This window comes from Comamonas sp. 14P8.1.4 (assembly GCF_057799285.1).
On the sequence record NZ_JBYOKN010000001.1, the window covers coordinates 853,051 to 966,933 of the forward strand.

At 60.0% G+C, this 113,883-nt stretch carries 104 protein-coding genes and 3 tRNA genes (2 of these 107 cut by a window edge); 64 read left to right on the forward strand and 43 right to left on the reverse strand.

The window, feature by feature from the left end:
* Positions 1–169: the end of a 2-amino-4-hydroxy-6-hydroxymethyldihydropteridine diphosphokinase gene (gene folK / locus AC27VO_RS03970; RefSeq protein ID WP_488665384.1), read on the forward strand. The gene continues 320 nt to the left of window position 1, outside the view; the window shows 169 of its 489 coding nt (coding positions 321–489); its start codon lies off the left edge, out of view; the stop codon is at positions 167–169.
* Between the two features lie 161 nt (positions 170–330).
* Here the strand turns inward: folK and AC27VO_RS03975 are convergent, their stop codons facing one another.
* A complete protein-coding gene (locus AC27VO_RS03975) occupies positions 331–789 on the reverse strand; it encodes a RidA family protein (protein ID WP_488665385.1) in 459 nt (152 codons plus the stop codon).
* Between the two features lie 106 nt (positions 790–895).
* Between AC27VO_RS03975 and AC27VO_RS03980 the strand changes: the two genes are divergently transcribed.
* The 3 genes from AC27VO_RS03980 (at position 896) to AC27VO_RS03990 (ending at position 5,873) form a co-directional block, all read left to right on the forward strand.
* Positions 896–3,235, forward strand: coding sequence for a DNA internalization-related competence protein ComEC/Rec2 (locus AC27VO_RS03980; protein WP_488665386.1), 2,340 nt, complete (start codon positions 896–898; stop codon positions 3,233–3,235).
* A 129-nt stretch (positions 3,236–3,364) separates the two neighbouring features.
* Positions 3,365–4,909, forward strand: coding sequence for a circularly permuted type 2 ATP-grasp protein (locus tag AC27VO_RS03985; RefSeq protein ID WP_488665387.1), 1,545 nt, complete (start codon positions 3,365–3,367; stop codon positions 4,907–4,909).
* A gap of 1 nt (position 4,910) precedes the next feature.
* Positions 4,911–5,873, forward strand: a complete 963-nt coding sequence (locus tag AC27VO_RS03990) for an alpha-E domain-containing protein (protein WP_488665388.1) — start codon at positions 4,911–4,913, stop codon at positions 5,871–5,873.
* A 79-nt stretch (positions 5,874–5,952) separates the two neighbouring features.
* On the opposite strand, the gene bfr is transcribed toward AC27VO_RS03990, so the two are convergent.
* On the reverse strand, positions 5,953–6,435 hold the full coding sequence (gene bfr, locus AC27VO_RS03995) for a bacterioferritin (protein ID WP_488665389.1): 483 nt from the start codon (positions 6,433–6,435) through the stop codon (positions 5,953–5,955).
* A gap of 228 nt (positions 6,436–6,663) precedes the next feature.
* Here bfr and ahpC point away from each other — a divergent pair, with 228 nt between their 5' ends.
* Together ahpC and ahpF are read left to right on the forward strand one after the other, a co-directional pair.
* On the forward strand, positions 6,664–7,227 hold the full coding sequence (ahpC, locus tag AC27VO_RS04000) for an alkyl hydroperoxide reductase subunit C (protein WP_488665390.1): 564 nt from the start codon (positions 6,664–6,666) through the stop codon (positions 7,225–7,227).
* A 97-nt stretch (positions 7,228–7,324) separates the two neighbouring features.
* Positions 7,325–8,881, forward strand: coding sequence for an alkyl hydroperoxide reductase subunit F (gene ahpF / locus AC27VO_RS04005; protein ID WP_488665391.1), 1,557 nt, complete (start codon positions 7,325–7,327; stop codon positions 8,879–8,881).
* Positions 8,882–9,200: 319 nt separating this feature from the next.
* On the opposite strand, the gene AC27VO_RS04010 is transcribed toward ahpF, so the two are convergent.
* Positions 9,201–9,431, reverse strand: a complete 231-nt coding sequence (locus AC27VO_RS04010; RefSeq protein ID WP_488665392.1) for a hypothetical protein — start codon at positions 9,429–9,431, stop codon at positions 9,201–9,203.
* 30 nt (positions 9,432–9,461) lie between these two features.
* Here AC27VO_RS04010 and AC27VO_RS04015 point away from each other — a divergent pair, with 30 nt between their 5' ends.
* The 6 genes from AC27VO_RS04015 to AC27VO_RS04040 all read left to right on the forward strand — a co-directional run bounded on the left by AC27VO_RS04015 (position 9,462) and on the right by AC27VO_RS04040 (position 15,635).
* Positions 9,462–10,565 carry an ABC transporter substrate-binding protein gene (locus AC27VO_RS04015; protein ID WP_488665393.1) on the forward strand — a complete coding sequence of 368 codons (1,104 nt, stop codon included), beginning with the start codon at positions 9,462–9,464 and terminating at the stop codon, positions 10,563–10,565.
* Between the two features lie 3 nt (positions 10,566–10,568).
* On the forward strand, positions 10,569–11,489 hold the full coding sequence (locus AC27VO_RS04020; RefSeq protein ID WP_488665394.1) for a LysR family transcriptional regulator: 921 nt from the start codon (positions 10,569–10,571) through the stop codon (positions 11,487–11,489).
* Complete coding sequence (locus AC27VO_RS04025) at positions 11,486–12,313, forward strand: ABC transporter ATP-binding protein (protein ID WP_488665395.1); 828 nt, start codon at positions 11,486–11,488, stop codon at positions 12,311–12,313. The genes AC27VO_RS04020 and AC27VO_RS04025 overlap by 4 nt, the downstream gene beginning before the upstream one ends.
* The gene (locus AC27VO_RS04030; protein ID WP_488665396.1) at positions 12,314–13,120 is read left to right on the forward strand and encodes an ABC transporter permease; all 807 of its coding nucleotides are present in this window, start codon (positions 12,314–12,316) and stop codon (positions 13,118–13,120) included.
* A gap of 137 nt (positions 13,121–13,257) precedes the next feature.
* Positions 13,258–14,229, forward strand: coding sequence for an isopenicillin N synthase family dioxygenase (locus tag AC27VO_RS04035; protein ID WP_488665397.1), 972 nt, complete (start codon positions 13,258–13,260; stop codon positions 14,227–14,229).
* Positions 14,230–14,612: 383 nt separating this feature from the next.
* Positions 14,613–15,635 (forward strand): helix-turn-helix transcriptional regulator, encoded by a 1,023-nt coding sequence (locus AC27VO_RS04040; protein WP_488665398.1) that lies wholly within the window; start codon positions 14,613–14,615, stop codon positions 15,633–15,635.
* A gap of 48 nt (positions 15,636–15,683) precedes the next feature.
* Here the strand turns inward: AC27VO_RS04040 and AC27VO_RS04045 are convergent, their stop codons facing one another.
* The 3 genes from AC27VO_RS04045 to AC27VO_RS04055 form a co-directional block, all read right to left on the reverse strand.
* Positions 15,684–16,649: a tripartite tricarboxylate transporter substrate binding protein BugE gene (locus AC27VO_RS04045; protein WP_488665399.1), complete on the reverse strand. Its 966-nt coding sequence runs from the start codon at positions 16,647–16,649 to the stop codon at positions 15,684–15,686.
* Positions 16,650–16,880: 231 nt separating this feature from the next.
* On the reverse strand, positions 16,881–18,137 hold the full coding sequence (locus AC27VO_RS04050) for a CaiB/BaiF CoA transferase family protein (RefSeq protein ID WP_488665400.1): 1,257 nt from the start codon (positions 18,135–18,137) through the stop codon (positions 16,881–16,883).
* Positions 18,138–18,246: 109 nt separating this feature from the next.
* On the reverse strand, positions 18,247–19,437 hold the full coding sequence (locus AC27VO_RS04055) for an acyl-CoA dehydrogenase (protein WP_488665401.1): 1,191 nt from the start codon (positions 19,435–19,437) through the stop codon (positions 18,247–18,249).
* 237 nt (positions 19,438–19,674) lie between these two features.
* Between AC27VO_RS04055 and AC27VO_RS04060 the strand changes: the two genes are divergently transcribed.
* On the forward strand, positions 19,675–20,622 hold the full coding sequence (locus AC27VO_RS04060) for a LysR family transcriptional regulator (protein ID WP_488665402.1): 948 nt from the start codon (positions 19,675–19,677) through the stop codon (positions 20,620–20,622).
* Here AC27VO_RS04060 and AC27VO_RS04065 read toward each other — a convergent pair.
* The 7 genes from AC27VO_RS04065 to AC27VO_RS04095 form a co-directional block, all read right to left on the reverse strand.
* Entirely contained in the window at positions 20,610–21,332 is a 723-nt protein-coding gene (locus AC27VO_RS04065) for an LrgB family protein (RefSeq protein ID WP_488665403.1), read from the reverse strand. The genes AC27VO_RS04060 and AC27VO_RS04065 overlap by 13 nt on opposite strands.
* Complete coding sequence (locus AC27VO_RS04070) at positions 21,329–21,691, reverse strand: CidA/LrgA family protein (protein WP_488665404.1); 363 nt, start codon at positions 21,689–21,691, stop codon at positions 21,329–21,331. The genes AC27VO_RS04065 and AC27VO_RS04070 overlap by 4 nt, the downstream gene beginning before the upstream one ends.
* Positions 21,692–21,964: 273 nt before the next feature.
* A complete protein-coding gene (locus AC27VO_RS04075) occupies positions 21,965–22,438 on the reverse strand; it encodes a LexA family protein (protein WP_488665405.1) in 474 nt (157 codons plus the stop codon).
* 13 nt (positions 22,439–22,451) lie between these two features.
* On the reverse strand, positions 22,452–23,756 hold the full coding sequence (locus AC27VO_RS04080; protein ID WP_488665406.1) for a Y-family DNA polymerase: 1,305 nt from the start codon (positions 23,754–23,756) through the stop codon (positions 22,452–22,454).
* A 221-nt stretch (positions 23,757–23,977) separates the two neighbouring features.
* Positions 23,978–24,062 (reverse strand) — tRNA-Leu (locus tag AC27VO_RS04085).
* Positions 24,063–24,112: 50 nt separating this feature from the next.
* A tRNA-Met gene (locus AC27VO_RS04090) sits at positions 24,113–24,189 on the reverse strand.
* A gap of 46 nt (positions 24,190–24,235) precedes the next feature.
* Positions 24,236–24,320 (reverse strand) — tRNA-Leu (locus AC27VO_RS04095).
* 40 nt (positions 24,321–24,360) lie between these two features.
* On the opposite strand from AC27VO_RS04095, the gene cysM reads away from it, so the two are divergent.
* The 3 genes from cysM (at position 24,361) to AC27VO_RS04110 (ending at position 26,401) form a co-directional block, all read left to right on the forward strand.
* Positions 24,361–25,269 carry a cysteine synthase CysM gene (gene cysM / locus AC27VO_RS04100; RefSeq protein WP_488665407.1) on the forward strand — a complete coding sequence of 303 codons (909 nt, stop codon included), beginning with the start codon at positions 24,361–24,363 and terminating at the stop codon, positions 25,267–25,269.
* A gap of 196 nt (positions 25,270–25,465) precedes the next feature.
* Positions 25,466–26,104: an NUDIX domain-containing protein gene (locus tag AC27VO_RS04105; RefSeq protein WP_488665408.1), complete on the forward strand. Its 639-nt coding sequence runs from the start codon at positions 25,466–25,468 to the stop codon at positions 26,102–26,104.
* Between the two features lie 69 nt (positions 26,105–26,173).
* Positions 26,174–26,401, forward strand: a complete 228-nt coding sequence (locus AC27VO_RS04110) for a sulfurtransferase TusA family protein (protein WP_488665409.1) — start codon at positions 26,174–26,176, stop codon at positions 26,399–26,401.
* A gap of 75 nt (positions 26,402–26,476) precedes the next feature.
* On the opposite strand, the gene galU is transcribed toward AC27VO_RS04110, so the two are convergent.
* From galU to hemC, 6 genes are all read right to left on the reverse strand, one after another.
* Positions 26,477–27,364 (reverse strand): UTP--glucose-1-phosphate uridylyltransferase GalU, encoded by an 888-nt coding sequence (gene galU, locus AC27VO_RS04115; RefSeq protein ID WP_488665410.1) that lies wholly within the window; start codon positions 27,362–27,364, stop codon positions 26,477–26,479.
* Between the two features lie 75 nt (positions 27,365–27,439).
* On the reverse strand, positions 27,440–30,343 hold the full coding sequence (locus AC27VO_RS04120) for a valine--tRNA ligase (protein WP_488665411.1): 2,904 nt from the start codon (positions 30,341–30,343) through the stop codon (positions 27,440–27,442).
* Between the two features lie 178 nt (positions 30,344–30,521).
* Positions 30,522–31,805 carry a heme biosynthesis protein HemY gene (locus AC27VO_RS04125; protein WP_488665544.1) on the reverse strand — a complete coding sequence of 428 codons (1,284 nt, stop codon included), beginning with the start codon at positions 31,803–31,805 and terminating at the stop codon, positions 30,522–30,524.
* A 23-nt stretch (positions 31,806–31,828) separates the two neighbouring features.
* A complete protein-coding gene (locus AC27VO_RS04130; RefSeq protein ID WP_488665412.1) occupies positions 31,829–32,920 on the reverse strand; it encodes a uroporphyrinogen-III C-methyltransferase in 1,092 nt (363 codons plus the stop codon).
* Entirely contained in the window at positions 32,907–33,713 is an 807-nt protein-coding gene (locus tag AC27VO_RS04135; protein ID WP_488665413.1) for a uroporphyrinogen-III synthase, read from the reverse strand. The genes AC27VO_RS04130 and AC27VO_RS04135 overlap by 14 nt, the downstream gene beginning before the upstream one ends.
* Before the next feature lie 9 nt (positions 33,714–33,722).
* The gene (hemC, locus tag AC27VO_RS04140) at positions 33,723–34,658 is read right to left on the reverse strand and encodes a hydroxymethylbilane synthase (RefSeq protein ID WP_488665414.1); all 936 of its coding nucleotides are present in this window, start codon (positions 34,656–34,658) and stop codon (positions 33,723–33,725) included.
* A gap of 97 nt (positions 34,659–34,755) precedes the next feature.
* On the opposite strand from hemC, the gene ppc reads away from it, so the two are divergent.
* Positions 34,756–37,608 carry a phosphoenolpyruvate carboxylase gene (gene ppc, locus AC27VO_RS04145; RefSeq protein WP_488665415.1) on the forward strand — a complete coding sequence of 951 codons (2,853 nt, stop codon included), beginning with the start codon at positions 34,756–34,758 and terminating at the stop codon, positions 37,606–37,608.
* Positions 37,609–37,925: 317 nt separating this feature from the next.
* Here ppc and AC27VO_RS04150 read toward each other — a convergent pair whose 3' ends face one another.
* Complete coding sequence (locus AC27VO_RS04150) at positions 37,926–38,387, reverse strand: Fur family transcriptional regulator (protein ID WP_488665416.1); 462 nt, start codon at positions 38,385–38,387, stop codon at positions 37,926–37,928.
* A 159-nt stretch (positions 38,388–38,546) separates the two neighbouring features.
* The gene (locus AC27VO_RS04155; protein WP_488665417.1) at positions 38,547–39,560 is read right to left on the reverse strand and encodes a cytochrome-c peroxidase; all 1,014 of its coding nucleotides are present in this window, start codon (positions 39,558–39,560) and stop codon (positions 38,547–38,549) included.
* Between the two features lie 325 nt (positions 39,561–39,885).
* Here AC27VO_RS04155 and AC27VO_RS04160 point away from each other — a divergent pair, with 325 nt between their 5' ends.
* On the forward strand, positions 39,886–41,532 hold the full coding sequence (locus tag AC27VO_RS04160) for an acyl-CoA synthetase (RefSeq protein ID WP_488665418.1): 1,647 nt from the start codon (positions 39,886–39,888) through the stop codon (positions 41,530–41,532).
* A gap of 168 nt (positions 41,533–41,700) precedes the next feature.
* On the opposite strand, the gene AC27VO_RS04165 is transcribed toward AC27VO_RS04160, so the two are convergent.
* The 5 genes from AC27VO_RS04165 to AC27VO_RS04185 form a co-directional block, all read right to left on the reverse strand.
* Positions 41,701–42,912 (reverse strand): ABC transporter substrate-binding protein, encoded by a 1,212-nt coding sequence (locus tag AC27VO_RS04165; protein WP_488665419.1) that lies wholly within the window; start codon positions 42,910–42,912, stop codon positions 41,701–41,703.
* A gap of 146 nt (positions 42,913–43,058) precedes the next feature.
* The gene (gene mltB / locus AC27VO_RS04170; RefSeq protein WP_488665420.1) at positions 43,059–44,207 is read right to left on the reverse strand and encodes a lytic murein transglycosylase B; all 1,149 of its coding nucleotides are present in this window, start codon (positions 44,205–44,207) and stop codon (positions 43,059–43,061) included.
* Positions 44,204–46,231, reverse strand: coding sequence for a transglutaminase TgpA family protein (locus tag AC27VO_RS04175; RefSeq protein ID WP_488665421.1), 2,028 nt, complete (start codon positions 46,229–46,231; stop codon positions 44,204–44,206). Before AC27VO_RS04175 ends, mltB begins: the two co-directional genes overlap by 4 nt.
* A 49-nt stretch (positions 46,232–46,280) precedes the next feature.
* Entirely contained in the window at positions 46,281–47,306 is a 1,026-nt protein-coding gene (locus AC27VO_RS04180) for a DUF58 domain-containing protein (RefSeq protein WP_488665422.1), read from the reverse strand.
* The gene (locus tag AC27VO_RS04185) at positions 47,306–48,223 is read right to left on the reverse strand and encodes an AAA family ATPase (RefSeq protein WP_488665423.1); all 918 of its coding nucleotides are present in this window, start codon (positions 48,221–48,223) and stop codon (positions 47,306–47,308) included. The genes AC27VO_RS04180 and AC27VO_RS04185 overlap by 1 nt, the downstream gene beginning before the upstream one ends.
* Positions 48,224–48,315: 92 nt before the next feature.
* On the opposite strand from AC27VO_RS04185, the gene AC27VO_RS04190 reads away from it, so the two are divergent.
* The 9 genes from AC27VO_RS04190 (at position 48,316) to AC27VO_RS04230 (ending at position 58,755) form a co-directional block, all read left to right on the forward strand.
* Positions 48,316–49,221 carry a histone deacetylase family protein gene (locus tag AC27VO_RS04190; RefSeq protein WP_488665424.1) on the forward strand — a complete coding sequence of 302 codons (906 nt, stop codon included), beginning with the start codon at positions 48,316–48,318 and terminating at the stop codon, positions 49,219–49,221.
* A gap of 3 nt (positions 49,222–49,224) precedes the next feature.
* Positions 49,225–50,013: an enoyl-CoA hydratase gene (locus AC27VO_RS04195; protein WP_488665425.1), complete on the forward strand. Its 789-nt coding sequence runs from the start codon at positions 49,225–49,227 to the stop codon at positions 50,011–50,013.
* 72 nt (positions 50,014–50,085) lie between these two features.
* Positions 50,086–51,402 (forward strand): mechanosensitive ion channel family protein, encoded by a 1,317-nt coding sequence (locus AC27VO_RS04200; RefSeq protein WP_488665426.1) that lies wholly within the window; start codon positions 50,086–50,088, stop codon positions 51,400–51,402.
* 187 nt (positions 51,403–51,589) lie between these two features.
* Positions 51,590–52,339 (forward strand): electron transfer flavoprotein subunit beta/FixA family protein, encoded by a 750-nt coding sequence (locus tag AC27VO_RS04205; RefSeq protein WP_488665098.1) that lies wholly within the window; start codon positions 51,590–51,592, stop codon positions 52,337–52,339.
* Positions 52,340–52,359: 20 nt separating this feature from the next.
* Entirely contained in the window at positions 52,360–53,292 is a 933-nt protein-coding gene (locus AC27VO_RS04210) for an electron transfer flavoprotein subunit alpha/FixB family protein (protein ID WP_488665427.1), read from the forward strand.
* 101 nt (positions 53,293–53,393) lie between these two features.
* Positions 53,394–54,542: an ABC transporter substrate-binding protein gene (locus tag AC27VO_RS04215; RefSeq protein WP_488665428.1), complete on the forward strand. Its 1,149-nt coding sequence runs from the start codon at positions 53,394–53,396 to the stop codon at positions 54,540–54,542.
* Positions 54,543–54,755: 213 nt separating this feature from the next.
* Complete coding sequence (locus AC27VO_RS04220) at positions 54,756–56,546, forward strand: acyl-CoA dehydrogenase C-terminal domain-containing protein (RefSeq protein ID WP_488665429.1); 1,791 nt, start codon at positions 54,756–54,758, stop codon at positions 56,544–56,546.
* Positions 56,547–56,688: 142 nt separating this feature from the next.
* Positions 56,689–57,648: an NAD(P)H-dependent flavin oxidoreductase gene (locus AC27VO_RS04225; RefSeq protein WP_488665430.1), complete on the forward strand. Its 960-nt coding sequence runs from the start codon at positions 56,689–56,691 to the stop codon at positions 57,646–57,648.
* A gap of 207 nt (positions 57,649–57,855) precedes the next feature.
* Entirely contained in the window at positions 57,856–58,755 is a 900-nt protein-coding gene (locus tag AC27VO_RS04230; protein ID WP_488665431.1) for a DUF3014 domain-containing protein, read from the forward strand.
* Positions 58,756–58,807: 52 nt separating this feature from the next.
* On the opposite strand, the gene AC27VO_RS04235 is transcribed toward AC27VO_RS04230, so the two are convergent.
* The 6 genes from AC27VO_RS04235 to AC27VO_RS04260 form a co-directional block, all read right to left on the reverse strand.
* Positions 58,808–59,404 (reverse strand): GbsR/MarR family transcriptional regulator, encoded by a 597-nt coding sequence (locus AC27VO_RS04235; RefSeq protein WP_488665432.1) that lies wholly within the window; start codon positions 59,402–59,404, stop codon positions 58,808–58,810.
* A 107-nt stretch (positions 59,405–59,511) separates the two neighbouring features.
* Entirely contained in the window at positions 59,512–59,925 is a 414-nt protein-coding gene (gene rnk / locus AC27VO_RS04240; RefSeq protein WP_488665433.1) for a nucleoside diphosphate kinase regulator, read from the reverse strand.
* Between the two features lie 194 nt (positions 59,926–60,119).
* Complete coding sequence (gene glmM, locus AC27VO_RS04245; RefSeq protein ID WP_488665434.1) at positions 60,120–61,454, reverse strand: phosphoglucosamine mutase; 1,335 nt, start codon at positions 61,452–61,454, stop codon at positions 60,120–60,122.
* A 2-nt stretch (positions 61,455–61,456) separates the two neighbouring features.
* On the reverse strand, positions 61,457–62,311 hold the full coding sequence (gene folP / locus AC27VO_RS04250) for a dihydropteroate synthase (protein ID WP_488665435.1): 855 nt from the start codon (positions 62,309–62,311) through the stop codon (positions 61,457–61,459).
* Between the two features lie 75 nt (positions 62,312–62,386).
* Entirely contained in the window at positions 62,387–64,312 is a 1,926-nt protein-coding gene (ftsH, locus tag AC27VO_RS04255; protein ID WP_488665436.1) for an ATP-dependent zinc metalloprotease FtsH, read from the reverse strand.
* 170 nt (positions 64,313–64,482) lie between these two features.
* The gene (locus AC27VO_RS04260; RefSeq protein ID WP_488665437.1) at positions 64,483–65,136 is read right to left on the reverse strand and encodes an RlmE family RNA methyltransferase; all 654 of its coding nucleotides are present in this window, start codon (positions 65,134–65,136) and stop codon (positions 64,483–64,485) included.
* Between the two features lie 32 nt (positions 65,137–65,168).
* Here AC27VO_RS04260 and AC27VO_RS04265 point away from each other — a divergent pair, with 32 nt between their 5' ends.
* The 4 genes from AC27VO_RS04265 (at position 65,169) to AC27VO_RS04280 (ending at position 68,062) form a co-directional block, all read left to right on the forward strand.
* Positions 65,169–65,636, forward strand: coding sequence for a YhbY family RNA-binding protein (locus tag AC27VO_RS04265; protein ID WP_488665438.1), 468 nt, complete (start codon positions 65,169–65,171; stop codon positions 65,634–65,636).
* Between the two features lie 21 nt (positions 65,637–65,657).
* Positions 65,658–66,407 (forward strand): glycosyltransferase, encoded by a 750-nt coding sequence (locus AC27VO_RS04270; protein WP_488665439.1) that lies wholly within the window; start codon positions 65,658–65,660, stop codon positions 66,405–66,407.
* Between the two features lie 77 nt (positions 66,408–66,484).
* Positions 66,485–66,718 carry a VF530 family protein gene (locus AC27VO_RS04275; protein WP_488665440.1) on the forward strand — a complete coding sequence of 78 codons (234 nt, stop codon included), beginning with the start codon at positions 66,485–66,487 and terminating at the stop codon, positions 66,716–66,718.
* Between the two features lie 219 nt (positions 66,719–66,937).
* Positions 66,938–68,062, forward strand: coding sequence for a GGDEF domain-containing protein (locus AC27VO_RS04280; RefSeq protein ID WP_488665441.1), 1,125 nt, complete (start codon positions 66,938–66,940; stop codon positions 68,060–68,062).
* A gap of 93 nt (positions 68,063–68,155) precedes the next feature.
* Here AC27VO_RS04280 and fghA read toward each other — a convergent pair whose 3' ends face one another.
* Positions 68,156–69,019 carry an S-formylglutathione hydrolase gene (fghA, locus tag AC27VO_RS04285; RefSeq protein WP_488665442.1) on the reverse strand — a complete coding sequence of 288 codons (864 nt, stop codon included), beginning with the start codon at positions 69,017–69,019 and terminating at the stop codon, positions 68,156–68,158.
* A gap of 242 nt (positions 69,020–69,261) precedes the next feature.
* Between fghA and AC27VO_RS04290 the strand changes: the two genes are divergently transcribed.
* Positions 69,262–69,768, forward strand: coding sequence for a hypothetical protein (locus AC27VO_RS04290; protein ID WP_488665443.1), 507 nt, complete (start codon positions 69,262–69,264; stop codon positions 69,766–69,768).
* 143 nt (positions 69,769–69,911) lie between these two features.
* Here AC27VO_RS04290 and AC27VO_RS04295 read toward each other — a convergent pair whose 3' ends face one another.
* Positions 69,912–71,189 carry a DEAD/DEAH box helicase gene (locus AC27VO_RS04295; RefSeq protein ID WP_488665444.1) on the reverse strand — a complete coding sequence of 426 codons (1,278 nt, stop codon included), beginning with the start codon at positions 71,187–71,189 and terminating at the stop codon, positions 69,912–69,914.
* A gap of 188 nt (positions 71,190–71,377) precedes the next feature.
* Here AC27VO_RS04295 and AC27VO_RS04300 point away from each other — a divergent pair, with 188 nt between their 5' ends.
* Complete coding sequence (locus tag AC27VO_RS04300; protein WP_488665445.1) at positions 71,378–71,818, forward strand: SH3 domain-containing protein; 441 nt, start codon at positions 71,378–71,380, stop codon at positions 71,816–71,818.
* Positions 71,819–71,899: 81 nt separating this feature from the next.
* Here the strand turns inward: AC27VO_RS04300 and AC27VO_RS04305 are convergent, their stop codons facing one another.
* A complete protein-coding gene (locus tag AC27VO_RS04305) occupies positions 71,900–73,009 on the reverse strand; it encodes an S-(hydroxymethyl)glutathione dehydrogenase/class III alcohol dehydrogenase (RefSeq protein ID WP_488665446.1) in 1,110 nt (369 codons plus the stop codon).
* Positions 73,010–73,206: 197 nt separating this feature from the next.
* Positions 73,207–74,019 carry a hypothetical protein gene (locus AC27VO_RS04310; RefSeq protein ID WP_488665447.1) on the reverse strand — a complete coding sequence of 271 codons (813 nt, stop codon included), beginning with the start codon at positions 74,017–74,019 and terminating at the stop codon, positions 73,207–73,209.
* Positions 74,020–74,219: 200 nt separating this feature from the next.
* Between AC27VO_RS04310 and AC27VO_RS04315 the strand changes: the two genes are divergently transcribed.
* Complete coding sequence (locus tag AC27VO_RS04315) at positions 74,220–75,215, forward strand: GlxA family transcriptional regulator (RefSeq protein ID WP_488665448.1); 996 nt, start codon at positions 74,220–74,222, stop codon at positions 75,213–75,215.
* 44 nt (positions 75,216–75,259) lie between these two features.
* Here AC27VO_RS04315 and AC27VO_RS04320 read toward each other — a convergent pair whose 3' ends face one another.
* The 6 genes from AC27VO_RS04320 to AC27VO_RS04345 form a co-directional block, all read right to left on the reverse strand.
* Positions 75,260–75,673 (reverse strand): helix-turn-helix domain-containing protein, encoded by a 414-nt coding sequence (locus tag AC27VO_RS04320; protein ID WP_488665449.1) that lies wholly within the window; start codon positions 75,671–75,673, stop codon positions 75,260–75,262.
* A 52-nt stretch (positions 75,674–75,725) separates the two neighbouring features.
* Positions 75,726–77,345, reverse strand: a complete 1,620-nt coding sequence (locus tag AC27VO_RS04325; protein ID WP_488665450.1) for a phospholipase D family protein — start codon at positions 77,343–77,345, stop codon at positions 75,726–75,728.
* Positions 77,346–77,430: 85 nt separating this feature from the next.
* A complete protein-coding gene (locus tag AC27VO_RS04330) occupies positions 77,431–79,287 on the reverse strand; it encodes a gamma-glutamyltransferase family protein (RefSeq protein ID WP_488665451.1) in 1,857 nt (618 codons plus the stop codon).
* Positions 79,288–79,370: 83 nt separating this feature from the next.
* Positions 79,371–80,609, reverse strand: coding sequence for a sodium/glutamate symporter (gene gltS, locus AC27VO_RS04335; protein WP_488665452.1), 1,239 nt, complete (start codon positions 80,607–80,609; stop codon positions 79,371–79,373).
* A 402-nt stretch (positions 80,610–81,011) separates the two neighbouring features.
* Positions 81,012–82,547, reverse strand: a complete 1,536-nt coding sequence (locus tag AC27VO_RS04340; protein ID WP_488665453.1) for a GGDEF domain-containing protein — start codon at positions 82,545–82,547, stop codon at positions 81,012–81,014.
* A gap of 3 nt (positions 82,548–82,550) precedes the next feature.
* Positions 82,551–82,688, reverse strand: a complete 138-nt coding sequence (locus AC27VO_RS04345) for a hypothetical protein (protein ID WP_488665454.1) — start codon at positions 82,686–82,688, stop codon at positions 82,551–82,553.
* Here AC27VO_RS04345 and surE point away from each other — a divergent pair.
* The 30 genes from surE (at position 82,687) to AC27VO_RS04495 (ending at position 113,019) form a co-directional block, all read left to right on the forward strand.
* Positions 82,687–83,475, forward strand: a complete 789-nt coding sequence (surE, locus tag AC27VO_RS04350; protein ID WP_488665455.1) for a 5'/3'-nucleotidase SurE — start codon at positions 82,687–82,689, stop codon at positions 83,473–83,475. The genes AC27VO_RS04345 and surE overlap by 2 nt on opposite strands.
* Positions 83,472–84,254, forward strand: a complete 783-nt coding sequence (locus tag AC27VO_RS04355) for a protein-L-isoaspartate(D-aspartate) O-methyltransferase (RefSeq protein WP_488665456.1) — start codon at positions 83,472–83,474, stop codon at positions 84,252–84,254. Before surE ends, AC27VO_RS04355 begins: the two co-directional genes overlap by 4 nt.
* A 13-nt stretch (positions 84,255–84,267) precedes the next feature.
* On the forward strand, positions 84,268–85,122 hold the full coding sequence (locus AC27VO_RS04360) for a peptidoglycan DD-metalloendopeptidase family protein (protein WP_488665457.1): 855 nt from the start codon (positions 84,268–84,270) through the stop codon (positions 85,120–85,122).
* A 123-nt stretch (positions 85,123–85,245) separates the two neighbouring features.
* Entirely contained in the window at positions 85,246–86,229 is a 984-nt protein-coding gene (locus AC27VO_RS04365; RefSeq protein ID WP_488665545.1) for an RluA family pseudouridine synthase, read from the forward strand.
* Positions 86,230–86,336: 107 nt separating this feature from the next.
* On the forward strand, positions 86,337–87,080 hold the full coding sequence (gene scpB / locus AC27VO_RS04370) for an SMC-Scp complex subunit ScpB (protein WP_488665458.1): 744 nt from the start codon (positions 86,337–86,339) through the stop codon (positions 87,078–87,080).
* A gap of 76 nt (positions 87,081–87,156) precedes the next feature.
* Entirely contained in the window at positions 87,157–88,407 is a 1,251-nt protein-coding gene (gene rluB / locus AC27VO_RS04375; RefSeq protein ID WP_488665459.1) for a 23S rRNA pseudouridine(2605) synthase RluB, read from the forward strand.
* A gap of 110 nt (positions 88,408–88,517) precedes the next feature.
* Complete coding sequence (gene ndk, locus AC27VO_RS04380; protein ID WP_488665460.1) at positions 88,518–88,943, forward strand: nucleoside-diphosphate kinase; 426 nt, start codon at positions 88,518–88,520, stop codon at positions 88,941–88,943.
* Positions 88,944–89,032: 89 nt separating this feature from the next.
* Positions 89,033–90,157, forward strand: coding sequence for a dual-specificity RNA methyltransferase RlmN (rlmN, locus tag AC27VO_RS04385; RefSeq protein WP_488665546.1), 1,125 nt, complete (start codon positions 89,033–89,035; stop codon positions 90,155–90,157).
* A 23-nt stretch (positions 90,158–90,180) separates the two neighbouring features.
* On the forward strand, positions 90,181–91,011 hold the full coding sequence (locus AC27VO_RS04390; RefSeq protein ID WP_488665461.1) for a tetratricopeptide repeat protein: 831 nt from the start codon (positions 90,181–90,183) through the stop codon (positions 91,009–91,011).
* On the forward strand, positions 91,004–91,972 hold the full coding sequence (locus tag AC27VO_RS04395) for a helix-turn-helix domain-containing protein (RefSeq protein WP_488665462.1): 969 nt from the start codon (positions 91,004–91,006) through the stop codon (positions 91,970–91,972). The genes AC27VO_RS04390 and AC27VO_RS04395 overlap by 8 nt, the downstream gene beginning before the upstream one ends.
* A gap of 3 nt (positions 91,973–91,975) precedes the next feature.
* Positions 91,976–93,247: a flavodoxin-dependent (E)-4-hydroxy-3-methylbut-2-enyl-diphosphate synthase gene (gene ispG, locus AC27VO_RS04400; RefSeq protein ID WP_488665463.1), complete on the forward strand. Its 1,272-nt coding sequence runs from the start codon at positions 91,976–91,978 to the stop codon at positions 93,245–93,247.
* Between the two features lie 159 nt (positions 93,248–93,406).
* On the forward strand, positions 93,407–94,669 hold the full coding sequence (gene hisS / locus AC27VO_RS04405) for a histidine--tRNA ligase (RefSeq protein WP_488665547.1): 1,263 nt from the start codon (positions 93,407–93,409) through the stop codon (positions 94,667–94,669).
* Positions 94,670–94,687: 18 nt separating this feature from the next.
* Entirely contained in the window at positions 94,688–95,368 is a 681-nt protein-coding gene (locus AC27VO_RS04410) for a YfgM family protein (RefSeq protein WP_488665464.1), read from the forward strand.
* Positions 95,369–95,406: 38 nt separating this feature from the next.
* Complete coding sequence (gene bamB / locus AC27VO_RS04415; RefSeq protein ID WP_488665465.1) at positions 95,407–96,534, forward strand: outer membrane protein assembly factor BamB; 1,128 nt, start codon at positions 95,407–95,409, stop codon at positions 96,532–96,534.
* 13 nt (positions 96,535–96,547) lie between these two features.
* The gene (gene der / locus AC27VO_RS04420; protein WP_488665466.1) at positions 96,548–97,882 is read left to right on the forward strand and encodes a ribosome biogenesis GTPase Der; all 1,335 of its coding nucleotides are present in this window, start codon (positions 96,548–96,550) and stop codon (positions 97,880–97,882) included.
* A gap of 115 nt (positions 97,883–97,997) precedes the next feature.
* Complete coding sequence (gene hfq, locus AC27VO_RS04425; RefSeq protein WP_488665467.1) at positions 97,998–98,252, forward strand: RNA chaperone Hfq; 255 nt, start codon at positions 97,998–98,000, stop codon at positions 98,250–98,252.
* A gap of 55 nt (positions 98,253–98,307) precedes the next feature.
* A complete protein-coding gene (gene hflX, locus AC27VO_RS04430; protein WP_488665468.1) occupies positions 98,308–99,516 on the forward strand; it encodes a GTPase HflX in 1,209 nt (402 codons plus the stop codon).
* 70 nt (positions 99,517–99,586) lie between these two features.
* The gene (hflK, locus tag AC27VO_RS04435; protein ID WP_488665469.1) at positions 99,587–100,942 is read left to right on the forward strand and encodes an FtsH protease activity modulator HflK; all 1,356 of its coding nucleotides are present in this window, start codon (positions 99,587–99,589) and stop codon (positions 100,940–100,942) included.
* An 11-nt stretch (positions 100,943–100,953) separates the two neighbouring features.
* On the forward strand, positions 100,954–101,844 hold the full coding sequence (hflC, locus tag AC27VO_RS04440; RefSeq protein WP_488665470.1) for a protease modulator HflC: 891 nt from the start codon (positions 100,954–100,956) through the stop codon (positions 101,842–101,844).
* A 42-nt stretch (positions 101,845–101,886) separates the two neighbouring features.
* Positions 101,887–102,069, forward strand: coding sequence for a DUF2065 domain-containing protein (locus tag AC27VO_RS04445; RefSeq protein ID WP_488665471.1), 183 nt, complete (start codon positions 101,887–101,889; stop codon positions 102,067–102,069).
* Between the two features lie 99 nt (positions 102,070–102,168).
* On the forward strand, positions 102,169–103,317 hold the full coding sequence (locus tag AC27VO_RS04450) for an ATP phosphoribosyltransferase regulatory subunit (protein WP_488665472.1): 1,149 nt from the start codon (positions 102,169–102,171) through the stop codon (positions 103,315–103,317).
* Between the two features lie 30 nt (positions 103,318–103,347).
* Entirely contained in the window at positions 103,348–104,724 is a 1,377-nt protein-coding gene (locus AC27VO_RS04455; RefSeq protein WP_488665473.1) for an adenylosuccinate synthase, read from the forward strand.
* Between the two features lie 56 nt (positions 104,725–104,780).
* Entirely contained in the window at positions 104,781–105,305 is a 525-nt protein-coding gene (locus tag AC27VO_RS04460) for a phosphoribosyltransferase (RefSeq protein ID WP_488665474.1), read from the forward strand.
* A gap of 218 nt (positions 105,306–105,523) precedes the next feature.
* Positions 105,524–106,360: an EI24 domain-containing protein gene (locus AC27VO_RS04465; protein ID WP_488665475.1), complete on the forward strand. Its 837-nt coding sequence runs from the start codon at positions 105,524–105,526 to the stop codon at positions 106,358–106,360.
* 277 nt (positions 106,361–106,637) lie between these two features.
* Positions 106,638–108,053: a type I glutamate--ammonia ligase gene (gene glnA, locus AC27VO_RS04470; RefSeq protein WP_488665476.1), complete on the forward strand. Its 1,416-nt coding sequence runs from the start codon at positions 106,638–106,640 to the stop codon at positions 108,051–108,053.
* Between the two features lie 197 nt (positions 108,054–108,250).
* Positions 108,251–108,754, forward strand: coding sequence for a hypothetical protein (locus tag AC27VO_RS04475; RefSeq protein ID WP_488665548.1), 504 nt, complete (start codon positions 108,251–108,253; stop codon positions 108,752–108,754).
* Between the two features lie 22 nt (positions 108,755–108,776).
* On the forward strand, positions 108,777–109,850 hold the full coding sequence (gene glnL / locus AC27VO_RS04480; protein WP_488665477.1) for a nitrogen regulation protein NR(II): 1,074 nt from the start codon (positions 108,777–108,779) through the stop codon (positions 109,848–109,850).
* A 45-nt stretch (positions 109,851–109,895) separates the two neighbouring features.
* A complete protein-coding gene (gene ntrC, locus AC27VO_RS04485; RefSeq protein WP_488665478.1) occupies positions 109,896–111,422 on the forward strand; it encodes a nitrogen regulation protein NR(I) in 1,527 nt (508 codons plus the stop codon).
* A 227-nt stretch (positions 111,423–111,649) separates the two neighbouring features.
* Positions 111,650–112,504, forward strand: a complete 855-nt coding sequence (locus AC27VO_RS04490; RefSeq protein ID WP_488665479.1) for a hypothetical protein — start codon at positions 111,650–111,652, stop codon at positions 112,502–112,504.
* A gap of 176 nt (positions 112,505–112,680) precedes the next feature.
* Positions 112,681–113,019, forward strand: coding sequence for a MoaF-related domain-containing protein (locus AC27VO_RS04495; RefSeq protein WP_488665480.1), 339 nt, complete (start codon positions 112,681–112,683; stop codon positions 113,017–113,019).
* 204 nt (positions 113,020–113,223) lie between these two features.
* Here the strand turns inward: AC27VO_RS04495 and AC27VO_RS04500 are convergent, their stop codons facing one another.
* Positions 113,224–113,883, reverse strand: the 3' portion of a protein-coding gene (locus AC27VO_RS04500) for an META domain-containing protein (protein ID WP_488665481.1). 150 nt of this gene lie beyond the right edge of the window; the window shows 660 of its 810 coding nt (coding positions 151–810); its start codon lies beyond the right edge, outside the window — the gene reads right to left on this strand; it ends in the stop codon at positions 113,224–113,226.

A 113,883-nucleotide genomic window follows, 5' to 3' on the forward strand; every position in this document is an offset into this window, starting at 1 on the left:
TACGCTGACCGTGCCGCACCCGCGCATGTATGAACGGGCCTTTGTGCTGCAGCCCCTGTCAGAGCTGGATGGCCGCCTGGTCAGCCCCGCGCAACTGGCGGCCGTGGCCGACCAGCGCATCACCGTGACCCAACCTGCGGGGTGGGCAGCGAGCGCCTTGCACCGCTGAGACCCACACGCGATCCGCACAAAAAAAGCGCAGCCTTGGGAACAAGGCTGCGCTTTTCGCATGGAGGTTAAAAAGAGGAGCTGCTAGCGCTTATTAATCCTTAATTTCGCTATCTTTAGATATTGAAGTCAATATTGGATCATCGCTACCAGCTCACTTTTTTAAGCAATCTCGGCAATCAGCTCGATTTCAACGCAGGCGCCCATGGGGATTTGTGCCACGCCAAATGCGCTGCGTGCGTGGGTGCCCTTGTCGCCAAACACTTCGGCAATCAGCTCGGAGCAACCGTTGGTCACCAGGTGCTGCTCGGTAAAGCTGGGGGTGGAGTTCACCAGGCTCATGACTTTGACGATGCGCTGCACGCGGTTCAGATCACCGCCGCAGGCCGCTTGCAGCGTGCCCAGCAAGTCCACAGCCACAGCGCGGGCGGCTTGCTTGCCTTCTTCGGTGCTGATGCCAGCGCCCAGCTGGCCGGCCCAGACCTGGCCATCTTTCTTCGCAATATGGCCGCTTAAAAACACCAGGTTGCCGGTTTGTACAAACGGCACGTAGGCGGCCGCAGGCACGGCCACGGGGGGCAGCTGGATGTTCAGGGCTTGCAGCTTGTTGTAAATGCTCATGGTGTTCTTTCCTTTCGTCTTCTGGAGGGGGTGAACTGGGCGACTGGCTTTGCATCCGCCGCACACACACCGCATGCTTGCCAGTATGCCAAGACATTGCACCGCTTTGCCACAACGCCCGTTCACCGGGGCGTATGCGATGGTGGGTATCGTGGCGGGCGCTGCCTTGCAACTGCAGCAAGGCGCGCTGTGTCCGGTGTGGGTGTATGTGCTGGTTGTCATCGTGGCTGGCTGCGGTGCATGGGGTGGCTGGCGCATGGGCTGGGGACGCAGCCCGGTGCTGCATCTGGTGCTGGCCATAGCCTGCGCCTGGGGCGTGACGGGCTGGCGGGCGGCCGTGTTCCAGGCCAGTGCCATGCCCGTGCAGTGGGAGGGGCGCGATGTGCGGGTGCAGGGCGTCATCAGTGATATGCCGCAGGTGGTCGAGCGTGGGGTGCGGCTGCGTTTTCAGATTGAGCGGGCCTGGGTGGCACAGCAGGCGGTGCCGTTGCCAGCTGCGGTGGCCTTGACGTGGTATGGGACCCTGCCGCCGCAGGGACTGCGCGCTGGCCAGCGCTGGGCGTGGACGGTGCGCCTGAAAGCACCCCACGGCGAGCGCAATCCGCACGGCATGGACTGGGAGCTGTGGGCGTGGAGCCAAGGTTTGCAAGCCACCGGCTACATCCGTACGACAGCCCATGATCCACTGCCGCAATGGCTGGGGACCACCTGGCAGGCGCCTGTGGCCCAGTGGCGCGGGCAGCTGCACACGGCCATGCAAGCGCCTGCACAGGCGTCTGCGCGCGAGCAGGCCTCCTGGGGCGTGGTGCAGGCGCTGGTCACGGGCGCCCAATCCAGTATTGCGCGCAGTGACTGGCAATTGTTTCGCGACACGGGCATTGCCCACCTGGTCAGCATCAGCGGTTTGCATATCACCATGTTTGCCTGGCTGGCGATGGCGCTGGTCAACGTCGTGTGGCGGCGTTCTGCACGCTGCTGTCTGTGGTGTCCGGCACCTGTGGCTGCGGCCTGGGCCGGGTTGGCCTTGGCGACCGCGTATGCGGTGCTGAGTGGTTGGGGCATACCGGCGCAGCGCACCATTGGCATGCTCAGCGTGGTGGTGCTGTTGCGCACGCAGGGCCGCGTCTGGCCGTGGCCTTATGTGTGGCTGAGTGTGCTGACGGCGGTGGTGCTGCTCGATCCGTGGAGCCTGCTGCAAGCGGGGTTCTGGCTGAGCTTTGTGGCTGTCGGCGTGTTGTTTGCTGCACAGCCGCAATCGCCCGGTGCACACAGGCCGGCGTGGCGCAGGGCAAGCCAGCGTTTGCTGCTGGAGCAACTGGTGGTGGGGCTGGCGCTGGCACCGCTGACTTTGCTGCTGTTCGGGCAGATCTCGGTAGTCGGCATGCTGGCCAATTTATGGGCGATTCCCTGGGTGACCCTGGTGGTGACGCCGCTGTCCATGCTGGGCGCTGTGTGGGCACCGTTGTGGCAGGTGGCCGCGCAATGCGTCACGGCGATGGTGTGGCTGCTGGAGCACATGGCCGCCTGGCCGCTGGCGGTGGTGTACTTTGCGCAGCCTGCATGGTGGGCGGCGTTGGCCGGGGTGCTGGGCTGTCTGTGGCTGGTCTTGCCCGTGGGGTGGCGCTGGCGCATGCTGGGTGTGCCGGCGGTGCTGCCCTTGCTGTGGTGGCAGCCGGCAACACCTGTGTGGGGCCAATTTGACGTATTGGCGCTGGATGTGGGGCAGGGCAGTGCGGTGCTGCTGCGCACCCAGCAGCACAGCCTGTTGTTTGATGCGGGGCCGCGTTGGTCGGCCCATGCGGACGCCGGTGAGCGCAGCGTGGTGCCCGTCTTGCGGGCGCTGGGCGTGGACCTGACGGCGCAAATGATCAGCCACGCGGACAGCGATCATGCGGGCGGTGCAGCGTCGGTGCAGCGCGCTTTCCCGCAGGCCCAATGGTGGGGGGCAGGCGGTGTGCCTTGCGTGCAAGGGCATGCCTGGGTGTGGGATGGCGTGCTGTTTCGGGTGCTGCATCCTGGCACGGAGGTGGCTGGCGCAGCACGCTCGGCCACGAATGCACGCAGCTGCGTGTTGCAGGTGCAAAGCCAGTCTGGGCGCAGGGCGCTGCTGACGGGGGATGTGGAGGTTGCGCAGGAGCAGGCCCTGGTGCGCGCTGGTGTGGATGTGCGCGCTGATCTCATGCTGGTGCCGCACCATGGCAGCACCACTTCTTCCAGTGCGGAATGGGTGGCTGCGGTGCAGCCGCGCATCGCCATCGCCCAGGCGGGCTACCGCAACCGGTTTGGTCACCCCGCAGACAGTGTGGTGGAGCGCTACCGGGCTGCGAACGTGCAATGGGTGGCCAGCCCCAGCTGCGGCGCTGCGTGGTGGCGCTCCGCGCAGCCGGAGTCCGTGCGGTGCGAGCGGGCCGTGGAACCCAGGTATTGGTCGCCTGTCACCCCTTAGGACGTGCGCTGGTTGCTACACTGGATGCGACCATCTGTCCTGGACCAGCCGGGCCTTGGGGTCCCCAGGGCTGGTCAGGCCTGATTCTTGCTGACGTGCAGGTAGTCCATTCGCAGGAGGCGTGCGGGTATGCAGAAGTTCGATGAAATGTACGCAATGCTGCCTTTTGATGGCAGCGATGTGCGGCCCCATTACAAGGCTTATGCCCAGTGGCTGGCGCGGCAGACACAGACCACCATGCAGGCGCGGCAGGAAGAGGCCGAAATGATTTTTCGCCGCGTGGGCATTACGTTTGCGGTCTATGGCGAAAAGGATGAGCGGGGTGCGGGCACGGAGCGCCTGATTCCGTTTGACCTTATTCCGCGCATCATCCCTGCGCAAGAGTGGTCACGCATGCAGCAGGGGCTGGTGCAGCGTGTGACGGCCCTCAACCGCTTCATTGGCGATGTGTACCACGACCAGGACATCTTGCGCGCAGGCATCGTGCCGCGTGACCTGATCGATGGCAATGCCCAGTTCCGTCCCCAGATGCAGGGCCTGCAGGTGCCGGGTGACATCTACGCGCATATTGCGGGCATCGACATTGTGCGTGCGCCCAATGCGCAAGGGGAGGGCGAGTACTACGTGTTGGAAGACAATCTGCGCGTGCCCTCTGGTGTGTCGTACATGCTGGAAAACCGCAAGATGATGATGCGCCTGTTTCCAGAGCTGTTCAGCACGCATGCGGTGGAGCCAGTGGCGCATTACCCGGATTTGTTGTTGGATACCTTGCGTGCCAGCGCGCCAGTGACGGCGGCGGCGGCTTCGGCAACCGTGGTGGTGCTGACGCCGGGCATGTACAACAGCGCCTACTTTGAGCATGCCTTCCTGGCGCAGCAAATGGGGGTGGAGCTGGTGGAAGGCCAGGACCTGGTCGTGCGAGACAAGGTGGTCTATATGCGCACCACACGGGGCTTGCAGCGTGTCGACGTGATCTACCGCCGTGTGGATGATGACTTTCTGGATCCCCAGGTGTTCCGTGCCACATCTTCGCTCGGCTGTGCGGGGCTGATGGAGGCCTACCGCGCAGGCAATGTCACCATCTGCAATGCGGTGGGCACCGGGATTGCCGACGACAAATCCGTTTACCCCTATGTGCCGGACATGATCCGCTTCTACCTGGGGGAAGAGCCGATTTTGAGCAATGTGCCCACGTGGCTGTGCCGCAAAAGCGATGACCTGAAGTATGTGCTCGATCACTTGTCTGAACTGGTGGTGAAGGAAGTGCACGGCGCAGGTGGCTACGGCATGCTGATCGGGCCAGCGGCCAGCGCGCAAGAGATTGAAGACTTTCGCCAAGCCTTGCTGGCCAATCCAGCGGGATATATCGCACAGCCGACCTTGAGCCTGTCGAGCTGCCCGACCATGGTGGAAGCCGGTATTGCACCGCGCCACATTGATTTGCGTCCTTTTGTGCTCAGCAGTAGCCAAGGTGTGGCGATGGTCGCTGGCGGGCTGACACGGGTGGCGCTGAAAGAGGGGTCTTTGGTGGTGAATTCATCCCAAGGTGGTGGCACCAAAGATACCTGGGTGCTGGGCCCTGATGCGCAACCGCTGGCGCAGCAAAGCCTGGACGGCATGTCGCAATCTCTGGGCCTGGGTGGCCTGCAGCAAACCATGCAAGGAGGGCTGTGAGATGCTCAGCCGCACCGCCGATCACCTGTTCTGGATGTCGCGTTACACCGAAAGAGCAGAGAACACCGCCCGCATGCTGAATGTCAGCTACGACACCTCCATGTTGCCAATGCGCCCGGAAGACGCCACGCGGGCCTGGCAGGGGGTGTTGTCGATCAGTGAGCTGATTCCCGCCTACCAAGCCAGATACCGCGAGATCACGCGTGACAACGTGCTGTACTTCATGGCAGCGGATGAAACCAACCCCGCCTCCATCGTCGCCTGCTTGCGGGCTGCGCGCGAAAATGCCCGCGCGGTGCGTGGCGCATTGACGACCGAGGTCTGGGAAACTCAAAACCAGACCTGGCTGGCCTTGCGCAAGCAGCTCAGCGACGGGGCCTTGGGCAAAGACCCGGGCCAGTTCTTTGAATGGGTGAAATACCGCTCCCACCTGTCGCGCGGGGTGGCGCTGGGCACCATGCTGCAAGACGAGGCCTTCAACTTCTTGCGGCTGGGTACCTTTCTGGAGCGTGCCGACAATACTGCGCGTCTGCTGGATGTGCGTTTTCATGCCTTGCAGCGTGACTACCATGGGGTGGATCCGCTGCGCAAAGGGGTGCAGCAGTTCGACTTCTACCACTGGAGTGCCTTGTTGCGCAGCGTCTCGGCCTTTGAGGTCTACCGCAAGGTCTACCGTGATGTGATTACGCCGGAGCGGGTGGCCGAACTATTGGTACTGCGCGCTGACATGCCGCGCTCATTGCACGCTTGCCTGCGCGAGGTGGTCTTTAACCTCAAAGCGGTAGCGCATGAAGGGGCGATAGACAGCCAGCGCCAGGCCGGGCGTTTGCTGGCGGATTTGCAGTACAGCCGCATTGATGAAATCTTGGACACCGGCCTGCATGCCTACCTCACGCAGTTTCTGGACCGGGTCAACCAGCTGGGTGAGTGCATTACCAAGGACTATCTGGTGCCGGAGTTGTGAAGGCGGTGTGCCCACCATCAAAAAACGGAGCTTGAAGCTCCGTTTTTTATGGCTGCGATGACGCTGGCGTGTGCTGGGGTCAGTGCGCTTCTGCTTCGCCCATCTGGGTTTGCAGGTAGTTCTGTACGCCAATTTTCTCGATCAGGTCGAGCTGGGTTTCGAGGAAGTCGATGTGCTCCTCGGTGTCATCCAGAATCTTCAGCAGCAGATCGCGCGAGACAAAGTCGTGCGCAGCTTCGGCCGTTTGGATACCGGCTTTGATGGTGGCCTGGGCGGCTGTTTCCAGGTTCAGGTCGCACTGCAAGGCTTCTGGCACGTCTTCGCCGATCTGCAGCTTGCCCAGATCCTGCAGATTGGGCAGTCCGTCGAGCATGAAGATGCGGTCCATCAGCCAGTCGGCGTGCTTCATCTCGCCGATGGATTCTTTGTATTCAATCTTGGCCAGCGCATCCAGACCCCAGTGCTTGTACATGCGGTAGTGCATGTAGTACTGGTTGATGGCGGTCAATTCGTTTTTGAGTTGTGCTTGCAGAGCTGCAATGACTTGCGGATCGCCTTTCATATGGGGCTCCTTCTTGTAGTGGGGGTTGTGGGGCGTATTGTCAAGGATCGCAGCGACTTTATAGCGGATGCCCACACTGCTGCGGATTGGCTGCGGCTGAGGTTGAGTTGCGTTTGTATCTTTTAATAGTTTTTAACGATCTAGTTGATTGTCTCAATTGATTGGGGTTATCCATTGTAAGGCTTTAGACTACAGGCTGTATTTCGCCGGATCACATAAGGAAACAACATGTCTGTTATCAATACCGTTATCAAGCCTTTCCAAGCTTCCGCGTTCAAGGATGGCAAGTTCATCGAAGTGTCCGAAAAGGACGTGCTGGGCAAGTGGGCTGTGTTCTTCTTCTACCCTGCCGACTTCACTTTCGTTTGCCCTACCGAACTGGGCGACGTGGCTGACCACTACGCTGAATTCCAGAAGCTGGGCGTGGAAATCTACTCCGTGTCCACCGACACCCACTTCGTGCACAAGGCATGGCACGATTCTTCCGACACCATCGGCAAGATCAAGTACACCATGCTGGGCGACCCAAGCGGCGTGATCACCAACAACTTCGAAAACATGCGCCCTGGCGTTGGCCTGGCTGACCGCGGCACTTTCATCGTTGACCCCGATGGCGTGATCCAAGCTGTGGAAATCACTGCTGAAGGCATTGGCCGCAATGCAGAAGACCTGCTGCGCAAGGTGAAGGCTGCTCAGTACGTGCGCAACCACCCCGGTGAAGTGTGCCCTGCTAAGTGGAACGAAGGCGATGCCACATTGGCTCCTTCGTTGGACCTGGTTGGCAAGATCTAATTCGATTGCCCAAGAAAAGCCTGGGCGTGGCCCGGGCTTTTTTTCAACCATGCAATCTCAGGCTATCAAAAAAGAATTTTATTAGGATTTGACTATTATGCTGGACGCCAATCTCAAAACCCAACTGAAGGCCTACCTGGAGCGCCTGCAAAAGCCCCTCGAACTGGTAGCTACTTTGGACGACAGCAAGGCGGCTGGCGAGATCAAGTCCTTGATGGCCGATCTGGTGGCGCTGAGCGACAAGATCACCGTGGTCGAGAAGAACGACCTGAACGTGCGCAAGCCCTCGTTCGCCATCAACAACCCTGGCGTGGAAACTGGCGTGCGTTTCGCCGGTGTACCTTTGGGCCACGAATTCACATCCCTCGTGCTGGCGCTGCTGCACGTGGGTGGTCACCCTTCCAAGGAAGCGTCTGACCTGCTCGAACAAGTCAAGGCCATTGATGCGCCTTTGAACTTCGAGACGTACTACTCGCTGTCTTGCCACAACTGCCCTGATGTCGTTCAAGCCTTGAACCTGATGTCGGCGCTGAACCCCAAGATCACCCACACCGCGATCGACGGCGGCCTGTTCCAGGACGAAGTCAAGGACCGTGAAGTCATGGGCGTGCCCACCGTGTTCGTGAACGGTGAGCGTTTTGGCCAAGGCCGCATGGAGCTGGCCGAGATCGTCACCAAGGTCGACACCGGCGCTGCTGCCCGTGAAGCCGCCAAGATTTCCGCCAAGGAAGCGTTCGACGTGCTGGTGGTCGGCGGTGGCCCTGCTGGCGCCGCTGCAGCGATTTACGCCGCTCGCAAGGGCATCCGCACCGGTATTGCTGCCGAGCGTCTGGGTGGCCAGGTGCTGGACACTGTGGACATCGAGAACTTCATCTCGGTCAGCAAGACCGAAGGCCCCAAGCTGGCTGCGGCCATGGCTGCCCACATTCGTGACTACGAAGTGGACATCATGAACCAGCAAGCTGCGACCAAGCTGGTGCCTGCTGCCACCGCTGGTGGCCTGATCGAAGTGCATACCGCTTCGGGCGCTGTGCTCAAGAGCAAGACCGTGATCCTGTCCACCGGTGCACGCTGGCGCAATATGAACGTGCCCGGTGAGGACCAGTACCGCGCCAAGGGCGTGATGTTCTGCCCCCACTGCGATGGCCCCTTGTTCAAGGGCAAGCCCGTGGCCGTGGTCGGTGGCGGTAACTCCGGTGTGGAAGCAGCGATTGACTTGGCCGGCTTGGTCAAGCACGTGACGCTGTTCGAATTCAACGGCGAACTGAAGGCCGACGCCGTGCTGCAAAAGAAGCTGCACAGCCTGCCCAATGTGACCGTGATCCTGAACGCCCAAACTACCGAAGTGAATGGCGACGGCAAGAAGGTCACCGGTATCACCTACAAAGACCGTGTGACCGAAGAGAGCAAGACCGTGGCGCTGGACGGCATCTTTGTGCAGATCGGTTTGCTGCCCAACACCGAATGGCTTAAGGGCACCGTGGATCTGACCCGCTTTGGCGAGATCGAAATCAACGCCAAGGGCGAGACCAATGTGCCGGGCGTGCTGGCTGCCGGTGACTGCACCAACGTGCCGTACAAGCAGATCATCATCGCCACCGGTGCGGGCGCTACCGCCGCGCTGTCGGCTTTCGATCACCTGATTCGCCATTGATGTCTCATTAGCAAAATTGGCCTCTAGCGCTTATTTGGTAAGCGCTGGTAGCTACCAAAAAGGACTGCATTCGCAGTCCTTTTTTTATGCCCATCTTCGGCGTTCACGCGCACCGCGTAGTGTCTGGGCTGCGTTGTGGCACCAGCGCGATACCTCTCGATGGGGGCGTGGGGTGCCCTGATGCCGCAGTGGGTTGAGGGGATAAGCAATGAGGCTGCAGGAACCCATCAGTGCAGAAAAAAGCGATGCCTGACATCGCAAACAAATATAGGGTGAACCCTTGTTTTGAAGCTGTTTGCGCTAGGCAAACCACGGTCATTCAAAAGTGCGTTTTTTCGATAAATGCAGCCAGATTGATGATTTTTATGGCCGCATAGTGGTTGCTTGCTTTGGTTTTGATAGCTGCGTGCCATCCCGTGTGGGCAGTGGCTGTGCCTGGTGATGTGGGGCAGTCAGGCGCTGCACGGTGAATTTTTGAAAATTCTAATTTTTGGAATTTATTGCTGCAAAAACGATGCTTTTTGAGAATAAATGAAGGTGATCCAATCACAGTCTTTCCTCACTTGCTTTGATCTAGGTTATGAGTTTGCAGAAAATCTCCACGATCGCCGCCGCCGTTTTCGCTTTGGGTCTGGCTGGTGCCAATGCCCAGGCCAAAGATGCGCCCGCCTTGCAAAAGGTCACGATTGGTCTGGGCAGCCAGGTGCTCAACGTCACCTATCCCTGGCTGATGATGCCGATTGCGCTGGATTACTGGAAGCAAGAGGGCTATGACGTCAATGTCATCGGCGTATCGGGCTCCGGTCAGGCGCTGCAGCAAATGGCCGCTGGCGGTCTGGACTTTGCCCAGCTCAACTCCATCAACCTGGTGCAGGCCAAGTTTGACAACAAGATTCCCGTCAAGGGCGTGATGGGCAATGGCGTGATCGACTGGGGCATGGGCGTGCCAGCCGGCAGTCAGCTGCAATCGATCCAGGACTTGAAGGGCAAGAAGATTGGTATCGTCAGCCTGGCGACCGGTGGCTACCCCTTGCTCAAGGGCGTGCTCAAGTCCCATGGCATCGATCCGGACAAAGATGTACAGATCATTGCCGTAGGCGCAGGTGCGCCAGCGCTGGATGCGCTGAACAACGACCGTGTGCAGGCCCTGATGTTCTGGGGTTCGGCACTGGTGGGCTTTGAGAATGCGGGCACCAAGCTGCGCGTGATTCAGCCTGCCGAGTGGATGAGCTACCCCGACTTCACGCTCAGTACCCTGGACAAAACGTTGCAGACCAAGCCGCAGATGGTGGAGGCGATTGTGCGTGGCGCGGCCAAGGCCACCGTGTTTGCCATGGCCAACCCCGCCTGCGTGCGTGAAATTCACTGGAAGAAGTTCCCCAGCACCAAGCCCACGGGCGCCGACGAAGCCACATTGGCCAAGTGGGACCTGGCGTTGTTGCAGGGCCAGCTCAAGTCCATGCAGCAAGCCTTCCAGATCAACGGTGCAGAGCTGGTGGGCAACCTCAAGCCGCAGGCTTATCAAAAGTTCCAGGATTTCCTGGTGCAGGAAAAGCTGGTGAAGAACACCGCGGGCCAGCCTGCCGACTATCTGTTGCAGGACCCTGAGTTCTTCCGCAAGGTCAATGCCTTTGACAAGGCGCAGATCATTCAGCAAGCCAAAGACTGCAAGCTCCCAGGCTAAGCCATGCTGAACGCCACGGCATTGCGCTACTTTCTGGAGGTGTACCGGCAGGGCTCATACCGCGCAGCGGCGGAGCACTTGTTTGTGGCCCCGTCCGCCATTTCGCGGCAGATCATGCTGCTGGAGGACGAGGTGGGCTCGCCCCTGCTGGAGCGCAGCCGTGGCAAGAGCATCTTGTCGTTGACGGCTGCTGGCGAAGTGCTGGTGCGCTACGCGCGCCGCATGGAGCAGGAGCTGGAGAAGACCAAGTCCGACATTGAGGCCTTGAGCGGCATGAAGCGCGGCAAGGTGCTTTTCGGGATTCCGGAAACGTTTTCGCGCGACTTCATTCCGCAGTTTTTGGCCCAGTTCAACAGCAAATACCAGGGCATCACCTACCACGTGCATGTGGCAGGCACGCCGGAGCTGCTGGAGATGGTTGCCAATGACGAGCTGGATGCGGCCATGACGTTCAACGCCTCGGTCAATCCCGATATCCGGGTGGTCTACCAAAAAAAGCTCAGCAGCCATGTGCTGGTGCCAGAGGGGCACCCGTTGTTCGAGCGTGACAAGCTGGCTCTGTCCGACATTGCTGAATATGGGATTGCGCTGCCTGACCGCCATATTGGCTCGAAAGTGGCGTTTGACCAGATGTTTCGCAAAGCCAGCATTCGCCCGCACACGGTGCTCACCAGCAACTCGTATGAGCTGCTGCGCAGCGCCTCCATGGCGGGGCTGTCGCTGGCCATCGTGAACCAGCACATTGGCTATCCGCTGCAAGGCAGCCATGCCGTGCGCTACATCCCGCTGGTGGACCAGCGCGCCGAAAGCATTCATTTTTCCCTGTGTGTGCACCAGGGGCGCACGCTGCCTGTAGCAACGAGCACTTTCATTACGCACATCGTCGAAGAGCTCAATCAGCTCGACGCGTTTAAGAACCTATGAGCCATTCTGTTCCCCCCACGAGCGCCAGCCCCACAGGTGATGGCGCACACGGCACGCCGTCGTTTGAGTTCGTCAATCTCAACAAAATCTACCGCACGCAGGACGGGCAGTCCATCACGGCCTTGCAGGACGTGAATTTCTCGGTACCCCAGGGGCAGTTTCTGACCGTGGTGGGCCCCAGTGGCTGTGGCAAAAGCACGTTGCTGCGCATTCTGGCGGGCATCTCCAACCCCACCAGCGGCGAGGTGCGCATCAACGGCCAGCGCTCCAGCGGCCCGCAGCACAACATTGGTGTGGTGTTTCAGGCGCCGGTCTTGCTGCCATGGCTCAATATTTTGGAAAACGCGCTGGTGCCCGCCAAGATGCAAAAGCGCGATCTCAAGCAAGCCACCGAACGTGCTATGCACTTCATCGACATGGTGGGGCTGGCAGGTTTTGAGAAGAAGTACCCCAAGGAGCTGTCGGGCGGCATGCAGCAGCGCGTGGGTATTGCCCGTGCGCTGGTGAACAAGCCGGAGATTTTGCTCATGGACGAGCCATTTGGCGCACTCGATGCCATGACACGCGAGACCATGAACAACGAGTTGCTGCGCATCAAGGAAAAGAGCGGGGCGACCATCATGCTGGTCACGCACAGCATTCCGGAGGCGGTGTACCTGGGCGAGCGCGTGGTGGTCATGTCGCCACGCCCTGGCCGCGTCACCGAGATCATGGCGCTGGATCTGCCTGCCGACAAAGACCTGTCCATCATCAATTCCAGCCGCTTTGGCGACTATGTCAGCGCCATCCGTCAATCCCTTAACGCCGCCGGAGGCCTGGATTAAATGAGCACCCGTAAAACCACCTCCGTCATCGATAACCCCCTGCACACCCGTTTGTTGATCGCTGGATTTTTTGTCTTTGTCATGGCTGCCTGGCACTTTCTGGTGCAGTGGCTGGAAGTCTCTCCCATCATCTTGCCGGGCCCGCTGCCTGTGTTTGAAGCGTTTTATACAGGCATGGTCAGCGGTGAGTTCTGGCCCCATATCCAGGTGACGCTGTTTGAAATTCTGGCGGGCTTTGCCATCGGCTCGGCAGCTGGTTTTGCGCTGGGCCTGCTGATTGGTCAGAGCAGGTTGATGGAAGCCATCCTCTACCCGTACGTGGTGGCTTTTCAGACCATGCCCAAGGTGGCGATTGCGCCGTTGTTTGTGGTGTGGTTTGGCTTTGGTGAAACGTCCAAGATCGTGATCACCGCAGCCATTGTTTTTTTCCCGCTGCTGGCCAACACCATTGTCGGCTTGCGCTCGGCGCCCAAGGATCAAATTGATCTGTTTCGCTGCGCTACGGCCAGCGAGTGGCAGATCCTGCGCCACCTGCGTCTGCCACATGCCTTGCCCTATGTGTTTGCGGGCCTGGACATCGGCATTGTGCTGGCCGTCATTGGTGCGATTGTGGGTGAGTTTGTCGGCGCCCAGGCCGGTCTGGGTTACCTCATCTTGCAGCGCAACTTCTCGATGGATACGGCCGGTGTCTTTGCCATCTTGATCGTGCTGTCCATCATTGGTCTGGTGCTGCACGCCATCATGAAACGCATTGCCAAAAAGACCGTGTTCTGGAGCGAGGCGAACAACCCGCTGTCCGACTCCTAAGCCGCCGCGCCAGCGCGCTGCTTCTGCGCCCCCTTTGCGCCCTTTTGCCCCCGCCAGATGGCAGACCGGTGTGGCCTGCTGTGGGGGCGTGCGTTCTCTTTTTCTTGAATTTTTTCACAACAACTCAAGGACACCACATGCAACAAGCTCCCCGCCAGGCTTCGGCCACAGAAGTTCCTGTCCTCGATATGTCCGAGTGGCTCGCCGGTGGCAGTCCGGATCAACTGGTGCAGGCGCTGCACAGTGCCTGCATGGGCACCGGTTTTTTCTACATCAAAGGCCACGGCATGCCGCAGTCGGTGCTGGATAACGTGTTCAGCGCCACCCAGCGTTACTTTGCCTTGCCGCAAGAAGTGCGCATGCAGCACCGCATGGACGAAAAATTCCGCCGTGGCTATATGCCTTATGGCGTGAACCAGCACCCGGGCTATGCCCCGGACATGAAGCACAGCTTTGACTTTGGCACGGACTTGCCACTGACCGACCCGGATGTGGCCGCAGGTCTGCCGCTGCATGGCCCTAACCAGTGGCCCGCAGATCTGCCCTGGCTGCGCGAAGCAGCCGAAGCGTACTTTGAGCACACGACGGTGATTGGCCACCAGCTGCTGAAAATTTTTGCGCTGGCGCTGGAGCAGGACGAGAACTTCTTCCTGCAGTGGACACGCAAGCCCATGATGCAGACGCGCCTGTTCCACTATCCGGCGCAGGACGTGAACGGTGAGATCAGCCATGGCGTGGCCCCACATACCGACTACGGCATGATCACCATCCTGGCCCAGGACCCAATTGGTGGCCTGGAGCTGTTGCTCAAGAGCGGTGAGTGGATTGCCGCCCCGTACATTGAGGGCACGCTGGTGGTGAATCTGGGCGATTTGTTCAAGGTCTGGACCAACGACAAATTTGTCTCCAACCTGCACCGCGTGTTCAACCGCACGGGCAAGGAGCGCTATTCCATTCCGACCTTCTTCAATCTGGACTACCGCACCCCGGTGGCCTGCTTGCCCAACTGTGTATCGGAGACCAACCCGGCCAAGTACGCGCCCATTTTGGCGGGCGACTATCTGGTCAGCCGTTTTCGTGATGTGCAGAAGTTCAAGGCAGGTGCTTGATAAGAAGAAAAAAGTGCTCTAGCCCTGATGTGGGCTATGCATGCTGCTATGGAAAAAAAAGGACTGCCCCGGCAGTCCTTTTTTTGTGGTGTGTGTGCAGTGCTCAATACGTCCAGGTGCCACTGGCGAGTCACCGCTGACAGTCACCCCAGATTCGCGCTGGACAAGCGGGGAGATGCTCTGGGGCTGCAGGTATTGCGGTGTCACCACGGTGCGGCCAGTGGCTCCCATTTGCGCTTGCCTGTTGCTGATCACGGTGCAAGGCGTGTGGGTATGACAAAGTGTAAAATTAAAAGAGAATCATTCTTGTTTATTAAATTGCGCAGCAGGTATATGAAATGAATTCCAGCTCTGGTTTTGCATCTGAAGGATCTGATAAAGCCTTGAGCACCTCGGAGGCGGTGCTGCTGCACCGCAGCGGCCGTGTGTCTTGGAAGCAGCTGGCAGATTCGGTGCAGGTGTTTGGCAGCGAATACGTGCGCAACTTTGCCGAGCGCGACGATTGCCTGCTGCTGGGTGAGATGAAGGTGCGCGAGCTGGAGCCGGGCCTGCTGCTGTACCGTACACAGGTGGTGGATCAGTGCGAAATCCGCACCTCCAATGTGCTGCTGCCCAGCTTGAAGCTGCTGATCTTGCTCGATGGGTGCATGCATGTGCGCTATGGCAAGCAGTGGCTGCTGCTGGATGCCACACAGGGCCCGCGCGGGTTCATCGTGAATCTGGCGCAGCAGGATGTCTTCATGCGCCAGTGGCAGACCGGGCGGCATGAGCGCAAGCTGCTGCTCAGCTGCAGCCCGCAGTGGCTCGGCCACAAGGGGCTGCTGGAGTGCGTGCCTTGGCTGCAGCAGCACCTGGCATCTTCGCGCTGGCAGCCTAGCCGCAAGGCGATTGCGCTGGCAGAGCAGCTGCACCATGAAGCCGAGCAATGCGGTGAGGCCGACGGCCTGCAGCGCCTGTCCTGGCAGGCCAAGGCGCAGGCCTTGCTGGTCGAAGCCCTGGGCTGTGTGCGCGACAAGTCCGTGGCCGATGGTGGCAGTGAGGCTGCCCCCCTGGCATCCATGGTGCCGGTGGGACTGTCGGTACAGGCGTATCGCAATCTGGTGGCGCTGCGCGAGTGGATGGCCACCCCGGCCAGCGATGGTCTCGGGCTGGAAGAGGTGGCCCGCCATGCGGGCATGAGTGCCACCTATTTGCGCCGGCATTTTGCGGAGGTGGCGCACGGGCAATCGGTGGCGCAGTTTTTGCGCGCCCAGCGGTTGCAGCGCGCCAGCCAGGCGCTGGAGCGCGAGGGGGTATCGGTGCTGCGTGCCGCAGAGATTGCGGGCTACAGCAGCGTCACGCACTTTGCCAAGGCGTTCCGGCACGCTTATGGCTGTGCGCCTTCCCAGTGGCGCACTGGCGCGTAAAAAAGCCCCGCAAGCGGGGCTATGTGCGAAGCCTGAGGAACCCAGGGCTTAGTCCATGGTCAGCTTTTGCTTGTCCACGACTTCCTTGTAGGCCGTGTATTCAGCCTTGATTTCCTGGGCAAACTTCTCGGGCGTACCGGCCACGATCAGCGAGCCACTGTCCTCAATGCGCTTGCGCACGGCAGGGTCCTGCAGGGCTTTGTGCACGGCGGCGTTGATTTTGGCCACGATCTCCTTGGGCATGCCCTTGGGGCCGACGATGCCGTAGTAGGCCATGCGGTTCACGCCAGGGGCGCCCACTTCGGCCAGGGTTGGCACATCTGGCAGCACGGCCAGACGCTGGGGCGCGGCGACGACCAGTGGCGTCAGGCGCTTTTCCATCACAAAGGGATGGGCCGAGGGGTAGTTGTCAAAAATCAGCGGAATCTGACCGGCCACGGCATCGTTGAGCGCAGGGCCCGATCCACGGTAGGGAATGTGCTGTATCTGGGTGCCTGTGGCCAACATGAACATTTCCATCATCAGGTGACCGATGGAGCCGGTGCCGGGCGAACCAAACGAATGCTTGCCGGGGTTCTTCTTGATTTCTTCCAAGAAGGTCTTGTAGTTTTGACCGACGAACTTGGGGTTGGCGGCAATGATGTTGGGCGTGGCCGCGATGTTCACGATGGGCGTGAAATCGGTGAACACGTTGTAGGGAATCTTGGGGTTGATCGCTGGGTTGGTGGCGGTGGTGGACACCGTGGCCAGACCCAGGTTGTAGCCATCGGCTGCCGCGCGGGCGGTTTCAGCCGCACCGATGGCACCGCCGCCACCGCCCTTGTTTTCCACGATCACGGGCTGGCCCAGCTCGCGGCCCAGGGGGTCGGCAATGACGCGGGCCACCAGGTCGGTGGTGCCGCCAGCGGCAAAAGGCACCAGCAATTTGATGGGCTTGGTGGGGTAGCTGGCTTGGGCGTGTGCAGTGCCCAGGGTCGCCAGGGCCGCCAGTGCAATCAGGGAACGACGCTTCATAGTGAATCTCCTTCTCGTTGTTGTCGAATACGAAGGGTGATCCTAGAGAGGGAAGCGCGGCAGATGTAAGATTTTCCTACTTGAAAACCCTGGTTCAAGGGTAAGCGCTAGCTATGTATTTTGGCTTTTGTGCTTGCGGTTGTGCCTGGCGTGAAGAAGCCATTCCTGAAACACTTTGGCTGCAAAAAACACCCCGGGGTCGCTGCAGGGTGCAGCGGGCCCCAGGGCGGGTTAAATCACTTGCGCGGCGCGCAATGCGCTCACGCTGTCGGGGCTCAGACCCATGTCGCGCAGTACTTCTTCGGTGTGCTGGCCCAGCGCCGGTGGTGCGCTGCGGTAGGTCACCGGGGTGGCAGACAGGCGCATGGGGTTGGCCACGGTGGCCACTGGGCCCATGCCGTCACCCGCTGAGCGCGGCAGGGTCTGCGCAATCCCGCGGTGGCGCACCTGGGGGTCATCAAACGCCTGGGCCACGGTGTTGATCGGGCCGCAGGGCACGGCCTTGTCTTCCAGCAGCGTGATCCAGTCTTGCGTGCTGCGCGTTTGCATCAGCGGCGTCATCCGCATCAACAGGTCAGAGCGGTTTTGCACCCGCGCGGTATTGGTGGCAAAGCGTGCGTCGGCGGCCCAATCGGGGTGACCCACGGCGGCGCAAAAACGGGCGAACTGGCCGTCGTTGCCAATGGCCAGCAGCACATTGCCGTCGTTGGTCTTGAAGTCCTGGTAGGGCGCCAGGCTGGGGTGGATGTTGCCGGCGCGACCCGGGGCTTGGCCTGTGGCCAGGTAGCCCGCAGCCTGGTTGGCAAGCACGGCCATGCCTACGTCCAGCAGTGCCATGTCGATGTACTGGCCTTCGCCGCTGCCGTTCTTGGCACTGTCGCGGGCGTTGAGCGCGGCCAGGATGGCGTTGCTGGCATACAGACCGGTGAACACATCAATCACCGCCACGCCCACCTTCAACGGGCCGCCGCCGGCTTCGCTGTCGGCATGGCCGGTGATGCTCATCAGCCCGCACATGGCTTGCACCATCAAATCGTAGCCCGCGCGCTCGGCGTAGGGGCCGTCTTGGCCAAAGCCGGTGATGGAGCAGTAAATCAGCTTGGGGTTGATGGCTTTGAGGCTTTCGTAGTCCAGCCCGTATTGCGCCAGGCCGCCCACTTTGAAGTTTTCCACCACCACATCGGCATCGGCCGCCATGCGGCGCAGCAGGGCCTGCCCTTCGGGGTGGGCCATGTCCACGGTGATGGAGCGCTTGTTGCGGTTGCAGGCGGTGAAGTAGCTGGCCTCGCGCGTGTCGTTGCCTTGCGCGTCCTTCAGGAACGGAGGGCCCCAGTGGCGCGTGTCGTCACCGGCCACTGGGCGCTCGACCTTGATCACGTCAGCCCCTAGATCGGCCAGCACCTGCGTGGCCCAGGGGCCTGCCAGTACGCGCGACAAATCCAGCACCTTGATGCCGCTCAGGGCTGCCTGGGTACGGGAATGGGACATAACTTTCCTTGAGGGAAAAAAGAGCTGCTAGTGCTTATGTAGTAAGCGCATACAGCTATAAAAAACAGAGCTAACTCCTGCAAAAGCCCTGCATGGAAAACCGTGAGGTTCAGTTGGCAAACGCCGCAATACCGGTCTGGGCGCGGCCCAGAATCAGTGCGTGCACATCGTGCGTGCCTTCGTAGGTGTTCACCACTTCCAGATTCACCAGGTGGCGGGCCACGCCAAACTCGTCAGAGATGCCGTTGCCACCCATCATGTCGCGCGCCAGGCGGGCAATGTCCAGCGACTTGCCGCAGTTGTTGCGCTTGATCAGCGAGGTGATTTCGATCACGTTCTGGTGCTCGTCTTTCATGCGGCCCACGCGCAGGGCGGCTTGCAGGCCCAGCGTGATTTCGGTCTGCATGTCGGCCAGCTTTTTCTGGATCAGCTGGTTGGCCGCCAGAGGGCGGCCAAACTGCTTGCGGTCCATGGTGTACTGGCGGGCGGTGTGCCAGCAGAACTCGGCCGCACCCATAGCGCCCCAGGCAATGCCAAAGCGGGCGCTGTTCAGGCAGGTGAAGGGGCCTTTCAGGCCGCGCACTTCGGGGAAGGCGTTTTCTTCGGGCACAAACACATCGTCCATCACGATTTCACCAGTGATGGAGGCACGCAGGCCCACCTTGCCGTGGATGGCGGGGGCGGACAGGCCCTTCATGCCCTTTTCCAGCACAAAGCCGCGAATCTGGCCGACGTTGCCGCCTTCAGAGACTTCCTTGGCCCAGACCACAAACACATCCGCCACGGGGCTGTTGGTGATCCACATCTTGGCGCCCTTGAGCTTGTAGCCGCCATCGACCTTGTAAGCGCGGGTGGCCATGGAGCCGGGGTCCGAGCCGTGGTCGGGTTCGGTCAGGCCAAAGCAGCCGATGTATTCGCCCGATGCCAGCTTGGGCAGGTATTTTTGCTTTTGCGCTTCGGTACCGAATTCGTTGATCGGCACCATCACCAGGGACGACTGCACCGAGGCCATGGAGCGGTAGCCGCTGTCCACACGTTCGATTTCACGCGCCACCAGGCCGTAGCTCACGTAGTTCAAACCAGCGCCGCCGTATTCGGTGGGGATGGTGGGGCCGAGCAGGCCCATCTCGCCCATCTCGCGGAAGATGGAGATGTCGGTCTTTTCGTGGCGGAACATGTCCTGCACGCGGGGCATGAGCTTGCCTTGGCAGTATTCATAGGCCGCGTCGCGGATCATGCGTTCGTCAGCGGTCAGTTGCTCATCCAGGTGGAAGGGGTCTTGCCATTGGAAGTTGGACATGGTGGTCTCCTTGGAGGTGTTGTGACGGGCTGGTGCAGTTGGCTGTGCAGCCAGGCAGGGTTGCCTGTATTGCATTTGTGCATGGTTGACCAGCGATGAAAGGCATCGTAGAAGCGCTTTGATGGTGTCGCAAACCATTTGTTTGCATCTAGATATGAGCTTTACGCATTCCTTGCTTGTGAGCAGCCTGGTTTTGCGGCAGCATCGGAACCGTCTGTGGCCTGAAATTTCCCTGCTATGCGTCGCTCCATCCCTTCTACCCAAGCCCTGGCCTGTTTTGAGGCTGCAGCCCGCCATGAAAGCTACACCCGTGCAGCGCAAGAGCTGGCGCTCACGCAAGGGGCCGTCTCGCGCCAGGTGATTGCGCTGGAAGAGTTTGTGGGTGTCGAGCTGTTTCGCCGCACGCGCCACGGCGTGGCGCTGACCCCGGCGGGCGACGTCTACGCGCGCAAGGTGCGCAGCTGGCTGCTGGGCATGGAGCGCGACACGCTGGACCTGATGGCCCACCAGGGCACGGGCGGCACTATCAAGCTGGCGGCAGTGCCCACTTTTGCCACGCGCTGGCTGATGCCGCGCCTGCCACTGCTGGCCAAGGCCCAGCCCGACATCACCGTGCACATTGACGTGCAAACACGCCCGTTTCTGTTTGCCGACACAGGGTTTGATGCGGCGCTGTACGCCGGGACCGCAGAGCAGGTGCACAACTGGCCGGGTATTGATGCCATGCACTTGATGGATGAAGACGTGGTGCCCGTCTGCAGCCCGGCGCTGCTGGATAAAACCGCGCAGCGCGCACCGGGCCGGGCCTGGCAGCCGCTGCCGCCGCAAGCGCTGGCGGATTTGCCGCTGCTGCAGCAAAGCACACGCCCGCATGGTTGGCAGCAGTGGTTTCAATCCGTGGGGGTCGAAGCGCCCCGGGCCATGGACGGCCCGCGCTATGAGCTGTTCTCCATGCTGGCCGTAGCGGCCACCCAGGGCATGGGGGTGGCGCTGATGCCACCCATGCTGGTGGAGGCCGAGCTGGCGCGCGGCGAGCTGGTGCTGGCCTGCGCCCAGCCATTGCGCGGTGAGCGCAGCTACTACCTGATCACGCCAGCCCAGCAAGCGCCTTCGGCCGTGCTGCAGATTTTTTCAAACTGGCTGCAGGCGATGGCGCAGGCTGCGGCTGAGGTTCACAGCCGCTGAAACAGCGCCACACACAGGGGCATCAGCAGGGCCGTGAGTACGCCGTTGAGGCCCATGGCCAGCGCGGCAAACGCCCCGGCGGTGGGGTTGATCTGGATCGAGCGTGCAGTGCCAATGGCGTGCGACGTTAGCCCTTGGGCAAAGCCTTCCACGGCCGGATCGGTGCTGCGCACCACGCGCAGCAGCAAGGGCGCAAGCATGCAGCCGCTGATGCCGGTGACCGCCACGGCCACGGCGGCCAGAGAGGGCAGGCCGCCAAAGCGCTCGGCCATGGGCAGGGCAATCGGAATGGTGGCCGATTTGGGGGCCAGCGAGATGATGGTCTCCCAGCTGCCGCCCAGCGCCCAGGCAATCCCCATGGCGGAAAACAGGGCCACCACGCAGCCCACCGTCAGCGCGACCGCAATCGGGCGCCACAGCGCGACGATGCGCGCGCGCTGTGCGTACAGCGGAATGGCCAGCGCCACAGTGGCCGGGCCAATCAGCATGCTCAGCCATTCCACCCCTTGCTTGTAGGTGGCGTACGGGGTGTCGGTGGCCAGCAGCACCCCCACGATGATCACCACGGCCGGAAACACGGGGATCAGCAGTGGGTGGCAGCGAAAGCGCTTGTACAGCGCCAGGGTGGCCAGGTAGACGGCGAAGGTCAGCACCAGCCACGGCAGGTGGCTGGCAGACAGGTTGGACAGCACATGCTCCCAGGTGTTCATGGGGCCTCCTGGGTGGTGCGCTGGCTGCGGGCCAGCATCCACTTGAAGGTGAAGGCCGTCACCAAGAAGGTGATGGCTGCGCCCGCAATACCGGCCACCACAAACGGCAACCATTCCCGGGAGATGCGTTCAAAGTGCAGCATGACCCCGGCAATGGTGGGAATGAACAGCAGCATCATGTTTTGCAGCAGCGTCTGTGCGGTTTGCTCCAGCGCCTGCGGCAGGCGGCCGTAGACCAGCAGGCTCAGCAGCAGCAGCAGTGCGCCCAGCAGCGCGCCGGGGAAGGGGAGTTGAAACAACTGAACCAAGGCCTCGCCCACCAACTGGAAGGCGAACAGGGCCGCAAGCGCATACAACATGGCAACCATTCATCAAAGCAATGGCTGCGCAGTCTAGGTGCTGTGCCAGATTTGGCAATGCCTGTTTTGTTGCGCAAGTGACTATGGGTGTTTTTGGCCTGCAATGCAGGTGCAGAAACCGCTGATAGCTATGCTTTTTATGAATTTGCCTGCTTTCTGTGCAGCTTAAGCACAGGCAAGTAAAAACAAGGGCTTAGTGGTGCCTATACCGTTGGTCGCCAAAGTTGTCCACAGCTTTGTCCAACGGTTTCGTGGAGAAGCAAGGGTTTGTACTTACTCTGGATGCACGCTGCGTGGATGTCCGGGGTGGTGCAGCAGCGGGGTGACGGCGGCTGTCACCACGCCCCAGATCTCCAGCGTGTTGTCTGGCGTGAAGGTGATGCAGGGATAGGACTCATTGGCTGGGTGCAGCTCGCAGCAGCCGCCGCGCTGGTACAGCTGCTTGACGGTGAACTCGCCATCGACCACTGCCACCACCGTATCGCCGTGGCGTGCCTGCAGGGAGCGGTCGACCGTGATCAGGCTGCCATCCCGGATACCTGCGTCCTGCATGCTGTCGCCACGCACCCTCAGGATGAAGGTGCTGACCGGGCGCGGCGCAATGTGTGCTATCAGGTCAAACAACTTGGCTGGCACATCCTCCGCCGGGCTGGGAAAGCCGCAGCGCACGCTGGCGTCCAAAAAGGGCAGCTGCAGCGCGCCGTGCGGCGCAAGGGGGTGGATGGCGGTGGAGAGAGCGTGGTGCATGGGGTTCGTCGGGTCAGGCGGTGGCAATGGGCAGGTCTTCGTAGCGCATGGTGTAGAGCGGGCTGAGCATGGCCTGCTTCATGCGCCAGCCGGCAGCGTCTTGCTGGGGCAGACCACTGCTGGCCAGGTGGATCGTGCCCTTGCCAAAACGCTGGTTGATGGCATCGACGGCGGGCATGAGCTGCGCATGGCGGTGGGGCACTGCAGGGTCATCGAATAAATCGGCACTGCGTGGTTGCTGGTGGGGCACCAGATCCAGCAAGATCACGCCGGCTTTGCTGAGTGTGTGGCCTGCCTGGTAGAAGCTGCGCGCCGCGTGCGTGGCAGCTTGCACGATGGCGTAGCTGTCATTGCAGGGGCGGGCCAGGGGCAGCGTCAGCGCGCCATGCCAGGGCGGTGCATGCCGAAACGGTGAGGTGTAGGCGAACACATGCACCTGCTGGGCCAGCAAACCGGCTGCGCGGGCTTTTTCGGCGGCCCGTGCAGCGAATTCACTGACGGCTTCAAGCAGCGGCGCCACATCGCTGATGGCCTGCCCAAAGCTGCGGGTGCAGGCAATTTGCTGCCGCGCAGCGGGGGCGGTGTCGGCGGTGAAGCAGGGCACCCCCTGCAGCTCGCGCACGGTGCGCTCCAGCATCACCCCACCAATGTGCCGCGCCTGGGACGCGGCCAGCTGGGTCACATCCCAGGCCGTGGTGCACTGCACCTGGGCCAGGCGCAAGGCCATGCGCCGGCCAATGCCCCACACGGCCCGGGTGCTGGTGCTGCGCAACAGGTGCTGTTGCTGCGCAGCACCCATCTCTTGCCAGTTGCATACCTGGGCCCAGCAGGCTTGCTGCGGGTCTGCGCTGCGCTCGGCGGTTTTGGCCAGGTGGTTGCACAGCTTGGCCAGGGTTTTGCTGGGGGCAATGCCGATGCCGCACGGAATGCTCAGGCAGCGTTCAATGCGCTGGCGAATGGCACGGGCGCGCTGGGTGAGTTGGGGGATACCTTCCAGCCCACCGATAAAGCACTCGTCAATGGAATAAATCTCCTGCTGCGGGCCTAGCGCAGCGGCCAAGCGCATCATGCGCGCGCTCATATCGCCGTAGAGCGCAAAGTTGGCCGACAGGGCTGTGGTGCCCTGCGTGGCCAGAGCCTGCTGGATTTGGTAGAAGGGCTGGCCCATCTGGATGCCTGCACGCTTGGCTTCTTCGCTGCGCGAGATGACGCAACCGTCATTGTTGGACAGGACAACGATGGCACGCCCACGTAAGCGCGGGTTGAACGCGCGCTCGCAGCTCGCGTAGAAGTTGTTGCCATCGATCAGTGCGTACATGGCGAAACTGTATATCTATACAGTTGTCAACGGAGGGCGAACAAGTGAAAAAATTGTCCTGCTATGGTTGCATGAGCGAGCAACGGCTGTGGAGCAGGCTGTGGTATGTGGGCGGTAACCCTGTGTCTGGAAAGGGCATCACAGCATATGTGCAGCCCAGAACGCAAAAAGCCAGCGAATGCTGGCTGCGGGCAGCGTGGCGCTGCCAGTTTTTTGTGTGATGGTGCCCGGGGCCGGAATCGAACCGGCACGCCTTGCGGCGGCGGATTTTGAGTCCGCTGCGTCTACCAATTCCACCACCCGGGCTGTTGGTAAATAAAAAAGTCCTGGATCGTAAAGACCAGGACTTTTTCTATTGGTTGCGAGGGCCGGATTTGAACCAACGACCTTTGGGTTATGAGCCCAACGAGCTACCAGACTGCTCCACCTCGCGATAATTCTGATTTGCAACTTCTGACACGCTTGGAACCAAATTGCTTTGGTGCCCGAGGCCGGAATCGAACCGGCACGCCTTGCGGCGGCGGATTTTGAGTCCGCTGCGTCTACCAATTCCACCACCCGGGCAGTCATCAGTGCATGAGCGGAATTATGGCACAGTTATGGCATGACAAAAAAATATTCTTCCATTGAAGCTGCCATCGGATCGACACCGCTGGTGGCTTTGCAGCGCATTGAAGCTTCTGCCAACGCAGAACGCGGCAATGTGGTTCTTGGCAAGCTTGAGGGCAACAACCCTGCCGGTTCTGTGAAAGACCGCCCGGCGCTGTCCATGATTCAGCGCGCGGAAGAGCGTGGCGAAATCAAGCCGGGCGACACCTTGATTGAGGCCACATCGGGCAACACCGGTATTGCACTGGCCATGGCTGCGGCCATCAAGGGCTACCGCATGGTGCTGATCATGCCCGAGGACTTGTCCATCGAGCGTGCCCAGACCATGAAGGCCTATGGTGCAGAGCTGATCCTCACGCCCAAGAGCGGCGGCATGGAATACGCGCGTGACCTGGCCGACCAGATGGTGGCGCAGGGCAAGGGTGTGGTGCTGGACCAGTTTGCCAACGAAGACAACCCGCGTGCGCACTATGAAACCACGGGCCCTGAGCTGTGGGAGCAGACCGGCGGTGAGATCACGCACTTTGTGAGCGCCATGGGCACGACTGGCACCATCACGGGTGTGGCCAAGTTCTTGAAGGAAAAGAACCCCAACATCCAGATCATTGGTGCCCAGCCTTCCGAAGGCTCGCGCATTCCCGGCATTCGCAAGTGGCCCGAGGAATACCTGCCCAAGATCTATGACGCCAGCTTGGTCGATGAGCTGGTCTACGTCAGCCAGGACGATGCCGAGGACATGTGCCGCCGCATGGCGCGCGAAGAAGGCATTTTTGCGGGTATTTCTGCTGCGGGTGCTTGCTGGGTCGCGCAGGAGATTGCCAAACGCGAGCACAACGCCACGATTGTCTTCATCGTGTGTGACCGCGGTGATCGCTACCTGTCTACCGGTGTGTTTCCTGCCTGAGATCCGCTCACGCAGCCTCTGAGCCGCCTGACGTGGTCCGGTCGCTGGCCTGTACGGCTTGCAGCTGGGGCCTCGCCTCTGGCGCCAACCTGGGCTGCGGTGTGGTGTAGGCCGTGCCGTTGCCGGCGCTGCATGTACCCAGGCCGCACAGTTTGCGGCCTTTTTTGTGCCAATTTGCCTCCAGAAAGCCTGTGCCATGAGCCAAGAAATGCGTTTTTGCCCCTGCTGTGCCACGCCGCTGCAATGGATGACCCAGCAAGAAGACGGGGGCGCGAAGTCGCGCCTGCGCTGCCCAGCCTGTGAATGGACGCACTGGGGCAACCCCACGCCGGTGCTTGCCGCCGTGGTGGAAAACGACCGCGGTGAGGTGCTGCTGGCGCGCAATGCGCTGTGGCAGGAAGGGGTGTTTGGCTTGATCACCGGGTTCATGGAAGCCGGTGAATCGCCCGAGGCCGGGATTTGCCGCGAAGTGCTGGAAGAGACCAGTTTGCGCGTGCAGGCGTTGCGCTTGCTGGGCAGCTGGGAGTTTTTGCGCATGAACCAGGTGTTGATTGCCTACCACGTGCGTGTGCAGGGCGAGGTGCAGCTCTCACCTGAGCTGCTGGAATACCGCTGGAAGAGTGTGCAGGACGTGCGCTGCTGGCCTTCAGGCACGGGCTATGCCTTGGCGCACTGGGTGCACAGCAAGGGCCTGGAGCCACAGTTTGGCGCTTTCCGGCCTGGCCAGGCTCCAGAGCCAGACCCCGCCAAATGGCCGCTGCAGACCTGGTCGGAGGATGCGCGCTTTGTATTGCCGCCAGCGCTGGAGCTGAACGCTGCAGGCGGTGTCTACTAGGGCATCTATGTGCAGCAGATGGGCATCTGCAGATGCCTACAATGCAGGGCGAATAAGGAACTATGTGCCATGGACATCCATCAAGAAATCGACACCCGCGGTTTGAATTGCCCCTTGCCTATTCTCAAGGCCAAGAAGGCGCTGGCTGCAATGGCCAGCGGCGAATTGCTCAAAGTGGTGGCTACGGATACGGGCTCGCTCAAAGATTTCCAAGCCTTTGCCAAGCAAACGGGCAATGAGCTGGTGGAGCAGGAGACGGTGGGTGGCGAATACATCCACATCCTGCGTCGCCGTTAAAAAACTAGAGCTGGGAGCGCACAAAAGGCCTGCATTTGCAGGCCTTTTGTATTGGAAACGCAGCTAAAGCGTGCGTTAGATGCTCAGATTTTTGAGATAGTCGCGGAAATGGGCGCCCACGTCGGGGTGCTGCAGGGCCAGCTCGACGGTGGCTTCCAGAAAGCCTTCCTTGCTGCCGCAGTCATAGCGCTTGCCGCGGTATTGGAACGCGTAGACGGCCTCGTGGGCCATCAGACGCTCAATCGCATCGGTCAGCTGGATCTCGCCACCCACGCCTGTGGGCTGGTTGCGGATTTCTTCAAAAATGCGCGGTGTTAGCACGTAGCGGCCCGCCACGCCCATGCGCGAAGGGGCTTTCTCTGGGGCAGGTTTTTCCACGATTTCATCGACGCGCATCAGCGGGCCGCCTGCGGCTTCGCCCTTGACGATGCCGTAGCGCTTGGTGTGTGCCAACGGCACTTCCTGCACGGCCAACAGCGAGCGGCCTTGCTTGGAAAAAGCCTCGGTCATTTGCTGCATCACGCCGGGGCCGCCTTGCTCGCCGCGCATCAGGTCATCGGCCAGGATCACGGCAAAGGGCTCGTTGCCGACCAGCGGCTCGGCGCACAGCACGGCATGGCCCAGACCCAGCGAGCGGGGCTGGCGCACAAACAGGCAGTTCATGTCAGCGGGGGCAATGCTGCGCACCAGGTCCAGCATGGCGTGCTTGCCAGCGCGCTCCAGCTCGTTTTCCAGCTCGTAGGCGGTGTCGAAATGGTCTTCAATGGCGCGCTTGGAGCGGCCGGTCACAAAGATCATGTCGCGAATGCCAGCTTCGTAAGCCTCTTCCACGGCGTACTGGATCAGCGGCTTGTCCACCACGGGCAGCATCTCCTTGGGGGATGCCTTGGTGGCGGGCAGAAAGCGGGTCCCCAGGCCTGCCACGGGAAAAACGGCTTTGCGGACACGAGTTTGATTGGACATGTGAAATCCTTCTGGTTCTGAATGGAAAAAAGGCGCAGTTGCCTGCGCCTTTTTGTCGCTCAATGCACAAGCATATCAGCCCAGGCGGGCCAGCTGCTCCTGGATGCGGGTGAGCGTGGCACCGAACTCGGCCACACGCTTTTGCTCCTGCTCCAGCACGGCGGCAGGGGCCTTGGAGCAGAAGGCTTCGTTGTTCAGCTTGCCGTTGGCCTTGGCGATTTCACCTTCCAGGCGTTTGGCTTCCTTGGACAGACGGGCCTTCTCGGCTTCCACGTCGATTTCCACGAACAGCGCCAAGCGGGCTTCACCTACCACTGACACGGGAGCGGACTGCGCTTCGGCCTGCCAGGCGGCTTCGTTGTCAAACACCTTGACTTCGCTGAGCTTGGCCAGGTTCTTGAGCACGTCGGCATTGGCGCGCAGGAATTCAGCGGCTTCGGCGGTGTCACCCACGGCCAGCAGTGGCAGGCGCTGGGCGGGGGAGACGCCCATCTCGCCACGCAGCGTGCGGCAGCTGTCCACCATGGCCTTGATGCGGCCGACGTAGGCGATGGCGGCTTCGTCGATCTTCTCGGGCTGGGTTTCGGGGTAGGCAGCGATGGCAATCGACGCACCGGCGCGGCCAGCCACGGGGGCCACTTTTTGCCACAACTCTTCCGTCACGAACGGAATGACAGGGTGGGCCATGCGCAAAATGGTTTCCAGCACACGGATCAGCGTGTGGCGGGTGGCGCGCTGCTGGGCTTCGTTGCCGGTCTGGATCTGCACCTTGGCAATTTCCAGGTACCAGTCGCAGAACTCGTTCCACACGAAGTCATAGATGGTGTTGGCCACGTTGTCCAAGCGGAACTCGCCAAATCCCTTGGCCACTTCGGCTTCGACCTTTTGCAGCTGCGAGACGATCCAGCGGTCAGGCTGGCTGAACTGCATATAGGCGCCTTCGGTGCCGCAAGCCGCCTTGTCGTGCGCCAGCAGACCGCAGTCATGGCCTTCGCAGTTCATCAGCACAAAGCGGCTGGCGTTCCAGAGCTTGTTGCAGAAGTTGCGGTAGCCTTCGCAGCGCTTGCTATCGAAGTTGATGGAGCGACCCAGGCTGGCCAGCGCGGCAAAGGTGAAACGCAGCGCATCCGCACCATAGGCGGGAATGCCTTCGGGGAACTCTTTTTGCGTGTTCTTGCGCACTTGCGGTGCGGTCTCGGGCTTGCGCAGGCCGGTGGTGCGCTTGTCCAGCAAAGGCTCCAGCGAGATGCCGTCGATCAGATCGACCGGGTCCAGCACATTGCCTTCCGACTTGGACATCTTCTTGCCTTGCGCATCACGCACCAGACCGTGGATGTAGACATGTTTGAACGGCACGCGACCGGTGAAGTGCGTGGTCATCATGATCATGCGTGCCACCCAGAAGAAGATGATGTCGTAACCAGTCACCAGCACCGAGGAGGGCAGGTACAGGTTGAAGTCGTCATCGGCCTTGTCGGTCTGGTTGGGCCAGCCCATGGTGCTGAAGGGAACCATGGCGGAGGAGTACCAAGTGTCCAGCACATCTTCGTCGCGGCGCAGTGTTTTGCCGGGGGCTTGGGCTTGCGCTTCGGCTTCGTTCTTGGCGACGTAGATATTGCCTTCTTCGTCGTACCAGGCCGGAATCTGGTGGCCCCACCACAGCTGGCGCGAGATGCACCAATCCTGGATGTTGTTCATCCACTGGTTGTAGGTGTTGACCCAGTTTTCAGGCACAAACTTCACTTCGCCAGAGGCCACAGCGTCGATAGCCTTTTGCGCGATGGACTTGCCGGTGGTGTCGCCCGTGCCTTCCTTGGCCACTTGGCTCATGGCGATGAACCACTGGTCGGTCAGCATGGGTTCGATCACCTGGCCGGTACGGTCGCAGATCGGCACCATCAGCTTGTGCTTTTTGATCTCGACCATCAGGCCGGCTTCTTCCAGATCGGCCACGATGGCCTTGCGGGCCACAAAGCGGTCCATGCCGCGGTATTTTTCGGGCGCTTCGTCGTTGATCTTGGCGGTCAGCGTCAGCACCGTGATCATGGGCAGCTTGTGGCGGATACCGACCTGGTAGTCGTTCTGGTCGTGTGCAGGCGTGACCTTCACCACGCCGGTACCGAACTCGCGGTCCACGTATTCGTCGGCAATGATGGGGATCTGGCGGCCCACCAAAGGCAGGGTCACGGTCTGGCCGATCAGGTGCTTGTAGCGCTCATCCTCGGGGTGGACCATCACGGCCACGTCGCCCAGCATGGTTTCGGGGCGGGTGGTGGCCACCACCAAGTTGCCTTCGCCGCTGGTGAGTGGGTAGGCGATGTGCCACAGGCTGCCATCCTTCTCTTGGTTCTCGACTTCCAAGTCAGACACGGCGGATTGCAGCACCGGGTCCCAGTTCACCAGGCGCTTGCCGCGGTAGATCAGGCCTTGCTGGTACAGCTTGACGAAAGTCTCGGTCACCACCTTGGACAGCTTGTCGTCCATGGTGAAGTACTCGCGGCTCCAGTCCACGGTGTCGCCCATGCGGCGCATTTGCGTGGTGATGGTGTTGCCGGACTTTTCCTTCCACTCCCACACCTTCTTGACGAAGTCGGGGCGGCCCAGGTCATAGCGGCTCACGCCTTGGGCTTGCAGTTGGCGCTCCACCACGATTTGCGTGGCGATACCGGCGTGGTCGGTGCCGGGAATCCAGGCGGTGTTGGCGCCCTTCATGCGGTAGTAGCGGGTCAACGAGTCCATGATGGTCTGGTTGAACGCGTGGCCCATGTGCAGCGTGCCGGTCACATTCGGTGGGGGCAGCTGGATGGCAAAGTTGTTGCCTGCGGCGGCCGCTTCGGCGTTGGGCTTGCCAGTGCCGCGATAGCCGGCATTGCCGTAGCCGCGCTGTTCCCATTCAGGGCCCCAGTGGGCTTCCAGTGCGGCGGGTTCGAAGGATTTGGACAGGCTGTTCAGGCCTGGCTGGGCAATGGATTCACTCATGGCGGATTCGCAAATAGAAACGGCATCCTGCGGGTGGGGATGCCGTCGATAGGCAGTTAGCGGAAATGACGGATTAAGGTTGATTTTACCGACCCTGCCCAACGATAGGGTGGGTGGGGCATTGTTTCAAGCCAAATGGGCTGCTAATGCAGGCAGATCAAGCGTTAGCAGCTATGGTTTAAAGTGGGTTTTGGGTGGCGGCCTGGCGCCATGCGTGGGCTGCGGCAGCACTGTCTTCGCGTTGCTCGGCCAAAACCGCCAGGGCTTTCCAGGCACTGGCACGCAGCGCGGCATCTTGCAGGCGCGCCACGGCGCCTTGCAGCAATTGCTCGCCTTTGCCCCACAGCTGGCGCTGTACACAGGCCATGCCCGCCAGGTATTGCAGGCGTGGCTCTTGCGGGGCAGCGCGTTGTGCGCTTTCAATGCGGGCCAGCCAGGGGGCATCCAGGCCGTCGAGTGCCCGTTGCATGCCAGTGAACAGGCGCTGGGTCTGCAAGCTGGACAGCGCTTGCGGCGCGCTCAGGAACTGCTCCCACACGGGCAGCAGCCAGCTGCGGGCCAGCGCGGCGTCGCCTTGCAGCTCCAGCAGCTTGCGCGCGGCAGACAGGGCAATGTCGGGGTTGCGGCGGTCGGTGGCGGGCAAATCGCTCCAGGCGCGCTGCAGTTGCTCGGCATCGTGCGTGTGCTGCAGCTGCTCCAGAATCAGGCTGCGGGTGATGCTGCTGGCGGCTTCGGCAGAAAGACCACCGTGCTTGGCCAGCAAGCGGGCCGTATCCAATGCTTGTTGCGTGGCGTGGGCCAGGCGGCTGGCCTTGAGCTGGATGCGCAGGGCCATGGTGCGGCGGCTGGCGCCCGGTGCCAGCTGTTGCAGGCGCTGCAGGGCTTCTTGCGGGTCGCGGTCATCGAGTGCCCAGCGCGCAGCGCGCATCTGGGCGCCTTCGCGCACTTCTTGCTGCTGCAAGCTGCCGTTCAGCGGCACATCATCCAGCGCTTGTTCGTAGTGCGCATCACGTGCGGCCACATCGCGCAGCGCATGGGCGCTGTCGGCAGACAGCATGTGGGCAATGGCGCGCAGTGTGGCGTCTTGCGGAATGTGGGCGTGTTCGGTGCGCAGCTCGTCGCTGAGCTTGAGCAAGGATTGCGCCGACTTGCTGGCGCGCACATAGCGGCCCGCTTGCAGGTGGGAAAAGCTCTCCACAAAGGACTGGTACATCTGTCGCTCTTTTTGCTGCTGGCGCCAGCGCTTGGCATGCTGGGGCAGCATGACCAGGGCCGCAAAGGCGCGCAGAGCGGCATACCCCAGGGCAAACACGGTCAGCAGCAGCAACAACACCATGTTCAGCGACAGGTCCACCCGGTAGGGGTGCCAGAACAGGCTGACCATGCCTTGGTTGTTGCCCGCAAACAGGGCCACGGCCACGGCCAGAGCAAACAAACCGACAAACCAGAGTGCGGCGCGCATCATGCGGTGATTCCTTTAGGTGCTCAAAGGCCGGCAGCGGCGGTGGACAGAGCAGGCAATGTCTCATCCAGCGCGGGCTGCTTGGTGTCTTGAAGGTGGGTCTGCAGCTGCGCCAGCACGGCCTGAGCCTGGTGGGTGCGGCGCGAGGTGCTCTCAAAATATTTGCCCAGCGAGGCCTGGGCGGCACCGATGTCGGCACGCGCCGCATCGTACTGGCGCGCCAGTATGGCCAGGCGGGCGTTGAGCAGCTTGAGCTTGAGGTTTTCGCGCACAAAGAAGGCCTGGTCAGGGGCCATCAAGATGGCGTCGGCATTCTCGATGCGGCTGACGCGCAGCAAGTCGCTGGCTTCATCGCGGGTGGCTTGCCAGATCTGCTGGCCCCAGTGGCTCCACCATTCCCACTGTGCGGGAGAGCTGGCTGGCGCGTTGGCGCTATCGGCGGCCGGTGCTTTGCGCAGGGGCTGGCGCTGCTCGGTGGGCACCGGCGCGCTGTTGTGCACATGCATATCGTCCACCAGGCGCACCACATCGTCCAGGCGGGCGAGCAGGCTGGCTGTGTCGGTGACGGTGGATTGCGACAGGCGCTGCAGATCGCGCTCCATGGCTTGTTGCACCGGCACCAGGCGCGGCTGGGCTGCGCGCTCTACGCGCTTGATGCTGCTTTGCAGGGCGGCCACCAGGGGCTCGGTGCTGCTGGTCAGCTGCACCTGCTGCTGGGCCATGCGCATGGCCGATTCAATATCGACCAGCAAAGTGTCATCGCGCGAGCGGGTTAGGTTTTGCACCAGGGTGTCCAGTTGGCCCCGCTGCAGGCTGACTTCGTTGACGCGCACTTCCATGACGGAGAGCTTGGCCGTGGCATCACGCACCAGGTCTTGGGATTCGCGCGCAAGGGCACGGGCTTGTGCGGCCTGGGTGGTGGCGTCGGCCGACTGGCGTGCCAGCTGCTCTTGCATGCCGTCGACTTTTTGCCACAGCATGAGGCTGCAGCCCAAGCCTGTTGCACCGATTACCAGCGAAAGCCACGTCCAGCCAGGCGCAGCAGGGCGTGGGGCATGAAGCGTTTCAAAGGGAACCGCTTGTGATGGAATAGGGGCGCCGTCAGGAGAGGTCATGCAATGATTTTATCGATGCCGCAATGCTTTGTACGGTTGGCTGGGTCTCAATGACTCGGCCAAAGCCCGACAGGCGTGCTTGTTCGGCAATGCGCGGGTGGGTGACGAGGGCAGTATGGGAGGACCAGGTCCAGCTGGGGTTGCAGTGCACCAAATGTTGCACACATTCGGAGCTGCTAAAGAGCCATGCCGCCTGTTGCGCGCGCAGGGCGGCTATGTGCTGCAAGAGTGCCGGTGTGGCTTGCGGAGCCTGGCGCTCATACACGGGCGCAAAGTCGACCTGCATCCCGCGTTGCTGAAGCTGCTCGGTCAGCCAGGGGCGGCCCTGGCCGGTCGCGTCTGCACCATCACCGCCGCGCACAATCAGTACGCGATCGCCGGCTTGCACGTGGTGCTGGGCTTGCGCCCACAAAGACTCTGAGTCAAATTGAGGAGCGTCTTGCGCAGGCTGGATAATGCTTTGAGGCTGATTATGTTCTGCAAGCAAAGCTTTAGTGGTGCCAGGGCCCGGTGACCACAGCTGCACGTTGCTGCGCAGGCCTGGGTTGGGTGTGCCCAGTGCACGCCATTGCGCAAAGAAGTAGCGCACGGCGTTGCCGCTGACAAACATGAGGGCCTGGTAGCGATCCAGTTGCTGCAACGCTGTACGCACTGCGTCCGCGGCGGCGGGGCTGCGGCTGGGGCCAATGGCCATCATGGGCAGGGCCAGCGCATCGACGCCAGCACTTTGCAGCTGTTGTGCCCACAGCGCCGCATCAGGCTGCGGGCGGGTCACAACAAGGGGGGCAGACATGGGGGTGATTCAGGCCTGCTGACAGACGTGGGCGCCACCGGCTTGCAGCTGGGCTGCGACGTCTGCACCCAGCGCTTCGGCCTGGGCCAGCGTGGTCACCACGGCAGTTTGCTGCACCTGCACCAGGGGCTGGATGCCTTTCGGATCGCCCCAGGCCGCATTCAGGCGCATGGTGTCACCGTCGAGGATGGCATGGGCTGCCAGTGGCACGGAGCAGCTGCCGCCCATGCCGCGGCTGACGGCACGCTCAGCGGCCACACGCAGCCAGGTGGGCAGGTGGGCCAGGGGAGTCAGTGCGTCGGCCAGGTCCTGACGGTCCGCACGGATCTCAATGCCCAGCGCGCCTTGGCCTGCTGCAGGCAGCATGGTGTCGGGGGCAAAAATGGTGCGAATGCGATCTTGCATGCCCAGGCGCTTGAGGCCTGCGGCTGCCAGCACGATGGCGTCGTACTGGCCTTCGTCCAGCTTGCGCAGGCGGGTGTCCAGATTGCCGCGCAGCGGCTCAATCTTCAAATCGGGGCGCAGGGCTTGCAGCAGCACCTGTCGGCGCAGGCTGGAGGTGCCCACCACGGCACCTTGGGGCAATGCGTTCAGGGCGCTGTAGTGTGGCGAGACAAAGGCGTCATGCGGGTCTTCGCGCTCCATCACGCAGGCCAGGGCAAAGCCTTCGGGCATGTCCATGGGGACATCTTTGAGCGAGTGCACCGCAATGTGCGCGCGGCCTTCTTCCAGGGCGACTTCCAGCTCTTTGACGAACAGGCCTTTGCCGCCCACCTTGGAGAGGGTGCGGTCCAGAATTTGATCACCCTTGGTGGTCATACCCAGCAGCTCTACCGTGTGACCACGCGCTTGCAGCAGGGCTTTGACGTGTTCGGCCTGCCACAGTGCGAGGCGGCTTTCGCGGGTGGCGATGACGATGGAGAGGGGGGCGTTTGCTACGTTCATGACTTCCAATGCGCAGGCTTGAGGAGAAGCCTTCCAAATCAGCGGTCGATGCTAGCATGCCGAGTTGACATACAACTTGGCTGGAGTATTCATACCAATGACTGCAGTGACAAAGAAAGATAAAGATCAACGTACAGCGACTTTACCGAGTAAAGCGGTGCGTAAAAATGACAAAGATCTGCCGCTGATTGAAGATATTCGCCTGCTGGGGCGTATCTTGGGAGACATCATTCGTGAGCAGGAGGGCGTGGCTGTCTATGCACTGATTGAGCAGGTGCGTCAGCTGTCTGTGGCTTTTCGGCGCGACCATGACCATGAGGCGGACAAAGCGCTCAAGAAATTGCTCAAAGGGCTGAGTACCGACCAGACGGTCAGCGTCATTCGCGCCTTCACTTATTTTTCGCACCTGGCCAATCTGGCGGAAGACCGCCACCACATTCGCCGCCGTGCGGTGCATGAGCGTGCAGGCAATACCCAGGAAGGCAGTATTGAAGTAGCGCTGTCACGTCTGCGCTGGGCAGGTATTACACCGGATGAAATTGCCAAAACGCTGGCGCAAGCCTATGTGTCGCCGGTGCTCACGGCCCACCCGACGGAGGTGCAACGCCAAAGCATCTTGCAGGCCGAGCACGATATTGCGCGCCTGCTGGTGGAGCGCGATGACATCGCAGCGCGTGGGCAACTGTTCAATAGCGCCAAGGATGCGCTGACGCCGCGTGAGCTGGCGGCCAATGAAGCCATGTTGCGGGCACGCGTGGCACAGCTGTGGATGACGCGCTTGCTGCGCTATTCCAAGCTGACGGTAGCCGATGAGATTGAAAATGCCTTGAGCTATTACGAGGCCACCTTTTTGCGCGAAGTGCCCAAGCTGTATGCGGCGCTGGAAGATGCGCTGCAGGGGCAGCATGTGCACAGTTTCTTGCGCATGGGCCAGTGGATTGGCGGGGACCGTGACGGCAACCCGAATGTGACTGCACACACCCTGGAGCTGGCATTGCGCCGCCAAAGCGATGTGGTGCTGCGCCACTACCTCACGGAAGTGCACTATCTGGGTGGGGAGCTGTCGGTTTCGGCGCGTCTGGCTGATGTCTCGCCCGCCATGCAGGCGCTGGCCAATGCATCGCCCGATGACAATCCACACCGCCAGGATGAACCTTACCGCCGTGCCTTGACCGGTATTTACGCGCGGCTGGCTTCGGCGCTGGAGCATTTGACCGGCGGGCAGGCCGCACGCCATGCAGTGGCACCGCAAAACCCTTACCTGCAGGCAGAGGAGTTTTTGGCGGATCTGCAGATCATTGCTGACTCTTTGTGTGCACACCATGGCGAGAGCCTGGCGGCGCAGCGCCTGCACCCGCTGATGCGGGCCGTCCAAGTGTTCGGATTTTGCCTGTCGACAGTGGACTTGCGCCAAAGCTCGGACAAGCACGAGGCCGTGGTGGCAGAGCTGCTTTCCGTGGCGCAGGTACAGCCTGACTATGCGCAGCTCGATGAGGCGGCCAAATGTGCCTTGCTGCAGCGCCTGCTTCAGGAGGCCCGGCCGCTGCGTGTGGTCGGGGCGGCGTATTCGGCGCTGACCGAGAGTGAGCTGGCCATTTTTGAAATGGCCAAAATCATGCGCACGCGCTATGGGCGTGAGGCCATCATTCACTACATCATCAGCCACACCGAAACCGTCAGCGATCTGCTGGAGGTGTTGCTGCTGCAAAAAGAAGTGGGCCTGATGCGGGGCACGCTGGAGCAGGCAGATGCCCAGCTCGACCTGATCGTGGTGCCATTGTTTGAAACGATTGGCGATTTGCGCGCGAGCGCAGACATCATGCGGGCCTATTTTGCGGTGCCTGGGGTGGCGGCCTTGCTGCAGCGCTCGGGCGCGGTGCAAGACATCATGCTGGGCTACAGCGACAGCAACAAAGATGGCGGTATTTTCACCAGCAACTGGGAACTGTACCGGGCAGAGCTGGCGTTGGTGGAGCTGTTTGACACGCTGCAAGCGCAATATGGCCTGCGCCTGCGCATGTTCCATGGCCGTGGCGGCACCGTGGGGCGTGGCGGTGGCCCCAGCTACCAGGCCATTTTGGCGCAGCCTCCGGGGACGGTGCGTGGGCAGATTCGCCTGACGGAGCAGGGTGAGGTGATTGCCTCCAAGTATGCCAATCCGGATATCGGTCGCCGCAATCTGGAGACCTTGGTGGCAGCCACGCTGGAGGCCACGCTGTTGCAACCCACCAAGGCGGCCACGGCGGGCTTTTTGCAGGCTGCAGAGCAACTGTCGCAGGCCAGCATGCAGGCCTACCGCAAGCTGGTCTATGAAACCGCCGGCTTTGCGGATTACTTCTTCAGTGCCACGCCGATCCGTGAAATTGCCGAGCTGAACATCGGCTCACGCCCTGCATCGCGCAAGGCGACGCAGGCGATTGAAGATTTGCGTGCCATTCCCTGGGGTTTCAGCTGGGGGCAGTGCCGTCTGACGCTGCCAGGCTGGTATGGCTTTGGCTCGGCAGTGGAGGCGTTCTTGCATGCGGAAGGCGCAGATGCCAAGCGTCAGTTGGCGTTGCTGCAGAAGATGTACCGCCAATGGCCATTCTTCAAGACCTTGCTCTCCAATATGGACATGGTGCTGGCCAAGAGTGATCTGGCGCTGGCTTCGCGCTATAGCGAGCTGGTGGCGGATACACGTTTGCGCAAGCGCATTTTCTCGAGCATTGAGGCGGAGTGGCTGCGCACCACGGAGGCGCTGGCAAAGATTACGGAGGAATCTGACCGTCTGGCGGGCAATCCAGCGCTGGCGCGTTCTATCCGCCATCGCTTTCCCTACATTGATCCTTTGCACCATCTGCAGGTGGAGCTGGTCAGGCGCTGGCGTGCCGGGCAGACCGATGAACGCCTGAAGAACGGGATTCACATTTCCATCAATGGCATTGCCGCCGGGCTGCGCAATACGGGTTGAAACAGCCGAAAAAAAGGCCTGCATCAGTGATGCAGGCCTGGTCTCCTCCGCTCTGGTGAGTCCCAGAGCATTCCTCATTTGTTGGGTTCGCTGTGTAGCGATGAATGGATTGTAGGAATGAATCGGAGATTTGTGTGTGTTTTTCTTGGTTTTTTATAAAAGATGTCTTATATAAAACATCTTTTGTTTTGATGTTAAAAGCATTTTTTCAGATGTATTTTTTGATTTTAAGTGATTGATATTTATTGTTTTTATGGAGTTCAGTAAAGACTGAAAGTGATTATTGATTTTCTTGAAATTGCGAATACCCAGTTGGGTTAATCGGCTTCTCGGGTTGTTGTCAGTGGGCGGGGTTGCTGGCGCTGGCGTACGCGAACCACCAAGTCCATGCCCATGAGTTCCAGGTCCTCCGAGATGGCAGGGATGCGCGGCCACTGCAGCATTTCGCTGGGAATGTCTTCCAGCATGCCGGTGTCTTCGTGGTAGATGTGCGAATGCGCATCGGTGCGTGAGTCATAGACCGTGCACTCCTGATCCAGACGCAGGGCACGCAGCAGACCTTTTTCGACAAACAGTGGGAGCGTGTTGTAGACGGTGGCGCGGGATAGGCTGGGAAGGTAGGCGCGCGCCGTGCGCAAAATGTCGTCCGCCGCCAGGTGCACCGGCGCCAGCAGCAAGGCTTGGGCAATGGCCAAGCGCTGGCGCGTGGGCTGAATGCCGGCATGGCGCAGTCGCGCTGCAATGTCGCTGGTGGTGGTCGCGGTGAGGGAATCTGTCATGGAAAAGCGGGTTCACGCCTGAAAGAACCTGAGAACAACAGTATCCACACCAAAGTGCATGGCACCTTGGCATGGATCAAGGCCCTGCGTCGCAGGGCCGTTGACAGCCCCTTGCAGGAGGCGATATGCCATGGCGAACCATGGCATCTGGGGTGCTGCTTACTTCGCGAAAGGCTTAGGACGGGGGGTCTTGTCGCCGGATGGAGGCAGGATGGGCATATTCAGCTGAGGCTGGTCACCAGTCAGCGTCTTCAGGAAGGCCACGATCTTGGCGTTCTCTTCCGCGGTGAACTTCTTGCCCAGCTGGATGCGGCCCATGGTGTCCACAGCCTGGCCCAGGGTGTCAGCAGCGCCATCGTGGAAGTAGGGGTAGGTCAGCTCGACGTTGCGCAGCGTGGGAACCTTGAAGTTGAAGCGATCGGCATCGGTGCCGGTCACTGCCACACGGCCTTCGGCGGCGTTGTTGGTCTTGTAGGGCTCCACCACACCCATACGTTGGAAGGAGTTGCCGCCAACCGCAGCACCGTTGTGGCAGGCCACGCAACCGCTGTCACGGAACAGGGCATAGCCTTCCAGTTCGGTTTTGCTCAGCGCCTTGGCGTCGCCCTTGAGCCACTTGTCAAAGCGCGAGTTGGGGGTCACCAAGGTTTCTTCGAAAGCGGCGATGGCATCGGTCACCTGATCGATGTCAATCTTGTCTTTCTTGAACACTTGCTTGAACTCGGACTGGTAACCGGGGATGGCGTTCAGCATGTCCACGGCCAGCTCATGGGTGAAAGCCATTTCACCGGGGTTGGCGATGGGGCCGCCGGCCTGTTCCTTGAGCGAGCCGGCACGGCCGTCCCAGAACTGCGCCACGTTCAGGCTGGAGTTCAGCACGGTGGGCGAGTTGATGGGGCCTTCTTGCCAGTTGTGACCAATCGAGGTCTTCAGGTTGTCGCTGCCGCCCATCGACAGGTTGTGGCAGGAGTTGCAGGAGATGAAGCCGGATTTGGACAGGCGTGGATCGAACCACAGCTTCTTGCCCAGTTCCACCATGGCGGGGTTGGCCACCTTGGGGGCGACGAGAGGGGCGATGGGTTCGTTGTTGGGTTGCATGGCCCAGCTAGGCGCAGCAGCAAAACCCGCAACAACCATGGCCGCGGCAACGAGAGGACGCAGTTTGAGTTTCATGTGTGGCTCCAGAGCACTTGTCGTTTTTGAAGGCATGCACGGTTTGCTGGAAACCGTGCATGGCGATCTGCTCCGACTAAAGGTGCAGCGGTGGGTGACAGCAGCGCATGTCACCGTTGGTTGCACGGTTTAGACCCAGTCCAGATAGCGATTTCATTTCACTCGATACTGGAATTAGTGATATTGCGCAGCATCAAAGGAAAACGGGGTGTTGGCGGGGTGCAAGCGGGTATTTGCTGATGTTGTGAACAGGCCGCATTGCGTGAAAGTAGGGATGTTTGAAACGCGTGAAAAAACGAAGTACAACATCAAGGAGATCAGGGAGATGATCAGCCCATACGACCAGCATCTGGATCGCAACGCAGCGAACTTTGCCACCCTCACGCCACTGAGCTTTATCGAGCGCACGGCTTCTGTATATCCCGAGCGGCTGGCCATCGTGCATGGCAGCTTGCGCCAGACCTGGGGGCAGACCTATGCGCGTTGCCGCCAGTTGGCAAGCAGCTTGCAGCGCGCAGGGATTGGAAAAAATGACACGGTCGCGGTGATCCTGCCCAACACTCCGCCCATGGTGGAGGCGCACTTTGGTGTGCCGATGTCGGGGGCGGTGCTCAATACGCTGAACACGCGGCTGGATCCCGAAGCGCTGGCTTTCATGCTGGACCACGGCGAAGCCAAGGCCCTGATCGTGGACCCGGAGTTTGCCCCGCTCATTGCCAAGGCCCTGAAGCTGCGCACGCGCATCGAACCGTTGCTGGTGATTCAAGTGGAGGACGCCCTGTATGGCGAAGCGGCCGTGCACGTGGGCAGCATCGGCTATGGCGACTTTGTGGCGCAGGGCGATGCGCACTTTGCCTGGGAAATGCCTGAGGACGAGTGGGATGCGATTGCCCTGAACTACACCAGTGGCACTACCGGCAACCCCAAGGGTGTGGTCTACCACCACCGCGGCGCGGCCACCAATGCCATCAGCAATGTGCTGGAGTGGGATATGCCCAAGCACAGCGTGTATTTGTGGACGCTGCCCATGTTCCACTGCAACGGCTGGTGCTTCCCCTGGACGGTGGCGGCGCGTGCCGGTGTCAACGTGTGCCTGCGCCGCGTGGAAGCCCAGGCCGTGTTTGATGCCATCCGTGCGCACGGCGTCACGCACTACTGTGGCGCGCCGATTGTGCAGTCGCTGCTGGTGAATGCACCCGATGCCATCAAACAAGGCATTCCGGCCGGAGTGAAAGCCATGGTGGCGGGGGCTGCGCCACCGGCTTCCATGATTGAGGGCATGGAGGCCATGGGCTTTGACCTGACCCATGTCTATGGCCTGACGGAAACCTACGGCCCGGCCACGGTCTGTGCCAAGCACAGCGCCTGGAATGACTTGAACATTGGTGAACGTGCGCGCCTGAATGCCCGCCAGGGGGTGCGCTATCACCTGCAGCGCGAGGTGCGCGTGATGGACCCCGAAACCCTGCAGCCCGTGCCTTGGGATGGGGAGACCATGGGCGAGATCATGTTCCGTGGCAACATTGCCATGAAGGGCTACCTCAAGAACCCGCAGGCCACAGACGATGCTTTCCGGGGCGGCTGGTTCCACAGCGGTGACCTGGCTGTGCAGTACGCCGATGGCTACATCCAGATCAAGGATCGCAGCAAGGACATCATCATCTCCGGTGGCGAGAACATCTCGTCCATCGAAGTGGAAGACGTGCTGTACCGCCACCCGGCCGTGCTGGCTGCCGCTGTGGTGGCTAAGCCGGATGAGAAATGGGGTGAAACGCCGTGCGCGTTTTTGGAAATCAAGGCGGGTGCGGTGGTGACCGAGGCGGACATCATTGCCCATTGCAAGCAGCATCTGGCGGGCTACAAGGTGCCGCGTGCCGTGGTGTTTGGTGAGCTGCCCAAGACCAGCACCGGCAAGATCCAGAAGTTTGAATTGCGCAAGCAGGTAGGCTCCGTCACAGCGATTGCACAGTAAACCTTGTATAAAAAGCAGAGCTGCTAGCGCATGCTTTTCAATCACTTCAAGCTGTTTTGTATCTGAAGTGCTTGAAAGGCAAGCGCTGGCAGCTATCAAAAAAGCGCGGGCCTTGGCTCGCGCTTTTTTCTGTGCGGTGTGGCCGGGGCCAGGCGCTGTGTGCCGTGCTTACTTCCAGTGCTGGCACTTGCTTTCAGCCTGGGTGGTCCACACCTGGTCAGCCGGCAGCGTTTTGATGAGCTTGTAGTAGTCCCAGGTGCCCTTGGATTCGGCGGGTGACTTCACCTCCATCAGGTACATATCGTGCGCGTAGCGGCCATCGGGGCGGATGCGGCCTTTGCCGAAGAAGTCGTTGAGCTCCATGCTCTTCCAGGCGGCCATGACTTTGTCGCCTTCCAGCGTGCCAGCTTTCTCGACGGCTTTGAGGTAATTCCAGGCGGCCGAGTAGTCAGCGGCCTGAATTTCGCTGGGGCGGCGCTTGGTTTTGGCCATGAATTTGTCGGCAAATTTGCGCGAGGCATCGTTCAAATCCCAGTACCAGCTGGTGGTGAACTGCATGCCTTCGGTATTTTTCACACCCAGGCTGTGGATGTCGCTGAAGAAAATCAGCAGGCCCGCCAGCTTCATGCTTTTGGTGATGCCGAATTCTTTGGCCGCCTTGATGGAGTTGACGGTGTCGCCACCGGCATTGGCCAGGCCCAGAATCTGTGCCTTGGAGTTTTGTGCCTGCAGCATGAAGCTGGAGAAGTCCGACGCGTTCAGCGGTGTCTTGACCGAGCCCAGCACCGTGCCGCCATTGGCTTGCACGATTTTGGTGGTGTCTGCCTCCAGCGCGTGGCCAAAGGCGTAGTCGGCCGTCAGAAAGTACCAGCTCTTGCCACCGTTTTCGACCACGGCCTTGCCCGTGCCCTTGGCCAGTGCCACGGTATCAAAAGCGTAGTGCACCACGTAGGGGCTGCACTGTTCATTGGTCAGGGCCGAGGTGCCGGCGCCGTTGTCCACAAACACGCGTTTTTTCTCGGTGGCCACGGCAGCCATGGCCAGGGCTGTGGCGCTGTTGGTGCCGCCAAACACCAGGCTGATGTCCTGCTGGTCAATCCACTCGCGCGCCTTGCTGGCGGCAATGTCGGCCTTGTTCTGGTGGTCGGCCGTCATCAGCTCAATCGGCTTGCCTAGCACTTTGCCGCCGAAGTCGTCGATGGCCATCTGGATGGCGGTGGCGCCGTGCTTGCCTTCCACATCGGCATACAGGCTGGACATGTCGGTGATGAAGCCAATTTTGACTTTGTCTGGCTCTTTGAACTGGGCGTGTGCAGTGCCTGCCAGCAGGCCCAGTGCGCACAAAGTGACTGACAAGGGGGAAAGAGTCCAACGTTGCATGCCTTCTCCATGGTGTGATGTAGGGGTCAGGCATGCAGCGTGCGCCAGTCTGGCGCGGGTGGCTACTAGGAGCATCCCATTGAGGGATTGCGCGCAAAGTGCAGGTTTGCCCGCTGTGCGCAGGCGGGCAAATGTGGTCGCCGCAATTACGGCGCGCTGCGCTCGGCGGCCGGCGCAGCCACCAGCGGCACCATCACCGGCAGCGCAATACCGGGCATGCTGCCATTGCGCGCGGCGGCAATTTCCTGGCCCAGGTCATGCACGGCCGTGGCGTAGTAGCTGGACCAGTTGTAGCGCGTGATGGCGTAGAAGTTCTGTGTGCCCACGATGTAGCTGGGGGCCGCGTCGCCATTCTTGAGCTCAATCAGCGCCAGCAGACCATCGTGTTGCATGCCGTCTTCCGGCACCACCCCCAGCTCTGCCATTTGCGATGGGGTAAAGCTGGGCAGGATGTCCGGGGCCAGCAATGTAGCCAGATTCAGCCTGTCGGTGTTGAACAGTGCGGGGTACCACACGGGTTGGCCGCTGACCCAGCCGTGCGCCTTGAAGTAGTTGGCCACGGAGCCAATGGCATCGACCGGACTGTTGAACAGATCAATACGGCCATCGCCATCAAAGTCCACCGCCCATTGGGCCCAGCTGCTGGGCATGAACTGGCCCAGGCCCATGGCGCCTGCGTAGCTGCCGCGCGCTTCGGTGGTGGGGGTGCCCGCTTGCTGCATCATGACCAGAAACTGCTCGAGCTCTCCCTGAAAGTAGCGCTGGCGCTCGGCTGCACGCGGGTGGGTGGCGGGAAAGTCAAAGGCCAGCGTGGTCAGGCTGTCCAGCACACGCAGGTTGCCCATGTTCCGGCCGTAAATGGTTTCGACGCCAATGATGCCGACGATGATGCTGGCGGGGACGCCAAACTGAGTTTCTGCACGGGCCAGTGTTTCGGCGTTGTCGCGCCAGAACTGCAGGCCCGCCTGAATGCGCACGGGGTCGATGAAGCGGTGGCGGTAATCGGCCCAGTCCCGCGCGGTGGTGCGGGTTTTGGGGGCCGGCGTCATCAGCTTGGGCACTTGCGGCAAAAAGCGCGCTTGCGCCAGCTGGGCTTGCACCCAGCGGTGGTCCAGGCCCCGGCGTGCCGCCATATCCTGGGCCCACTGCTGTGCGTCTGCGCGCTGGCTGTAAGGCGTTGGGGCTGGTGCGCTGCGTTTGGCGGTTGAGGCGCTGGATTGCGCGGAAGCCGCAAAGTGGGTGGCACAGCCTGTAGCCAGGGCAAGCAAGATCAGAGGGGAGAGCAGGCGTTTCATGGTGTGCGGTGTCGGGGCCAGGTCAAAGCGCGGTAATGGCGCCGCAAAGTGGCCAGCGTCGGTGTCTGGGTGCTATGCGGTGCATAGCGCCATTGTTCCATCTGTCGCAGCCACTGTTGCAGTGGCTGGGATTCATCCCCCCATTGTGCTTGGGTGGCCGCGGCCAGGGCCTGCAGTCCCAGACTGTGCGCATGGGTAATGCCGGCCCGCGCCAGTTGCTGGCGGGCCTGCGCCATCAGGCGCAGCCAGGGATCGGCAATGCGTTGCCTGCGCCAGCGCTGCAGGCCTAGCGCAGCCAGCAGCACAGCGGCCACGGCACCGAGGCCTGCTGCCAGCTGGGGCAGATTCCAGTGCTGCAGCCCCAGGCGGCTGAGGAGCTGGTCCTGGTCGCTGCGCGCGTAGTTCAGCACCCAGTCATTCCAGCGGTGGTTGATGGCTTCCCAGTTGGCGCGCAGGCGCTGCAGGGCATCGGGGCCGACCACATTGCCCATCGTGCTCTCCAGCAAGGTGGCAGGCGCTGGCAGGCGCTGCAGCTGTTCGATGCGAGACGGCGCTACAGCGGCGGTGGGGTCGATGCGTACCCAGCCTTGCTGTGGCAGCCAGACCTCTGCCCAGGCGTGTGCATCGCTTTGGCGAACCGTCCACAGCCCGTCGACCGGATTGCGCTCGCCGCCCTGGTAGCCGGTGACGATGCGGGCTGGCAGGCCCGCCGAGCGCATCAGCACCACAAAGGCCGAGGCAATGTGTTCGCAAAAGCCTTGCTGGCTGTCAAACCAGAAGGCATCGGCCGTGTGGGAGCTGTTCACCACACCGGGCTGCAAGGTGTAGACATACGACCCATTGCCCAGGCGGGCCAGTGCCGCGGCAATTAGGGCCTTGTCATCGCTGCCGTGCTCTTGGCGCAGGGCCTGCCCCCAGGCGGCAGTGCGCGGGTTGAGTCGGCGGGGCAGCTGTACCAAGCGTTGGCGCTGGGCGGGCGACAGCTGCTGCTCATAGGCATATTGCAGGTGCGCCTGGGCCTGGTAGCGCAGCACTTCGTTGATGGGGCGCGTGGTCAGCCATTGCAGCTCACTGGTGGCCAGCAGGCGGCGCACGGCGGCGGCAGGGGGCTGGAGCGTGGCTTCCAGGGTCAGCAGCCAGCGCTGCTGGTGTGGCTCCAGCGTGATTTCATAGGCGATGGCATCGCCCAGCCCTGAGGCGGGCATGACCCGGCCGGGGGGGAGGACGTTGGCCCATTCATCGGTGCCGGCTTTCCAGTTGCGGCCATCAAACTGGCTCAGTACCGGGCCGCGAAAGTAGAGCAAGTGTTGTGGCGGGGGGCGGTGGCCCTCGGTATCAAAGCGCACGCGCAGGGCCATGCTGCGGTCTTGCGCCAGCGTGGCGACTTGGCCCACGGTCATGTCATCTGACAGTCCGGTGCGCCCCTGGTTGGGCTGCGTGGGCAGCCCCCACAGCGGGGAAAAGCGTGGAAAGCTCAGAAACAGCACCAGCATGATGGGGGCGCCCAGAAGCATCAACGTGCCGGAGGTGCGCAGCAACTGGCGCAGGCTGGGGTAGCCTGCAGGCATGTGGGCGTTGACCAGCGCGGCCAGCAGCCCCCACACCGCCAGCAGCATGGCAGCGGCGATCGACAGCGATTGGGACTGCAAAAACAGCGTCAGCAGTGTGAAAAATCCAAGAAAAAAGATCACCATGGCATCGCGGCGCGCGCGCATTTCCAGGGTTTTGAGTACCAGCAGCAAAACCACCAGGACCACGCCGGCTTCGGGGCCGACGATGGTGCGAAATTGCAGCACCGTGGCGCCGACCGCCAGCACCAGTAGGCCGGCCAGCAGCCATTTGCCGGGCAGGCGATAGCCTTTGCGTGCAATCCAGAGCCGCCAGGCCAGCATGCCCAGCGCCAGGCTACTGGCCCACAGCGGCAAATAGGCAACTTGCGGCAGCAGTACCAGGGCCACCACGGCCAGCACCAGCCAGGTGTCACGGGTCTCGCGTGGCAAGGAGGTGGCGGCGTGTTCTTGCATATTTGATAGCTTATTGCGTAGGCTGGATAATCGCTAGAGGCGTATTTGTTTATGAATCGTTGGGCTGCGCCGTGTGCCCGTCGGTGGCCAGCGCTGCAAGGCAGTCGTGCAAATGCGGTGTGCCGCTGGCGGGCGCGATGCGCTGGCCGCTGGGCAGCCGCAGTCCCCATTGCCACTGTTGCCCATGCGCGTGCAGAACCCAGGCCGTCAGGCGTGCAATTTGGGCTTCGGGGTTGGACAGCCCTGTGGCGCGGGCATCCAGCCACAGGCGCTGGGTGGGCGCGGCGTGGCCGTTGCGCACCACCAGGTCTCCATGGCCGGTGGCCAGCGCAGTGGCGGTTTTTTTCCAGACCACGCTGCGTAGCGTATCCCCGCGCTGGTAGCTGCGTACCCCATCGTGCTCGGCAGCGCCGGGCTGGTGGGAGGCGGCTTGGGGATCGGCATCCGCGTCGCCATGCAAGATGGGTGGCATTGGGGTTTCAGGTGCCGGGTAGACCAGGACACGCGCAGCGGGCTGCCAGTAGCTCCAGATGCGAAAGACGCCCAGCGGAAAGCGGCTTTCGATCACCACCCGGGGCACACGGTGCCAGCCACGCTGGTGGGGCACGCTGCCCAGCTCGACGGTGGCCGTTTGATGGGCCGGTACATCGGCATGCACCCAGGCCAGTTTGCCCTGTGTGCGGTTCAGCGCCAGTGACAGCCCATGGCGGTGGTGCCGCCCCTGGGCATTGCCCAGCAAGACAGGTACAGCCACGCGGTCATGCTGAAACACAGGTTGCAAGGCCCCCAGTCGCAACTCCAGACCGCGCAGGTTGCGATGCCCCATCCACAAGCTGGACAGTGCGCTGCCTGCTATCAAAAAAGTGAGGGCATAACCCAGATTGAGCTGGAAGTTGATGCTGGCCACCAACAGTACCAGCAAGGTGACGGCCAGTACGCAGCCAGCGGCCGAAGGCAGCACGTAGAGGTTGCGCTGCTTCAAGTGGTGCTGCGCGCGTGCCGGCTGACGGCGTGTGGCCCAGCGGTGCAGGGCATGCCGCCACGGGCTGCGCGTGGGGGGTGGGTGATCCTGCATCAGGGCACAGCCACAGCTTGCAGCATGGCGTGCACTTGTGCCGTCGTGCCACGCCCTGCGCCTGCCACTGCATGCAGGCGGTGTGCCATGGTGGCGGGGAAGATGGCCTGCACATCGTCCGGGGAGACATAGTCGCGCCCTTGCAGCAGTGCATGGGCCTTGGCCGCGCGCAGCAAGGCAATCCCGGCCCGGGGGGACAGGCCCTGCACAAACCAGGTGCCGTTGCGCGTGGCATCCAGCAAGTCCTGGATGTAGTGCAGCAACGGCTCGGCGGCATGCACCTGCAGCACGGCTTGCTGCAAGTCATGCAGATCCTGGGGACTGATCAGCGCGGGCAATTGATCGGCCTGGGCGCGGTGCCCGTGGTGGCGCAGCAGTTGCAGCTCGGCTGCCCGATCCGGGTAGCCGAGACTGATGCGCATCAAGAAACGGTCAAGTTGGCTCTCTGGCAGCGGGTATGTGCCCAGTTGCTCCAGCGGGTTTTGCGTTGCAATCACAAAGAACGGCTGAGGCAGCGGGTGCGTCTGCCCTTCCACGGAGACTTGTTTTTCCTCCATGGCTTCGAGCAGTGCGCTTTGTGTCTTAGGGCTGGCGCGGTTGATTTCGTCGGCCAGCAGCACTTGCGCAAAAACGGGGCCAGGGTGAAAGACAAAGCCTTCGCTGGCACGCTCATACACCGACACGCCCGTCAGGTCGCTGGGCATCAGATCGGCCGTGAACTGCACGCGCGAGAACTGCAGGCCAAAGCCGTGGGCCAGGGCATGAGCGAGGGTGGTTTTACCCACACCGGGTACGTCCTCAATCAGCAAGTGACCACCCGCCAATAGGCAGGCAACGCAGTCTTGTACTTGCTGTTTTTTGCCAACGATCACCGTGTTAAGCTGATCCAAAAGAGACCGGATTTTGTGCAGATTCATGTGCAAAACTTATCCGAAAACAAAGATGACAGGGGACAAGAAAAGTGGGTAAGACAGGCTATTTTTCTCACCGTTCGTGCCGACAGCATGATATGGGCCCCGGGCACCCTGAGTGCCCGCAGCGCTTGGATGCGATCGAAGATCGACTGCTCATGACCGGGGTGTTTGATGGTCTGGAGCGCATGGATGCGCCACAGGCCGCGTTGAGCGATGTCGAACTCGCCCATGATCGCATGCATGTGGCGGCCCTGCGCGGCCTGACGGATCGCTTGATTGAAGAGCAAGCCGCTGGCGGGCCGGAGTACACGCAGCTGGATACCGATACCTCCATCAATGCGCACACCTTCGATGCGGCCTTGCATGCCGCAGGTGCTGCGGTGGCGGCCACCGATGCCGTGATTGACGGCGCATTGGAGAACGCGTTTTGCGCCATCCGACCACCCGGGCACCACGCCACCCGGGACAAAGCCATGGGGTTTTGTTTTTTCAACAACGTCGCCATTGCAGCCCTGCATGCCTTGCAGCGGCGCAACCTCAAGCGCGTGGCGATTGTGGATTTTGATGTGCACCACGGCAATGGCACCGAAGACATTCTGGCTGGCGATGACCGGGTGCTGATGGTGAGCTTTTTTCAGCACCCGTTCTACCCGTTCAGTGGCGACAAGGAGCCCGCTGCCAACATGCTCAATATTCCGGTGTCTGCGTACACCAAGGGTATGGACATTCGCGAATTGGTCGAGATGCTGTGGATTCCGCGGCTCGAAGCATTCAAGCCCGAAATGATTTTTGTCAGTGCTGGTTTTGACGCCCATCGCGATGACGATATGGGGCAGCTGAACCTGACGGAGAACGACTACATCTGGCTGACGGAGCGCATCAAGGATGTGGCGCGCCGCTTTAGCAAGGGGCGCGTGGTGTCGTGTCTGGAAGGTGGTTACATGATGGGCCCGCTGTCTCGCAGCGTGGAAGCGCATGTGCGCGTGTTGGCGGATCTTTAAACTATGAACGACGTTTTTCTGCAATCCCGTGACGCGCGTGGCGTGGTCACCCTGACCTTGAACGACGCGCCACGCTTTAACGCACTGGGCAGTGCCATGTTGCAGGCCTTGCAAGATGCGCTGGATGACATTGCACGTGACGACAACGTGCGCGTGGTGGTGCTGGCTGCCAGTGGAAAGGCTTTTTGCGCCGGTCACAACTTGAAAGACATGGCTGCACAGCCCGAACTGGCGTATTACCAAGCGTTGTTTACTCAATGCTCACGCATGATGCTGAGCATTGCCCAGCTGCCTGTGCCTGTCATTGCACGTGTGCACGGGATGGCCACGGCTGCAGGCTGCCAGTTGGTGGCGCAGTGTGATTTGGCGGTGGCAAGCACGCAGGCCAGCTTTGCAACCAGTGGCATCAATTACGGGCTGTTCTGCGCCACGCCCAGTGTGCCTTTGGTGCGGAATGTGCCTTTCAAACAGGCCATGGAGATGCTGCTGACCGGGGACTTCATGGATGCCCATACTGCACAGGCACAGGGCTTGGTGAACCGGGTCGTGGCACCTGAAGCCCTGGATGCTCAGATTGCACAGTGGGTGCAATCGATTGTGGATAAGCCGCCGACGGCTGTGCGCATGGGCAAAGCCCTGCTGTACCGCCAGCGAGAGATGGGTCTGGAAGCCGCCTATGTGCTGGCGGGTGAAACCATGGCTTGCAACATGATGGATGCTGATGCGCAGGAGGGCGCGCAGGCTTTTGCGCAAAAACGCAAGCCAGCGTGGCGGCGTGGCCCGCAGCAATGATCTGCTCTCTGACAGACGACGTAGTCTGTGCTTTGCACAATCTCCCTCGATTGAGTTGCCGAGGGGTGCTTCATGGAAATTTTTGACAAGCTGATTGATGACTTCAACAACTCCAGCGCTTGGCTGGAGTTGTCGGTTTTCCTGGCTGCATTGCTCTTGGCGTACTTCTGTGTGCGTTTCTTGGGCAATCGCTTGCGGGGCAAAGGCAAGTACTCACCCATTTGGTTTGGGCACAACCCCGTCAGTGGTGCCATGTACCCGCTGATGGCTTTGTGCTTCACGTACTTAGGGCAAGCCATCGTTGTGCACTTCATGCCTGTGTTCTGGCTGCGCTTGGCGGTGTCGCTCTTGCTGTCGCTGGCGATGATCCGGTTTGTGGCGCGTGTGCTCAGCAAGGTGTTTCCCAACTCCACAGGCATGCGGCTGATCGAACGGGTCTTCTCGTGGCTGGCCTGGCTGGTTGCGGTGCTGCACAGTGTGGGCTTGTTGCCCTTGGTGACGAATGAGCTGGAGTCGATCCGGCTGACCCTTGGCAAGACGCACATCAGTTTGCTCAATTTGATGGAAGGGCTCTTGTCTGCCGGTTTGATGATGGTGGTGGTGCTGTGGGTGGCCAGCCTGTTTGAGCTGCAGGTGATCAATCGCTGGGTCAGTGATTTGTCCATGCGCAAGGTCGCAATGAACATCACGCGGGGTGTGTTGATCATGGTGGGCCTGCTGGTTTCGCTGTCATGGGTTGGGGTGGATTTGACCACCCTGTCGGTCATGGGCGGGGCCTTGGGCGTGGGGCTGGGTTTTGGGCTGCAAAAAATTGCATCCAACTACATCAGCGGCTTTTTGGTGCTGATTGAGCGTGCATTGCGCATTGGTGACAACGTGCGTGTGGATGGCTTTGAAGGACGCATCACGGATATCAAGACGCGTTTTACGGTGATTCGCGCCTCCAATGGCCGTGAGGCGATTGTTCCGAATGAAACCTTGATCACGCAGAAAGTGGAAAACCTGACCCAGGCAGACCGGAAGTTCGCGCTGAGCACCACAATGGTGGTGGGCATGGACAGTGATGTGGCCCAGGTCAGTGCAGTCTTGCTGGACGCCGCCAAGTGCCAGCCAAGGGTTTTGAGCGAGCCAGCGCCGACGGTGCAACTGGTGGACTTTGTGGAGCATGGTTTGCAGTTCACGCTGACGTACTACATCAACGATCCCCAAAACGGTCAGGGCAATCTGCGCTCTGACGTGAATTTGGCCTTGTGGCAAGGTTTGCGCGAGGTCGGCGTGTGCTTGCCGATTCCCCGCCAGGTGGTGCAATGGGCAGAGGGTTCAGAAGCCGCTTGGAGTTCTGCTGCGGTAGTACCTGCTTCCACGGTTTCACCTAGGGAAGAACCCTAGTTTCCTGCAAGTTTCCTACCCATCAAGGGCGATGCATGCATAAAATGGCACGATCGTTCTTTTTTATGCTGGCGCCTGCGTAAGGAATGCTTCGCCGTATTGCTGCAACGCCGCATAGAATGTTTGTCGATTTACGTTTACGTCAATTCAAATAATCTGCAATTACACGGATCCAAGGAGCAGCAGCATGAAGGTATTGGTCCCAGTCAAGCGCGTGGTGGACTACAACGTCAAAGTCCGCGTGAAGTCCGATGGCACGGGTGTGGACATCGCCAACGTCAAGATGAGCATGAACCCCTTTGACGAAATCGCCGTTGAAGAAGCCGTGCGCTTGAAGGAAAAAGGCGTGGTCACGGAGGTGATCGCTGTGTCTTGCGGCGTGACCCAGTGCCAGGAAACCCTGCGCACCGCGATGGCCATTGGCGCTGACCGTGCCATCCTGGTGGAAACCGATGCCGATCTGCAGCCCCTGGCCATTGCCAAGCTGCTCAACGCTCTGGTGACTAAAGAGCAGCCTGGCCTGGTGATTCTGGGCAAGCAAGCCATTGATGGTGACAACAACCAGACAGGTCAGATGCTGGCTGCGCTGGCCGATCTGCCCCAGGCCACCTTCGCCTCCAAGGTCGAAGTCGCTGGCGACAAGGTCAATGTGACCCGCGAAGTCGACGGCGGCCTGGAAACCCTCAGCCTGAGCACTCCTGCGATCATCACCACCGACCTGCGCCTGAACGAGCCCCGCTACGTCACCTTGCCCAACATCATGAAGGCCAAGAAAAAGCAGCTGGACATCGTCAAGCCGGAAGACTTGGGCGTGGATGTGGCTCCCCGCATCAAGACCTTGAAGGTCGCTGAGCCCGCCAAGCGCGGTGCTGGCGTGAAGGTGCCCGACGTTGCCACTTTGGTGGACAAACTGAAGAACGAAGCCAAGGTCATCTAAGCGTCTAGGAGAGAAGAATCATGTCCGTACTCGTTATTGCTGAACACGACAACGCCTCCATCAAGGGCGCAACCCTGAACACCGTGACCGCTGCCAAGGCTTGCGGTGGTGATGTGCACGTGCTGGTCGCTGGTGAGAACGCCGCCGCCGCTGCTGCCGCTGCAGCCCAGATCGCTGGCGTGTCCAAAGTGATCCACGCCGACGGCGCTTCCCTCAAGGATGGCCTGGCTGAGAACGTGGCCGGCCAGGTGCTGGCCATTGCTGGTAACTACAGCCACATCCTGTTCCCTGCCACCGCTTCCGGCAAGAACGCCGCCCCTCGCGTGGCCGCCAAGCTGGACGTGGCCCAAATCAGCGACATCACCGCCGTGGTGTCGGCTGACACGTTCGAGCGCCCCATCTACGCCGGTAACGCCATTGCCACCGTGCAATCGAGCGACGCCACCAAGGTCATCACCGTGCGCTCCACAGGCTTTGACGCCGCTGCTGCCACCGGTGGCTCTGCGGCGGTGGAAACCGTGGCTGCTGTGGCCGACTCCGGCAAGAGCGCCTTCGTGGGCCGTGAAGTGACCAAGAACGACCGCCCCGAGCTGACTGCTGCCAAGATCATCGTCTCCGGTGGCCGTGCATTGGGCTCTGCAGAGAAGTTCAACGAAGTGATGACCCCCCTGGCGGACAAGCTGGGCGCCGCCATCGGCGCATCGCGCGCAGCAGTGGATGCAGGCTACGCCCCCAACGACTTGCAAGTGGGCCAGACCGGCAAGATCGTGGCGCCGCAGCTGTACATCGCAGCAGGTATCTCCGGTGCCATCCAGCATTTGGCAGGCATGAAGGATTCCAAGGTGATCGTGGCGATCAACAAGGATCCCGAAGCACCGATCTTCTCGGTGGCCGACTACGGCCTGGAAGCCGATCTGTTCCAGGCGGTGCCTGAACTGGTCAACGCGCTGTAAGACGCGTCAATAAAAGGAGGGGCACGCCCCTCCTTTTTTGCATCTGAGGGTGCAAGGCTTGAGTGTCCACAACAACGATCTGACGATTACGGAGGGGTGACATGAAGGGGAAACACGCACGCACGCTGGGCCAATGGGGACTGGCGCTGACGTTGGCAGCATCCGCCGGCTGGGCGCATGCGGATTGGGTGATTGGCCAGGTGGCGCCGATGACAGGTGCCGCAGCCGTGCAGAGCAAAGCCTATGCACAAGGCATGAATTTGTACTTCAACCACATCAACCGCTCGGGTGGTGTGCAAGGCGACCGTGTGCGGCTGGTTAGCCTGGATGACCGGGCCAGCCCTGACGAGACCGTCAAGCAAACCCAGCGTCTGCTGCAAGAGTCCAAGCCTGTGGCCCTGGCGGGCTACTTTGGCAATCGCAATTTGCTGGCGTTGCTGGAGAGCAAGATGCTGGATCAGGCATCGATCAGCATTGTGGGCTTTCACAGCACCGACACCCGTGTGCTGAAGGCCGCACAGCTGTTCAGCACCCGTGCGGTTTTGCCCGACGAAATTGAAAAAATTGCCAAGCACCTGGCAACGCTGGGTCTGACCCGGCTGGCGCTGGTGTATGACGAGCGCCAGGAGCAGGAAGCGCAGGCCCTGGAGACTGCGGTGGCTGAGGTCGTGGCAGCCTCTGGTGCCAAGCTGCTGACCAGCGGCATGCTCAAGGCGGGCAAGGCGGCGCAGGAAGCGGTGGTAGATCGCTTGCAAAAGGTTGAGGCCGGCGTGCAGGCGGTGATCGTGGTGGCTTCCAGCCCGGTGACGGCAGCATTTGTGGAGTCTTACCGCATGGAAGGTGGTGCGGCGCAGATTTATGCCACGTCCAGCGCAGACATTGAGCAGCTGGCCACGCGTTTGCCCACGGACTTGATGCGCGGTGTGTCCATCGCCCAGGTCGTGCCCAACCCCTATCGCTTGAACAACCGCCTGAGCAAAGAGTTCCGTGATCTGGTGGGCAAGCAGGCCAAGGGGGAAGAGACCCCTGTGAGCTACGCCATGATGGAAGGCTATGTCAACGCCAAGGTGCTGGTGGAAGCCATGCGCCGCGCGCAGCCGCTGAACAGCGAAAAGCTGGCAGAGAGTCTGCGCAACCTGAATGCGTTTGACCTGGGTGGCTACTGGGTCACATACCGCACGGGGTCGCAATCGGGCTCCCGTTTTGTGGATTTGAGCATTGTGAATGCCCAGGGGCGTGTGACGCAGTAAGCGCGGCACGTTGGCTGCCACCCCCTCGTTCATCGCCACACCGTCGCGTGAATCAGAGGGGCTGCAGTTGTACCCCGGCAACGTGCAGGCTGGCCAAGCCGGCACAACTGCATCCGCAGGGTGATATGGATGTATTGAAATAAATAGCAGATAGCGCTTGCTACATAAGGGCTAGTGCAGGTTTTTTATAGATAAGAGAAAAGAGAGACAGACATGAGCTACACCGCACCTATCAAGGACATGCTGTTTGCCATGGAGCACCTGGCGGGCCTGGACAACGTGGCGCAGATTCCCGGTTTTGAAGATGCAGGTCTGGAGACCGCGCAAGCCGTGTTGGAGGAAAGCGCCAAGCTGTGCGAAGGCGTGATTGAGCCGCTGAATATTGTGGGCGACACCCAGCCTTCCAGCTGGAAAGATGGCGTGGTGACCACTACGCCCGGCTTCAAGGCGGCCTACCAGCAGTTTGTCGAAGGGGGCTGGCAAGGTCTGCAGCATCCAGCAGATTTCGGCGGGCAGGCATTGCCCAAGACGATTGGTGCAGCGTGCGTGGAGATGCTCAATGCCTCCAACATCAGCTTTGCGCTGTGCCCGTTGCTGACCGATGGTGCGATCGAAGCGCTGCTGACAGCAGGCAGCGATGCACTGAAGGCCACCTACCTGGAGAAACTGGTCACGGGGGAATGGACGGGGTCCATGAACCTGACCGAGCCCCAGGCAGGCTCCGACCTGGCGCTGGTGCGCACCAAGGCAGAGCCCCAGTCCGACGGCAGCTACAAGGTGTTTGGTACCAAGATTTTCATCACTTACGGCGAACACGACATGGCGGACAACATCGTCCACCTGGTGCTGGCACGTGTGGCCGGTGCCCCTGAGGGGGTGAAAGGCATCAGCCTGTTTGTGGTGCCCAAGTTCCTGGTGAACGCCGATGGCTCGCTGGGTGCACGCAATGATGTGCACTGCGTCTCCATTGAGCACAAGATGGGCATCAAGGCATCGCCCACGGCCGTGCTGCAGTACGGCGACAACGGTGGAGCCATTGGTTACCTGGTGGGTGAAGAAAACCGTGGCCTGGAGTACATGTTCATCATGATGAATGCCGCACGCTATGGCGTGGGCATGCAGGGCATTGGTGTCTCCGAGCGGGCCTACCAGCGCGCGGTGCAGTACGCGCGTGACCGTGTGCAAAGCCGCCCGGTCGACGGCAGTGTGGCGGGCAGCGCCGCCATCATTCACCACCCCGATGTGCGCCGCATGCTCATGACCATGCGTGCGACCACCGAGGCGTGTCGTGCCATGGCCAGCACTGCGGCGGCGGCTTATGACGCGGCCCACCACCACCCCGATGCCGAGGTACGCAAGGCGAATGCCGAGTTTTATGAATTCATGGTGCCGCTGGTCAAGGGCTACAGCACCGAATCGAGCCTGGAGGTGACCAGCCTGGGCGTGCAAGTGCACGGCGGCATGGGCTTCATTGAGGAAACCGGTGCCGCCCAGTACTACCGCGACGCCAAGATCCTGACCATCTACGAAGGCACAACCGCCATTCAGGCCAATGACCTGGTGGGGCGCAAAACAGCGCGTGACGGCGGCAAGAACGCCAAGGACATCGCAGCGCAAATTGCCAAGACCGAAGCACAGCTGCTAGCCACTGGCGCGGCGGCGGCGCAGTCGATGGCGCAGCGCCTGCAGGCGGCGCGCGAGGCATTTTTGGAAGTGGTGGATTTTGTGGCCGTCAAGGCCAAGGCTTCGCCCAATGCGGTGTACGCAGGCAGCGTGCCGTACCTGATGTTGACTGGTAACCTGGTGGCCGGCTGGCAAATGGGCCGCGCACTGCTGGTGGCGCAGGACAAGGCCGCCCAGGGCGAGGATGTGGCCTTCATGCAGGCCAAGGTGGTGACAGCGCAGTTCTACGCCGAGCATATTTTGACCCGTACCACCAGCCTGCGTGACAGCATCCTGGCCGGTGGCGACAGCGCTTGTGCACTGCCACTGGATGCGTTCTGACGCCAGAGTGACAGCCGGGGCGGTGGGCAGTCATGCCAGCGGCGCTCTCTGCACTTAAGATGAAAAAGTGAGCTGCTAGCGCTGTTGTACCAAGCGCTAGCAGGTGATTTGACTTGTAGAAATAAAGTACGGAGACCACGGCATGTCGAAAATCCCTGCAGTGCTGCAAAACTTGGCTTTGCCTGTGATTGGCTCGCCTTTGTTCATCATCAGCAACCCCAAGCTGGTCATTGCACAGTGCAAGGCCGGTATTGTGGGTTCCATGCCTGCGCTGAATGCACGCCCTGCCGAGTTGCTGGACGACTGGCTCGCTGAGATCACCGAAACACTGGCTGCGCACAACAAGGCGCATCCTGAGGCGCCGGCGGCGCCGTTCGCCATTAACCAGATCGTGCACAAGAGCAACGACCGTCTGGAGCATGACCTGCAGGTTTGCGCCAAGTACAAGGTGCCGTTGGTCATCACCAGTCTGGGCGCGCGCGAGGATGTGAACCAGGCGGTGCACAGCTGGGGCGGTGTGGTGATGCATGACGTCATCAACAACAAATTTGCCCACAAGGCCATTGAAAAAGGTGCAGATGGCTTGATTGCTGTGGCTGCAGGTGCGGGGGGGCATGCTGGCACCAAAAGCCCGTTTGCACTGATTCAGGAAATTCGCCAGTGGTTTGACGGGCCTTTGGCGCTGTCGGGTTCCATGGCCTCAGGCGGTGCCATTTTGGCGGCCCAGGCCATGGGCGCTGATTTTGCGTACATCGGCTCGGCGTTCATCGCCACCGAAGAGGCACGAGCGGAAGAAGCCTACAAGCAGGCCATCGTCGACAGTAACTCGGACGATGTGGTGTATTCCAACTTGTTCACGGGTGTGCATGGCAACTATCTGGCACCGTCGATCCGCGCAGCGGGGCTGGATCCGGACAACCTGCCAGAGTCTGACCCCAGTGCCATGAACTTTGGCTCGGGCCGCACCAAGGCCTGGAAAGATATTTGGGGCTGTGGCCAGGGCATTGGCAGCATCGACAAGATTCAGCCCGCAGCAGAGTTGATTGCACGTTTCAAGCGCGAGTACCAAGTGGCGCGTCAGCGCTTGCTGCAAGCAGCCTGAAACCCGTGACGCGCTGCATGCATGCTGCTTGCAGTGATCATGGCGCTCGCCGCTCCATACAGGCGTGCATGGTGAACCACCCTGTGCATGCCAGCACCAGGAAACCCGCTACCTCCGAAGGTTGCGGGTTTTTTTATGGACGCATGCCCGTTAGGATGGCCCAAGCGGTGCGTGGCTTGCGCTGCACGCCGTGCTGAAAGGAGTGTTATGTCCGAACCAGATTTGCGTCCCCCGACCCAGCAACGCACCCGTGATTCGGGTACCACCAAATGGCTGTTGATTGTGCTGGCCGTTGCGGCGGCCGCCTACGCCGGGTGGTATCTCCGTGAGCATTGGGCGGCACAGAGCCGGGTGCAAGAGGCCCAGCAACCACCGGCCGCTGCGCAAGCTGCAGACCCTGAGCCTGCGCTGCAGCCCATGCCACCGCATACAGACACCGCCCCTACACCCGTTGCAGACCACCAGCCCCTGCACCCTTTGAGCAGCGCTGCGGCAGATGCGCTGCCTGCAGGCGATGCCCCCTCGCTGGATCGCATGGCGGTGCAATGGCTCGGAGGCCAGGCGCAGAAATTTCTGGTGATGCCTAGCCTGGCACACCATGTGGTGGCGACGGTGGATAACCTGCCGCGCAGCCATGCAGCGTCGCGCTTGTGGCCGCTCTATCCCGTGGGTGGAAAGATCGAGACGGAGGACACCGGCTCAGGACTGCAGATTGCGGCAGGCAACAGCGCACGCTATGACGCTGTCGTGGGGTTTGTGACAGGCATTGCGCCCGCCCAAGCAGCCGCCTGGTACCGCCAAGCCTACCCGGTGCTGCAGCAAGCGTATGAAGATCTGGGCTACCCCGGCAAGTACTTCAATGATCGTGTGGTGGAGGTGATCGATCATTTGCTGAGCACCCCGAAGCCCTCAGAACCACTGGCACTGCGGCTGGTGCAGGTTCAGGGGCAGATTGCACCGCAGCAGCCTTGGCTGCGCTATGAGTATGCGGATGCGCAATTGCAGGCCTTGTCGGCCGGGCAGAAAATTTTGCTGCGCATAGGGCCGCAGCATCGACAGGCGGTCGTAGCCTATTTGCAGGCTTTGCGTACGCAGATCACGCAATAAAAAGCCTGCATAGAGCAGGCTTGGCATCATCCAGGTGGTGGGGTGAAAGGGGTTAACCTTCGCCGCCATCCTTGGGGGCTGTTTTGCCCTTGTCATTGCCACCCAGCAGGCGGTCTTTGAAATCCAGCACTTTGGTGACGGCTGCGCCCATGCCCATCAGCTGCATGGCGGTTTCAGGCTTGAGGCGTTGCACATCGTCAAACCATGTCATGAGCTTTTCAATCAGCTCATACATCTCTTGCATGCGTTGCTGGGCATAGCGCTCATCGTCCGTAGCGGCGTCTTCCAGCAAGGCCGAGCGCAGCATGGACTGCGTGGGTTCAATTTCACGGCGGCGGCGCTCTTCAGCGAGGCGGCGGAAAATCTCCCACACATCTTGCGGTGCTTCAAAGTATTCGCGGCGGTCGCCTGCGTGGTGACGCAGATTCACCAGTCGCCAAGACTGCAACTCCTTCAAGCCCATGCTCACGTTCGAGCGCGAGAACTCCAGCGTCTCCGCAATCTCTTCCGCATTCAGCGCGCGCGGCGACAAATACAGCAGTGCGTAGATTTGACCTACGGTGCGGTTGATGCCCCAACGGCTGCCCATCTCGCCGAAGTGCGAGACGAACTGCCGATTCAATGGAGGGAGTGGGGTGTTTTGTGTCATAGCCACATTGTGCCTAGGAATGCTGTGGTTCCTGCAATTGCGGGATTTACCGATGTTTGGCTGTATGGACTATTTCACACCGTTGTGCGCTGTATCTGCATTGCGGTTTAGCGGTGCAGCTGTCCCGCGCTCTCAGGTTGATAGGTGATGGCGTCCACTTTGACGCGCAGTGCCTTGCCCGTGGGGCTAGGGAGCGTGAAGACATCACCAATGCGCAGGCCCAGCAAGGCGGTACCCACAGGGGCAAAAACGGAAACTTTGTCGGGGCTGCCATCGGCTTCTTTGGGATAAACCAGTGTCAGTGTTTGACCCTGATCATTCTCCAGCAAAGTGAATTGCACCGTGGAATTCATGGTGACGACGTTCGCCGGCATGTCTTGTGGCTCCAGCACATCTGCGCGGAGGAGTTCAGCCTCGAGCACACCCCGGCCCGGGAAGTTGGCCGGGAGCTTCTCCAGCAAAGCTTCAATGCGGTCCATGTCCAAAGAAGACAAGGTAATGGCGGGTTGGTTATGGTCCATGGTGGTCTTTCTGGCCAATGTGGTGCACACACCAAGCGTTCAAGCGTTGCAGCATGCACAGAGAAAGGCCCGGGCAACGTGGGTTGTCCGGGCCTTGAAATGTTTGCACAATTTTGGTGCGTTTGAATTGTCTCAGCCTGCCGAATAAAAGCAAGCATTCCGCACGTCACTGGTGCGGAACTGGAATGTCAGGCTTAACCTGCCTTGACGGCATCTGCCAATCGCTGTGCACAGCGATTGGCTAGGGCCGCATCCCGTGCTTCGACCATGACGCGCAGCAGCGGTTCTGTCCCGCTGGCGCGGATCAGTACGCGTCCGGTGTTGCCCAGCTCGGCTTCAACCTGGCGCTGTGTTTCGGCCAGGCGGGCGTTGCTTTTCCAATCTTGTTCGGGTGCCAGGCGCACATTGATCAGCGTTTGGGGAAACAGGGTGAGGCTGGCCAACTGCTGGGCCAGCGAATGGCCGCTGCGCACGCAGCTTTGCAGCACCTGCAAAGCGCTGACAAGGCCGTCGCCGGTGGTGTGTTTGTCCAGCGCGAGCAAGTGGCCCGAGCCTTCTCCCCCAATTTGCCAGCCCTTGTCGTTCAGGGCTTCCAGCACATAGCGGTCACCGACCTTGGCGCGGACAAATTCCACCCCTTGCTGCTGCAGTGCCACTTCAACGGCCATATTGGTCATCAGCGTGCCGACCGCGCCAGCGACCTTGTCACCACGCTGCAAGCGCTCTTGCACCATCAGGTACATCAGCTCGTCACCGTTGTAGATGCGCCCGGCGTGATCGACCATCAGCAGGCGGTCGGCATCGCCGTCCAGCGCGATGCCGTAGTGCGCATGGTTGGCACGCACTGCCAGAGCCAGGGCTTCTGGATGGGTAGCGCCCACGCCGTCGTTGATGTTCAGACCATCGGGTTCGCAGCCGATTTCAATGACCTCGGCCCCCAGCTCATGAAGTACCTTGGGGGCAATGTGATAGGCCGCACCATGGGCCGCATCGATCACGATGCGCAGGCCGTGCAGCGACAGGTGCCCATCGAAGGTGCTCTTGCAAAACTCAATGTAGCGTCCAGCCGCATCATCGAGTCGGCGGGTTTTTCCGAGGGCTGCGGAGTCCACCCACTGGGGAGACTCTTCGAGGGCGGCCTCGACGGCTTCTTCCCAGGCATCGTCCAATTTGGTGCCCTGCGCACTGAAAAATTTGATGCCGTTGTCGTAGAACGGGTTGTGGCTGGCGCTGATCACAACCCCCAAGCTGGCACGCTGTGTGCGTGTCAGGTAAGCCACCCCTGGCGTAGGCAGGGGGCCGAGCAAAAGCACATCGACGCCTGCTGCGTTAAACCCCGCTTCCATCGCGGCTTCAAGCATGTACCCGGAGATGCGCGTGTCTTTGCCAATCAGCACCGTGGGGCGATCTTGGTGTTTTTTGAGGACACGCCCTACGGCGTGCGCCAGTCGCAATGCAAAGTCAGGGTTGATGACGGACTGACCCACTTTACCGCGAATGCCGTCTGTGCCGAAATACGTGCGAGCCATTCTCAGTTTCCTTGTTCTGGATGTTTTGTTGTTTGATCGTGCATGGCTTGCCAGATAGACAGTGCTGCTTTGGTGTCGGCCACATCGTGCACCCGCACAATGCGTGCGCCCCGCTCCACGGCCAGCAAGGCTGCTGCCACGCTGGGGACCATGCGTTGCTCCACGGGCAGGCCGCTGACTTGGCCCAGCGAGCCTTTGCGTGACCATCCGGCCAAAAGTGGAAAGTCTAGTTCCAGCAAGGCCTGCTGGTGTGCAAGCAAAGCAAAATTTTGTGCCACGCTTTTGCCAAAACCAATGCCATAGTCCCAGACGATGCGCTCGCGGGCAACGCCAAGCGCCAAGAGAGCATCACTTTCACGGCGTAGAAAATCACGTACCTGTGTGACTACGTTACCTTGCATATGGGCAAGGTGCATGTTTTGTGGCGTCTGGTGCATGTGCATGATGCAGGCACCGCAGCTGGGATGGCTGGCGACAATGTGCTGTGCGCCGGGCTGACGCAGGCCCCAGACATCATTGATGATGTCAGCGCCCAGATCGAGGACGGCGCGCATGACTTCGGGTTTGTAGGTGTCGACTGAAACAGCGACACCTAGCTTGACGGCTTCCTTGACCAGCGGAAGCACCCTGCGTAGCTCTTCCTCTAAAGGGACGGCTGGCGAGCCAGGGCGGGTGGACTCACCGCCAATATCTAAGATATCAGCGCCATCTTTGACCAGTTGCTCCGCATGGCGCAGTGCATGATGGCCCTGGTGTTGGCCCCCGTCTGAAAAAGAGTCTGGGGTGTTATTAACGATTCCCATGATCAATGGGCGTTCCAGATTCAATAAAAAACGGGTCGTTTGCCAGTATGGCATTGCAATCTCCAAAGGGCCGCAGCCATGAAAAAACGGGGCACCAAGGCCCCGTAATTGTGTGTGTGCAGCTTGAGATTAAGCCGCAGTAGGTGCTGGATCGGCATCCACAGCAGGAGTTCCGCCGCCGGAAGAGTTGCTGTCGTCCGATGACTTGGGAACACGCGGCTCCCAGTCTTTAGGGGGGCGAGGCTCTTTGCCCGCAAAGATATCGTCCAGCTGTTCCATGTCGATGGTTTCCCATTCGAGCATGGCCTTGGCCATGGCGTGCATCTTGTCCTGGTTGTCTTCAATCAGCTTCCGCGCCAGGTTGTACTGCTCATCAATGATGCGGCGTACTTCGGTATCGACGGCTTGCATGGTGGCCTCAGACAAGTTGGTGCCCTTGCTGAAAGTGCGGCCCAGGAAAGGTTCGCCATCCTGTTCGGAATACACCATGGTGCCCAGCGCATCGCTCATGCCGTAGCGCGTGACCATGTCACGAGCGATCTGGGTGGCACGCTCAAAGTCGTTCGATGCGCCCGTGGTCATCTGGTTCATGAACACTTCTTCAGCGATACGGCCACCAAACAGCATGGCGATTTGGTTGAGCATGTACTCCTTGTCATAGGAGTAACGGTCTTTCTCGGGCAGGCTCATGGTGACACCCAAAGCACGGCCACGCGGGATGATCGTGACCTTGTGCACCGGATCGCACTTGGGTAGCAAGCGGCCGATCAAGGCGTGGCCTGCTTCGTGGTAGGCCGTGTTGCGGCGCTCTTCCTCAGGCATGACCATGGTCTTGCGCTCGGGGCCCATGATGATCTTGTCCTTGGCCTTTTCGAAGTCCTGCATCTCGACGGTGCGCGCATTGCGGCGCGCAGCCATCAATGCGGCTTCGTTGCACAGGTTGGCCAAATCGGCACCCGACATGCCAGGTGTGCCGCGTGCAATCACGGAGGGGTTCACGTCTTGACCGACGGGAATCTTGCGCATGTGCACGTTGAGGATTTGCTCGCGGCCACGGATATCCGGCAGTGTGACGTACACCTGGCGGTCAAAACGACCGGGGCGCAGCAAGGCAGCATCCAGGATGTCAGGGCGGTTGGTTGCAGCAACCACAATCACGCCGAGGTTGGTTTCAAAGCCATCCATCTCAACCAGCATCTGGTTCAGGGTTTGCTCACGTTCGTCGTTACCGCCGCCCATGCCTGCGCCACGTTGGCGTCCCACGGCATCGATTTCGTCGATAAAGATGATGCAAGGCGCATTCTTTTTGGCGTTTTCGAACATGTCGCGCACACGGGCTGCGCCCACGCCCACAAACATTTCGACAAAGTCAGAGCCAGAGATCGAGAAGAAGGGAACCTTGGCTTCGCCAGCAATCGATTTGGCCAGCAAGGTCTTACCGGTGCCAGGAGGGCCAACCAGCAGCAGACCACGGGGGATGCGACCGCCGAGCTTCTGGAACTTGTTGGGGTCTTTCAGGAAGTCCACCACTTCCTTGACTTCTTCCTTGGCTTCATCGCAGCCAGCAACGTCCGCAAAGGTCACGGAGTTGTTGTTCTCATCCAGCATGCGTGCTTTGCTCTTGCCAAAGCTGAATGCACCGCCTTTGCCGCCACCTTGCATCTGGCGCATGAAGTAGATCCACACACCAATCAGCAGCAGCATGGGGCCCCAGCTGACCAGCAGGCTCATCAGGAGCGAGCCTTCTTCGCGGGGTTTGACATCAAATTTGACGTCATTGGCGATCAAATCACCCACCAGGCCACGATCCAGATAGGTCGCAGTCGTGCGAATACGGCGATCGTCGGTGGTCACCGCCACGATTTCGGTGCCGCCTTGGCCTTCCTGAATGGTTGCACTCTTGATGCGGTTGTTACGCACCTCGGTCAGGAATTCCGAATAGCCGATTTGGCCTGTGCCAGAGCTGCTTCGGGTATCAAATTGCTTGAAAACCGTAAACAGCACCATGGCAATGACCAGCCAGACGGCGATTTTTGAAAACCACTGATTGTTCAAGCGGGGCTCCAGAGGAAAAAAGGAGAAAACATGCGCATGGGAACGCTAGGCTCCCATATGCGGCCCATTTTAGGTGTTTCAAGCCAGGGGGCTAAACCTTTATTCCAGCCAAGGCAATGGGGTTCAAGGGTTTTGTGCACTTTCACCGCCTCCTCTAGGCTGCAACCGGTTTATTTCAAACCAATACCGATCAAAAAAGTCTCCGAGGATTTGTCACGCGAAGATTTGGGCTTGAGAGGCTTGACCAGCTTGAAATGGCTGCGAAACAGCTTGACCAAATCGTCGTATCCAGGCCCGTGGAAGACCTTGGCCACCAATGCCCCTTCGGGGCGCAGGTGGTTGGTGGCGAAATCCACGGCCAGCTCAATGAGGTGTTCTACCCGTGCGCCGTCAGTAGTGCTGTTGCCAGACAGGTTGGGCGCCATGTCAGAAACAACCACATCAACAGGTCGGCCCTGCACGAGCTCTTCAAGCTGAGTTAGTACGGACTCTTCCCGGAAGTCGCCCTGGATGTAGTGCACACCTTCGATGTGCTCCATGGGCAGCAGGTCCAAGGAAATGATGGTGCCGTTGATTTCTCCCACGGAGTTTCCGGTGGGCGAGAGGCGTCGGCGCAGGTACTGGCTCCAGGCGCCGGGCGCACAGCCCAGGTCAACCACTACATGTCCGGGTTTGATGAGCTTGAAGGTCTCATCAATTTCCTTGAGTTTGTAGGCCGCGCGGGCGCGGTAACCGTCCTTTTGGGCGGCTTGCACATAAGGGTCGTTCAAGTGGGCATTGAGCCAATTCTTGTTGACCTTCTTGCTTTTCGTTTTGGTATTCATCGCAAATTTCTTCCTGCCTCGATAATACGGGCATGCCCCAAATTGATTTAACTCCCGCTGAGCGCCGGGAACACCGCGCTGATGCCCACCATCTGGACCCTGTGGTCATGATTGGTGGTGACGGTTTGACACCTGCCGTCCAGAAGGAAGTTGACGCCGCCTTGAACGCGCATGGCCTGATCAAGGTCCGCGTGTTCGGTGACGATCGCGCCGCCCGTGAGCAGATTTATCTGCAACTGTGCGACGAACTCAACGCCGCCCCCATCCAACATATCGGCAAGCTGCTCGTCTTGTGGCGCCCCATTCCTGAGAAGGACAAGGCCTTTGACGAAGACCGCAAAGCAGGTCCTCGTGACATCAAGTTGCTGAAATTCGGTCGTGCCGGCAGCAAGCCTGAGGTCAAGCAAATCCGCGTGCTGGGCAATCAACGCCTGACACAAGGTGGCCTGATCAAGCGCGCCAAGAAGAGTGGCCCCAAGTCGACCAAAAAAGGTCACTAAGCATCCATACTGCACGCGCGCATGATCACCAACACATCCACAACACCTGAGCGCCACATTCTTTGCATGAAGTGGGGTACCAAGTACGGGCCGGAATACGTGAACCGCCTGTATGCCATGGTGCGCCGTCATCTCAGTGGTGATTTTCGCTTTGTCTGCCTGACCGACAACGCTGAAGGGATTCGTTCGGAGGTGGAATGCCTGCCGATTCCCTCGCTGGATCTGCCGCCTGGCATTCCTGAGCGCGGCTGGACCAAGCTGACGACCTTTGCCAAAGACCTGCATGGGCTTAAGGGTACTGCGCTGTTTTTGGACGTTGACGTGGTGATCACCGGCTCACTGGATGATTTCTTCACCTACCCTGGTGAGTTCTTGATCATTCATGACCACAAACGCCCATGGCGGATTACCGGTAACTCTTCGGTGTACCGCTTTGAGCTGGGTGCGCATGCGGATGTGCTGGAGTACTTTCGCGGTCACTTTGACGAAATTCGCAAGCAGTTTCGCAATGAGCAGGCCTATTTGTCAGATGCGATTCACCAGCAGGGCAAGCTCAAGTACTGGCCTGCGGAGTGGTGCCCAAGCTTCAAGTACCACTGCATCCCGTCCTGGCCCACGAATTACTGGACGCCGCCATTTGTGCCTGAGAACGCGCGCATTGTGATCTTCCACGGGGAGTGCAATCCGCCGGATGCCTTGGCCGGGCGCCGTAACCGACGCTTTCGCTTCATCAAGCCCGCGGTGTGGGTGGTAGAGCACTGGCACGAATAAGCATTGGCAACCTTCTGTGTGACAGCCCCTCTTGCCTTGCGGTCAGAGGGGCTTTTTTACAAGCACTTTGTTTTGATATGGCTGAACAAGAACAACCGCGTAACCCGCTGCATGGGCTGACACTGGAGCGCATGCTTACTGATTTGGTGGACTACTACGGCTGGAGCGAGCTGGGCGAGTGCATTCCCGTGCGCTGTTTCAATCTCGACCCCAGTGTGTCCTCGAGTCTGCGCTTTCTGCGCAAAACGCCCTGGGCGCGGGAAAAAGTAGAGCAGCTGTATCTGTACACGCTGCGCCAGACCCGGCGTTGACCGTTTCTGGGCAGCGCGCGGGGCACGGGGTTGGGTCCATGGTCGAAGCCGCATCCGGTCGGCTGGCATCAGGAAGCGTTGCGCGCTGCGCTCACTATGAGGTTTTCCCCGACGGTGGGCATTGTGCGTTGTGCCAGCATGCAGCTTGTTTTTGGCTGGATGACTTCCCACCCGTCCTGGTGGCCGCTGAGCGGTGCACCCGGGCAACTGATCTAGGACATGCCGTCTAACTCGTCACCGTCATGGCGCAATCTGCAGTTTGTGCATGGGCAAGAGGCGCAATTTCAGCAGTACTACGCACACGAGCTCAATACTCGCATGCGGTGGGCGGCCGTGGCTGCGCTGCCAGTCATGCTGGTGTATGCCGTGCTGGATGCGTTCATGGTGCCGCAGGCCCTGGTGGCGCCATTCTTGTGGATTCGCGGTCTGTTCGTGATCGTGCCGCTGCTGGTGGTGGTGGCCGCGACCTATCGCCGGGCATGGCTTGCTTTTATGCAATGGATTGCCGGTGCCGCAGCGCTGTCGGTGGGGCTGTCGATCGTGACGTTTGTGTGCATGGCGCGGCGCCATGGCACGCCGATCGAGTATGAAGGCATCATCCTGACCCTGTTTTATTTCTACTGCTGCGGCGGTTTGCGGCTGAAAACCGCTTGTCTGGCAGGCTTTGTGATTGCGCTGGTGTACCCGCTGGCAGAGCGATGGGCGGGCCTGGGATCGCATGAAGTGATTGTGCGGGCGATGTTTTTAATGACGGCCAATGTGGTGGGCATGATCAGCAGCGCCATCATGGAGTTTGGGGCCCGCCGCAGTTTCTGGATGCAGTTGCAGCTCAAGGAAGCTGCGCGGCATGATTTTTTGACGGGCTTGCTTAACCGCCGTGCCCTGTCTGAGCGCTTGCAGTGGCTGTGGCGGCACGCCATGCGCGAAGCGCGCAGCATGCACATTGCCATGGTGGATGTGGATTACTTCAAGCAATACAACGACTTCTACGGCCATACCGAAGGGGATGTGGTGCTGCAGCAAGTGGCGCAGGTGCTGCAGCGGCACACGCAGCGCGCCTTGGATGTGGCTGCACGTTATGGCGGCGAAGAGTTTGTGTGTGTCTGGACGGGCAATAGCGAGGCGGACATGCAGGCGCTGCTGGCGCATCTGCAGGCGGACATCCAGGCGCTGCAAATCCCCCATGCTCGCTCGAAAGTGGCGGCTACGTTGACGCTGAGCATCGGTTGGGTACACGTGCAGCCTGCTGCGGGTGGGGCGGTAGAGACGGCTTTGCAGGCTGCAGACGCAGCCTTGTACGCTGCCAAAGCCCAGGGGCGCAACCGTTCGGTGCAGGCGCCCTAGGTGGCTTGGTCTGCTGCAGTAGCACCGCAGTAGCGTTAGCCACGCGCATTAAAAAGCCCGCGCAGGGCGGGCTTGGAGGGGAGACGGTCAGCCTCAGGCTGCCAATTGCTGCGCGTGGTGGCGCAGGTGGTCGTCGATGAAGCTTTGAATGAAGTAGTAGCCGTGGTCATAACCACCCTGGCGGCGCAGCGTGAGTGGCTGGCCTACCTTGGCGCAGGCGGCTTCTAGGGCTTCGGGCAGCAACTGTTTTTCATGCAAGAACTTGTCGGCCATGCCCTGGTCGATCAGGATACCTGCTGGGTACGGGGCTTTGCCCTGTTTTTCCATGAGCAGGGTGGCGTCATGCTGCGCCCAGACTGCGCGGTTGTCGCCCAGGTAGCCAGTGAAGGCTTTTTCACCCCAGGGGCAGTTGCTGGGGTTGGCAATGGGGGCAAAGGCAGAGAGGCTTTTGAACAGGCCGGGGTGGCGCAATGCCAGCGTCAGCGCGCCATGGCCGCCCATGCTGTGGCCAAAAATGCCCAGGCGCTGCATATCGATGGGCAAGTAGCGGCCCAGCATGGGCAGCAGCTCTTCAACGATGTAGCTTTCCATGCGCCAGTTGCGCTCCCAGGGCATGCGCTGGGCATTCAGGTAAAAACCTGCACCCACGCCAAAGTCCCAGCTCTCGGCCTCGCCGGCCACCTTGGCGCCACGCGGGCTGGTGTCGCAGGTGATCAGGGCCAGGCCCAGTTCGGCGGCCAGGCGCTGTGCGCCGGCTTTGACCATGAAGGTTTCTTCGGTGCAAGTCAGACCGGCCAGAAAGAGCAGCGCGGGTACTTTCTCGCCCATGATGGCCTTGGGCGGCAGGTAGATCGAAAACTTCATGGCCAGGCCAATTTCGCGCGAATCGTGCACGTAGTAGCGCTGCGCGCCGCCAAAGCAGGCGTGGGCATTGAGCAATTCAAAAGGGGTGGACATGTTGAACTCCTGAAAAAGTAGCTGTTAGCGCTTGTCTTTTCTTGTTTTTGATATGTTTTCCATTGAAAAGCAAGGCATATCAAGCGCAGGCAGCTCTTGTTTTTTATAGCGGTGAATAGGGCCAGTGTAGGCGCTGCCGTGCAGATTGGGTGGCGTAGGTGTTTGCCTGGCAGCACTGTCCTACTGTGCAGGCGCAGGTGCTGTGAAAAGATGGCCGCGTTGTGGCCACTGGGAGTGTGTGCATGAAAGCCGTTCATACCTTGTTCACCTGTGTGCATGCGGTGATGGCACTGCTGTTTGCTGGCGTTTCCCTGGCGCTGCTCTGGATGGCGGCCAGCAAAGGCTGGGCGACAGTGATGGGCGGCTTGGGCGAGGGTGCCACCATGCAGATGGTGGAGGCCCTGGGCATTTTGGCCGCCGCCGTGGTGGCGCTGCAGGTGGCGCAAACCGTGGTGGAAGAAGAGGTGGTGCGCAATGCCCACATCAGCGGGCCTACGCGTGTGCGCCGCTTTGTCTCGCGGTTTTTGGTGGTGCTGGTGGTGGCGCTGGCCGTAGAAGGCTTGATTGCCACGTTCAAGGCACAGGAAGAGCCTGAACACCTGCTGTATGCCTCCGCCTTGATTGCAGCGGTGGGTTTTCTGCTGTTTGGCTGGGGTATGTTTGTGCACCTGAACCGCTCTGCCGAAGAGCTGGAGCCCGAAGCCATGGCCGAGGCCAAGAGCGAAGACCACGAGGTGCGTGTCGATTAGCAATCGGTGGATGGCACCCGGTGGATGTGCGCAGCGCGCCTTACGATCGACGATCTGTGAGGGGGCTCCAGCGCTGGCGCCAGCCATCACGCAAGTGCATGCCCCACTACCCCCGCCCACCATAGGGGGCGGGCAGTGTGCGCTCAGGGCTGTTTGGTGGCAGCTGCAGCAGCGGCGCGCAGCTTGTCTTTTTTGCTCATGCGTTTGCCCTTGACACCGCCGTTGTCGCCGTCTTCGTGCGGTGCACGTTCTGGCGCTGTTTCAGTCACCGGGTAGGCGGGCAAGGTTTCCAGGGCGACGTCCAGCTGGTTGCGCTTGGCAATCAGCTTCCAGTGCGCCTCGGTAGCCGGGGAGACAAAGCTGATGGCAGAGCCACTCAGCCCTGCACGGCCCGTGCGGCCGATGCGGTGGGTGTAGTCGTCCGCGCTGCGCGGCAGATCGTAGTTCACCACCACGGGCAGGGCATCGATGTGAATACCGCGCGAAGCCAGGTCGGTGGTGATCAGCACCTGCCACTGGCTGGCCTTGAACTCCTGCAGGACGCGCAGGCGTGCACCCTGGCTCAGCTCGCCGTGCAAGGCCGTGGCGTAAATCTTCTTTGCGTAGAGCTTGCTGGCCACATGCTCGGCGCTGTAGCGACTGGCCACAAACACCAGCATGCGCTGGCCGGGGTATTGCTGCACCAGCTCACGCAGCACATTGGTGCGCTGCGCTGCATCCACATAGATTGCGCGCTGGGCAATGGTGGCGTCTTGCTGGTGGGTGTTTTCCACGGCCACGCTGTGGTGCGCATCGCGCAGCAGCTGGGGGACCAGCTCGGCCACTTCGGGGCCAAAAGTGGCAGACAGCAGCAGGGTTTGGCGCTGGCCCTTGGCGGGCAGCAGGTCCAGCACTTGCTGCAGCTCTTGGGCAAAGCCCAGATCCATCAGGCGGTCGGCTTCATCCATCACCAGGGTCTGGATGGTGTGCAGCTTGAGCTGGCTGTGCGCCACCACGTCCAGCAATCGGCCCGGCGTGGCAATCACCAGATCAACCCCGCCGCGCAGTGCCATCAGCTGGGGGTTGATGGAGACACCGCCTGTCAATACCGCGACCTTGGGGCGCTGGCCCAGGGCTTCGCCCAGGTGGTAGATCAGCTCGGCCACCTGCGCGGCCAGCTCACGGGTGGGCACCATGACCAGGGCCTGGGTGGTGCGTGGCCCCTGGCGCTGCTGGCTGGCATCACTGAGCAGCCAGGCCTGCAGCAGCGGCAATACATAGGCCGCTGTTTTGCCAGAGCCCGTGGGCGCACAGGCGCGCAGGTCTTGGCCGTCCAGAATGGCTGGAATGGCCTGGGCTTGCACAGGCGTGGGCGCGATCAGGCCTTGGGAGGCGGCAGCATGGGCCAGCGACGGAGCAAGGCCAAGGGCAGAAAAGGGCATGGGCGATGGAGGGAAAAGGCAAAGGCGTTGATTGTCGCGCTTGCCGTGTAGTTGTGTGCGGCAAGGACATTGCCGCAGCAGCCATTGGTGGATGGCGTGGGGAACCTTTGCGGTACAAGGTGTTCACACCGTGTGAGCGCACAGCATCCGTAAGCTGTTGCGCCATAACCAAGAGGGAACGCAGAGGAATGAATGTTTTTGTGAAAACGGTGGCTGCCTTGGGCCTGGCTTTTTCGGTGGCTCAGGTGCAGGCAGAGTTTTTGAGTATTGCCGGCAGCAAGGTGAATGTCCGGCAAGCCCCTTCGACCAATGCAGAGCTGGCTTGGGAGCTGACGGATGGCTACCCCATGCAAGTCATGCAGAAAAAGGGCAAATGGCTCAAGGTGCGGGATTTTGAAGGTGAGCTGGGCTGGGTGTACCAGCCGCTGACCGGCAAACAGGCGCACCACATCGTTAAAGCACCCAAGGCGAATATGCGCTCAGGACCGGGCACGCAGCACCAAAAACTGGGCAGCCTGGCGCAGTACGACTTGTTCCAAACGCTGGACAAGAAAAACGGCTGGATCAAAGGCCGCACCAGCGCAGGTCAGGTGGGTTGGATTTCCAAAAAACTTCTGTGGGGCTGGTGATTGCGGCACCCATGAAAAAAGCGCTCCAGTGGAGCGCTTTTTTTTGCAGGTGCACACCAAGGTAGAGGTGTGCGGTGGGGCTTAGTATTTGACCACCGAGCGAATCGACTTGCCTTCGTGCATCAGGTCAAACGCTTCATTGATCTTGTCCAGCCCCATGGTGTGGGTGACGAAAGGCTTGAGCTGGATCTTGCCGCTCATCGCGTCTTCCACCATGCCGGGCAGCTCGCTGCGGCCCTTCACGCCACCAAAGGCGGTGCCCATCCATTTGCGGCCCGTCACCAGCTGGAAGGGGCGGGTGCTGATCTCTTGGCCCGCACCGGCCACGCCGATGATCACGCTCTGGCCCCAGCCGCGGTGCGCACATTCCAGCGCGGCGCGCATGACTTGGGTATTGCCGATGCACTCAAAGCTGTGGTCCACGCCCCAGCCGGTCATCTCCACGATCACTTGCTGGATCGGCTTGTCAAAGTCCTTGGGGTTGATGCAGTCGGTAGCGCCGAAAGTCTTGGCCAGGTCGAACTTGCTGGGGTTGGTGTCGATCGCAATGATGCGGCCCGCCTTGGCTTGCTGCGCGCCTTGAATGACAGCCAGGCCGATGCCGCCCAGGCCGAACACGGCCACGGTGTCGCCTTCTTGTACCTTGGCGGTGTTCTTCACGGCGCCCAGGCCGGTGGTCACACCGCAGCCCAGCAGGCACACCTGCTCGTGGTTGGCGTCGGGGTTGATCTTGGCCAGTGAGACTTCGGCCACCACGGTGTACTCGCTGAAGGTGGAGCAGCCCATGTAGTGGTAGATGGGTTCGCCGTTGTAGCTGAAGCGCGTGGTGCCATCGGGCATGACTCCCTTGCCTTGGGTGGCGCGCACGGCGGTGCACAGATTGGTCTTGCCGCTCTTGCAGAACAGGCATTCGCCACATTCGGCGGTGTACAGCGGGATGACGTGGTCACCGGGCTTGACGCTGGTCACGCCTTCACCCACCTGCACCACCACGCCCGCGCCTTCGTGGCCCAGCACCACGGGAAACAGGCCTTCGGGGTCTTCACCGCTGAGGGTGAATGCATCGGTGTGGCACACGCCGGTGTCGGTGATCTTGATCAGCACCTCGCCGGCCTGGGGCGGTGCCACGTCGATTTCGACGATTTGCAGAGGTTCTCCGGCTTTGAAGGCTACGGCGGCGCGGGATTTCATGGGGCAGGTCTTTCGCAAGAGGGGGAGTGCAAGGCCGCGGCCGCGCTGAAGGCGGGCGTAGCGGGCGGATAGTGTGAATGTAGGCGATGCAATGGCCGCGCAACAGGCCGTGGCCGCAGATGGTGGGGCTTTGGCCGAATCTGAGGGTGTATCGCCCAGCGGCTATGCCGTCCGGGGCTCGGTGCGGGCTGGGTGCGTCAGTCGTCTTCGTTGGGGATCAAGAGGCCCCACACGGGCAACTGGGCACCTTCGGGTCCGGCCTTGTCATAGGCGGGCTGCACCTCGATCGGCGGCTGGCCGCTTTCGCAATGCGTAAAGCCCCATTGGCTGGGGCGAAAGCGCGCAGCAGCGCCATCGGGCGGGCCTTGCACAAACTCGGCTTGGATGTCGTAGTCGATCATGGGGGCATGGTAGTGGGCGATATCGCCTTGCTTGCAGGCCAGCGTAGGCTGGCGCGAGTCGATTACCCACGCGCCGTAACCGTCCTCGGTCTTGGGGTCAAACACATAGACGGGGCCGATGCGCTGGTCGCGCGCCAGTTCAAGCTCGCCGTGGGTATCGATGGCGTTCACCCAGGCGCCGGCAATCTGTACTGGCTGGGCAAAGCGCGCGGCATCCAGTCGGCGCAAGCCGAGAGGGCGCTGGCGCTCACCGTTGTCCCGAGGCTCGTAGCGGTTGATCAGCGTGCCTTGGGGGAAGGTGAATTCGCCATACTGAAAATCCTGCGGCAGCACAAAACGCTGGCGGCTGGCACGGTAGTGGCTTTGCTGTTCAAAGCGCGCATCTTGCAGCTGGACTTGGCGCATCAGCACCAAGCCCCAGATGTCGCCGGCCACGGCCAGCACTGTCAAAGTGATGACGGGCCAAGTCCAGAATGTGCGTGCTGCCTGCGCTGCGCCCTGTGCGGCCCGCTGGCGGCGGCGCTGTAATGCCCACCACAAGCCGCCGTGCAGCAGCAGGCACAGACTGAGCATGGCGCTCACCAACGGAGCCAGCAGCAACAGCAGCATGGGCAGGGAGAAAAGTGGGCCAGGAATCATGTGAAGCAGAAGGGCGTTCGCCCGAAGGTGTGAGTCAGCGCAGTGAGGCAGGCACTGTACCGAATCACCATGCGCGATAGCGTGGGTGTTTGCAGCTTGTCACAAAAAATAGATGCCAAAATGCCCGTTGGTACATGCTACACAAGCGCTGACAGCTCTTGTTTTTGAGAATGACACATCCCCCCATCGGCGCACACCGCATTGATCTGGTGGTCTACCCCGGCTTCAAGGCCCTGGAGGCGGTGGGCCCGATGTCGGTGTTCGACTACGCCAACGTGCACCTGTGCCAAAAAGGCTTGCCTGATGGTTATGCCCTGCGCATCGTGGCCGCTGGCAAGGGGCTGGTGCGCTCGGACACGCTGATGGCGCTGGAGGCCACCCACACCCTGGCCGATGTGGAGCAGGCCACGGGCGGCACCATTGTGCTGGTGGGTGCGCGGCACATTGCCACCGTACTGCAGGCCAGCGCACCGCTGGTGCAATGGCTGCAGCGGGTGGCGCCGCGTGCGCAGCGCATGGTGGCGCTGTGCAGTGGCAGCTTTTTTCTGGCCGCCACCGGGCTGCTGGATGGCCGGCGTGCGGCCACCCACTGGAGTGTGGCGCAGGAGTTGCAGCGCCGTCACCCGGCGGTGCGTGTGGACGCCGATGCCATTTATGTGCGCGATGGCCATTACTGGACCTCGACCGGTGTCACGGCGGGTATGGATTTGGCACTGGCGGTGGTGGAGCAGGACTTTGGCCATGCCCTAGCGCTGGAGGTGGCGCGTGATCTGGTCATGTACCTCAAGCGCCCAGGCGGGCAGTCGCAGTTCAGCGTGCAACTGGCCAGCCAGTCGGTACAGCACAGCGGTGTGCGCCTGGTGCAGCAATGGGTGCTGGAGCACCTGGATCAACCCATGCCACCCGCGGTACTGGCCGGCAAGGCAGCCTTGAGTGAGCGCCACTTTCGCCGCATCTTTCAGCAGGAAACCGGCCTGACCCCCAGTGCTTTTGTGGAGAACGCGCGGCTGGAAGGTGCCAAACAATTGATCGAGGTGCGTGGCGACTTGCCGCTCAAGACCGTGGCGGCCAAGGTGGGGCTGGACTCTGAGCAGGCGCTGCGCCACCTGTTTCAAAAGCGGCTGGGCATCACGCCAGTGGCTTACCGCGAGCGCTTTGGCGACTAGCGTGGCAAACCTGCCTCCGGCAGGCGCTTCCAGTGGCGGTGGGCTTACAGCGCTGCGTGGGCTGCGGTGTTCCAGCTGTTGAGCAAGGCCGCAAATTCTTCGGACGCTGAGGCCGACGCGCTGTGGCTGGCGGTGGCCGGCGTGCTGGGTGAGCGCTCTGGCAGCGCCGCAGTTGCTGGTGCAGTGACAGCCATGTCGGTGCTGGCAGGCAGCAGGCGCAGCAAATCAAGCTGTGGATTCACCAGCCATAGGCACATCACATAGGTCGCGGTGGCAATGGCAGGGTCGCCGCGCTCGATGCGGGCCATGGTGGGCTGGGAGATGCCCAGTTGCTCGGCCCATTGCACCTGCGTCTCGCCGCGTGCTTTGCGGGTGGCGACGATGTGCTGTGCCAGTTGCTCGATCTGCGAAAGAATGAACGGTGGAAAGTCTGCAGGGCAAGTGTTCTGACGGGGCATGCGGCAATGTTATTACCGTTCGTCGGGTGTTTGGCAAACTCTATGGATATTTTTACAGCATCCATTCAATCGGGAGTTTTCCTAAAAACCATAGCATGAAGCGCTGGTACCACCTGGTTTTGGGCTCGGTATCGTACTCAGGTTGTGGGTTGCCCACACCGCTGTGCCAGCGCAGCTTGTCGTCTTCGGTCAGGCTCAGGCGGAAGGCGAGCGATGGAATGTAGGCATCAAAGCGCTGACTGACTTGCTGGGCCAGGGCGGGGCTTTCGATCATCAACCCCATCTCGGTATTGAGGTGCATGGAGCGTGGGTCAAAATTGAAAGAGCCGACAAAGGTGCGCAGCCCGTCCACGGCAAAGGTTTTGGCGTGCAAGCTGCTGCCGGAGCTGCCCAGCTGGCGGAAGTTGAGGGTCAGGCGCTCGGCATCATCGGCGTACTCAGGTGTTTGCCCGCGCATTTCATACAGCTGCACACCGGCACGCAGCAAAGGTTTGCGGTATTTGGCGTAGCCGGAGTGCACGATGCTGACGTCCGTGGCTTCCAGAGAATTGGTCAGAATGCGTACGCGTGGGCCGCTGGCGCGCAACTGCGTAAAGGCATCGACCCCGGCCTGCGTTGGCACAAAGTAAGGGGACACCAAGTCCAGGGACTGCATGGGGGTGCCCAGGGCGCGGCGCAATTGCTCGCCAATGAGGGCCTCGGGTTGGGCCAGGGCTTGAATTTTTTCTGGCGGATCGCTCACCAAGTGGGAGACCGCCCATTCCATGGGCAGTGCCGCCTGCAGCAGGTGCTGCACAAAGGGGGTAGAGGCCAAAGCCCGGCGGTAGTCCTGGGCGGCGGGAGATTGCGTAAGGGCTGCGCCGCTGCTGCGCAGCGTCTCCAGGGCCTCGGGCGGCGGCGCACTGGCTATCTGGTCGATGGGGTAGGCCGCAACGTTGTTCCAGTAACGGTCAAAGTCTTGCTCAATGTCTTGCACCACGGGACCGATGACCAGCACGTCCAGATCGGCAAACAGCACACCATCGGTCGCACCAAAGTACTCATTGCCTACATTGCGCCCGCCCACGATGGACGCTTGTCCATCGGCCGAAAACGACTTGTTGTGCATGCGGCGGTTGGTACGGCGAAAGTCGGTCACATAGCCCAGTGGCTTGAGCAGGCCACGCTGCAGAAAGGGGTTGAACAGGCGCACCTCTGCGTTGGGGTGGCTGTGCAGCGCCATCAGCGGAATGTCCAGACCCGTGGTGCCGCCATCGTCCAGCAGCAGTCGCACACGCACCCCACGATCTGCCGCAGCCAGCAACTCATGCAGTAAAAGCAGCCCGGTTTTGTCGTTGCGCCAGATGTAGTACTGCACATCCAGCGTGTGTTCGGCCGCCTGCGCCAGCAAGCCCCGCGCGGCAAAGGCCTCTTGCGGGTCGTCGAGTGGATAGATGCCGGACTGGGCGGCCTCGGCCTGTGCTTGCTGGCGCAGCTGTGCATGGGCCTGGCCCAGGCGCGTCTGGGCCGAGACCTGCGGTGCAATGGCATGGCTGCTTGCCGCAGGGTGCGTGGCGGGGGGAAGGCTGCAGGCGCTGAGCAGCGCTGTCAAAGCACTGGCACAAACAACGCAGACGTAGGGGCGCAAAGGCGGGGTGCGGTCAGGCATGGCGGTTATCGTAACCAAGAGCATGAAGAGCCTCCTTCCTGCTGCGACGGCCGCAGGAAGGGGGAGGTAGCGGCCACTCACCAGGGGCGGCGCCGCACGCGGGGGCTTGTTAATCGCCCATCACCACGCCTTCACGGCGTGGATCGGCACCGCCAAACCAGAACACCTTGCCGTGAGCTTCTCCGCGGGTGATGGCTTGCAGGCCGCTGGTGAGTTCTTGCTCTTTGACCTCTGCGCCGCGTGTTTTCAAGGCCTCCACCGTGGCTGCTGGGAAGCGCTTGGCTTCCAGCAAGCTGGGTCCATTCAAGCTGCCAAAGTTGGGCAAATTGATGGCTTGTTGCGGTGTCAGTCCCCAGCCCAGCACACCTTGCAGGGTTTTGGCGGTGTAGTGAATGATTTGCGCGCCGCCGGGGCTGCCTGCACTCATCACGACTTTGCCGGTGGCTTTATCAAACACCAGCGTGGGAGCCATGGATGAGCGCGGACGCTTGCCGGGCTGCACCCGGTTGGCCACGGGTTGGCCATCGGCGGCCTTGGGGGCCATGCTGAAGTCCGTCAATTCGTTGTTGAGCAAAAAGCCCTTGACCATCTGACGGCTGCCGAACTGGTCTTCGATGGTGGTGGTCATGGCCAGGGCATTGCCATAGGCATCCACAATGCTGATGTGGCTGGTGCCGTACTCGATCTGATCGGGCATGGGGCCGTAGCTGACCTTGAATGGTGCCGGGTTGCCCGCCTGGGCCACCTTCATGCTTTGCTGGCCAATCAGGGCTGAGCGCTCTTTCAAATAGCGGCTGTCCAGCAGGTTGAGCCAGCTGCCGCCGGGGGCTTGCACAAAGTCGGGATCGGCCACGTACAGGGCGCGGTCGGCAAAGGCCAGGCGCGAGGCTTCGGTGTAGAAGTGCAGCCAGTCGGCACTGGGCAAACCATCGCTGCCCAAGGGCAGCGTAGCTGCAGGGGTGTTGCCCAGAATGCCTAAGATTTGACCAATCGCAATCGCGCCGGAGCTGGGTGGTGGAAAGCCGCAGACCTGGTAGCTGCGCTGGGGCATGTTCTGGGCGGCAGGCAAGTTCCAGTCATAGCACAGGGCCGCGCGCTTCTTGGGCTGGTAGCTGGCCAGGTCTTGGTTTGAGAGCACGCCCGGGTTGGTGGGGTGGCTGCGCACTTTTTGCACGATGGCCTGGGCCACTTCACCTTCGTGCAAGGCTTTGCTGCCGTGCTGTGCGATGGCGCGCAGCACCTTGGCGTATTCGGGGTTTTTCAGCACCGTGCCAACGGGCAGTGGTTTGCCATCTGTTCCGTAGAAATAGGCGTGGGCCACGGGATCGTGGGGCAGAAATTTTTCGGTGTTGAGCAGGCTGTTCAAGCGGGGGCTGATTTTGAAGCCTTGCTCGGCCAGGCGAATGGCGGGCTCCAGCAAGCTGGCCCAGGGCAGCTTGCCGTGTTCCTGGTGGGCCAGCTCCAGCATGCGTACCGCGCCGGGTGTACCGACGGAGCGGCCACCGACGACGGCATCGTGAAAGGCCATGGGTTTGCCGTCCGCTTGCAAAAACAGGTTCTCGGTTGCAGCCGCTGGCGCGGTTTCACGGCCGTCATAGGCTTGCACTTGCGCTCCCGCCGCGTGCAGCAGGAAGGCACCGCCACCGATGCCGCTGGATTGCGGCTCCACCAGACCCAGCACCATTTGCACGGCAATGGCGGCATCAATGGCGCTGCCGCCGGCTTTCAGAACTTGGTAGCCCGCGTCGGTGGCCAAAGGGTTGGCTGCGGCCACGGCGAACTGCTCGGTGGCCCAGCCGGGTTTGTCGGTCCAGCCGGAGCTGCCTTCGGGCTGGTTGGGGGTCTGGTAGGTCAGCGTGGGGCGGTCGCTGTCACGTGTTGGCGTTCCGCAGGCGGCCAGCAGGGCTGCAGAAACGACAACGCCCAGCACGGCGGCTGGGCGTAGAGGGTGGTATTGCTTTGGCATGGGGCAGTCTCCTCAGTGAGTGAGGCCCCAGTGTGCCGTAGCTGTGCTGTTTTGGGTGTAGGTCCAGCCCGCACCCGCAGGCGTTAGCGCACCAAGTTGATGGACAACTGAATCAGGAAGGCGTTCACGATGTCGATGAAGAAGGCGCCGACCAGCGGAACAATCAGGAAGGCCTTGTGCGAAGGGCCGTACTGGTTGGTGATGGCTTGCATGTTGGCAATGGCTGTGGGTGTTGAGCCCATGCCGAAGCCCACCTGGCCCGCTGCCAGCAGGGCCGCGTCGTAATCTTTGCCCATGGCGCGGAACGTGATCCAGTAGGCGAACAGTGCCATGGCGATGGTCTGGGCCACCATGATGACCAGCAAAGGACCGGCCAGGTCTGCCAGTTCCCACAGGCGCATCGACAGCAGGGCCATGGCCAGGTAGATGGACAGTGCGGCATTGCCAAACACATCAATGGCGCGGTCGAACACCTGGAAGCCAAAGATGTAGTCCAGGGTGTTGCGAATGATCACGCCGCCGCCCAGGCACCAGACAAAGGTGGGCATCTGGAAGGCGGTGTCTGCGGTGAGGTTGCGCATCAATTCGCCAAAAGCCAGGCAGCCGGCAAACAGCGCCATGGTCTCGACAGCCGCGTCGGCGGTGATCAGCCGAGGGGCCTTGTTGGACACTTCAAAAGCCAGTACATCGCTGCCTTCGCTGATGGGGGGTATGTCGGTGCGGCTTTGCTCCGAAGTGCTGCGTGGCTTGGCCAGCTTGTAGCGGGTGACCAGGCGCTTGGCCAGTGGGCCGCCCATGATGGAGCCGATCACCAGACCAAAGGTGGCGCAGGCAATGCCCAGGGTGGTGGCGCCGGTGAGACCGTATTGCTGCTCCAGCACGGGACCCCAGGCACCGGCAGTGCCGTGGCCACCCACGAGGGTGATGGAGCCCGCGACGATACCGACCAGCGGATCAAGCCCCAGTGCAGCGGCAATTCCAATGCCCACGCCGTTTTGCACAAGGATGAAACCAGAGATCACCAGCAGGAAGACCACCAGACCGATGCCGCCTTCGCGCAGCTTGGAGAAGTTGGCGCTCAGGCCGATGGACGAGAAGAACACCAGCATGAAGGCGGTCTGCAGGTCGTTGGCGAAGCTGAACGTCCAGCCCAGCGACAGGTTCAGCGCCAGGATGACGGCTGCAACCACCAGGCCGCCGGCCACGGGTTCAGGGATGTTGTACTCGCGCAGAAGGCGGATGCGGTGGACCAGAAACTTGCCCAGCAGCAAAACCAGGACTGCAAGGATGAGCGAGTAATACGCACTGAAATTCAAATGCATGCAAGAGTTCTTTCACAAGAAGCAGGAAGCGCCGCCCTGCTTTTTGCAAGCTCCAAAGCGTGCAACAGGGCGCTGGCGGTTAAAAGTCAAAGATAGGTCTGCGCAGATATGCAAAAACTACATGTCCATTGCTATTGAGTAAATAGCTGGATCCGCTGTGAGTTTGTGCGCACTCCGGCAGTTGTTCCTTTTAGATGTAAAAGTTGTTTTATGACTTTTCGGAATGTGACACTGGTATGCAAACGTGCACGACAGGCCTAGCGCGCGAACTATGCACCAATGTGTGCGTTAGTGCTTGCTGTCGTGGCTATGTCCTGCTGTGCAGCGTATTTGCTTGGGTGCTGTCTGGAATGTGTTAGAGGTCTTGTAGAAGACGTGAGCGCTTGCTGATTGTGTGCGGTGTCAGCCTAATGCAACGCGTGCCATGCCCATGCGCTGGGCCTGTTCACAGGCCTGGGCGGCGCGCTGCAGGGCTTCGGCGGGGGTGTCCAGGCCGCTGACGGCAATGACGCCCGCACTGAAACTCAGAGCGATGCTGTGTTCATCCAGTAGCAGTGGGCGCTTGCTTAATTCTTCTTGCAGGCGCGCCAGGGCTTGCGCCGTGGGGGCTGCCAGAGTGGCCGGGAACAGAATGGCAAATTGCTGTGCGTTGATGCGCCCCAAGGCATCTTGGGGGCGCAAGGTGGCACGGATCAACCGGGCGACGTGGACCAGTGCGGCCTGTGGAGCCTGGGGGCCATGTGTGGCTTCCAGGGCATCCAGTCCGTCGATCTGCAGGGCCGCCAGTGCGGTGGGTTGTGGGTGGCGCTGGTTGCGGGCGGCTTCCGTCAGCAGGGTATCTTTCATGCCTTGGGGGTTGAGGGCGCCGGTCTCCGGGTCGTTGCGTGTGCTGTCCTCCACCTGGTGCAGTGCATTGGACAGGGCTTCAATCTGCTCTGCCTGGATCTGGATTTGCGCGCGCAAATCAGCCAGCTGGGCTTGAACCATGCGGTTTTCCGTGGCCAAGGCGCTGCCGGAATGCACCACGGACTCGAGCACCGCAGCCAGATCGCCCAAATCTTGGGACTGCTGAATTTGCTGGGCGCAGTCTGCCAGCGCCGTGGCGTGGCTTTCACTGAGCTGGCCCAGGCTGGCCATTTGGGCGGTGTGCTCGCCCAGCAGGGATTTGAGTTGTTCGTGGGCGTCTGTACGCAGGCTTTCTATTTCGAGGTGGCGGAACAGCAAATTCTTGAGGTGGGTCTGTATCCGGTCGAGCTGTGGCAGCGTCCAAGTTTGTTCCATGGCACCCGACAGGGCCTGGGCCTGTTGCTGCAGTGTCTGGTCGTATTCGGCAATGGAGGCAATGTGCTCTCCGACCATGCGCAGCAAGGCGTGGATGCTGAGGCGCCGCTGGGCTTGGTCTTCGGCGGTGAATGACAGGCGGTAGCTGTAGTTGTGCAGCATTTGCTCCAGCGTGACCAGCGGAGGTGGGGCCATTCGCAAAAAATGCACCAACTGATCAGACAGTTCGTGCATGCGCTGGTCTTCTTCGCCCAGCGCCGTCATGATGGTCTCGATCAGTCGGGCGATGTGCTGCGCCAAAGAGGCTGGGAGTACTTCGATGGTTTGGCTGGCTGCCGGGGCATCTGTCACGGAGGTCTGGGGGGCAATTCCCAAGTCCAACTGGGCATAGTCGGCAATCGCGCCTTGCAGGGCCGTCCAGTCCTGGGCCTCCACTGCGGCTGCAAAGCTGTGGGCCATGCGCTTTTGCGTGGCGGTCTGTGTGGGCAGCACGGTGGCAATACGCCGAAGCGGTGCTTGGGGAAAGCTGACTTGCGGGAGCAAGCCTGCGACTTCTTCATACACCGCCTGGTAATTGGCGGGGGTGGGGGGCAACTGGCGGGTGGCCAGGAGCTTGAGCGTGTCACGGGCAATATCAGCAGGGGTGCGTGCGGCCACAGGCTAGCCTTCGAAGGTGGTGTGCAAGGCGCTCAGTGTGGCAGAGCTTGATGGGGTTTGCATGCCGCAGTCATTCCAGGGTTCATGGTGGCGCGGGGCGTGCATGGCACCTACAATCGGCGCAATCTGTTGAGAGCCCATGAAGATTCTTATTTCCAACGACGACGGTTATCAGGCACCCGGCATCGTCGCGCTGCATGATGCCCTGGCCTCCATTGAAGGTGTGGAGGTGGAGGTGGTCGCCCCAGAGCACAACAACAGCGCGAAATCGAATGCGCTGACCTTGCATTCGCCGCTGTATGTACACCGTGCGGCCAACGGCTTTCGCTATGTGAATGGCACGCCCGCTGATTGCGTGCACATCGCCATGACCGGCCTGCTGGGCTACAAACCTGATTTGGTGGTCTCGGGCATCAACAATGGCGCGAACATGGGCGATGACACCATCTACTCTGGCACCGTAGGTGCGGCCATGGAAGGGTATCTGTTTGGGGTGCCGGCCATCGCCTTTTCGCAAGTCGAGCGCGATTGGCTGGAGCTGGCGGCTGCCGCACAAAAAGCCAAACAAATGGTGCAGCAAATGCGGCAACAGCAGCTGATTGGCCAAGCGCCATGGCTGCTGAATGTGAATATTCCTAATCTCCCCCTGGAGCAGTTGGGAGCCGTGAAGCTGTGCCGCTTGGGGCGTCGCCATTCTGCAGAGCCGGTGATCACGCAAATCAGTCCGCGCGGCGAAACTATGTATTGGATTGGCAGCGCCGGTGCGGCCAAGGATGAGTCGGAAGGCACGGATTTCCATGCCACAGCGCATGGCCATGTGGCCATGACACCGCTGAAAGTGGATTTGACCGATCACGACCATCTGGTCTATTGGGCGCAGACGGCGTCGCGTCTGGATGCATCGCCACCTGCCAAGGAGGCGGCATGAGCGATTCCAAGCGCCCAGTGCCAGGATGGATTGCTGCCTCTGCAGCCCCCAAACATGTGAATGGACGCGTGGGTACCAATGCACCCCAGGCGCAGCGCTCGGTAGTCGCACCGGTCGGGGTGGGGCTGGACTCTGTCGCAGTGCGCATGCGCATGGTGCAGCGGCTGGCAGCCACAGGCATTCAATCGCAGAGCGTGTTGGGCGCGCTGGGGCGCGTCGAGCGCCATTTGTTTGTCGATAGTGCCTTGGTCAACCAGGCCTATGAAGACACCAGCCTGCCCATAGGCCTGCAGCAAACCATCTCCAAACCCAGTGTGGTGGCGCGGATGATTGAGTTGCTCGAGGGGGCGGAGTGTGTACGCGCCACGGGAAAAATGGGGCGCATTCTGGAAGTGGGAACCGGTTGTGGCTACCAAGCCGCAGTGCTGGCGTGTGTGGCCCAGCAGGTGTATTCCGTGGAGCGTCTCAAGGGCTTGCATGAAAAGGCGCGGAACAATTTGCGCCCATTGCAACTCACAAATGTGCATCTTTTGTTTGGGGACGGGATGTTGGGTTACGCGCAAGGTGGACCTTATGCGGGCATCATCTCGGCTGCAGGGGGTGACTCTGTGCCTCAAGCGTGGTTGGATCAATTGGCAGTGGGAGGGCGTTTGGTCGCTCCTACGGTCAGAAGTACGGGGCAGCAGGCACTCCTGGTGGTGGATAAAACACCGCACGGTTTTACTGAGTCTGTGCTCGAGGCAGTGCATTTCGTCCCTTTAAAATCTGGGATTGCCTGAAAAGGAAATAAATATGTTGTTATCGCGAGGTCTTGGAGCTTTGAGTGCAGTGCTGGTCGCTGGCGGTTTGCTGGCAGGCTGTGCTCAGGTGAACAAGGCGCCGGTCGAGGACCGTGGAGGCTGGAGTTCGAATAACGTGGCGCGTGTGGATCCTGCAACGCTGCCCGGTGCTGAAAATGCGGGCAAACCCGGTTATTACACGGTGCAAACGGGTGACACGCTGATTCGTATTGGTCTGGAACATGGCCAGAGCTGGAAAGACATTGCCCGTTGGAGCAACCTGACCAACCCTGATCTGATCGAGGTGGGGCAGGTGGTGCGCGTGGTGCCACCAGGCACCGTAGAGCCTTCGCCCGGTGCACGCCCTGTCGCATCGACTTCGGTGCAGGCCGTGACATTGCCACCTGCGGGTAGCACCGCCAGCACTCCAGTTGCCACGCCCCCTGCGGCAGCAGCTCCTGCGGAGAGCAGCGCGCCTGCCAGCGCAGGTGGGGATGCCAGTGGTTTAGGCTTTATGTGGCCTGCATCGGGTGCAGTCATCGCGGGCTTTAATGAGTCCACCAACAAGGGCTTGGACATCGCAGGCAAGGCAGGTGACCCTATTGTGGCCACGGCCGATGGCCGAGTGGTCTATGCCGGTGCCGGTCTGCGTGGCTATGGTCATCTGGTGATCTTGAAGCACAACAACACGTATTTGACGGCCTATGCGCACAACCAGAAGTTGTTGGTCAAGGAAGATCAAAACGTGAAGAAGGGCCAGAAGATTGCCGAGATGGGTAACAGCGATGCCGATCGCGTGAAGCTGCACTTCGAGGTGCGCCGACAAGGCAAGCCGGTGGATCCTTCGCGTTACTTGCCTGCACGCTAAACGCTGCACCAGGCGATTGCTTTGGTCACAATGCCCGGCAGCCAACTGCGCCGGGCATTTTTTGTTGGTATGTTTTGATGGGGAATAGGCGTGAGTCCTAATGCTGAGCCAGTGGATCACGAGATGCTGTTGGAGGCGGAAGATGCCTCTGAACTGGAGGCCGCAGCTGCGGCGGTAGAGCTGCGGACATTGGTGGTGCAAATGGCGCAGCACGGTGGGCGCCTTGACAAAGCGCTGGTTGATTTGGTGCCTGAGTTTTCGCGCAGCTATCTGCAGCAATTGCTGGAGCAAGGTGCGGTACAGCTCAACCACAAGGTGGCGACCAAGTCTTCGGTCAAAGTTAAGCTTGGCGATGTCATTGGCGTTGAAATGCGGCCTACGGCGCAAAGCCAGTCGTTCAAGCCGGAGGCCATGGCGCTGGATGTGGTCTATGAAGATGCCTATTTGCTGGTGCTGAATAAGCCGGCGGGCCTCGTGGTGCACCCCGCACCCGGTAACTGGCAGGGGACGCTGCTCAATGGACTGTTGGCACACCATGCGGGAGCTGTAACGGTGCCGCGTGCTGGCATCGTGCACCGTCTGGACAAAGACACCAGCGGTTTGATGGTGGTGGCGAAAGATCGCCAGACCATGGATGCCTTGGTGGCATTGATTGCGCGACGAGATGTGAGCCGTCGATACTTGGCGCTGGCGCACAAGCCCTGGAAAGGGCCTGAGCTGCAGAAAGTAGATGCGCCGATTGGCCGTGATCCTCGCAATCGCCTGCGCATGGCGGTGGTGGATCTGGCACAGCATGCTGGCAAGGAGGCGCGCACAGATATCACCTGTTGGGCGACGACTGCGGAGCATTGTTTGGTGCACTGCAAGCTGCATACGGGGCGAACCCACCAAATCCGCGTGCACATGCTTTCTTTGGGGCATCCGTTGGTTGCCGATGCCTTGTACGGCGGTGCACAAGCAGGTGGCATGCAGCGGCAGGCGCTGCATGCGTTCCGGCTGTCTTTTGACCATCCGAGGACTGGGGAGCATCTGGAGTTGGCGGCAGAGCCGCCCGCTGATTTCCTGGTGGCAGCTGAACAATTGGGTCTAAGCTACAATCCACAATGAACAAAGGGCGGGCCTGTGGCTTACCCTTTTCGTTGGTGTACTTGCCCGTGAGGGTCCGGTCCATCTGTCTCCTCCCCCTTTCCTCTTGCGAGGCTTGCGTCTAAACCATGAATTCGGTTGATGCCAAACGGGTCCTAGAAACCGCCTTGATCTGTGCTCAGCAGCCTTTGCCGCTGAGGGATTTGCGCGCGCTGTTTGACGGTAATTTGGGGGCGGACACACTCAAGGACTTGTTGCTGGCATTGCAGCAAGAATGGACGGGTCGGGGTGTGGAGTTGGTGCAAATTGCTTCGGGCTGGCGTTTTCAAAGCCGCCCGGAGATGCGTGGCTATCTCGATAAATTGCACCCGGGAAAGCCCCCACGCTATAGCCGTGCGGTGCTGGAGACGCTGGCCATCATTGCGTACCGTCAACCGGTTACGCGCGGTGATATTGAAGACATCCGTGGGGTGACGGTCAATAGCTTGATCATCAAGCAGTTGGAAGACCGGGGCTGGGTGGAAGAAATTGGCCACCGTGAAACCGTGGGGCGTCCGGCGCTGCTGGCCACCACGCGGCAGTTCTTGGATGACCTGGGGCTTAAATCCCTGGATGAGTTGCCCATGCTGGATGAGCCAGAGTCCCAAGCTTCGTTGTTCAATGCGCTGGAAGGCGAGGCGGATGGCGCAGGTGTGGTGATGGCTGATGGTGCCTTGCCTGAAGCGCCCGCCGATGACCTGTTTGCTGAGCCTGCATTGCCCATGGATGCTGTGTTTGTGCCGGTTGCTGCAGCAGAGGGTGATCTGTCGTCGTCCGCTGATGTGAACGCGGTGGAAGCAGTGGCAGAAACTAGCGAAGCCGATAAAGCCTGAGTGCTTGGCGTACACCGCCTAAATTTGACTGAAAGCGTCTTGCCTGGAGCGATGGTTGGGCGCGGAAATGGAAATCATGACGAAAGAACAAAAGCCCGCGCGTCGCGAGCCACGCAGTGCCGAGCGCAAGCCGCAGACGGTGCGTGAAAATGCCCCAACTGCGCAGCAACCTGAACAAGACATGCTGGCATTGCTCAATGCTGAGCCAAGCTATGACTTTGATGCCGTCGTCGCTGGTGAGCTGGATGCAGCAGAGGCGCTGGGCGACGATGCAGTGGCTGATAAGCGCGTGCTCAAGCCCGAAGTTGAATCGCCGAAGCTGCACAAAGTGCTGGCCCAGGCCGGGCTGGGGTCGCGCCTGGAGGTGGAACGCTGGATTGCGGAAGGCCGCATCACGGTGAATGCACAGCTGGCCCATGTGGGGCAGCGCATTCAATTGGGTGACAGCATCAAGGTGGATGGTAAGCCCGTGAAGGTGCGTATTGATCCTCCTGCCGTGCGGGTGCTGGCATACCACAAGCCTGCGGGCGAAGTGGTGACCCTGGATGATCCGCAAAACCGTCCCACGGTGTTTCGTCGCTTGCCCAAGTTGCACAACGGGAAGTGGCAGTCGGTGGGGCGTCTGGACTTGAATACCGAAGGCTTGCTGCTGTTTACCAGTTCAGGCACCCTGGCCAATAACCTGATGCACCCCCGCTTTGGCTTGGAGCGCGAATACGCTGTGCGTGTGTTGGGTGCCCTGACCAAGGAAGAAAAGCAGTTGCTGACAACGGGCGTTCAGCTCGATGATGGTGAGGCTGCTTTTGGCTCTATTGAGGACGGCGGTGGTGAAGGTGCCAACGTTTGGTACCGGGTAACGATTTCGGAAGGGCGCAATCGCGAGGTGCGTCGCATGTTTGAGTCGGTGGGGCGTGCAGTGAGTCGCTTGATTCGTATCCGTTATGGTGCGATGCAGTTGCCCCGTGGCTTGCGTCGCGGTGCATGGATGGAGCTGGATGAGCAAGACGTGCAGGCCCTGATCAAGGCGACCGGTTCGGCAATGCCTAAGCCCAAGAAGGCTGCAACACAGGGTAATGTGCGTCGTGAGTCGGATCGCGCAGGGTCACGCAAAAAGGCGCGTGTCAATGTGGCCGAGGAAGAGCGCTTCTTGCGGGCGCGTCGCAAGACCAAGTCCGGCCCCAAACGCACCAGCAACAACGATTACCAATTGCCGGGTGCACAGCCCGATCCGATGCAAACATCGGTGGGGTATATCGGTAGTGACAGTCTGGCGCGCGCGCGTGCCGAGCAAAAGCGCAAACCTGGCGCTCGCCGCAACGGCCGTTAAACCATCAAGGGCGCTTGGTGACCCAGTTTCAAGGTTTGCCTGCGCCCCGTTAGAATCAAGGGTTTTGCCGAGTCGGCAAAAAATCATTCCCTTTTCATTAGGAAATCCAAATGGCTATCGAACGTACCCTCTCCATCATCAAGCCTGACGCAGTTGCCAAGAACGTGATCGGCCAAATCTACAGCCGTTTCGAAGGCGCTGGCCTGAAGATCGCCGCTGCCAAGCTGGTGCACCTGTCGCGCGCTGATGCTGAGCAGTTCTACGCTGTGCACGCTGCCCGTCCTTTCTTCAAGGACCTGGTTGAGTTCATGATCTCCGGTCCCGTGATGATCCAAGCGCTGGAAGGCGAAAACGCCATCCTGAAGAACCGCGAACTGATGGGCGCTACCGATCCTAAGAAGGCTGAAGCCGGCACCATCCGCGCTGACTTCGCTGACAGCATCGATGCCAACGCTGTGCACGGTTCCGACGCTGCTGAAACAGCTGCTGTCGAAATCGCTTTCTTCTTCCCTGGCATGAACGTCTACGCACGTTAATTCCATGAATCCCATGCTGGCCGTGCTTGCTGTAACGGCAGCACCCCCGCATGGGAGTGTTGCCCTGTAAGTGGTCTGGGGTAATGCATATGACCACCACCAATCTTTTGAATTTTGACCTTCAGGGACTGACCGCCTATTGCGAGTCGCTGGGGGAGAAGCGTTTTCGCGCTACGCAGCTGTTTCGCTGGATCCACCAGCGCGGTGCCAGCGACTTTGACCAGATGACCGATCTGGCCAAGTCCTTGCGCGAAAAGCTCAAAGGCCAAGCTCATATTGAAGGCTTGCCCGTGATTACCCAGCACGAATCCCAAGACGGCACGATCAAGTGGCTGTTTGATGTGGGTGATGGCAATGCTGTGGAATCTGTATTTATTCCAGAAGATGACCGCGGCACACTGTGTGTCTCTTCGCAGGCAGGTTGTGCGGTGGGCTGTCGCTTTTGCTCGACCGGGCACCAGGGCTTCAGCCGCAATCTGTCGACCGGCGAAATCATGGCGCAGCTGTGGTTTGCCGAACATTTCTTGCGCAAGCACCTCCAAAGAGAGGACCGTGTCATCACCAATGTGGTGATGATGGGCATGGGGGAACCTATGCAGAACTACACGGCCTTGGTGCCTGCGCTGCGCACCATGCTGGATGACCATGCTTATGGTCTGTCGCGCCGCCGTGTGACGGTGTCGACCTCTGGTGTTGTTCCCATGATGGATCGTTTGGCGCAAGACTGTGCGGTGGCGCTGGCTGTCTCGCTGCACGCACCCAATGATCCATTGCGTGACAACCTGGTGCCATTGAATAAAAAGTACCCTCTGGATGAGCTGATGCAGGCATGCATTCGCTATCTGGAGTTCGCGCCACGAGATTTCATTACGTTCGAGTACTGCATGCTCGACGGTGTGAATGACAAGCCTGAGCATGCGCAGCAATTGATTGAACTCATTCGCCAGCATGGCAAGGGCAAACCTTGGTGCAAGCTGAACTTGATTCCGTTCAATCCATTTCCTGCCTCTGGCCTGCTGCGTTCGTCGAATGCTGCGGTCACCGCGTTTGCAAAAATGCTCAGTGATGCGGGTATTGTGACCACGGTGCGCAAGACCCGGGGTGACGATATCGATGCTGCCTGTGGCCAGCTGGCCGGTGACGTGAAAGACAGAACGCGAGCCGCTGAGCGCATGGCAAAGCAACGTACCATACCGCTGACGCCTATTTTCTAACGGTTCCATTTGCGAGGATGTGCATGCCAACACCATTCGTTTCCCTGAAGCAGTTCTTGAGCAAGGCTTGCCGGGCCATGGGAGGGGTGGTGATTGCATCCGTGGTGGTGGGTTGTGCCGCACCAGGTGGTTCGGTGGCGCCAGAAGCGATTCCTGGTTCAGCGGCAGAAACCGAAGTGCACCGCTTGGCAAAAACACGCCTGCAACTGGCGGCCCTGCACTTTGAAGAAGGCCGTGCAGAGGTGGCATTGGGTGAGGTGGCCCAAGCGCTGCAAGCTTACCCCCGTTATGTGGATGCCTACAACCTCAAAGGTTGGATCCATATGAGCTTGCAGGATTACAAAGCGGCAAATGAAAGCTTTGTGCAAGCGCTTTCCCTGCGCCCGGGCGATGCTGACGCTTTGTACAACCTGGGCTGGCTGCAATGCCAGCAAAAGCAGTTCGCTCTGGCTGAGCGCAACTTGGATGCAGCCTTGGCTGCGCCGCGTACCAGTGGGCAGCCGGTCTCTCGCATCTGGCTGGCCAAGGGCGTTTGCCTGCGCAACGCAGGGCAACTGGATGCAGCCTTGCAGGCGCTGGAAAAGGCCCATGAAATAGATCCAGGCAACCCTGCGGTTGCCTACAATTTTGCAGATGCGCTGCAGGCCCAGGGTAAGGCCGAGCGTGCGCAGTTTTATGTGCGTCGCGTCAACAACGGTCAGTGGGCTTCTGCGCAATCGCTTTGGTTGGGAATCAAAGTGGAGCGCAGCCTGGGTGACCGCGTAGCGATGCGACAGTTGGCTGATCAATTACATAAGCGATTCCCTGATTCCAAGGAATGGCAACGGTTTGAGCGGGGAGCTTTTGATGACTGAGGTGGTAGTGGATAGCGCGGATCAACAGCGCAGCAGCAACGCAACGACGCAGCCAGCCAATGGTGGTGCTGGCCAGTTGTTGCGCCAGGCGCGTGAGCAGCAGCAGATGTCGGTGCAGAGCGTGGCAGCCACGCTGAAAGTGCCGGTCTACAAACTGCAGGCGCTGGAGGAAGACCGCTGGGATGTGTTGACTGACTCGGTCTTTACGCGTTCTTTGGCGTTGAGCGTGTGCCGTTTGCTGCACATCGCGCCAGAGCCCGTGCTGGCGGGTTTGCCCAGGCACGAAGCGGCCAAGCTGGCATCCAACCCCGAAGGGATCAATGCACCGTTTAAAGAGAAGACGCTGCGCTCGTTGATGTCCTCGTCGCAAGACAACGGCTCCGGCAATGCGGTCAAAGTGGTTGCGGCGCTGCTGATTGCCGTGGCGGGCGGCGCAGGCTTGTACTTCTTGCCACAGTGGCAGTCGGGAGACGATGCGGTGGTGGCGGCCGGTGCAGCGAATGCTGACGAGCCTTTGTTCATGCCCCAGGTGCAGACTGGCCCAGAAGCGCCAGCCGCAGATGAAGCACCTGCGGATGCTGCACCTGCCCCCGTTGTGGAAAAGCCTGCGGTGGTAGAAGCAACCCCTGTGGTGAGCGCAGCGCCCACCGCCGAGGCGGCGTCTCCCGCTCCATCCGCGATCGCCTCTACCGCCCCTGCAGCGCCTGCTGCGGGCGTGGGTGCTCCGGCTTTGCGCTTCACTGCAGCAGGTGAAACCTGGGTGCAGGTGCGTGATGTGCACAACCAGGTGGTGATGGAAAAGATTTTGAAGGCCGGTGACGTTTTGGAAGAAGCGCCTGCTGGTCGACCACTTCAGGTGGTGGTGGGCAATGCCAGTGCCACCACGCTGGAGATTGATGGCGTTGCATTGGATTTGACCAGTTCGGCCAAAAACAATGTGGCCCGATTCGAGGTGAAGTAACAAGTGTCTGACAACACATTCCAGGCGTCGCCCATCGCGATTGCCGCACCGCTGCCCCGCAAGAGCCGTCAGGCTCGTGTGGTGTGGCGCAACAACGTGGTCACCGTGGGGGGTGATGCACCCGTGCGTGTGCAATCCATGACCAATACCGACACCGTGGACGCCGTTGAGACGGCGATTCAGGTGCGCCAGCTGGCGCAAGCAGGTTCGGAGATGGTGCGTATCACCGTGAATACGCCGGAGGCCGCAGCGGCCGTTCCCTATATCCGTGAGCAGCTCGACCGCATGGGCGAGTATGTGCCGCTGGTGGGGGACTTCCACTACAACGGCCACCGTTTGTTGACGGACTACCCGGAATGTGCGCAGGCGCTGTCCAAATACCGCATCAATCCCGGCAACGTGGGCAAGGGCGATAAAAAAGACAAGCAGTTCGGCCAGATGATCGAAATTGCTGCCAAGTACGACAAGGCGGTGCGCATTGGTGTGAACTGGGGCTCGCTCGACCAGGAGATCATGGCCGAGCTGATGGATCAGAACTCCAAGCGTGCCACGCCTTGGCAGACACGCCAGGTGATGTATGAGGCGTTGATTACCTCGGCCATCAGCTCTGCAGAGCTGGCCAAGAACATTGGCTTGAACCCCGACAACATCATCTTGTCGTGCAAGGTCAGCGGTGTGCAGGATTTGATCTCGGTGTACCGCGAACTGGCGCGTCGCTGCGATTACGCATTGCACCTGGGTTTGACCGAAGCCGGTATGGGTACGAAGGGCACCGTGGCTTCAGCGGTAGCGCTGTCGGTGCTGTTGCAAGAAGGCATTGGCGACACCATTCGCGTCTCGCTCACGCCCCAGCCTGGTGAAGCGCGCACGCAAGAAGTCGTGGTGGCTTCTGAAATTTTGCAGGCCTTGGGCCTGCGTGTGTTTGTGCCCAGCGTGACGGCTTGCCCTGGTTGCGGCCGCACCACCAGCACCACCTTCCAGGAACTGGCCAAGCAAATTGATGACTACCTGCGTGGTCAAATGCCCGTGTGGCGCATGAAGTACCCAGGCGTGGAAGCGATGAAAGTGGCCGTGATGGGCTGCATCGTCAACGGCCCTGGTGAGAGCAAGCACGCCGATATCGGCATCAGTTTGCCGGGCAACGGCGAAGCGCCCGCAGCGCCCGTCTTCATTGATGGCGAAAAAGCCATGACGCTGCGCGGCGAAGGCATTGCGCAAGAATTCCAAGGCATTGTCGAGTCCTACGTGCAACGCCGCTGGGGCCAGGGTGCTTAATAAAACAATAGCTGCTAGCGTTTGTTAAACAATGCTTTGCGTTATAAAAGTATTTGAAAACCGCGCTAGATAAGCGCAAGCAGCTCTTATTTTTACGGCTGCACATTTGGTGAGATCTCAGAAGTGGCAAAGACCGAAAAACTCTCCGCCGTCAAAGGCATGAACGACATTCTTCCCGCCGACTCCGTGCGTTGGGAATGGCTGGAAGCGCAGGTGCGCGACCTGATGGGCCGCTTTGCCTACCGCAATGTGCGCACCCCCATCGTCGAGCATACGCAGCTGTTTGTGCGCGGCATTGGCGAGGTGACCGACATCGTTGAAAAGGAGATGTACTCCTTTGAAGACAAGCTCAACGGTGAGCGCCTGACGCTGCGCCCCGAAGGCACAGCCAGCCTGGTGCGTGCCACCATCGAAAACAATTTGCTGTACGACGGCGGCAAGCGCATGTGGTACATGGGCCCCATGTTCCGCCACGAGCGCCCACAGCGCGGCCGCTATCGCCAGTTCCACCAGATCGGTGCCGAAGCCCTGGGCTTTGCCGGCCCTGACGTGGATGCCGAGCTGATCTTGCTGGCTGTGGCGTTGTGGAAGCGCCTGGGCCTGACCCAGTGGCGCCTGGAAATCAACAGCCTGGGCCAACCTGAAGAGCGCAAGGCTCACCGCGAAGCGCTGATTGCCTACCTGGAACAGCACACCGATGTGATGGACGAGGAAGCCAAGCGCCGCATGTACAGCAACCCGCTGCGCGTGCTGGATACCAAGAACCCTGCCATGCAGGAGATGGTGAACGCTGCGCCCAAGCTGCTGGATTACCTGGGCGAAGCCTCGCTGGCGCACTTTGATGGCCTCAAAGCCATCTTGGACGCCAATGGCGTGCCTTGGACGGTCAATCCCCGTCTGGTGCGTGGACTGGACTACTACAACCTGTCGGTGTTCGAGTTCGTCACCGACTTGCTGGGCTCACAAGGTACGATTTGTGCCGGCGGCCGCTACGACTACCTGATCGAGCAAGTGGGCGGCAAGCCTGCGCCTGCCGTGGGTTGGGCGCTGGGTGTGGAGCGTGTGCTGGAGCTGGTCAAAGAGCTGGGCACCGAAATCCCCGATCCTCAGCTGGATGTGTATGCCATCGTGCCTGACGCATCGGCCATACCTGTGGTGCTGCGCACACTGACACAGCTGCGTGAAGCGGGCGTGCGTGCACAGATGCACACCGCTGGGGCTGAAGGCATGGGCTCGATGAAGTCGCAGTTCAAGAAAGCCGATGCATCAGGCGCACGTTTTGCCCTGATTTTTGGTGGTGACGAACTGGCGCAAGGCAAGGTCACGGTCAAGTCGCTGCGCGACGGCCAAGGTGGCGAGCAAGTGCAGCAATCGCTCACCGAAGTGGCGGGTTGGGCACACACCCTACAATTGAACGCTTAATTTGTAACGACACCAGATATGGCAACGCATCTCGACCTCGAAGAACAAGAGCAACTTGATCAGATCAAGCACTTCTGGAACAAGTGGGGTACCCCCATCACCGGCGTGGCTGTCGTGATCATGGCGGGTTTTGCCGCTTGGAATGGCTGGCAGTTCTGGCAGCAGCGCCAGGCGCAGCAAGCATCGGCCATGGCTGATGTGGTGGCAACCGCCGTTGAAAGCGGTGACCAGGCCCGCGTGACCCAGGCTTTTGACGCCGTGAAGGCAGATTACAAGGGGACGCTGCAAGCTGGCCACGCCGCTTTGCTGGTGGCGCAATCGGCGGTGAACGGCGGCAAGCTGCCAGAAGCCAAGGCTGCCTTGCAATGGGCGGTAGACAACACCAAGGACGAGGGCTACCAGGCCACGGCCAAGCTGCGCTTGGCAGCCGTGCTGATGGAAGAAAAAGACTTGGATGCAGCGGCAGCACTGCTGCGCACCAGCTTTCCTGCAGAGTTCAAGGGCCTGGCCGCAGACCGCCTGGGCGATGTGCTGCAGCAGCAAGGCAAGGCAGGTGAAGCAGTGGCAGCCTACCAGGATGCCTGGAAGCTGCTGGATGCGCAATTGGATTACCGCGCGCTGGTGGGCTTTAAGCTCAATGCACTGGGCGTAGCTACTTCTGAATCTGGCTCAGCGAATTCGACGGAGACAACTAAGTGAATCACAGCGCACAACAACATCAAGGTTCTCGTTTTTGGATGACTGCTCAACGCACTGTGCTGGCCGCAGCCTTGGTGACAGCCTTGGGCGGTTGTGCGTGGTTTGGCTCCAGCAAGGCGGCCAAGCCCGCCGACCTGGGCCCCAATGTGGTGAATCTGCCTGTGCGCCAAGCGTGGAAGCTGAACATTCCTGCGGTCAAAGATTTGAATTTGCGCGCCCAGGTTCAGGGTGACAACGTGGTGGTGGCCGCTGCTGACGGTACGGTGGTGAGTGTGAATGCGGCCAATGGCCGTGAAAACTGGCGTGCTCAGGCCGGAAAAAACTTGCAAACCGGTGTGGGTGCTGATGGCCGTATGGCCGCGGTGGTGACCACAGGCAATGAGCTGGTCATGTTGGAGGCGGGATCCAAGCTGTGGAGCGCCAAGCTGAGTGCATCGGCATTTACTGCGCCCTTGGTGGCCGGTGGCCGCGTGTTCGTGCTGACGGCAGACCGTTCCGTATCGGCCTTTGATGCCGAAAACGGCGCACGGCTGTGGACGCAAAAACGCGAAGGCGAGCCGTTGGTCCTGCGCCAGCAGGGCGTGCTCATGCCCTATGGCAATACCTTGCTGGCTGGTTTGTCCGGCCGCCTGGTGGCATTGAACCCCGATAACGGTAACGTGGAGTGGGAAGCCCCCTTGGCATCGCCACGCGGTACCAATGATGTGGAACGCCTGGTTGACTTGGTTGGCCCCGCCAGCCGCGTGGCCAATGCCGTGTGTGCCCGTGCCTTCCAGTCTTCTGTGGGTTGCGTGGATGCCAATGCAGGCCGTACAGGCTGGGCACAAACTGCCAAGGGAGCAGTGGGAATTGCTGCTGATGCAGAGTACGTGTTTGGCACGGAAAGCAATGGCATCGTGCAGGCTTGGAATATGGCCGACGGCGAAAAGCGTTGGTCGGTGGATCGTTTTCAGCACCGCAAGCTGACCGCACCACTGGTGCTGGGTCGTGCGGTGGTAACTGCGGATGAGTCGGGGTTGGTGCATATGCTGTCCAGAAAAGACGGCTCGCACCTGAATCGACTGACAACAGATGGAACTGGTGTGGCTGTGGCACCAGTGGTGGCTGCCGATACGTTGGTGGTTGTGACACGCGGTGGTGGCATTTACGGCTTCCGCCCGGATTGACAGAATTTTTCGAATGAAGCCAGTTATTGCCCTCGTCGGGCGGCCCAATGTGGGCAAATCAACCTTGTTTAACCGACTGACAAAGTCACGCGATGCAATCGTTGCTGACTTTGCTGGGTTGACGCGCGACCGCCATTACGGCCAGGGGCGCCAAGGTAAGCACGAGTACATCGTGATTGACACGGGTGGTTTTGAGCCCGATGCATCCAAGGGCATCTTCAAGGAGATGGCCAAGCAAACCCGCCAGGCGGTCGCCGAGGCCGATGTGGTGGTGTTTGTGGTGGATGCGCGCGATGGCTTGTCCGCCCAAGATCACGATATCGGTAATTACCTGCGTCGCTTGGGTAAGCCTTGCTTGTTGGTTGCCAACAAAGCGGAAGGCATGAAAGCCGGAGCACAACTTTCTGAGTTCTTTGAGTTGGGCTTGGGAGAGGTGTATCCCGTTTCTGCTGCGCACGGCCAGGGCGTGAAAGACATGGTGGAGCTGGCGCTGGCACCTTTGCAGTTGCAAGTGCCAGAAGAAGAAACCATTGAAGATGTCGAAGCACGGCCTGTGCGTTTGGCTTTGGCGGGGCGCCCGAATGCCGGCAAATCGACACTGATCAATACATGGCTGGGTGAAGAGCGCCTGGTAGCGTTCGATATGCCAGGCACTACGCGGGATGCGATTTCGGTGCCGTTTGAGCGCAATGGTCAAAAGTTCGAGTTGATCGATACTGCAGGTTTGCGCCGCAAAGGTCGCGTGTTTGAAGCTATTGAGAAATTCTCGGTGGTCAAGACCTTGCAGGCGATCGAAGACGCCAACGTGGTGGTCGTGCTGATCGACGCCACCGAAGGCGTGACAGACCAGGATGCGCACATTGCAGGCTATGTCTTGGAAAGTGGCCGTGCGGTCGTCGTGGCCGTGAACAAATGGGATGCTGTGGACGACTACCAGCGCCAACTGGTGGAGCGCGCCATCGAAACCCGTTTGGGCTTCCTGAAGTTTGCTGCCTTGCACTTTATCTCGGCCACCAAGCGCCAAGGCTTGGGGCCGCTGTGGGCATCCATCGTGCAGGCGCACAAGGCGGCCACCTGCAAAATGCCGACACCCGTGCTCACACGGGTGCTCATGGAGGCTGTGCAGTATCAAACACCTAAGAAGGTGGGAGCTTATCGACCTAAGCCGCGTTATGCGCACCAAGGCGGTATGAATCCTCCCGTGATCGTGGTGCACGGAAATTCCGTGGAGCACATTACGGATGCTTACCGGCGCTTCTTGGAAGGGCGTTTCCGCAAAGAGTTTGATCTGGTTGGAACACCCTTGCGTATTGAGTTCAAGACTTCCCACAATCCCTATACCGACTGAGGCGGGAAGCCATCACCACAGCGTTTGTGTGAACGAATCCCGCAGGGAAAAATGCACAGAAGCGGCTGTGGTAAGGTGTCGGTTTACAACAACATTTCCGAACACGGAGAATATCGTGAGCAATAAAGGCCAACTCCTGCAAGATCCTTTCCTGAACGCATTGCGCCGTGAGCATGTGCCCGTTTCCATTTACTTGGTCAACGGCATCAAGCTGCAAGGTCAGATCGAATCTTTCGACCAATACGTGGTGTTGCTGCGCAATACAGTGACACAGATGGTCTACAAGCACGCCATCTCCACCATCGTTCCCGGCCGCGCCGTGAACTTCAACATGGCAGAAGGCAACGACAACGAGGCAGCAGCCGCTTGAAATTGTTGACTTATCCCTTCCCTGTGCAGCAGTACGGGGCAGGGGAGGTGCTGGTATGAGCGCAAACGCCAGTTCCTCCCCCAACGCGACCCCTGTCGTTTTGGTCGGCGTTGATTTTGGTCTTCCACACTTCGACAACGAGCTTGAAGAATTGGGTTTGCTGGCACAGACGGCTGGCTTACACCCTGTGGCACGCATTACCTGCAAGCGCAAAGCACCCGATGCAGCACTGTTTATCGGCAGCGGCAAGGCGGATGAAATCCGAATGCTGGCGCAGATGCATGGTGCGCGTGAAGTACTGTTTGATCAGGCGTTGAGTCCTGCGCAGCAGCGAAATCTAGAGCGCCATATGGAGATGCCCGTCAACGACCGCACGTTGTTGATCCTGGAAATCTTCGCTCAACGCGCGCGCAGCCACGAAGGTAAGTTGCAAGTTGAACTGGCACGCTTGCAGTACGTCAGTACCCGCTTGGTGCGTCGCTGGACCCACTTGGAGCGTCAGATGGGCGGTATTGGTGGGCGTGGTGGTCCTGGTGAAAAGCAAATTGAGCTGGACCGCCGCATGATTGCGGACGCCATCAAGCGCACCAAAGACAAGCTGCAAAAAGTCAAAAAACAGCGGCAAACCCAGCGCCGTCAGCGTGAGCGCCGGGATGTTTTTAACATCTCCTTGGTGGGTTACACCAATGCTGGGAAATCCACGTTGTTCAACGCCTTGGTGAAGGCGCGTGCATATGCCGCGGACCAACTGTTTGCTACCCTGGATACCACGACCCGCCAGCTGTATTTGACAGAAGCAGGTATGTCGGTGTCGCTGTCCGATACGGTGGGCTTCATTCGCGACCTTCCGCACGGGCTGGTGGAAGCATTCCAGGCAACGCTGCAGGAGGCGGTAGACGCCGACCTTTTGCTGCACGTGGTGGATGCTTCCAATGAAACTTTTCCGGAGCAGATGGATCAAGTGCGCAAGGTGCTTGGTGAAATCGATGCCCTGGGAATTCCGCAGGTGCTGGTGTTCAACAAGCTAGATGCATTGCCAGAAGCGCGTACGCCTGCACTGCTGCAAGATACTTATGAGGTTGACGGGGTCGCTGTTCCCCGTGTCTTTGTCAGTGCGCGCAGTGGTCAAGGGCTGCCGCAGCTGCGCCAGATTTTGGCGGATGCCGCCATCGCAGCACGCAATGCACCCGACGAAGGGGCGGTGCAAGGCGGTGAGGATGATCTACTGTCTGGCCTAATGTCCCCTGAAGACTACGACGATTGAGCAAAGTGCCCACCCAACATTTGGGCACAATGCAATATGGTCCATAGCTATACCAATTGAGACTTTTCGCATGAATTTCCTGAATCGCGCCCATCGCTGGGCAGTGCTGCCAGAACGCTTGCGGGGTATGTTCAATCTGAATGATCCCCGCTGGGGTCGTGGAGAGGACAACAAGGCAGGGGAGGGCGAGCAGCGCCCGGATTCTGATCGTCCCACTCCGCCGCCTTCATCCCACCAACCTTCACGTGGACAGAACCACCAGGCGGGCCAGCCGCCCGATCTGGATGAGTTGTGGCGCGACCTCAATCGCAAGTTGTCAGGCTTGTTTGGCGGAAAGCCCCCACAGGGGCCTCGTGGTAGCAATGGCTCGCAGCCTGAAATGAAAGGCGCAGGCATTGGCGTTGGTGTGATCGCTGGCATTGCGGTGCTGATCTGGCTGGGAACTGGCTTCTTCATCGTGCAAGAAGGTCAGCAGGCGGTGATTACGCAGTTTGGCAAGTACCACTCTACGGTGGGTGCGGGCTTTAACTGGCGTGTGCCTTATCCGGTTCAAAACCACGAGCTGGTTTATGTGTCGCAAATCCGTTCGGTGGATGTGGGGCGCGACACCATCATCAAGAGCACAGGGTTGCGTGAGTCAGCCATGCTGACGGAAGACGAGAACATCGTTGAAATCAAGTTTGCGGTGCAGTATCGATTGAGCGATGCCCGTGCTTGGCTGTTCGAGAGCAAGAACCCCGATGTGGCTGTCGTGCAAGCGGCGGAAACAGCGGTGCGTGAAGTCGTGGGCAAAATGAAGATGGACACCGCTCTGGCTGAAGAGCGTGACCAGATTGCGCCCCGGGTCCGTGATTTGATGCAAACCATTCTGGATCGCTACAAGGTGGGTGTAGAGGTGGTCGGCATCAATATGCAGCAAGGTGGTGTGCGTCCTCCTGAGCAGGTGCAAGCAGCGTTTGATGATGTGCTCAAGGCCGGTCAGGAACGCGAGCGTGCCAAGAACGAAGCACAAGCGTATGCCAACGACGTGATTCCACGCGCAACCGGTACCGCGGCGCGTTTGAAGGAAGAGGCTGACGCCTATCGTGAGCGTATTGCTGCGCAGGCAGAAGGTGATGCACAGCGATTCAGCTCTTTGGTGGCTGAGTACAAAAAAGCACCCCAGGTGACCCGCGACCGTCTCTACACAGAAACTATGCAAGAGGTCTACAGCAATGTGACCAAGGTCCTGGTGGATTCCAAGAGCGGCTCCAATTTGCTGTATTTGCCATTGGACAAAATCATGCAAAGTGCAGGTGCTGCCGCGCAGCCACCGCATGAAACCACTGCACGTACACAAACGCAAAACGGTGTGACTGTGGTGCCTGCAACCCCTGTTGATTCTCGCGTACGTGATGCACGTTCGCGCGAACGCGATTCCCGCTGAGGAGATCTGTTGTGAACAGAGTTGGATTTATTGCCTCTAGCTTTCTGGTGCTGCTCGCGTTGCTGAGCTCCATGCTCTTTGTCGTCGACCAGCGCCAATTTGGCGTGGTCTATGCCTTGGGGCAGATCAAGAGCGTGATTACAGAGCCGGGATTGAACTTCAAGCTTCCGCCACCTTTTCAGAATGTGCGCTACATCGACAAGCGTTTGTTGACACTCGACAGCACAGACACCGAGCCCATGCTGACCGCTGAAAAACAGCGTGTGGTGATCGACTGGTATGTGCGCTGGCGCATCAGTGACCCATCGGAATACATCCGTAATGTGGGTCTGGATGAAAGTGCCGGCTCCATGCAGCTGAACCGTGTGGTGCGCAATGCTTTCCAGGAAGAAGTGAACAAGCGCACCGTGCGCGAGTTGCTCTCTAGCAAGCGCGATACCCTGATGGCCGATGTCAAGCAAGAGGTGCTGAATGCGGTGACTGCTGGTAAGCCATGGGGCGTGGATGTGGTGGATGTGCGTATTACCCGTGTGGATTACGCAGAGACCATCACTGAGTCGGTTTATCGTCGTATGGAAGCCGAGCGCAAGCGCGTGGCCAACGAGCTGCGCTCGACTGGTGCTGCCGAAGGCGAGAAGATTCGCGCGGAGGCAGATCGTCAGCGTGAAATTACGGTGGCCAATGCCTACCGTGATGCACAGAAGATCAAGGGCGAGGGGGATGCGCAAGCTGCAAAGACGTATGCGGAATCCTTTGGTCAAGACCCACAATTTGCCAAGTTCTATCGCAGCCTGGAAGCTTACAAATCCAGCTTTGCGAACAAGGGGGACGTGGTGGTGGTGGATCCCAACAGCTCGGACTTCTTCAAGTCCTACCGCAGCAGCGGCTCCAATAGCAACTGACTAGGGCTTCCCTAGTCCTGAAGACCAAGGTCAGCACACCATATGGAAACAGAAGTTTCTTGGTGGGCAGCCTTGGCTTTGCTGTTGGTGTTGGAAGGTCTTTTCCCTTTTATTTCGCCCAAAGGCTGGCGAGAAATGTTTACCCAGCTGCTGGCCCTGCGTGACGGTCAGATTCGCTTTGTAGGCCTGCTGTGTATCGCAGTCGGTCTGGTCCTGCTGTGGTAGCTTAAATAACGTGTCTCATGTCTAGGCCTTAAGCCTTTGCTAGGGCAAGGCTTCGATAGCCGATAGAATCACGTTTTTAACAGCCTCCCCCTTTTTTCCATGTCCGCTTGGGTCCTGCCGGATCACATCGCCGATGTTTTGCCCTCAGAGGCACGGCACATCGAAGAGTTGCGTCGAGGTTTACTCGATACGGCACGCAGCTATGGGTATGAGTTGGTCATGCCTCCGCTCTTGGAGTATTTGGAATCTTTGCTCACAGGCACTGGTGAAGCACTGAACCTGCAGACTTTCAAGCTGGTTGACCAAATTTCAGGGCGTTCCCTTGGTTTGCGCGCTGATATGACGCAGCAGGTGGCTCGGATTGATGCGCATTTGCTCAATCGCCAGGGTGTGACGCGTCTGTGTTACTGCGGCCCCGTGCTGCACGCAGCCCCTGATCGTCCACGTGCCACGCGCGAACCCTTGCAGTTTGGCGCTGAAATCTACGGTCATGCAGGCCCTGAGGCCGATGTGGAAGCGCTGAGCTTGGCATTGGCATGCGTGCAGGGTGCAGGCCTGAGTGGCTTTACTGTGGATCTGGGTGATGTCCGCATCGCACGCAGCTTGTTGGCTGGTGTGGTGGCAGATGCCAGCGTGCTGCAGAAGGTGCATGCGGCGCTGGCTGCCAAAGACGCGACCGAGCTGGCGGCGCTGACCCAACATTTCCCCCAGACTGCGCGTGAAGGTTTGCAAGCTTTGTTGCAGCTGTATGGCGATGTCTGCGTACTGGATGAGGCGGAGAAGGCTTTGGCCGGTATTCCCGGCACACAACATGTGTTGCACCACCTGAAATGGTTTGCGGCGCAGTTTCCTCAAGCTCAAGTGACATTCGATCTGGCGGATGTCCGTGGCTACTCTTACTACAGCGGTACACGCTTTGCCGTTTATGTTCCCGGAGCCAGCGATGCGCTGGTGCGTGGTGGGCGTTACGATGAAGTGGGTGCTGTTTTTGGACGCAACCGCCCTGCGGCGGGCTTCTCGCTGGACATCAAGCAATTGGTGTCGGTGGTGCCATCGCGTCCGCTGCGGGCGGCCATCCGCGCTCCCTGGGGCAGCGATACACAACTGAGTCTGGCCATTGCGCAATTGCGCGCACAAGGCGAAACCGTGGTCTGTGTGCTTCCCGGGCATGAGAGCGAGGTGGACGAATTCCACTGCGACCGAGCACTGGTGCAAAGCGCCGGGCAATGGGTCGTGCAAGCCGTTTAAGGCATTTTTCAATTCATCGGATTTGAGATTATGAAAGCAACCAAAGGTCGCAACGTGGTCGTCGTCGGTACCCAATGGGGCGACGAAGGCAAGGGTAAATTGGTCGATTGGTTGACCGAAAGCGCGCAAGGCGTGGTGCGCTTCCAAGGCGGCCACAATGCAGGTCACACCCTGGTGATCAACGGCGTGAAAACGGCGCTGCACCTGATTCCCAGCGGCATCATGCGCCCTGGCGTGAAGTGCTACATCGGCAACGGTGTGGTGCTGTCGGTGGGCAAGCTGTTTGAAGAAATCGAAGGCCTGGAAAAGGCGGGCGTGCAAGTGCGTGACCGTTTGCGCGTGTCCGAAGCTTGCCCCTTGATCTTGCCTTTCCACCAAGCGCTGGACCTGGCCCGTGAAGCCGCCCGTGAACAAGGTGGCGTGCAAAAGATTGGCACGACCGGCAAGGGTATTGGCCCTTCTTACGAAGACAAGATCGCTCGCCGTGCACTGCGCGTGCAGGATTTGAAGCACCCAGAGCGTTTTGCGACCAAGCTGCGCGAGCTGCTGAACCTGCACAACCACATTTTGGTGAATGTGCTGGGCTCCAAGAAGTTTGACTTCGGTGCCCAACTGTCGGCCTACATGAAGGACGGCGAAGTGCAGTTTGACGCGGTGTACGACGAAGCCATGCGCCATGCTGAGCTGCTCAAGCCCATGATCGCCGACGTTTCGCGTGAGTTGAACGACGCCCACGCCGAAGGCGCCAACCTGCTGTTTGAAGGTGCACAAGGCACATTGCTGGATGTGGACCACGGCACTTATCCCTACGTCACATCGTCCAACTGCGTGGCAGGTAATGCTGCCGCTGGCGCAGGCGTGGGCCCCGGTCTGCTGCACTACATCCTGGGTATCACCAAGGCGTACTGCACCCGCGTGGGTGGTGGCCCCTTCCCGACAGAACTGGAATGGGAAAAGGAAGGTACACCTGGTTGGATCATGTCCACCGTGGGTGCTGAAAAAGGTGTAACCACCGGCCGTTCGCGCCGTTGCGGTTGGTTTGATGCCGCGCTGCTCAAGCGCTCGGCACAGATCAATGGTCTGTCGGGCCTGTGCATCACCAAGCTGGACGTGCTGGACGGCATTGAAGAGTTGCAGCTGTGCGTGGGCTACGAGCTTGATGGCGAAAAGATCGACATCCTGCCTCTGGGCGCAGATGACATCGAGCGTTGCAAACCTATCTATGAAGCGATTCCCGGTTGGACCGATTCGACCGTGGGCGTGGTGGACTACAACAAGCTGCCCGTTAACGCGCAGCGTTACCTGCAGCGCATCGAAGAAGTGACCGGCGTGCCGATCGCGATGGTTTCGACCAGCCCTGACCGTGCGCACACCATCCTGATGCAAAACCCTTACGCAGCTGCTTAAGTGCTTCTGCCTTTTTAAACACGCTCCTTGCGAAGACATTGAGACAGGACACACACATGTTGACTGAAGACGGCAAGCACCTGTACGTCAGCTACGACGAATACCACGGCTTGATTGAGAAGCTGGCGCTGAAGATTCACCAGTCCGGCTGGGAATTCGACACCATCCTGTGCCTGGCACGTGGTGGCCTCCGCCCCGGTGACATTTTGAGCCGTATTTTCGACAAGCCTTTGGCCATCATGTCCACCAGTTCCTACCGTGCGGAAGCCGGTAAGGTGCAGGGGCATCTGGACATCGGTCGCTTCATTGCGACCCCAAAGGGTGAAATCGCTGGCCGCGTGCTGCTGGTGGATGACTTGGCCGACACAGGCGTGACGTTGAACGCCGTGGTCAAGCGCCTGAAGGAAAACTACGAGCCCATCACCGAATTGCGCACTGCCGTGATCTGGACCAAGGGTGTCTCGAACTTCAAGGCAGACTACTCGGTGGAAGACCTGCCGACCAATCCTTGGATTCACCAGCCTTTCGAGGGCTATGACAACCTGAATGCTGAAAAGCTGATGGAAAAGTGGAAGCTGTAATCCAGCTTGTCACCTCAAAAAAAGGAGCCCTGTAGGCTCCTTTTTTTATGGCGAAAATTCATAAATAAGAGCAGCTTGCGCTTGCAACTTGGTCACTTCAAACCAAAAAACATCTGAAATCTATGAATACAGAGCGCTAAGCGCTCTTGTTTTTTATGAACTGCCGCGCGGCAGGGCTTTGTCTGGGCATGCGGGGCGGCTTCGTTATGCTGGCGGGCATGCAAATGATCTTGGATGCGCTGTGGCGCGCAATGGCCGATTGCCTGCGGGGCAGGGTGATTGCGTGGTCCTTATTCCCGCTGTTGCTGCTAATGCTGATGGTGGCTTTGGTGGGGCTTTTCTGGTGGGATGGAGCCGTCACGACCGTGCAGTCTTGGCTGGAGCGGGCCAGCTGGCTGCAATGGCTGTGGGGCTGGATGGGCACGGCCACAGCAACGGCCAGTGCCGTGGCCGCTGCTGTTGTGGTGGTGCTGGTACTCAGCCCCATTCTGGTCATGCTGGCGCTGGCTGTGGTGGCGGTGGTGATGACGCCCAAGATGGTGGAGCTGGTGGCGCAGCGGCGCTTTCCCCATTTGCAGCGCAAGCAGGGCGGTGGCTGGGTGAGCAGTGCACTGTGGGCCTCGGGCTCTACAACGGTGGCGCTGCTGGCTTTGGTGCTGTCGGTGCCGCTGTGGCTGGTGCCGCCTTTGATTTTGGTGTTGCCGCCGCTGATCTGGGGTTGGCTCACCTACCGCGTCATGACGTTTGATGCCTTGGCCGAGCACGCCAGCAAAGCAGAGCGGCAAGCCATTTTTAAAGTGCACCGTTACCGCCTCATTGTGATGGGGCTGGTATGTGGCTACATCGGCGCAGCGCCCAGCATTGTGTGGGCTTCCGGTATCGTCTTTGCGGCGGCCTTTTGGGTACTGATTCCTATAGCCGTATGGATTTACGCCTTGGTGCTGGCCTTCTCTTCCCTGTGGTTTGCCCACTACGGGTTGGCGGCGCTCTACAGCTTGCGCGGTGAGGCAGCAGATGCGGCTGGGCAGGTGCCGACGCTCCCTGAAGCAAGGTAAAGTGCAGCCTGTTGCCAATATTGGTGCAGCGCTGTATGTGTATGTGGGTGTGCACCAATGTGGTGAGTGTGCTGTAACTAAAATGGTGCAAAAAAAGCGGGGCCGCTGAATCCCTTCTTTTGTGCACCAAATTGGTGAATTATTGATCTGTGCATGAAGCTATGAATTTCATGGCCTTATGCTTTTGAAAGTGGATGGATGTGGTTGGTGCAAGCTGGCACATAAAGTGCTTGCCTAACGACGTACTTTCTATGAAGCGCTTTTCCAGGAGAACCTGATGGCTAAGACCGTTGCAGACGTGATGAACATGGTGAAGGAGAACGAAGTCAAGTTTGTTGACTTCCGCTTCACCGATACCCGCGGCAAAGAACAGCACGTGACCGTGCCTGTGTCGCACTTCGACGAAGACAAGTTCACTTCGGGCCACGCATTTGATGGTTCTTCCATCGCTGGCTGGAAGGGTATCGAAGCGTCGGACATGCAACTGATGCCCGATCCCGCGACCGCCAACATCGACCCCTTCTTTGAAGAAACCACACTGATTTTGCAGTGCGATGTGATCGAACCCGGTGATGGCAAGGCCTATGACCGCGACCCACGTTCCGTGGCAAAGCGCGCTGAAGCCTATCTGAAGGCTTCCGGCCTGGGCGATACCGCTTACTTTGGTCCAGAACCCGAATTCTTCATCTTCGACGGCGTGCGTTGGGGTACTGAGCCTCACAACCCCTTCTTCGAAATCGAAGAATACGAAGCACCTTGGAACACGGGCACCAAGTTTGAAGGCGGCAACCGTGGCCACCGCCCACGCGTCAAGGGTGGTTACTTTCCTGTGCCTCCCGTCGACAGCACGCAAGACATGCGCGCTGAAATGTCCCTGATCCTCGAATCGCTGGGTATTCCTGTCGAAGTGTTCCACCACGAAGTGGCTGGCGCTGGCCAAAACGAAATCGGCACACGTTTCTCGACCCTGGTTGAGCGTGCTGACTGGACACAGCTGCAAAAGTACGTGATCTGGAACGTGGCGAACACCTACGGCAAGACCGCGACTTTCATGCCCAAGCCTTACGCTGGCGACAACGGCTCTGGCATGCACGTGCACCAGTCTGTGTGGAAAGACGGCAAGAACCTGTTCGCAGGCGACGGCTATGCTGGCCTGTCTGACTTCGCGCTGTACTACATCGGCGGCATCATCAAGCACGCACGTGCACTGAACGCCATCACCAACCCTGGTACCAACTCGTACAAGCGTCTGGTGCCCGGCTTTGAAGCGCCTGTGAAGCTGGCTTACTCGGCCAAGAACCGTTCCGCTTCCATCCGTATTCCTTACGTGAGCAACCCCAAGGGTCGCCGCGTGGAAGCCCGCTTCCCTGATCCACTGATGAACCCCTACCTGGGCTTTGCTGCCCTGCTGATGGCGGGTCTGGACGGCGTGGAAAACAAGATTCACCCCGGCGAAGCTGCGACCAAGGATCTGTACCACCTGCCTCCAGAAGAAGACAAGTTGGTGCCAACTGTCTGCCACAGCTTGGATCAAGCGTTGGAAGCATTGGACAAGGACCGCGCGTTCCTGACCAAGGGTGGTGTGTTCTCCGACAGCATGATCGATGCCTATATCGAACTGAAGATGGGCGAAGTGACTCGCTTCCGTCAGGCTGTGCACCCTGTCGAATACGACATGTACTACTCGCTGTAATGTGTGAAGGCTGTGCCTGCTCAGGCAGGCACAGTTCGCATCAGCAAAAAGGCAGTCCATGGGCTGCCTTTTTTTGTAGGAAAGATGCTGCGCCCAAGTCGGAAAAAGCAAGGACAAGCTGTACAGGGCATTGCAAAATGCATCCATACCGTATGCCTGAAGGCATGTACGGCCCACGCTTGGATGGAGGCATGAAAATGAGTCGATGGATTGGGATGGTGAGCTGTTGTGTACTCGGCAGTGCGTTGCAAACAGCGGCCTTGGCGCAAGATCGCATTTACCGCTGCGGCAATGAATACACCAACAGTGCGAGCATTGCCAAGCAGCGCAATTGCCAGGTGGTGGATGGCGGGCATGTCACCGTGGTGCATACCGGTGGAGCCAGTGGGGCTGCCAAGACGCCCAGTGCAGAAGCAAAACCTGCCAGCAGCAATCGTGCAACGCAGGTTGATGCCAACCAGCAAAAGGCACGTGACAACGATGCGCGCGCCATTTTGCAGGGTGAGTTGAATAAAGCGCAGGACAAATTGAATGCGCTCAAAGCAGAGTACAACGAGGGCAATCCCACCAAGACCGCGTTGGAGCTACGCAATCCGCAGGTTTTTAATGAACGCGTGGAAGCGTTGAAGAACAATATTTCTCGGCAGGAAGCCGATGTGGCCGGTATTCAGCGCGAGCTTGCGCGCCATACCGGCGGATGATCTTTTAGAAAGCTAGTGTTTCATGGCGTTTGACACCTCCAGCCTCGCACAGCGTTTTGCTGCTTTGGATTTTCTCTCCACCTTGGCGGTGGTGGTGGATGCACAAGGGGCTGTTGTTTTTGCCAATTCGGCGCTGGAGAGTGCGGTGGGCATGTCGCGCCGCATGCTGGAGGGGGCAGAATTTGCCCAGTATCTGTCGGCCCCAGCGCTTTTGAGGACAGGTTTGAGCTCGGCGGACAGGCAAAGCTATGCGGCCATGAGCTTTGATACCGGCCTGCAGCGTACGGTGCAAGAGCCACTGTTTGTACACGTGACCGTGACGGCCATTGAGCACACAGACTTGCGGCTGATTGAGTTGTGGGTGCTGGAGCAGCAGGCGCGCCAAGATCGTGAAGAACGCTTGGTGGAGCAAGCCCAGGCCAATAAAGAGCTGGTCCGTAATTTGGCGCATGAGATCAAGAACCCGCTCGGAGGCATTCGGGGGGCGGCGCAGTTACTGGAGATGGATCTGGAGAGCAAGGAGCTGCGCGAGTACACCCAGGTCATCATCCACGAGGCCGATCGGCTGCAAAGTTTGGTGGACCGGCTGCTAGCGCCGCACCGCCACCCTCACCAGCTGGTGGATTTGAATATCCATGAGGTGTGTGAGCGCGTGCGCTCCCTGGTGTTGCTGGAATATCCGCAGGGATTGAAGATTCGCCGAGACTACGACACCTCCATCCCCGAGTTCAAGGGTGATCGCGCACAGCTGATTCAAGCGCTGCTCAATATTGTTCAAAACGCTGCGCAGGTGCTGGCGGAGAGGGTAAGCAGTGGCGAGGCAGAGATCACACTGCGTACGCGGGTGGCACGGCAGGTGACAATTGGACGCCAGCGCCACAGACTGGCATTGGAATTGCATGTCATTGACAACGGCCCCGGCGTGCCAGATCACATCAAGGAGCGGATTTTCTATCCGCTGGTGACTGGCAGGGATGGTGGTTCGGGCTTGGGGCTACCACTGGCGCAGACATTTGTTCAGCGCCATCATGGCCTTATCGAATGTGAAAGCATGCCCGGGCGTACAGATTTTCGAATCCTCATCCCGCTGCCCTAAATCCGGGGACTCTCAAGAACAAGCAACGGAAGGTAAACACCGCATATGAAGCCGATCTGGATAGTAGATGACGACCCCTCGATCCGCTTTGTCCTGGAGAAAGCGCTGGCTCGTGAAAACCTCGACACCCGCAGCTTTAGCAATCCACGTGAAGTACTTTCCGCATTGGCTGATTTGCCTGAAGGCGACCCCGCGCAGCTAGGTCCCCGCGTTTTGGTGAGTGATATTCGCATGCCTGGTGGCTCAGGCTTGCAATTGCTCGAAGAGCTGCATGCCAAGCAGCCCGATTTGCCTGTCATCATCATGACGGCCTATTCGGATCTGGACAGTGCAGTGTCTGCGTTCCAGCGCGGGGCTTTTGAATATTTGCCCAAGCCCTTTGATTTGCCCAAGGCGGTTGAATTGATTCGCCGCGCGGTGGAAGAGAGTGAGCGCGAGCAGGTCGCGGAAGAGCGCCAGACCGTCATGCCCGAGATGCTGGGGCAAGCGCCTGCCATGCAGGATGTGTTTCGTGCGATTGGCCGTTTAAGCCAAAGCGCAGTCACCGTGCTGATTACGGGGGAGTCCGGGTCGGGCAAAGAACTGGTGGCCCGTGCGTTGCACAAGCACTCCCCGGTTTCTGGCGGTCCTTTTGTCGCCATCAACACGGCAGCTATTCCCAAAGATCTGCTGGAGTCTGAGCTTTTTGGGCATGAGCGCGGTGCTTTTACGGGGGCGCAAACCCAGCGCCGTGGCCGATTTGAGCAGGCGGAAGGCGGCACGCTGTTTCTCGATGAAATCGGCGATATGCCATTTGATTTGCAAACGCGACTGCTGCGTGTTCTGTCGGATGGGCAGTTTTACCGTGTGGGCGGCCACACTGCAGTCAAAAGTAATGTGCGAGTGATTGCGGCCACGCATCAAAACTTGGAGCAGCGCGTCAAAGATGGCGTCTTCCGTGAGGATTTGTTCCACCGCCTGAACGTGATTCGTTTGCGCTTGCCGTCGCTGCGTGAGCGCGCTGAAGATGTGCCGGTGCTGGTCAAGTATTTCTTGCAGCGCAGCGCCAAGCAGCTGGGTGTCGAGCCCAAACGCATTTCGGAGGCAGCTTTGCAGCGTTTGTCGCAGTTCAGCTTCCCGGGCAATGTGCGCCAGTTGGAAAATATCTGCCACTGGTTGACGGTGATGGCCCCCGCGCAGCAAATCTCTGTGCAGGATTTGCCCCCAGAAGTGCTGGGTGGTGCGTCGGATACGTTGCCTGCGACGGCAGGTGCTGTAGGCGCTGTCGCTGCCGTTGCGCCTGAACCGGTGTTGGCGCAGCCCTTGGCTTTGCCAGTGGCGGCGCTACCAAGCGAGAGCTCTGGCAATACGCCTGCGTGGGAGGTGCTGCTGGAGGCTGAAGCCCGCAAACTCTTGCAAAGCGATTGCAAAGAGGTGTGGGACGTGTTGAGCCAACGCTTTGAATCCAGCTTGATTACGACCGCTTTGGGGCTCACCCATGGCAAGCGCATGGAAGCCGCATTGCGCTTGGGCATAGGCCGTAACACCATCACTCGAAAAATTCAGGAGTTGGGTTTAGATGGCGCGGACTAAGCGCTGTTGAAAATTAAGCGCCCAGTGCGCTTGGTAAAGGAAGTAAGGACATATGCATGCATATGTCCTTTTTTTACGTTCGAGAGGGTTGCGGTTTAGGTGGAACGTCCTACAAGCACCGGCTGTCTATGCCGACTGTCGGATTTGGCACAGTTTTTGACAATTTCAACCAAGAGCAAACCCGTTTTTTGTAGAGGTTTGCGGTGTTTTTTGGATGGTTGAATTGCATGGTGCCTTCTCTTTACATCTCACATTCCGGTGATGTGACAACGCATTTAGGGGCGTTGGCTGGCCTGTCCTCCATGGATGTGCCAGAGCTGGCTGCTGACATTCAAATGCGGATGGTTTCGGAGCAGGAAGATGCCTACTGGCATGTGCACTTTGCGCAAGAGCCCTACTACGTTGCAGGGCGGGGCTACGATCAGTACAAGCCCGCGTATGAGTTGGGTTGGCGCTGGGCCTTGCAGCATCCCGATGCTGGTTTTACGGATTTTGCGAAAGAGCTGGAGTTGCTGTGGGCCGCCTGCAGTGCCACCAGCTTGCTGCCGTGGCGTGAGGTGCACCTGGCGGTCAGAGATGCTTGGGAACACGCCAGTCTGCAAATGCAAAAAATGCAGCAATATGCCCCCGCAGTCTGGCATGGCCGCGACGTGGCAGGGTCGCTACTTCCCCTGTACAAGGGCTGCCAGTCGCTGGTCAATGAGCTGGAGCGCATGCGCACAGCCCCGATGGATGACTTCGCAGCGCAGGTGATGGCACGCCACATTGTGTTGTTGCAAAGCTTTGTGCAAGCGTTAGATCCTTGGTGTGAGGCTGATGCGCAGCCATTGCGCATAGGCCAGCCATGGCTGCAGCACTTGCATTTTCAGTGGGTCAAATTCAAATTCAGTTTGTCTGAGTGGGCACCTGCACAGGTGTTTGAAGTGTGCGAACAGCGCGAACGCAGCTTGCTCTCGTCCTACCAGCGGGTATTGCGTAAAAGCTTGCCTGTCGATGTGAAAGCCTTGCTGGTACAGCAGATGAAAGGCTTGCAGTGCAACTTCGACAAGCTGTGCTTGGTGCGATATCAGCAGTCTTTTTAAGCGGGCACTTCGCACAAGTGCTCGTGACAACGGCCTTTCAACCTATCCCCATTTACGCTGGAGTGATTGCTTGATCTTGGGTCATATTCCCACAGGCGTGCAGCAGGCAGGCATTGAACAATTCACCCCATGGTCACTGAATGATTCAGTGCTGCAGAGAAATGAAGGGGTATCGAATGACAATGCATTACACAGGCGCCTTGTTGGGTCGGGAAGCTGTGATTCAATTTCCAGAAAGTACGGCGCAGGTGAGCTATTCCGCACGCGGTGATTTGATGTGGCGCGTCACTGACAAGAATGGCAATGTCACGCAAGGCCATGAGCGACTCAGTTATCTGCAGCTGTCGGACACCTTGCACTTCCTGAACTGGATTGAAAAAACAGGGTTCACGGTCAGCCAGATCATCGATACAGAAAATGGCAAGGTGAAGGCCTTCTGGTCGTACGCTGATGAGCTGAGTGAGCGTGGTCACCGTGCTTCGATGTTTGTTGATGGAACGTTTCGTTTCGTGTAATTGACCCCAGGCATCTGCATGTCCTGTATTGCCTGAGATTTAAGCAATGGCTGCAAACGCAGGCGGGACTTGGGTTTGCGCACTTGTTCATGAGGTTGTCCACAGCTGGACCCACAGATGTTGGGTACAACTCTGACCTCATAAAAAGCCCTTGCCAATGCGCAAGGGCTTTTTGCTGGATCACGTTAGCGCAGCACTGCGCACTTAGCGCACGATTTCACTCTCAACGGCCAGATCCAGCACGTCCACATACTTGGAGGCCCCTGCTGGGGCAGGGTTGCGCGTGAACCGCTTGATGCGCAGGACATTGCGCACGCTGGGGTGGTGCTGGTAGCCATCAATCGCTCCGAGGTAGGTAAACCATGGGCCGACCGACTGCTTGATGCCCTGTTCGCTGTATTGAACCTCACGTGCCTGCAGGCACTGACCGCCAGGCATCAAAGCTGAGTTGCAGGCCACTTTCTGCGGAGCAATTTCCAAGAAAATGCGCTCACTGCGGCCATACAGGGTTTCGTGGGTGGGGGTGCCGGTGAACCGCCATGTTGAACCATCTGCAAACTGCAATGCCAATACGGGGTTGGCCGTGCCTGTGATGTCCCATGTGCGGGCTTGAGACAGTTGTTGGGCTACGTTTTTTTCCAACTGCATCAGCGCGGTATCTGCGCAGGCCATCATGGTGGAGGCAACGCGTGAGATGTGGATTTGCTGGCCCTGTGTGGTGTAGCCGCCGTGCACGAGGTTGCACAGGCGATCCACGCTGACCCCTTGGCCTTCAGTGAAGCGTAAGCCCACGATGCGTGCTGGGCTGCTGTCGGTGGATGGGAGCTGCCACTGGGTATCTGCTGCACCTTGGGCGTTCAGTGC

Bases quoted from the DNA above. Each gene is read 5' to 3' on its own strand.
- AC27VO_RS03975 (WP_488665385.1), bottom strand. From the start codon at position 789: ATGAGCATTTACAACAAGCTGCAAGCCCTGAACATCCAGCTGCCCCCC.
- AC27VO_RS03985 (WP_488665387.1), top strand. From the start codon at position 3,365: ATGCAGAAGTTCGATGAAATGTACGCAATGCTGCCTTTTGATGGCAGC.
- AC27VO_RS03990 (WP_488665388.1), top strand. From the start codon at position 4,911: ATGCTCAGCCGCACCGCCGATCACCTGTTCTGGATGTCGCGTTACACC.
- bfr (WP_488665389.1), bottom strand. From the start codon at position 6,435: ATGAAAGGCGATCCGCAAGTCATTGCAGCTCTGCAAGCACAACTCAAA.
- ahpC (WP_488665390.1), top strand. From the start codon at position 6,664: ATGTCTGTTATCAATACCGTTATCAAGCCTTTCCAAGCTTCCGCGTTC.
- ahpF (WP_488665391.1), top strand. From the start codon at position 7,325: ATGCTGGACGCCAATCTCAAAACCCAACTGAAGGCCTACCTGGAGCGC.
- AC27VO_RS04015 (WP_488665393.1), top strand. From the start codon at position 9,462: ATGAGTTTGCAGAAAATCTCCACGATCGCCGCCGCCGTTTTCGCTTTG.
- AC27VO_RS04020 (WP_488665394.1), top strand. From the start codon at position 10,569: ATGCTGAACGCCACGGCATTGCGCTACTTTCTGGAGGTGTACCGGCAG.
- AC27VO_RS04025 (WP_488665395.1), top strand. From the start codon at position 11,486: ATGAGCCATTCTGTTCCCCCCACGAGCGCCAGCCCCACAGGTGATGGC.
- AC27VO_RS04030 (WP_488665396.1), top strand. From the start codon at position 12,314: ATGAGCACCCGTAAAACCACCTCCGTCATCGATAACCCCCTGCACACC.
- AC27VO_RS04035 (WP_488665397.1), top strand. From the start codon at position 13,258: ATGCAACAAGCTCCCCGCCAGGCTTCGGCCACAGAAGTTCCTGTCCTC.
- AC27VO_RS04045 (WP_488665399.1), bottom strand. From the start codon at position 16,649: ATGAAGCGTCGTTCCCTGATTGCACTGGCGGCCCTGGCGACCCTGGGC.
- AC27VO_RS04050 (WP_488665400.1), bottom strand. From the start codon at position 18,137: ATGTCCCATTCCCGTACCCAGGCAGCCCTGAGCGGCATCAAGGTGCTG.
- AC27VO_RS04055 (WP_488665401.1), bottom strand. From the start codon at position 19,437: ATGTCCAACTTCCAATGGCAAGACCCCTTCCACCTGGATGAGCAACTG.
- AC27VO_RS04060 (WP_488665402.1), top strand. From the start codon at position 19,675: ATGCGTCGCTCCATCCCTTCTACCCAAGCCCTGGCCTGTTTTGAGGCT.
- AC27VO_RS04065 (WP_488665403.1), bottom strand. From the start codon at position 21,332: ATGAACACCTGGGAGCATGTGCTGTCCAACCTGTCTGCCAGCCACCTG.
- AC27VO_RS04070 (WP_488665404.1), bottom strand. From the start codon at position 21,691: ATGTTGTATGCGCTTGCGGCCCTGTTCGCCTTCCAGTTGGTGGGCGAG.
- AC27VO_RS04075 (WP_488665405.1), bottom strand. From the start codon at position 22,438: ATGCACCACGCTCTCTCCACCGCCATCCACCCCCTTGCGCCGCACGGC.
- AC27VO_RS04080 (WP_488665406.1), bottom strand. From the start codon at position 23,756: ATGTACGCACTGATCGATGGCAACAACTTCTACGCGAGCTGCGAGCGC.
- cysM (WP_488665407.1), top strand. From the start codon at position 24,361: ATGACAAAAAAATATTCTTCCATTGAAGCTGCCATCGGATCGACACCG.
- AC27VO_RS04105 (WP_488665408.1), top strand. From the start codon at position 25,466: ATGAGCCAAGAAATGCGTTTTTGCCCCTGCTGTGCCACGCCGCTGCAA.
- AC27VO_RS04110 (WP_488665409.1), top strand. From the start codon at position 26,174: ATGGACATCCATCAAGAAATCGACACCCGCGGTTTGAATTGCCCCTTG.
- galU (WP_488665410.1), bottom strand. From the start codon at position 27,364: ATGTCCAATCAAACTCGTGTCCGCAAAGCCGTTTTTCCCGTGGCAGGC.
- AC27VO_RS04120 (WP_488665411.1), bottom strand. From the start codon at position 30,343: ATGAGTGAATCCATTGCCCAGCCAGGCCTGAACAGCCTGTCCAAATCC.
- AC27VO_RS04125 (WP_488665544.1), bottom strand. From the start codon at position 31,805: ATGCGCGCCGCACTCTGGTTTGTCGGTTTGTTTGCTCTGGCCGTGGCC.
- AC27VO_RS04130 (WP_488665412.1), bottom strand. From the start codon at position 32,920: ATGACCTCTCCTGACGGCGCCCCTATTCCATCACAAGCGGTTCCCTTT.
- AC27VO_RS04135 (WP_488665413.1), bottom strand. From the start codon at position 33,713: ATGTCTGCCCCCCTTGTTGTGACCCGCCCGCAGCCTGATGCGGCGCTG.
- hemC (WP_488665414.1), bottom strand. From the start codon at position 34,658: ATGAACGTAGCAAACGCCCCCCTCTCCATCGTCATCGCCACCCGCGAA.
- ppc (WP_488665415.1), top strand. From the start codon at position 34,756: ATGACTGCAGTGACAAAGAAAGATAAAGATCAACGTACAGCGACTTTA.
- AC27VO_RS04150 (WP_488665416.1), bottom strand. From the start codon at position 38,387: ATGACAGATTCCCTCACCGCGACCACCACCAGCGACATTGCAGCGCGA.
- AC27VO_RS04155 (WP_488665417.1), bottom strand. From the start codon at position 39,560: ATGAAACTCAAACTGCGTCCTCTCGTTGCCGCGGCCATGGTTGTTGCG.
- AC27VO_RS04160 (WP_488665418.1), top strand. From the start codon at position 39,886: ATGATCAGCCCATACGACCAGCATCTGGATCGCAACGCAGCGAACTTT.
- AC27VO_RS04165 (WP_488665419.1), bottom strand. From the start codon at position 42,912: ATGCAACGTTGGACTCTTTCCCCCTTGTCAGTCACTTTGTGCGCACTG.
- mltB (WP_488665420.1), bottom strand. From the start codon at position 44,207: ATGAAACGCCTGCTCTCCCCTCTGATCTTGCTTGCCCTGGCTACAGGC.
- AC27VO_RS04175 (WP_488665421.1), bottom strand. From the start codon at position 46,231: ATGCAAGAACACGCCGCCACCTCCTTGCCACGCGAGACCCGTGACACC.
- AC27VO_RS04180 (WP_488665422.1), bottom strand. From the start codon at position 47,306: ATGCAGGATCACCCACCCCCCACGCGCAGCCCGTGGCGGCATGCCCTG.
- AC27VO_RS04185 (WP_488665423.1), bottom strand. From the start codon at position 48,223: ATGAATCTGCACAAAATCCGGTCTCTTTTGGATCAGCTTAACACGGTG.
- AC27VO_RS04190 (WP_488665424.1), top strand. From the start codon at position 48,316: ATGGGCCCCGGGCACCCTGAGTGCCCGCAGCGCTTGGATGCGATCGAA.
- AC27VO_RS04195 (WP_488665425.1), top strand. From the start codon at position 49,225: ATGAACGACGTTTTTCTGCAATCCCGTGACGCGCGTGGCGTGGTCACC.
- AC27VO_RS04200 (WP_488665426.1), top strand. From the start codon at position 50,086: ATGGAAATTTTTGACAAGCTGATTGATGACTTCAACAACTCCAGCGCT.
- AC27VO_RS04205 (WP_488665098.1), top strand. From the start codon at position 51,590: ATGAAGGTATTGGTCCCAGTCAAGCGCGTGGTGGACTACAACGTCAAA.
- AC27VO_RS04210 (WP_488665427.1), top strand. From the start codon at position 52,360: ATGTCCGTACTCGTTATTGCTGAACACGACAACGCCTCCATCAAGGGC.
- AC27VO_RS04215 (WP_488665428.1), top strand. From the start codon at position 53,394: ATGAAGGGGAAACACGCACGCACGCTGGGCCAATGGGGACTGGCGCTG.
- AC27VO_RS04220 (WP_488665429.1), top strand. From the start codon at position 54,756: ATGAGCTACACCGCACCTATCAAGGACATGCTGTTTGCCATGGAGCAC.
- AC27VO_RS04225 (WP_488665430.1), top strand. From the start codon at position 56,689: ATGTCGAAAATCCCTGCAGTGCTGCAAAACTTGGCTTTGCCTGTGATT.
- AC27VO_RS04230 (WP_488665431.1), top strand. From the start codon at position 57,856: ATGTCCGAACCAGATTTGCGTCCCCCGACCCAGCAACGCACCCGTGAT.
- AC27VO_RS04235 (WP_488665432.1), bottom strand. From the start codon at position 59,404: ATGACACAAAACACCCCACTCCCTCCATTGAATCGGCAGTTCGTCTCG.
- rnk (WP_488665433.1), bottom strand. From the start codon at position 59,925: ATGGACCATAACCAACCCGCCATTACCTTGTCTTCTTTGGACATGGAC.
- glmM (WP_488665434.1), bottom strand. From the start codon at position 61,454: ATGGCTCGCACGTATTTCGGCACAGACGGCATTCGCGGTAAAGTGGGT.
- folP (WP_488665435.1), bottom strand. From the start codon at position 62,311: ATGCCATACTGGCAAACGACCCGTTTTTTATTGAATCTGGAACGCCCA.
- AC27VO_RS04260 (WP_488665437.1), bottom strand. From the start codon at position 65,136: ATGAATACCAAAACGAAAAGCAAGAAGGTCAACAAGAATTGGCTCAAT.
- AC27VO_RS04265 (WP_488665438.1), top strand. From the start codon at position 65,169: ATGCCCCAAATTGATTTAACTCCCGCTGAGCGCCGGGAACACCGCGCT.
- AC27VO_RS04270 (WP_488665439.1), top strand. From the start codon at position 65,658: ATGATCACCAACACATCCACAACACCTGAGCGCCACATTCTTTGCATG.
- AC27VO_RS04275 (WP_488665440.1), top strand. From the start codon at position 66,485: ATGGCTGAACAAGAACAACCGCGTAACCCGCTGCATGGGCTGACACTG.
- AC27VO_RS04280 (WP_488665441.1), top strand. From the start codon at position 66,938: ATGCCGTCTAACTCGTCACCGTCATGGCGCAATCTGCAGTTTGTGCAT.
- fghA (WP_488665442.1), bottom strand. From the start codon at position 69,019: ATGTCCACCCCTTTTGAATTGCTCAATGCCCACGCCTGCTTTGGCGGC.
- AC27VO_RS04290 (WP_488665443.1), top strand. From the start codon at position 69,262: ATGAAAGCCGTTCATACCTTGTTCACCTGTGTGCATGCGGTGATGGCA.
- AC27VO_RS04295 (WP_488665444.1), bottom strand. From the start codon at position 71,189: ATGCCCTTTTCTGCCCTTGGCCTTGCTCCGTCGCTGGCCCATGCTGCC.
- AC27VO_RS04300 (WP_488665445.1), top strand. From the start codon at position 71,378: ATGAATGTTTTTGTGAAAACGGTGGCTGCCTTGGGCCTGGCTTTTTCG.
- AC27VO_RS04305 (WP_488665446.1), bottom strand. From the start codon at position 73,009: ATGAAATCCCGCGCCGCCGTAGCCTTCAAAGCCGGAGAACCTCTGCAA.
- AC27VO_RS04310 (WP_488665447.1), bottom strand. From the start codon at position 74,019: ATGCTGCTGTTGCTGCTGGCTCCGTTGGTGAGCGCCATGCTCAGTCTG.
- AC27VO_RS04315 (WP_488665448.1), top strand. From the start codon at position 74,220: ATGACACATCCCCCCATCGGCGCACACCGCATTGATCTGGTGGTCTAC.
- AC27VO_RS04320 (WP_488665449.1), bottom strand. From the start codon at position 75,673: ATGCCCCGTCAGAACACTTGCCCTGCAGACTTTCCACCGTTCATTCTT.
- AC27VO_RS04325 (WP_488665450.1), bottom strand. From the start codon at position 77,345: ATGCTCTTGGTTACGATAACCGCCATGCCTGACCGCACCCCGCCTTTG.
- AC27VO_RS04330 (WP_488665451.1), bottom strand. From the start codon at position 79,287: ATGCCAAAGCAATACCACCCTCTACGCCCAGCCGCCGTGCTGGGCGTT.
- gltS (WP_488665452.1), bottom strand. From the start codon at position 80,609: ATGCATTTGAATTTCAGTGCGTATTACTCGCTCATCCTTGCAGTCCTG.
- surE (WP_488665455.1), top strand. From the start codon at position 82,687: ATGAAGATTCTTATTTCCAACGACGACGGTTATCAGGCACCCGGCATC.
- AC27VO_RS04345 (WP_488665454.1), bottom strand. From the start codon at position 82,688: ATGGGCTCTCAACAGATTGCGCCGATTGTAGGTGCCATGCACGCCCCG.
- AC27VO_RS04355 (WP_488665456.1), top strand. From the start codon at position 83,472: ATGAGCGATTCCAAGCGCCCAGTGCCAGGATGGATTGCTGCCTCTGCA.
- AC27VO_RS04360 (WP_488665457.1), top strand. From the start codon at position 84,268: ATGTTGTTATCGCGAGGTCTTGGAGCTTTGAGTGCAGTGCTGGTCGCT.
- AC27VO_RS04365 (WP_488665545.1), top strand. From the start codon at position 85,246: ATGCTGTTGGAGGCGGAAGATGCCTCTGAACTGGAGGCCGCAGCTGCG.
- scpB (WP_488665458.1), top strand. From the start codon at position 86,337: ATGAATTCGGTTGATGCCAAACGGGTCCTAGAAACCGCCTTGATCTGT.
- rluB (WP_488665459.1), top strand. From the start codon at position 87,157: ATGACGAAAGAACAAAAGCCCGCGCGTCGCGAGCCACGCAGTGCCGAG.
- ndk (WP_488665460.1), top strand. From the start codon at position 88,518: ATGGCTATCGAACGTACCCTCTCCATCATCAAGCCTGACGCAGTTGCC.
- rlmN (WP_488665546.1), top strand. From the start codon at position 89,033: ATGACCACCACCAATCTTTTGAATTTTGACCTTCAGGGACTGACCGCC.
- AC27VO_RS04390 (WP_488665461.1), top strand. From the start codon at position 90,181: ATGCCAACACCATTCGTTTCCCTGAAGCAGTTCTTGAGCAAGGCTTGC.
- AC27VO_RS04395 (WP_488665462.1), top strand. From the start codon at position 91,004: ATGACTGAGGTGGTAGTGGATAGCGCGGATCAACAGCGCAGCAGCAAC.
- hisS (WP_488665547.1), top strand. From the start codon at position 93,407: ATGAACGACATTCTTCCCGCCGACTCCGTGCGTTGGGAATGGCTGGAA.
- AC27VO_RS04410 (WP_488665464.1), top strand. From the start codon at position 94,688: ATGGCAACGCATCTCGACCTCGAAGAACAAGAGCAACTTGATCAGATC.
- bamB (WP_488665465.1), top strand. From the start codon at position 95,407: ATGACTGCTCAACGCACTGTGCTGGCCGCAGCCTTGGTGACAGCCTTG.
- der (WP_488665466.1), top strand. From the start codon at position 96,548: ATGAAGCCAGTTATTGCCCTCGTCGGGCGGCCCAATGTGGGCAAATCA.
- hflX (WP_488665468.1), top strand. From the start codon at position 98,308: ATGAGCGCAAACGCCAGTTCCTCCCCCAACGCGACCCCTGTCGTTTTG.
- hflK (WP_488665469.1), top strand. From the start codon at position 99,587: ATGAATTTCCTGAATCGCGCCCATCGCTGGGCAGTGCTGCCAGAACGC.
- AC27VO_RS04445 (WP_488665471.1), top strand. From the start codon at position 101,887: ATGGAAACAGAAGTTTCTTGGTGGGCAGCCTTGGCTTTGCTGTTGGTG.
- AC27VO_RS04450 (WP_488665472.1), top strand. From the start codon at position 102,169: ATGTCCGCTTGGGTCCTGCCGGATCACATCGCCGATGTTTTGCCCTCA.
- AC27VO_RS04455 (WP_488665473.1), top strand. From the start codon at position 103,348: ATGAAAGCAACCAAAGGTCGCAACGTGGTCGTCGTCGGTACCCAATGG.
- AC27VO_RS04460 (WP_488665474.1), top strand. From the start codon at position 104,781: ATGTTGACTGAAGACGGCAAGCACCTGTACGTCAGCTACGACGAATAC.
- AC27VO_RS04465 (WP_488665475.1), top strand. From the start codon at position 105,524: ATGCAAATGATCTTGGATGCGCTGTGGCGCGCAATGGCCGATTGCCTG.
- glnA (WP_488665476.1), top strand. From the start codon at position 106,638: ATGGCTAAGACCGTTGCAGACGTGATGAACATGGTGAAGGAGAACGAA.
- AC27VO_RS04475 (WP_488665548.1), top strand. From the start codon at position 108,251: ATGAGTCGATGGATTGGGATGGTGAGCTGTTGTGTACTCGGCAGTGCG.
- glnL (WP_488665477.1), top strand. From the start codon at position 108,777: ATGGCGTTTGACACCTCCAGCCTCGCACAGCGTTTTGCTGCTTTGGAT.
- ntrC (WP_488665478.1), top strand. From the start codon at position 109,896: ATGAAGCCGATCTGGATAGTAGATGACGACCCCTCGATCCGCTTTGTC.
- AC27VO_RS04490 (WP_488665479.1), top strand. From the start codon at position 111,650: ATGGTGCCTTCTCTTTACATCTCACATTCCGGTGATGTGACAACGCAT.
- AC27VO_RS04495 (WP_488665480.1), top strand. From the start codon at position 112,681: ATGACAATGCATTACACAGGCGCCTTGTTGGGTCGGGAAGCTGTGATT.